Consider the following 92,382-nt stretch of genomic DNA (forward strand, 5'->3'; position numbering starts at 1 on the left):
CGCGCCTGTCGGCGCTCGATCCGTCGCGGCGCGGCACGATCATGGGCTTGAACAGCGCGGTGACCTACCTCGCGGTCTTCGTCGGCACCACCAGCTTCGGGCCGCTTTATTCCAGCTTTGGTTTTGCGACATGCGCGGCCGTTGCAGCACTGCTCATGCTGATCGCTGCATCGGCGGCGGCGTGGCGCACGAGGTAGTCGAACGGGCTTGGCCCAACCTTCTCACGGTTGACAGCAGCGCCCCGCCCTTTCATACAAAGCCGTTAATGTTCTCAGGGCGGGGTGAAAGTCCCCACCGGCGGTAAGGACTCTTAGTTGCGCATGATTCCTTTCCGAAAGCCGTTCCGGTTTTCGGGGTCATGCCCGGGACCCAAGCCCGCGAGCGCTTTCCGGTTTCGGAAAGGTCAGCAGATCCGGTGTGATTCCGGAGCCGACGGTTAGAGTCCGGATGGAAGAGAACGAACGGAAGATGGACCGCCTGGGCGGGCCGGATTGCGTATCGTGCGTCCTGATTCTGGTCGAAACGGAAGGATGGACCCATGAATCAGCATTCCCATAAAGACTACGAAACTGTTCGCATCGCCGTCATTCGCGCGCGCTGGCATGCCGACATCGTCGACCAGTGCGTACAGGCCTTCGAGGCGGAACTGGCTGACATCGGAGCCGACCACTTCATCGTCGATGTCTTCGACGTGCCGGGCGCTTATGAAATTCCCCTGCATGCCAAGACCCTGGCCGGGACCGGCCGCTATGCCGCGATCCTCGGCACCGCCTTTGTCGTCAATGGCGGCATCTACCGGCATGAGTTTGTCGCCAGCGCGGTGATCGACGGCATGATGAACGTGCAGCTGTCGACCGGCGTGCCGGTGCTGTCGGCGGTGCTCACCCCGCACAACTACCACGACAGCGCCGAGCATCACCGCTTCTTCTTCGAGCACTTCACCGTCAAGGGCAAGGAAGCGGCCAATGCCTGCGTGCAGCTCCTGGCGGCGCGGGAGTTGATCACGGCCTAGGATCGCCAAACAGGCCGGATTTCAGCCCTGCAACAAGAATTGCGATCGACAAGACTTCTGAAGGTTGCGGTTGGCCCGAAATCCGGCCAGAAGCATCAGGGGCCGGCCGGCGACCGGCTGGCCCGCGACGTTGCGCTTGAAACCAGATACGGGAGACTATTGGGTGGCTCGCATAACACTGAGACAATTGCTCGACCACGCCGCCGAATACGGCTACGGCGTGCCCGCTTTCAACATGAACAATATGGAACAGGGCCTCGCCATCATGGAGGCCGCCGAGGAGACCAAGTCGCCGGTCATCCTGCAGGCAAGCCGCGGCGCCCGCGCCTATGCCAATGACGTGGTGCTGGCCAAGCTGATCGACGCGCTGGTCGAAATCCACCCCGACATTCCGGTCTGCATGCACCTCGACCATGGCAACAACGAAGCCACCTGCGTCACCGCCATCCAGTACGGCTTCACCTCGGTCATGATGGACGGGTCGTTGAAGGAAGACGGCAAGACGCCGGCCGACTACGCCTACAATTCGGGCATCACCAAGCGCGTCGTCGACATGGCGCATTGGGGCGGCGTGTCCGTCGAAGGCGAGATCGGCGTGCTCGGCTCGCTGGAGAGCGGCGGCGGAGAGCAGGAAGACGGCCACGGCGTCGAAGGCGCCATCAGCCACGACCAGTTGCTGACCGATCCCGAACAGGCGGTGGAATTCGCCAGGGATACCCATGTCGATGCGCTGGCGGTGGCCATGGGCACCAGCCATGGCGCCTACAAATTCTCGCGCAAGCCCGACGGCGCGGTGCTGGCCATGAACGTCATCGAGGAAATCCACCGCCGCCTGCCGAACATGCATCTGGTCATGCACGGCTCGTCCTCGGTGCCGGAGGATCTGCAGGAGATCATCAACAAATATGGCGGCCAGATGAAGCCGACCTGGGGCGTTCCGGTCGAGGAGATCCAGCGCGGCATCAAGCACGGCGTGCGCAAGATCAACATCGACACCGACAACCGCATGGCGCTGACCGGCGCGATCCGCAAGGTGCTGACCGAGAACCCGAGCGAGTTCGATCCGCGCAAATATCTGACACCCGCCATGGCCGCCATGCGCAAGCTGTGCAAGGAGCGCTTCGAACAGTTCGGCACCGCCGGCAACGCGCAGAAGATCAAGCCGCTGCCCGTCGCCGAAATGGCCAAGCGCTACAAGTCGGGCAGTCTCGATCCGAAGTTCGGGTGAGTGGCTGACGCGGCCTTCCCTTCTCCCCTTGTGGGAGAAGGTGTCGCCGCAGGCGACGGATGAGGGGTGTTCCAGGGAACATTAACGCCTCACTCCGCTGGAAGACCCCTCATCCGTCTCGGCGCTATCGCGCCGATCCACCTTCTCCCACAAGGGGAGAAGGCAAGAGAGGTGCCCCCCTCAAAAACTCGATCACCATCGCCGCCGTCCAGGTGAAGCGGCCGCCGCCGAGGGGCTCGCCGGTGAGCGGATCGTAATATTCGGCAAAGCCACTTTCCTGGATCAGATCCAGGCTGGATTGCGTGATGCGCCGCGCCGCGTCATCGTGACCAGCGACGGCAAGGCCGTCCGCGATCATGTAATTGACGACCAGCCAGACCGGGCCGCGCCAGTAGCGCTTGGCGTCGAAGCGTGGATCGTCTGGATCATGCGACGGCACGACGTAACGCGCCTTGGCGGCTAGGCGTTCGACGGTTGCGGCCAGCGCTACGGTGCGAGCCCCGGGAATGGCCGCGAAGGCCGGCAGGATGCCGCCGACGGAAGCGCTGTCGATCAGCCTGCCGGTGACGCGGTCGAGGCAGAGATACTGGCCTCGCGCATCGCTCCACAGCCGCTCCATCGCCGCCAGGCCCTTTTCAGCGCGGGCACGATTGGCGCTGGCGATCCCGGTTTCGCCCAGCGCGTCGGCAAGATCGGCAAGATCGGCGCAGGCGCGGATCAAAATGGCGTTGAAGCCGGGATCGACGACCTGGAATGGCGAGGCGTCATGCAGTCTGGCATTGTCCCAGCCAAGCCCGCGAAAAAGCTGCAGCAGCCAGATGTAGCGGTCATACTGCCCTTGTGTCGGACGGTGCGCAGGGTCGGCATGCAGGATGTCGCGGCGCGTGTAGGGCTCGACACCCTCGGTCGGCACACGCTCGAAGGCATCGTCCCAGTCGATGGAATTGTCGCGGCCGGACTCCCAGGGATGGATGATGGCGACCAGCCCCTCGCCTTTTGGGTCGCGGTTTTCGTAAAACCAGCGGTGCCAGGCATCGATCTTCGGCAGCAGCGCGCGGGCCCGCTCCGCAGCCAATTTCTTGTCCATGGCCCGGTCGAACAGGCGCCGTATGGCAAAACCTGCAACAGCCGGCTGGGTAATGCCTGATGTGGCCGTCGGGCGGCCGGTCCGCCAGACCTCCGGCCCGGGGAAATAACCGTCGCTCCAGACATGGAAGACGATGTGCGGCACCATGCCGTCCGGCCATTGGTGCGCGAACAACGTCTCGATCTCGGTCCAGGCGCGGGCCTCGTCGTAATGAGCGAGGCCGAGCGCGGTCAGGCAGGAATCCCAGTTCCACTGGAACGGATAAAGACCTTTCGTCGGGATGGTGTAGGCGCCCTGGTCGTTTTCTTTCAGCACCTCGATGGCACGGGCAATGATGTCACTAGTGGCGGAAGCGGTCATGGCAGTTCAGGGCTTTCGGTATCAAAGGGCATTGGTGGTTTCGGGATCGAACCAGCGGATGCGGTCGGGTTTGGGCGCGAGCCGCAGGTGATCGCCGACCTGCACGCCGGCATTCGAGTCCAGGATGGCGCGGAACAGGCCGCCCTCGACATCGCAGGTGACCAGCGTGTGCGGGCCGAGCGGCTCGATGACGCGCACGGTGGCGTGCAGACCCTCGCCGCCGGCATCGACGTCCTCGGGGCGGATGGCGAATTCTATTCTCTGCTTGTCCGATTTGGGGCCGGGCAGCGTCAGCCCGGCTACGGTCCAGTCTCCATTCGCGGCCTTGGTCGCCGGGATAAAATTCATCGGCGGATTGCCGATGAAGGAGCCGACGAAGCGCGCGGCCGGATTGCGGTAGACCTCGACCGGCGACGCGGCCTGGACGATGCGGCCCTGATGCATGACGGCGATGCGGTCGGCGAGACTCATCGCCTCGACCTGGTCGTGGGTGACATAGATGGTGGTGGTCTTCGAGGCGGCAAGCACGCCCTTGAGCTCGGCACGCATCTCCAGCCGCAGCAGCGCGTCTAGGTTCGACAGCGGCTCGTCCATCAGGATGACGTCGGGCTCCATGGCGAGCGCACGGGCGACGGCAACGCGCTGGCGCTGGCCGCCGGACAGCTGGCCCGAATAGCGTTTCAGCAATTGCTCGATATGCATGAGTTCGGCGGTGCGGGTGACACGACGCTCGACATCGGCCTGCGGCAATTTCTTCATGCGCAGGCCGAAGGCGATGTTCTCGAACACGGTCAGGTGCGGAAAGACGGCGTAGTTCTGGAACACCATGGCAATGCCGCGGTCGCGCGGCGGCAGATGGTCGACACGGCGGCCGCCGATCCAGACCTCGCCCTGGCTCGGTGTCTCCAGCCCGGCGACGATGCGCAGCAGCGTGGTCTTGCCGCAGCCCGAGGCGCCGAGCAGCACCATGAATTCCTGGTCTGATATGGTGAGGTCGACCTGATGCAGGGCGGTGAAGCCGCCGAAGCGTTTTGCCACGCCCTTGATCGCTATTTCAGCCATGAGCGGTCTCCATGTCACGCGTCATCGGTTGGCGATCCCCCACATGGCGAACAGGTATTTTCGAACGGCGAAGATGAAGACCAGCGCTGGCACGACCAGTGCGGCGCCACCGGCGAATTTGAGATAGAGCGGCGATTCACCGAGGCTTTGCAGCAGGAAGGCGGTCAGCGTGCGGTTCTCGATGGTGAGCACGGCGGCTGCGAACACCTCGTTCCAGGAGATGGTGAAGGCAAACACCGCCGAGGCGGCGATGCCCGGCAGGGCCAACGGCAGGATGACCTTGCGAAAGGCCTGCCATCGTGTGCAGCCGAGCGTCCAGGCGGCCTCCTCTAGCTCGACCGGAATGCCCGAGAACAGCGAGAAAGTGATCAGGACGGCGAACGGCAGCGCCAGCGTGGTATGGACCAGCGCCAGCCCGATGGCGGTGTCGTCGAGGCCCGTGCGGATGAACATCACCGCCAGCGGCAATGCCAGCAGCGGCAGTGGAAAGGCGCGCGTCATCAGCACCAGGAAGCGGAAGGCCTCCTTGCCCGGAAAGTCGAAGCGCGACAGCGCGTAGCCGGCCGGAGCGCCGAAGCCGATGGACAGGATCATCGTCAGGGTGGCGACGAGGACCGAGTTCCACAGTGCCCTGGCGACGCCGGCGAATTCGATGAAGAAAGACAGGCTGCCGAGATCAAAGGACGGCAAGAAGCGCTTGGGAAAGGCGGTGACCTCATCCGGTGACGACAGCGCGTTGACGATCAAGAGATAGATCGGCAGCAGCACCCAGACGCAAAGCAGGATGGCGGTGGCGATCAGCAGCCAGTCGCCGGCCTTGCGCGCATCGGTGGTCGCGGCAACCGGTGCTTGCGTGACCGCGCTCATATCCGGGCCTCCTTGGGCACCCGCAGCACACGCAGGAAAAACAGCGTGAAGCCGATCGAGATGGCGAGGATGAGCAGCGCCGAGGCGGCGGCGACATTGCGATCCTGCAGCGTGAATTGCCAGTTGTAGGTCTCGCCCATCAGCACTGGCAGATTGGTGCCGCCAAGGGCTGCGACCACGGCGAAGACCTCGAAGGCGAGGATGACGCGCAGAATGATCGCCGTCTGCAGGCTGGGGCGCAGCAATGGCAGCGTGATGCGCACAAAGCGCTGCCATGGGCTGGCGCCAAACACCTCCGCCGCCTCATAATATTCCTTGGGGATCAGGCCCATGCCGGCGACGAGGATGACCATCATGATCGCGGTGGCCCGCCAGATCTCGGCCAGCGCCACGGCGATGAAGATGGTCAGCTTGCTCTGGTAGCCGAGGAACATGATTGGCTTGTCGACGACGCCGAGGCTGGAGAGCAGCGTGTTGAGGAAGCCGGACTGGTCGAAGATAGCGAGCCAGATCAGCCCGGCGGCGAGATCGGAAATGCCGAGCGGGATGGCGAAGACATAGAGCGCGGCACTGCGCCCGGTCTCCAGCCGCGACACCACGCTCGCCATCAGCAGCGCCATGCCGAGTTGGATCGGTACGACGATGGCTGCCAGCAGCAGCGTGTTGCGGACCGTGACCGGGAATTTCCAGCTGCCGGCCATGGTGCGGAAATTGTCGAGGGTGAAGGCGCCGTCGCGGGTGATCGCCTCGAAGGCGACCAGCGCGAACGGGTAGAGGAAGAAGATGCAGAGGAACAACGTCGCCGGCATCAGCAGCAGATAGGGCAGAGCCTTGCCGTGCATGGTGATGTCCTTTGCGTGCGGTGGCCATGTGCGTGCGGGTCTGGGCGCCCGAAGTGCAACAAACTCCGGGCGCCCCCTCGGGAGGATTTTAGTCGACGGGGCAAGCGCCAGTGGATGGCTTGTCGGGCGCCCAGCATGGCGCCTTGGCCTGGTCGATGAGGGCCTTGAGCACTGTTGCTTCTTCGCCGAGCACGCCATGCACGTCCTCGCCGCCGAGCACGATGCGCTCGAAACTGTCGGTATAGACCTGGTTGAATTTGCCGCCGAGGTCGCCGAGCCCCATCGGCAACAACGCCGGCAATGCATCGGGCGCACCGGTCATGGTGGCGATCGCCGGGCCGAAGGCCTTGACCGAGGCCGGCATGTCGTCAGGCAGCTTGACGTCGACGACCGGGAAGAAATTGGTTGCCTTGAGCGTCGCGATCTGGGTTTCCGGCTTCAGCATATAGGCGACCAGCGCCTTGGCCTTGTCGATGTCGGGCGAGGTCTTCGGAATGGCGACGCCAGCCACGACAGGCATGAAACCGCGACCGGCGGGGCCGGCCGGCGCCGGGAAGGCAACGAATTCGTCCGGCTTCTTGTTGAAGGCGTCGGCAAGGCGCGCGACATGGTCGAACGCCACCCAGACCTCACCTGAAAGCAACGGCTCCTGCATGAAGGCGTAGTTGGTCGAATTCGGGTTGGTGTACTGCCAGAGTTCCCTGAACTTGTTCCAGGCGACTTCGGCTTCCGGTGAACGGAACTTGGTCACCATCGAGCCGGTGTAGGACGGATAGAGGAACCCCTCGAAGAAGCGGTGCTTGAGCCCCTTGGGACCGGCGGGAAAGCCGAATTTCGGCGAGCCGGTCTTCTCGGCGATGTTCTTCGACCATTCGATAAGCTGATCGTAGGTGATGGTGTTGAGATCGACGCCTGCCGGCAGATATTGCAAGGCCTGCTTGTTGGCCGCCATCAGATAGGTGGCCTGCATCCAAGGCAGGTATTTCTGCTCGCCGGTGCCGAGCATGCCGAGCTTCTTGTAGGCCTCGTTGACCTTGACGCCGCCGATATCGACGCCGGACAGATCGGCAAGGTTCGCTCCGACCGTCGAGAAATCGCCGTGCAGCCCACCCAGCAGGCCGATGGTGCCGGTGCCGGCCTGCAGTTCAGCCTGAAGGCGGGTGAGCCAGGGACCGTCCTCGGCGACCTGATAGTCGACCGGGCCGTCAAAACCTTTCAGCACCTCGTCGCGCATCTTCTGGGTTTCCTCGACCGGACGCGCCTGCGTCGACCAGAACAAAACCTGCTGGGCCTGCGCGCCGCCCGAGGCGATCGTTAACGCCAGCGCGGCGCCGATCAGTGTCTTCAATGCTTTCATCACGGTCTTCCTCCCTGGATAGGCGCCATCATTTCGGCGTCAGCTTGTTGTCCGCGGTGCGGGTCCATGGCTTGCACGCGCAACCAGCGTCGGCCGGATCAGCCGCGTCAGCGGCTCGGCGGGCTTCTCGGCGATCACGGTGAGCAGCATGTCGGCGATCTCGCGCGCGCATTGGCGGATCGAGGCATCGAACGTGGTCAGGCCCGGTGGCGCGTAGCCCGAAGCGGCAATGTTGTCGAAACCGATGACGGAGAGGTCGCGCGGCACGCCGAGGCCCGCGCGGGCCGCCTCCTCCATCACGGTCAGAGCCAGTTCATCGAACAGAGCGACGATGGCGGTCGGCCTGTCAGGCCGCTGCAGCATGCGGTTGACGGCCTGGATGCGCGCCTCATGGTCAAAGCGCGGCGCCGTCGCCACGTCGAGCCGCACCGACGGATCGCCCCGACGGGCAATGGCTGCGGCAAGGCCGTCTTGCCGCAGATGCCGGAAGGTCATCAGCTCGGAAATCGTCACCAGGCCGAAATGGCGGTGGCCGAGATCGTAGAGCATGTCGAAAGCCTCGCCGAAGGCGTGCGCGCCGTCGGTATCGAGCCAGTTGTAGCCGAACTCGCTGTCGAGAAGCCGGCCGTGGGCAACGAATGGAAAGCCACGCTCGCGCAGATAGGCGAGCCGCTCGTCAACCTCGGCGATACGCGTGACGACAACGCCATCGGCCCGCCCGGATTCGACGACATGGCGCAGCACCGACAGTTCCGAATGGCCGAAGGCCGCGGTGGCCAGGATCAGGTCGGCGCCGTGCGACACCAGCCCTTCGCCGAGCCCGGTGACGAATTCGCCAAGGAAAGAATCGACAAGGTTCGGCCCGCGGATCGGTAGTACGAGGCCGACGAAACCACTGCGGCCGGAGACAAGCGTGCGCGCCGCGGTGTTGGGCACGTAGCCAGCCTGACGTGCCGCTTGCGCGACACGCTCGCGCGTCTTCAGCGCGATCTGTTCATGGCCGGCAAGCGCCCGCGACACCGTCGTGATCGACAGGTCGAGGCCTGCGGCAAGCTCCTTGAGCGTAATGACGCGGGTCGTCATCGCTCCTCCTCGAACAAGTTTGAAACGTTTGTAATTGTCTTTCGCAAAATTGCAAACGTTTTAAATTTCTGGCCCTTGGATTGATCCGAGGCTAGCCTGCCTTCCACCCTGCGGTGCAGTTTCGGTCAAGTTGCAATCGAGATGAAGCTTGGCAGCGGCCACCATGCGGCCAGCCCAGGCCTCCGTGCGGTGCTACTATCGCTCCGCACTCCGAGCGGCGGATCCTACTGAAGCGTTCGCGCCGGCGGCTGGCCGGCATGGTCCCGGGCGATGCCGGCATCGCCATCCTCAGCTCCAGAAGCACGGTCGAGGCCTGTCGCCACCACCGAGACCCTGAAGCGGCCTTCCATGCTCTTGTCGAAGATCGCGCCGACGATGATGTCGGCGTCCTCGTAGACCTCTTCGCGGATACGAGTAGCGGCCTCGTCGACCTCGAACAGGGTCATGTCCCTGCCGCCCGATATCGAGACTAGGACACCCTTGGCGCCCTTCATCGACACTTCGTCGAGCAGGGGGTTGGCGATCGCGGCTTCCGCCGCCTTCATCGCCCGGCCCTCACCGGAGGCCTCGCCGGTGCCCATCATGGCGCGGCCCATGTCGCGCATCACCGATTTGACATCGGCGAAGTCGAGATTGATCAGGCCTTCCTTGACGATGAGATCCGTGATGCAGCTGACGCCGGCATAGAGCACCCGGTCGGCGATGACGAACGCATCGGCGAAGGTGGTCTTGGCATCGGCGATCCTGAACAGGTTCTGGTTCGGGATGACGATCACCGTGTCGGCGCTCTCGCGCAGCCGCTCGATGCCCTCTTCGGCCATCTGCATGCGGCGCCGGCCTTCGAAGGTGAACGGCTTGGTGACGACACCCACCGTCAGGATGCCGGCCTTGCGCGCCGCCTGGGCGATGATGGGAGCAGCACCGGTTCCGGTGCCGCCGCCCATTCCGGCGGTTACGAAGCACATATGCGTGCCGGCCAGATGATCCATGATCTCGTCGAGCGATTCCTCGGCCGCGGCCCGGCCGATCTCGGGAAGCGATCCGGCGCCCAATCCCTCGGTGACATGAGAGCCAAGCTGGATCAGCCGCGTTGCCTTCGACATGGTCAATGCCTGGGCGTCGGTGTTGGCGGCGATGAATTCCGTGCCCTGAAGCTGCTCCGCGATCATGTTGTTGACGGCATTGCCGCCGCCGCCGCCAATGCCGATGACGGTGATCTTGGGTCTCATCTCGGAGATTTCGGGCTTCTTGAACTCGGCCATGCCTGTTTCTCCTTCGCCAATTGCGCGCGCTTCACGACCCACCCTCGGACTGCCTTGGGAACATTGCAATCGAGCGGCATGACGCGAATCAGTCCGTTCGCATAGGTACCCCAAAAAGCCAGAGAGCGGCCAGAGGTGCAAGTGCGCGCAAGGTCAAGATTTGTGATGACGGTTTTGCACAGTGGAATCGTGGAGGTGTTCGAGAGCCGGCGCGATACACCAGACCGAATCCCGATGCGGTTGCGATAGCGCCGGAAGAACCGCGACCGTGTCTGGAAAAGTTTGCTGGCTGCAATGGCCGGCAGGGTGACGAGCCGGCTTGCCGCAACGATCGAAGCGTCTATCATGCGTCGATAAATCGCTGACTTGGCGTTCTCGCCGCGATCGGCCAGGCAGGATTATCCGCGGCTGTTGTCGTCAGGGTAGATTTCAGAACGAATGAAGCAGCGCCCCCGCCAATGGCCGACAAAACACAATTCGGGTTGACCGCCGTCGACACCGTTCCCTTGCATGAGAAAGTCTATCTGGAACTCGTGCGGGCGCTGATGTCGGGCCAGTTCACGCCGGGCCAGAAGCTGACTTCACGCAAGCTCGCCAAGGCACTCGGCACCAGCGACATGCCGGTGCGCAGCGCCTTCATGCGGCTTCAGGCACTGCGGGCGCTCAGCCCCATGCCGAACGGCAGCGTCGAAGTGCCGGTCATTTCGGCCGAACGGTTTTCACAGCTGACCGCCGTGCGCACGATCCTCGAAGGCTCGGCGACCGAGCTTGCGACAAAACGCATCAACGGCAACAATCTGCGGGCGATCCGACGCCACTGCACCGACCTGACCCTGGCGGCGCGCAAGGGCGATATCGACGATTACCTGCGCAAGAACCACGACTTCAAATTCTCGATCTATCGCCATTGCGGCAACGAGCAGATGATCTTCCTGATCGAGACCGTATGGATGCAGGTCGGCCCGTTTCTCAGGAACCTTGCCATGGGCTTCGAGGATGACCTCGCCTCCATTCTTGACATCGACCATCACGAGGAAGTCGTCGCGGCGATCGAGGCCCAGGATGGCGAGCGAGCGCGCGCGGCCATCGTGCGTGACATCGATGAAGGCGCCGCGCACATCCTGCAGCAGGCCAGATTTCCGGAAATCAGAACCTGAAGTCGCCCCTTGGCTTTCCGCCCTCTTACCTCTATGTTGCGATCGCAGATCGCGCAATTGGTTTTGAAATGCCTCCCGACATCCCAGCTAGTGAATTGAAAAAATAAGGAAAAAGCCCTTGGCGGCAGCCAGGTCTGTTTTCCAAAACTCACAAGCTATCTTTACCAGGGACAGTGCAGCCGATGAGGCTGCGGCACCTTCAAAAACCAGAGGTTATAAATTGAGCGATGCAATTGCGGACGTTTTGAACTGGCTTGAAAGCAGGACCGACATCCAGAGTCTGAGGGCGGCGGTGTGCGACCTCAACGGCATCATGCGTGGCAAGCGCATTCCGGTCGAGCAGGCAAGGAAGGCGCTGGAAGGCAAGCTGCGCATGCCTTATTCGCTGATCGGGCTCGACATCTGGGGCGAGGATATCGAAGGCAACACCCTGGTGTTCTCGACCGGCGATGCCGATGGACTGTGCCAATGGACGGGGCGCGGCATTCTGCCGGTCGCTTGGACGGCGCATCCGACGGCGCTCATCCCTCTCTGGCTTGCCGACGAAACCGGCGCGCCCTATCTCGGCGACCCGCGACGGGCGCTGGCCCGAATCCTCGATCGCTACAAGGCTTTGGGCCTGACACCGGTCGCGGCAACGGAACTCGAATTCTACCTCGTCGATCCGCAATCGCAGCGGCCGGTCGGACCTGTCTCGCCGGTGACCGGGCGCCGTCTCGATTCCGACGCGGCGCTGTCGATCGACGAGATCGACGACTTCGAATCCTTCATCCATGACGTCTACGAGGCTTGCCGGACGCAAGGCATTCCCGTCGACACGGCCATCGCCGAGAACGGTGTCGGTCAGTTCGAGATCAATCTGAACCATGTCGCGGACGCCTTGCGGGCTGCCGACGATGCGGTGCTGTTCAAGCGCACGGTGAAGGGCATTGCCCGCAAGCACGGCTTTGCCGCCTGCTTCATGGCCAAGCCGTATGGCGACCGGGCCGGCAACGGCTTTCACGTCCATTTCAGCCTGATCGACGGCGAAGGACGCAATGTCTTCGACGACGGCACCGACCAGGGCTCGGAGATCATGCGCCATGCGGTCGGCGGCCTGCTTGCGGCGATGGCCGAGAGCACGCTGGTGTTCGCACCACACTTCAATTCATACCGCAGGCTACGCCCACGATCCTATGCGCCGACCGCCGTCGCCTGGGGTTATGAGAACCGCATGGTGGCGATCCGCATTCCTGGCGGACCGAGCGGTGCGCGCCGTATCGAGCATCGCGTTTCGGGAGCGGACGCCAATCCCTACCTGGTGCTTGCCGCCATACTGGGCGCCGCACTGACGGGCATTGAAAGACAAATATCGCCAGGCGATCCGATCCGCAGTGACGGCCAGGGACTTCCCCCAGCAAAGCTGCCGCCGGACTGGGCGTCGGCGATCGCCGCCTTTGAAAGCGGGGCGCATGTGGCGGAGATCTTTCCGGCGATCCTGCGCGACTCCTTCGTTGCCTGCAAACGCCAGGAGTTGAACACGTTCGCGCTCAATGTCAGCGATTTCGAGATCGAGACCTATCTCGAAAGCGTTTAGGCCAACCGGCGCCTGATCATCGCCAACAGGGCGATGGTCGGGCCGCAAAACAGTTCCGACCACATCACGCACTGGAGCCACGGCACCCCATCGTTTCTTCCGGCCGCCTGCCGTGGCAAAGCGGGCCGGTTTGACATGATATAAAACTTGATAATTTTCATCATGAATATATGTTGCGGGACGATCGACACCACGAGGAAACAGGGTTTGAGCTTCGTCCCGCGCATGGAGAGCCGCATTCAGGGTTTTGCCGTCATCGGCGACCTGAAATGGCATGTCTGGGATGGCGTGGTCGCTGACCTCTGGGATGTTTCATGCGGCAACAGGGCCGAAGGCTATTATGTCTCTCCCGACCCCCGGCTGTTCGTTGCGCTCGATGTGGACGGCGACGGCGCCTTCTTCGTCGAAGGCGCCAAGGGCGAATTGCGCCGCCACGACAAGGCCTTCTCCATGGCCTACATACCGGCCGGCGTGCCAATCCGCGGCCGGGTCGAGGGACTGCGGCGGATCCGGCATCTCGACCTGCATTTCGAGGCGGCGACGCTGATGCGCCGCTTCGGCCGCAGCCTCGACCTTGAAGCCTTGCAGATGTCGCGTTTCCAGTTTCGCGACGACCGCGTCGCCATGCTTGCCAGCCTGATCGCCGCCGAGTGCGGCAGCGACCAGCCTCTGCATGACCTCTATGGCGAGGGCCTGCTCAACGCCCTGTTTGCAAGCCTGTTCCAGATCGACAAGCCGAGCGCCGCCAGGCGTCGGTCGCCGCTGTCGCGCCGCAAGCTACGGCTGGTCACGGATTACATCGATGCGCATTGCCTGGACAGGATCCGCCTCTCCGACCTCGCAGCATTGACCGGCCTGTCCGAAACCGCGATGAGCCACGCCTTCAAGGCTGCGACCGGCGTGCCGCCGCATCGCTGGCAGATGCAGGCTCGAGTCGACAGGGCGAAGGCGATGATGGCGCGTGACGCCGCATCCCTCGGCGACATCGCCGAGGCGACCGGCTTTTTTGACCAGGCGCATCTGACACGCGTGTTCAAGTCGGTCGTTGGAGTGACGCCCGGCGCATGGGCGAAGAACGCCCAGTGACATTTCCGCAACATGGCGTCGCGATGTCCCTCGTTTGGACAAGAACGGACAAACCGCCCAATTCCATCCAATGACCCGCAGATAAGTTGAGATAAATGATCATGTATCTCAATATCGACAGGCGGGAACCTTCCTAATGAGCAAAATTTACCGGGTGAAAGCGCTTCTGGCGGCCAGTGTCGCCGCAGCCGCGATGTTCCCGACGATGGCCGCGTTCGCGCAGGCTGTGCAAACCAGCACCCAGCTTGAACCGGTTGTGGTCGAGGGCGAAGCCGGCGACAGCGCGACTGGACCGGTCAAGGGTGTCGTTGCCAAGAAGACCAAGACCGGCTCCAAGACGGCGATCGAGATCAAGGACATCCCGCAATCCATCTCGGTGGCCGGCCGGCAGGAGATCGACGACCAGGGCGCGCAGAAAGCCGACGAAGCACTACGCTACACCGCCGGCGTCTTCGCGCAGCCCTTCGGCCCGGACAGCGACACCAACTGGCTGTTCATCCGCGGTTTCCAGGCGACAGCCACCGGCACCTATATGGATGGGCTGCAGCTCTTCAGCTACGGCTTCGGCGGCTTCTATGTCGACAGCTTCGGGCTTGAGCGTATCGAAGTGATGAAGGGCCCTGCGTCGGTGCTCTATGGCGGCAGCAATCCCGGCGGTCTGGTGAACTATGTCAGCAAGCGGCCGGAGTTCGAACGCAAGCGCTATGTCGAAACCGGCATCAATGACGCCGGCAATGTCTATCTCGGCTTCGACATCGGCGACGTCGCCAACAATGGCACGGTCAGCTATCGCATGACGGGCAAGGTCGCCGGCGGCGACACCTACAGCGACCTGCAGAACGGCTGGCGCGGCTTCATCTCGCCAAGCATCACCTGGAAGCCGGACGAAGCAACCACGCTGACCATTCTGGCCAACTACAGCCACATCGACGAGAACCACAATGGCGGCAGCTTCCTGCCCTATGATGGCACCGTGATCGATCACGTTGTTGGCGGTGTGAACTACGGCCGCATCGACCCGGATGCGAATTTCACGGAGCCCAGCATTGACCTCTACAAGCGCGAACAGGGCTCCATTGGCTATGAGTTCGAGCACGAGTTCGACAATGACTGGACCGTTCGCTCCAACGCCCGCTTCACCGCTGCCGATATCAATGAGGTCAGCGTCTATCCGAACGGCTGGTCACTCGTCGGAGGGCCTACCGATCTAGCCCGGATAAATTTCGACCATGACACCACGGCCAAGACCTTCCTTGTAGACAACCAGGTCGAAGGCAAGGTGGTGACCGGCCCGATCGAACATACGATCCTGGCTGGCGTCGATTTCAAATATTACAACATCGACCAGGTACAGTCCTCTGGCCTCTACGATCCCAACTATGACAACCCCATTGACGCCTTCCATCCGGTGTACGGCTCACCGCTGACCCCACGCGTCAGCTACCTCAACCAGAACCTGACGCAGAAGCAGCTTGGCTTCTATGCGCAGGACCAGCTGCGCTTCGGCGATGGCTGGCTGGTGACGTTGAACGGCCGCTACGATCGTGGCTGGCTCGACGCCGACAACGGCCCGACATACTACTCAGCGAGTTCCAGCTCGCAGAGCAGCACCGTCGGAGACTTCTCCGGGCGCGCCGGCCTGGCCTATGAATTCGCCAACGGCGTAACCCCCTATGCCAGCATCGCCACTTTCTTCAATCCGATCATCGGCACCGACGCCAACGGCAATCTGTTCAAGCCCGAGGAAGGCACGCAATATGAAGTCGGCGTGAAATACGCACCGACCTTTGTCGATGGCCTGTTCACCCTGTCGCTGTTTGACCTGACGCGTCAGAACGTCCCTTCAAATGTTACTCTCTTCACGCAGATGCAGACCGGCGAAGTGCGCTCGCGCGGTGTTGAACTCGAAGGCAAGGTGAACGTGACCGACGATTTCCGGGTCACGGGTGCATTCACAGCCTACGACATAGACATCACCAAGGACGCCAACCCGGCACTCATCGGCAAGACGCCCTTCATCGTACCCGAGGTTATGGCCTCCGCCTCGGTCGACTACACGTTCCGCGGCGGCTGGTACGACGGCATCTCGATCGGCGGAGGTTTGCGGTATCTCGGCTCCTCATGGGCAGACGATGCCAACACTGCGAAGGTGCCTGCGGTTACGCTGGCCGATCTGAAGCTCGGCTACGAAAAGGAGAACTGGGGTATCGATCTCAACATCACCAACCTCTTCGACAAGATCTATGTGTCGAGCTGCCAGACGATGCTGACCTGTTCCTATGGTGAAGGCCGTTCGTTCAAGCTTAAGGCGCATACGACTTGGTAGCCATGGGCCAAATCCGCCAGCGATGATCCACCTGCCCAACAGACGGCAGGTGCTTGCGCTGGCGGCCACAGCTTTGCTGCCACCCGTCGCCGCCAGAGCTGCGGCAATACGTGTTGCCGCGATCGACTGGGGTATGCTGGAGACCTTGCCGGCGCTTGGCATCGAGCCGGTGGCGGCGACCGAACTGATCCAGTTCCGCAAGATCGCGGTCGAGCCGGCCATCCCCCAACCGGTGATCGACCGGACTGCGCGGCGCGCCCAATTACGAGCTGCTGCGCATCGTCGCACCGGATCTCATCGTCATCTCCAATTTCTACGAATACCAGCGCCCGATGCTCGAGCGCATCGCGCCGGTGTTTGCGCGGACGATCTATGAGGCCGGTATGCCGCCCTATGCGCTCGCCGAGGCAGCGACGCTGGCCCTGGGCGAAAAGCTTGGACCGCAGGCCGAGGCGAAGCGCTACGTGGATGATACGGCTGAGGAAATCGCGCGGCTTCGCGTCACCTTGCCGGCGTCCTCCGGGCGACCGGTCTTCGTCATCAGCCTTGGTGATAGCAGGCATTTCCGCGCTTTCGGCCGCGATTCCATGTTCGGCGATGTGCTCACGCGTCTCGGCCTGGTCAATGCATGGACCGACGAGACAAGCTACAGTGCGGCAGCGCCAGTCGGGCTGGAGGCGCTGGCGCGCGTGCCCGAGGCATCGATCCTGATCGTCTCGCCGCTGCCGGCCGATGTTGGGCGCTCGCTTCCGACAAACGCCTTGTGGAACGCCCTGCCGGCCGTGCGCGCGAACCGCGCCGCGGTGCTGAAGCCGGTCAACCATTTCGGCTGCCTCCCATCCGCACGCCGCTTCGCACGGCTGGCCATGGCGGCACTTGCTGGACGGACCCATGGCTGAGCGTCCAATCGATCGTCGCGCCATATCTGGGGTCACACTGTCGCCAATCGCCCTGTGGAGCTTCCTGGCGGCGATGGCAACACTTCTGTTTGCATGGCGGGTCGGCATGCAGTGGCCGGTCGCACTGCCCGGCGACGGCATTGACCTCGATCGTGTCATCCTGCTCTACAGCACACTGCCGCGCGCCGCGGTGGCCGTGCTGGCGGGTGCTGTGCTCGGCTTGTCTGGCCTGCTCTTGCAGCATGTGCTGCGCAATCCGCTGGCCGAGCCATCGACGCTCGGCATTTCGGCCGGCGCGCAACTGGCCATGACGATCGCCTCGCTATACGCGCCATTTCTGATGGAGCGAGCGCAGGGACTGGTCGCCTTTGCTGGTGGCACCACGGCAGTGCTGCTGGTGCTGGCGCTGACCTGGCGGCGCGGGTTGGAGCCGGTGTCCGTCGTGCTCGCCGGCATGATGGTGGCGCTGACCGCGAGTTCCGTCAGTGCCGCCCTGATCCTCGCCAATGGCGAGTATCTGTTCTCGCTGTTCATCTGGGGCGGTGGTTCGCTGGTCCAGCAGGATTGGGGGCCGACCATCGCGCTGACGGTTCGGCTGGCGGCCGGCGCCGTTGCGGCGCTGATGCTGCTGCGGCCGCTGACCGTCCTTGGCCTCGACGACGCCTCCGCGCGCGGCTTGGGCGTCGCCCGTCATTCAAGCCGCTTTCTCATCATCGCGCTTGCCGTGTGGATGGCGACGACTGTCGCGGCCAAGGTTGGCGTCATCGGTTTCATTGGCCTTGCCGCGCCGGCGCTGGCCTCGCTTTCCGGCGCACGCACCTTGCGGCAAAAGCTGATCGCCGCGCCGCTGATCGGCGCCGTGCTGCTGTGGCTGACGGACGGGCTGGTGCAGCTCGCCGCCGGTTCCGGCGGAGAGCGCATTCCGACGGGTGCCGGCACCGCACTTCTAGGCGGCCCGCTGCTGCTGTGGCTGTTGCCCAGGCTGCGCCTGTTCGAATGGCCGCAACTCGTGGCCAATGGCACTGCACCGCGCAAGGCCAGCCGACCCTGGCTCATTATTCTGCTGCTGCTTGCGGTGACACTTGTCGCCGCCGCCGTGGCGCTCATCGTTGGGCGTGGCCCGATGGGCTGGTCGGTCGCCAGCGGCGACGTGCTGAGCGACCTCGCCGCCTGGCGCGCGCCACGGATCGGCGTGGCGGCAGCCGCCGGCGCCATGCTGGCGGCAGCCGGCGTCGTCATCCAGCGGGTCACCGGCTACCCGTTGGCGAGCCCCGAAGTGCTTGGCGTCGGCACCGGTGCCGGTGCCGGGCTGACCGCCGTGCTGATGGTCAGCGCCACGGCCGATCTCGGCTGGCAACTCGCCGGCTCCGCCTTGGGCTCACTGGCGGCGTTGATTGCCATGCTCGCCCTTGCCGCACGAGCAAAATTCGGCGCCGAGCGGTTGCTGCTTGCCGGCATCGCCATGAGTGCGCTGTGCAGTGCGGCGATCACCGCGACGATCGCCATGGGCAACGCGCAGTCCTATCTCCTGCTGCGCTGGCTGAGCGGCTCGACCGGCCAGGCAACCGCCCTGGATGCAGGACTAGCACTCGCCTGTCTGTTGCCGCTGACGCTGCCGCTTTTTCTCGCCGCCCGCTGGCTCGACATCCTGCCGCTCGGACCCGACAGCGCGCGCGGGCTGGGCATTCCGGTCGCCGGCGGACGGCTGACGTTGATCATTGTCGCCGCGATGCTGACAGCGCTCGCCGCCATGGTCGTTGGCCCATTGAGCTTCGTCGGCCTGATCGCGCCGCACCTTGCGCGGCTGGTGGGATTTTCCCGCGCACGCGTCCACCTTGCTGGCGCAATGCTTTTGGGCGCCTTGCTGATGATCGTATCGGACTGGCTGTCGCGCATGGCGGCCTTTCCCTACGAACTGCCGGCCGGCCTGTTCGCCTCGCTGCTCGGCGGACCGTATCTCGTCTACCTGCTTGCCAGGGGCGTGCCGCGCCAAGGCTGACAGTCTCGAACTATCAGCACCGCTCGGCCTTCAGCAGCAAGACCGCCGCTTCATACGGCTGGGCCAGTGCGACCGAGCTGGCGCGTATCGATCGGTCATGTCCCCGCGGCCGCGATACTGTCGGCAGGCCTCGGGCTTCTTGCGCACCGAAACCCAATCGGGTCAGACAGGCTCGCGCCAAGGCCGCATTGCTGTCGATGACGACCAATCCATTCACATCGGCGAGGCTGGCGGCCACCACCGACAGTTCGGTGCAGCCGAGGAGGGCGGCATCAGCGCCAGCCGCTTGCGCGATGTCGAGCGCACGCTCGGTTTCGACCGCCGCATCCGCGATCGAACCAGCCTTGACGAGGCTGATCGCGCAGTCGACGCCCTCCTGGAACTCGGTGTTCGCGGGAAGGGAGAGCTCAAATCCCGCCGCCGACATCCTGTCCCGATAGAAGCCGGAGACCAACGTGCCCTGGGTGGCGAGAATCGCAACCCGGCCTCGGTCCAAGCTACGACGCGTTTCCGCCACCACTGCATCGCCGATATGGATGATCTCCGCGTGCGAATTCGTCGCCAGTTGGTCTTACCAATGATGGGCGGTGTTGCACGGCACCGCGATGCAGGCGACGCCGAGCGTATTGAGCGTCGAGACCGCGGCTTTCAAAGGCGCCAGCGGGCCGTCATGACCGGCAAGGATGGCCTCGGTCCTGTCGGGCAGCTGAGGTAGGCACATGTTCGTTGTCCCGGAACGCCTGGGTCATTCGGGTCAGCTTGAAGTAGAAGTCAGCCGATGCAAGCGGCCCGAGGCCGCCGATAATGCCGAGCTGGGGACGGATGCTGTCGTCGATCATCCGACGGGCTCGGGTTCGAGCTGTCCCGAGACGGTTTCAGGTTGCGTCGCCTCCCTGTGGCTGGGAGCGATCATTGCCGTACTCGCCGCGACGGTGCAGACGCTGGCCAGCATCATGAACGTGTCCACGGCCGCATCCATCGCGACGAACAGGGCGAACGCCGCCTCGAAGGGAAGTTTGCAACATGCACAACCGAAGTTAAACAAACGTATATATTACATAGTGCCTTTTTTGTGTATTGGATAGACAGCATAGCATCGCGAAATATGAGCGTCTCCTGATGTATAGAAGTACGGAAGGATTGCGTTGCTTCCCCTGGGCGATCCGCTGAATCGTCAAAACGTCTCGACCCAGGGCCGCAGCTCGAGCTCCGAGCTCCAGGCGCTGCGATGCTGGCGATGGGTCGCGAGATAAGCCTCGGCGATGGCGTCCGGCGACAGGCGGCGGTCCGGCCGGTCGGGATCGGCTGCCTGACCGGGCGGCTCGATCACCCCGTCGATGATGAAGTGGGCGACGTGGATGTTCTTCGGGGCGAGTTCGCGGGCCATGGACTGCGCCAGGCCGCGCAGGCCGAATTTCGGCATGGCAAAGCCTGCCGAGCCGGGAAATCCCTTCACACTGGCTGTGGCGCCGGTGAACAGGATCGATCCGGAACCCCGGACCAACAGCCGGCGCGCCGCCTGCTGGCCGACCAGGAAGCCGCCATAGGCGCCGACCAGCAATGCCTGTTTGACCGCTTCGGCATCGAGTTCGGCGATTGGGCCGCGCGTGCGCGCGCTGGCATTGAAAACCACGAGCGCCAGCGGGCCGGCCTTGTCGGCGGCGTCGAACAGCTTGGCGACGGACGCAGCGTCGGCGACATCCGTCTCGACGGCCAGCGCACCGGTCTCGTCGACCAGAGCGCTCAGCTTCTCCACGTTGCGGGCGGCCAGAACCACGCGAAAGCCTTCCCGGGTGAGAAGGCGCGCAAGCGAAGCGCTCAGACCAGCGCCGGCGCCTGCAATGACGGCCACATCGGATGTCATGATTTTTCTCTCCCTGCGGATTTCGGCGGATGCGTTTCGCCTGATCAGGCAGGGTCGCGCCTTTGCGGGTGACAGGCAAGAGATGGCATTGCTGCAGCTGTTGCGCCAGACGGCCGCAGGACCGGCGTTGCGCGGTCCGGTATCGTCTATGGCGTTACGAAGGCCGTTCCGCCTTCAGCACCGAAACCGCCGCTTCACTGTTGTGGACATACTCGTTGGCGTCCGGCTGCTTCTGTACCAGCAGGATGAACAACAGGTCCGTCAGCGTCAGCTGTGCGTCGCGCGCGGTGATGGAGGAGGAGCGCGCACGCTCCTCGTCGGCGATGGTGTAGAGGCGGATGTCGGCGACCCGGCTCAGCGGATTGTCGTGCAGGCCGGTGACGGCGATCACCATCGTGCCGCGCTTGCGGGCCAGCTCGGCGATGCGCAAGGTTTCGATGCTGGCGCCGGAATAGGAGAGTGCGAACAGTACGTCATCAGGCCCGAGCGTCGAGACATTGGCCATCTGGATGTGGCTGTCGCTGTCATGCATGACATTGCGGCCGAGCTTCATCAGCTTGTAGGAGAAATCGCGCGCCACCAGCGAGGAAGCGCCGACGCCGACCAGATGGATGCGGCGCGCGCCATCCAGCAATTCCAACGTCCTGGAGATGATGCGCTCGCTGTTGGCGGCGATCGTCCGCTGCATCGACAGGAGCTTGCTGCCGATCAGCTTCTTCAAAATGACCTCATGGTTGTCGCCGACCTCGATCGACCCGTGGATCATGCCGGCCGGCACCTGCCACTCCCGCGCCTTGGCCTCGCTGACGGCGAGCTTGAGCTCCTGATAGCTGGCATAGCCGAGCTTCTGGCTGAACTTGACGACGCTCGACTGGCTGCGTCCGATCTCGGCCGCGAGGGCGGCCGTCGACAGGCGCAGCATCTGGTCGGGATTGTCGACGATGTACCGGCCGATCTCACGATCGCCGGGCGCCATGCCGTCGAGCTTCACATTGATCCTGTTCAGGACGGACACGGGATTTCCTCGCGCTTTCAGGTGCCGGCTCAAGGAATAAAATATTCCAATTCCGATTGACAGCCAAGAACGTAGAATTAATTCTCGAACTGGGCCGAGCCAACATCCGGGATTCGGAGCAGTATCTCCGGAGAAAGCCGCCCGAGTATGGCCGGCTTTCGTCGCACAAGGTTTCAGCCCATGGACAGATTGCGGATCGTCGGCGGACAAAGATTGGAAGGCGCGGTCACCATATCCGGCGCCAAGAACGCCGCCTTGCCGCAGATAGCGGCGGCGCTGCTCAGCCCCTACCCGCTCGAACTGACCAATCTGCCTGATGTGACCGATGTCGAAAACATGCTCGGCGTGGTGCGGCTTCATGGCGCCGAAGTGACACGATCGGCGCATGCCGCGACGATCGACACCAGTGCCGCCGTTTCCAAGGAGACGTCCTACGATACGGTCAGGAAGATGCGGGCGACGGTGCTCGTCCTGGCGCCGCTGCTGGGCCGGTTCGGCCATGCCCGGGTTTCGCTGCCGGGCGGCTGCGCGATCGGCGCGCGGCCGGTCGACATGCATGTCGCGGCACTCGCCGCGCTGGGCGCCAAGATCGCCATCGAGAACGGCTCGATCGTCGCCTCTGCCCCGAACGGGCTGACCGGCACGCGCATCGTCTTGAGCTCGCCATCGGTTGGGGCAACGGAAACCGCCATGATGGCCGCGACCACGGCCAAGGGAGAAACCGAGATCCTCAACGCGGCGCGCGAACCCGAAGTGGCTGATCTCGCCGCTTGCCTCAACGCCATGGGCGCCAGCATCGAAGGCGCCGGTACGCACCGCATCCTGATTGCCGGCGACACGATTTGGCATGCGGCCAGGCACGACATCATCCCGGACCGGATCGAGGCCGGCACCTATGCCATCGCGGCTGCGATCACCGGCGGCCAGCTCGAACTGACCCATGCCCGGCTCGAGCATATGGCCTCGGTGGTGCAATTGCTCGAGGCCACCGGCGTCAGCGTCTGGCCTGGCGACCGCGGGCTTATCGTCTCGCGCGATAGGCCGCTCAAGGCTGTCGATCTCACCACGGAACCCTATCCGGGGTTTCCGACCGACCTCCAGGCGCAGTTCATGGCGCTGATGTGCTGCGCCGACGGTGCTTCGCTGCTGCGTGAAACCATCTTCGAGAACCGCTTCATGCATGTTCCCGAACTGATGCGGCTTGGCGCCAACATCAAGCTGCAAGGCACCACGGCGCTGGTGCGCGGCGGCGAGAAACTGCATGGCGCGCAGGTGATGGCCACCGATCTGCGCGCATCGGTGTCGCTGGGGCTGGCGGCGCTTGTTTGCGAAGGCGAAACCACCATCAACCGGGTCTATCACCTCGATCGTGGTTATGAACAGCTGGACCGCAAGCTGCGCCTGTGCGGCGCCGACATCGAGCGGCTGAGCACATGAGCAGCGGCGCGGATTATTTCCTCGGCGTCGACGGCGGCGGTACCGGTTGCCGCGCCCGCATCGAGGACTCGGATGGAACCGTGCTGGGACAAGGACTGTCGGGCCCGGCAACGACGCGGCTCGGCATAGACGTCGCCTGGGCGTCGGTCGCGAAGGCGTTTGGCACGGCGGTCGAAGAGGCGGGTTTCGGGGCTGCGGAGATCGCCCGGACCCACGCCGGCATCGGCCTTGCCGGCATCGGCCGCAAGGGCGCGCTGGAAGCCCTCAGGGCAATCTCGCATCCCTTCGCCAGCATCGATTTCGTCAGCGACGGAGTCGGCGCCTGCCTCGGCGCGCATTCGGGCCAGGACGGCGCCATCGTCATTGCCGGAACGGGCTCGATCGGCCTTGGCTTTGTGGAGGGCCGCGACCTGCGTGTCGGCGGCTACGGCTTTCCGATCTCCGACGAAGGCAGCGGTGCCGATCTCGGCCTGAAAGCCGTGCAGCTGGCGTTGCGCGCCCATGACGGCCGGCATGAGCGGACGGCACTTCTGGCCGAGGTAATGCAGCGTTTCGAGGACGATCCGATGGAAGCCGTCGCCTGGATGGACCGCGCCAGTCCCACGGACTATGCCGCGCTGGCGCCGATGGTGATGCGCCACGCCGACCAGGGCGATCCGGTCGGACGGCGCATCGTGCAAAGTGCGGCCGAGCAGATCGATACGCTGGTGCGGGTGCTGTTCGAGAAAGGCGCGCCGCGTGTGGCCTTGCTCGGCGGCCTCGCCAGCCCGCTCGAGCCCTGGCTCTCCCCCGATGTCCGGCGTCGCCTGAAGCCCGCCGACGGCGACGCGGTGTCGGGCGCGATCATCCTTGCCAAAAGACCCCTCGACGGACGGTAGTGTCTTGTCAGCGAAGGAATAAAATATTCCCAATTTCTGTTGACGATATGAATATCCAATTCTAAAAAGTTAACAGAGAAAACAGGGTAGCGACCACGGACCTTGGTCCGTGTGCGTTTGGCCGATCAGCGAGCCATGCTCATCCGGCTGCGCCGCATGGTTTTTGAAAGCATTGGGATGACCGAGCAAGGGTTGATGTCCGAGCTGGACCGGCTGGTTTCCGAGGGCCGGAACCCGAGGACGATGGACATCGATCTGCTGCCGACCATCGACGTGCTGCGCAAGATCAACGACGAGGACAGGGCCGTCCCGGCGGCTGTCGAAAAGGTCGTGCCTGAAATCGCTGCCGCGGTGGACCGCATCGTGCTTGCCTTCCAGCAAGGCGCGCGTCTGATCTATATCGGCGCCGGCACCAGCGGCCGGCTGGGCGTTCTCGACGCCTCGGAATGCCCGCCCACCTTTGGTGTGCCCGAAGGCATGGTCGTCGGCCTGATCGCCGGCGGTCCCGACGCCCTGGTGCGGTCGACGGAAGGCGCCGAAGACGATCCGAAGATGGGCGCCAAGGCATTGCAGGATATTGACCTCACATCAGACGACGTCGTGGTCGGCATCGCGGTCAGCGGACGCACGCCCTATGTCATCGGCGGGCTGAACTATGCCCGGCAGGTGGGCGCAACGACGGTTGCCCTGTCCTGCAATCCGGCCTCGACGATTGCCGGCATCGCCGACATCGCCATCTCGCCGGTCGTCGGCCCGGAGGTGCTCACCGGCTCGACCCGGCTGAAGTCGGGAACCGCGCAGAAGCTGGTGCTCAACATGCTGACCACCGCCTCGATGATCCGCATCGGCAAGAGCTATCAGAACCTGATGGTCGACCTTAACCCGTCGAACAAGAAGCTTGTCGCCAGGGCGATCAGGATCGTCATGCAGACGACTGGCTGTGGGGCGCAGCAGGCCAAGCAGGCGCTCGGCCAGACCGGCAACGATGTGAAGCTGGCGATCCTGGTGACGATCACCGGCATGGGCGTCGAGGAGGCGCGAGCGGCTCTCGGCAAGGCCGGAGGCTTCCTGCGAAAGGCAATCAGCGACAAGACCGCGTGAAGCCGCATAGACTGGGCCGATCGTCCAAAGCATGTGTGTCTTGGAAGCAGTCGGCGGAAACTGCAAGGCATCGAGTTCAAACAAAATGGGAGACGAGAATGGTTCATCTCACAAGAAAGCTGCTGTCGGGCATTACGCTGGCCGCGATGCTCGGCGTGGCCGCGGTCTCAACGCAGGCGAGTGCTGCAACACTGCATATGGCCTGGTCGCAGGACGCAACCGGGCTTGACCCGCATAAGCAGACGGCGTTTTCGTCGCTGCGGCTCTTGGAGCTGATCTATGAGCCGCTGGTGCGTGTCGATGCCAGCCTGCGGATCATCCCTGCAATCGCCACCTCCTGGGCGTTCTCCAAGGACGGCAAGGAGCTGACCTTCAAGCTCGACCCCAAGGCAAAATTCCAGGACGGCACCGCCGTGACCTCGGCCGACGTCAAGGCATCGTTCGAGCGTATCCTCGACGAGAAGACGGGTGCCGCCGCTCGCGCCAACTTCCTGTCGATCGCCAGCATCGATACGCCGGATGCTGAAACCGTGGTGTTTCATCTGTCGCAGCCCGATGTGCCTATCCTGACGGCGATGAGCGACGTCAACGCTGCCATCGCCCCGGCCAGCGAAATCAAGGCCGGTTCGATCGGCACCAAGGCTTTAGGCTCCGGACCCTTCAAGCTCGACAAATGGGACCCCAATGCCAAGGAAGTCTTGAGCGCCAACAAGGATTGGGCCGGGGGTGCGACAGGTGTCGACGGCATCGAGATCAGCGTGCTTCCCGATGAAGCGGCGATCCTGGCCGCCATGCGCACCAAGCAGATCGATTTCGCGCTGCTCAACGACCCGCTCGTCGCCACGCTGGTGCCCAGGGAACCCAGCCTGCAGCTGAACCGGGTGCCGGTGCTCGCCTACCACGTGCTGCAGCTCAATCCGTCGCGCAAACCGATGACCGAGCTCAAGGTGCGCCAGGCGATCTCCTGCGCCATCGACCGACAGGAGGTGCTGGATACCGCTTCGCTCGGCGAAGGCAAGGTGACCGGACCGCTGACCATCCCTGCTCTGGCGACCGACCCAAGCCAGTTGTTCTGCTACAAGCGCGACGTCGAAAAGGCCAAGAAACTGATGCAAGAGGCCGGCTTTCCCGACGGCTTTTCCGCGACGGTGATCGGCGCCACCGGCGAGCCGCCGACGGCAGCGGCGGAAGCCCAGGTCATCCAGTCGCAACTCGCTGAAATCGGCGTCAAGCTCGACATCAAGATGATGGAACTCAACGTCTATGTCGACGCCTGGCTGAAGGGCGATTTCGACATGGCGATCGCCTTGAACGGCGGCCGCGCCGACCCCTACACCATGTACAACCGCTACTGGACCAAGGTGGGCAATCTGCAGAAGGTGGCGAACTACATCGACGACACGCTCGACAGCCAGATGCAGCAGGGCCGCGCCGAGACCGATCCGGCAAAACGCAAGGCGATCTTCGCCGCGTTCGAGAAGCACCTCGCGGAAATGTCGCCGTGGATCTGGCTCTACACGTCCTACAGCTATACGGCCCAGCAGAAGAACATCGCCGGGTTCGTGCCGACGCCGACCGGCACGCTGTTCAGCCTGAGCAAGGTTACCATCCAGCAGTAGCCGCCGCAGGCATTGGACGAGAGGTACTCTTCGCGTGAACTATCTGATGCGACGACTGGCGACGTTTCCTCTCGTCCTGCTTGGCGTGTCCATCCTGGTCTTCGTGGCGATCCGGATGGTGCCGGGCGATTCGATCACAGCGATGCTGGGGACCGAAGCCGGCCTGCTGACGCCGGCGCAGCGGGATTCGCTCGCCGCCTATTTCGGCATCGACCAGCCCTGGTTCGTCCAGTACTGGCGCTGGATAGGAGGTATCCTGCACGGCAATCTCGGCATCTCCGTCACCTATGGCCGGCCCGTGCTCGACGTCATTCTCGAGCGCTTTCCGCTGACGCTCGAACTGGCCGTACTCTCGATGATCATCGCGCTCGCCGTCGGCATGCCGGCCGGGATCTTCGCCGCCACACACAATGAGAAACTGTCCGATCTGGGCGTGCGCATCGTGGCCATGATCGGCCAGTCGACGCCGAGCTTCGTGCTGGGCCTGCTGATCATCTACACGCTGTCGGCCGGCTTCGGCGTGCTGCCGGCGATGGGCGAATTCGCGCCGCTCTGGCAGGATCCCTTGCGCAATCTCAGCCAATTGATCCTGCCCGCCATCACGCTTGGCTTCGCCTTCGCCGCGTCGGTCACCCGTATATCGCGTTCGGCCATGCTCGACGTGTTAAGCGACGACTATGTGCGGACCGCGCGCAGCAAGGGCGCCTCGGCGCGCAGCGTCATCTGGCGGCACGCTCTGCCTAACGCGCTGATCCCTGTCGTGACGCTGAGCGGCATCGAGTTCGGCTACCTCCTGGGCGGCGCCGTCATCGTCGAGCAGATCTACGCCCTGCCCGGCCTCGGTCGCATGGTGCTGGATGCGATCCAGCAGCGCGACTACGCGCTGGTGCAGGGCAGCGTGCTGTTCATCGCCTTGAACTTCATGATCGTCAATCTCCTGGTCGATCTCGCCTATGTCGCCCTTGATCCGCGCATCCGGCTGGAAGAGTCCTGATGCGCATCCTGCGCGCCATCTTCGGCCATGGCAGCGGCCGCATCGGCGGCGTCATCGTCGGCGTCTATCTCACGGTCGCCATCCTCGGCATGCTGGGGCTGACGCCGCACAATCCCATCACGCAGTATCGCGTCGACCGGCTGCATTCGCCCAGCGGCGCCTATTGGATGGGCACCGACCTGTTCGGCCGCGACGTGGCCAGCCGGCTGATGGCCGGCGTCGGCCAGTCGTTCACGGTCGCCTTCTTCTCCGTTGCCTTCGCGACGCTTGCCGGCACGGTTCTGGGACTGGCCGCCGCCTGGCTCGGACGCCGATGGGACGGCATCGTCATGCGGATCATGGACGTGCTGCTCGCCTTCCCGGCGATCCTCCTGGCGCTGCTCATCGTCACCGTCGCCGGACCCGGCACCTGGACCAGCGTCGTTGCCATCGGCATCGTCTACACGCCGATCTTCACCCGCGTGGTGCGCGGCCCTGCGCTTTCGCTCAAGGCACGTGAATTCGTCGACGCCGCGCGCACCTTCGGCAGCAGTTCGAGCTACATCGTGACGCGCCATCTGCTGCTCAATCTGGTGGCGCCGTTGACCGTGCAGGTGACGCTGGCGCTAGCATGGTCGCTTTTGACCGAAGCCGGTCTGAGCTTTCTTGGCCTTGGCACGCAGCCGCCGGCGGCCTCGCTCGGCCTGATGCTGAGCGACAGCCGCAATCTGATGGAGACCGCGCCCTGGCTGATGATCTTCCCAGGCCTGGCGATCATGATCAGCATCCTCGGCTTCAACCTGCTTGGTGACGCCTTGCGCGATATACTCGACCCGAGGATGCGGAGGGTGCCGGCATGAGCCCGCTGCTGTCCGTATCAGACCTGCGCGTCGGCTTCGGCCGCAATCCGCAAGCCAATGAGGTGGTGCGCGGCATAAGCTTCGACCTCGCCGACGACGAGACGCTGGCCATTGTCGGCGAAAGCGGTTCGGGCAAATCCGTCACGGCATTATCGATCAACCGTCTCATCGATTTCGGCGGCGGCCGCATCACTGGCGGCGCCATGAAACTGAAACGCGCCGACGGCAGCCTTTTCGACCTGATGACCGCAACCGAACCGCAATTGACCGGCATTCGCGGTGCCGAGATCGGCATGATCTTTCAGGAGCCGATGACCTCGCTCAACCCGGTGCTGACCATCGGCTGGCAGATCGAAGAATCCTTTCGGCTGCACCGCGGCCTGACCGGAAGACAAGCCACGGCGGCGGCCAAGGATGCGCTCGACCGCGTGCGCATTCCCGATGCCGCGCGGCGGCTGAAATACACGCCCAACCAGCTGTCGGGCGGCATGCTGCAGCGGGTGATGATCGCCATTGCGCTGGCCTGCAATCCGCGCCTTCTGATCGCCGACGAGCCGACGACGGCACTCGACGTAACGGTGCAGGCGCAGATCATGGCGCTGCTTGCCGAACTGAAGCGCGAAACCGGCATGTCGATGATCTTCATCACGCACGACATCGGCCTGGTGGCCGGCATCGCCGACAAGGTGATGGTGATGCAGAACGGCCAGGCCGTCGAGCAAGGCGAGTTGAACCAGATCCTCGACAATGCGCGGCATCCGTATACGCAGCATCTGCTGCAGGACGTGCCGCATTTCACCAATGGCAGCACGACGCGTTCGGACGGACGGCGCGACAAGGGCGCGAGCCACGAGCCGGCCTTGAAGGTCGACGGCCTCGTGGTGCGGTTTCCGCTCAGGAGCAATTTCTTCAGCCGCGCCACGGGCGCCGTGCATGCCGTCGACGGCGTCGATTTCGACCTGATGCCAGGCGAGACGCTGGCCATCGTCGGCGAGAGCGGCTCGGGAAAATCGACGACCGCGCGCGCGGTGCTGGGGCTGGTGCGGTCGACACGCGGCAGCTTCTCGGTCGGCGCTAGAAAGGCGTCAACGAAAAGCGCCCTGCCCGTGCAGATGGTGTTCCAGAATCCCTACGCCTCGCTCAATCCGAGGCTCAGCATCGAGAGCATTCTGGCCGAACCGGTGATCGCGACCGGCGGCCGGGTGGATGCCGGAACGCGGGCCAGGATGGCGAGCCTGCTGGAACGCGTCGGCCTGCCAAAAAACAGTCTCGAGCGCTATCCCCATGAATTCTCCGGTGGCCAGCGGCAAAGGCTGTGCATCGCCCGCGCGCTGATGCTCAACCCTTCCGTCGTCGTTCTCGACGAAGCCGTGTCCGCCCTGGATGTCTCGGTACAGGCGAAAGTGCTGGAGCTTCTGGTCGACCTGCAGCGCGAGTTTGGGCTGGCCTACCTGTTCATCTCGCACGACATGGCGGTCGTCGAGCGGATCGCCCATCGCATTGCCGTCATCTATGCCGGCCAGATCGTCGAGATCGGCGACGCGACCTCGGTGCTGTCGAAGCCGAAGCATTCCTATACGAAGAAACTGATCGCCGCCGTTCCGACCATCGACCGGCGCCACGAACATTTCGAGCTCGACACGCGCCAGGTTCCCTCGCTCGTGCGCCCGCAGGGGTATGAGCCGGCACCGGCGAGGTGGGAGCAGTTTGGCGGGGATCACATGGCGAGGGTGGAGGTGTGATGGGTGGCACCCTGGAATACGCGAGGTCGGCGGGACAGCACCCCCCTCTGCCCTGCCGGGCATCTCCCCCGCAAGGGGGGAGATCGGATGTCGCCACGGCTTTCGCCAATCTCCAACATTGGAAGGTTGGCGGAACATCAACGCTGCCAATCTCCCCCCTTGCGGGGGAGATGTCCGGCAGGACAGAGGGGGGTGTGACGGATCGCGGCCTCTCGGACGGAGGCCGACATTGAGCGACCTCCCCGAGCTCTTCAATCGCGCCTTCCAGCCCCTCGCAGCAGCGGTTTCCGCCAAGCGCATCCCCGGCGGCGTGCTCGGCATTGTCGACAAACATGGCGAACGCATCATCCGATCGATCGGCTCGGCGCAACTCGTGCCGAAGCCCCGCCCCATGCAGGACAACACCTGGTTCGACCTGGCATCGCTGACCAAGGTCATCTTCACCACACCGCGCATCCTGACGCTCGCGCAAGACGGCGTCATCGATCTCGATGCGCCGCTTACTTCCGCCCTGCCCGACCTTCGCCAGTATGATACAAAGGCCTGGGAGCGGAACGTGACGTTTCGCCAGTGCCTCGGCCACCAGACGCCCTTTCCGGCTGTCGAGCCGATCTACACTTACGGGCGCGATCCCGACCTGCTGCGCGCCTTCATCCTGCAGCGCGAGTGGCGGGCCCGCGACCCCGTCTATTCCGACATCAACTTCATCCTGCTCGGTTTTGCGCTGGAGCGGCTGTCGGGAAAGACGATCCGGGAAATGGATCCCGGCCCCGGCTTTGCGTTCTCCGCCGACGCCGATGCGTCAGCGGCGACCGAGGACTGCACCTGGCGCCACCGCGTGCTGTCCGGCGAGGTCCACGACGACAATTGCTCGGCGCTGCAGGGCGCGGGTCACGCCGGCCTGTTCGGAACGGCCGCTTCGGTGCTGGATTTCGCGCAAGGACTATTGGATGGCAACGGCGCGTCCGAGCGTTCGATCGCGCTGATGCGCACGCCCTTGTCCGCCACCCGCACCCATGGCTGGGAGCGCCCCTATGAGGGCTGGTCCGGCGGGGCCTTGTGCAGCCCGGGAACCATCGGCCACACCGGCTTTACCGGCACCGGGCTGTGGATCGACTTCGACAATGGCAAGGCCTGGACCTTGCTCACCAACCGGATCCATCCGACACGTCATTTCGACAGCGGCATCGTTTCGCTTCGGCAGGCGGTCGGCGATCTCGTCAATGGAGCTCAATAATGGAACCAATCTGGGCCGTCGGCCTGATGACCGGCACCGTGCTGGACGGAAACATCGACGTCGCGCTGATCAAGACCGATGGCGAACGGATCGACGATTTCGGCACCTATCGGCTGATGCCTTATCCCTCGTCGATCCGCACCCTGCTGGAAGAGACGCTGAAGCAGGCACGGGCCTGGAATTTTGTCGGGCCGGAGCCGGCGATTTTTCGCAAGGCGGAGGAAGCCCTGACGCGTGCCCAGTCGGCGGCGGTCAAGGAGCTGGTCGAAGGCTTTGGCATGACGATGGCCGATATCGGCGTCGTCGGCTTTCACGGCCAGACCGTGCTGCATCGTGCGCCGCAGGTTGGACGTCTCGGCCAGACCCGGCAGCTCGGCGATGGGGAGCTGATGCACGCCCTGTTGGGCACCAAGGTCGCCTATGACTTCCGCTCGGCCGACATGCGCGCCGGCGGGCAAGGCGCGCCCTTGGCCGCGGCCTATCACACCGCGCTGATGCGCAGCGCCGGCGCCAATGGCGAGGTGGCGGTGCTCAATCTCGGCGGCGTCGCCAATATCACCTGGTGGGACGGAGCCGACAATGTCGTTGCCTTCGACACCGGCCCCGCCAATGCGCCGCTCAACGATTTCATCAAGTCGAAGGGACTGGGCGAAATGGACCGTGACGGCACGCTTGGCCAGGCGGGAACGGTGGACGAGGCAAGGCTCGCCAGGCTGTTGGAGCACCCCTATCTGAGCAAAGCCTATCCCAAATCACTGGACCGTTTCGACTTCGGCGCCGCGATGGCCGACGGCCTGGGCGCCGAGAATGGCGCGGCGCTGCTCACCGCCTTCACCGCCGCCGCCGTCGGCAAGGCGCTCGACCTTTTGCCGCACCGGCCGAAAAAGCTCGTGGTCAGCGGTGGCGGCCGTCACAACCCGACGATGATGGCGATGCTGGCCAGCCGAGCCGGCGTCGAGGTGGTGCAGGCGGAAAGCCTGGGCTGGAGCGGTGACGCGGTGGAGGCGGAGTGCTTCGCCTTCCTCGCGGTTCGCGTGCTGCGCGGCCTGCCGATCAGTTTTCCAAGCACCACCGGTGTGCCGCAGCCGATGCGCGGCGGAAAGCTTGCCGGATAAAGTCTTTTTGTTTGACGCAATTCCCAAGGGAAGGCCGCTTTACACTTTTCCTGGAATTGCTGATCAATCAGCCAACCAGCTTCTTCTGCAGGAAAATGCGGCTGCGGCCGACGGGAAAATCGGCAAGCGCGCCAAACGGCTGATAACCCTGGCGCTGATAAACCTTGGCGGCATTCGGATTGAAGGTATCAATCCAGGCGTTCTGGCAGCCGCGCACCATCGCTTCCTGCTCAGCCGCGTCGAGCATCTTGCCGGCCATGTGCTGGCCGCGCAGCCTCTCGTGGACCCACAGCCACTGCACGTAAAGCCAGCCCCAGGCGGTGTAGCCCGAAATGCCGGCAACGACCGCACCGGCCTCGTCGCGCACGAACACTGCCAGCGCCTTCCTTTCGGAAGCACCGATATCGCTGTCGTTGAACGCCGTCAGACGCTCGCCGAGAAAGGCGAGTTCTTCCGGCAAGGGGTTTGCCGTCGTTTCAAATGTCGTGTTCATGGCTCTTTCCGAAATGCGCGACGGGATAAAAACTAGCGTTACGAAGGGCGGCGCACTTGCGCAATTTCTATATCTGTCCCCGAGGTTGCGCATCCGCGTCGCCACCGTTGCGGAATTCAGACGCGGCGATGCCGTAGCGCTTGAGCTTGTCGTAGAAGGTCTTGCGCGGTACGCCGAGTGCGTCGATAGCGCCGCGCACATCGCCGCCATGGTCGCGTAGCGCATCGCGGATGAGTTGCGCCTCATAGTGACCGACCCGTTCGGGCAGTGTTGCCGCGGGCTCCGGCAAGTGTGCGGAGGCCGCTTTCGTCTCATCCTCTGGACCAAAGCCGAGTGCGACGCGATCGGCAAAATGGGCAAGCTCGCGCACATTGCCCGGCCAGGCGTGCGACTGGAGATGATCGCTGACCGCGGCGTTCACCTTGGCGATTGGCCGGCCGAACCGTTCCGAGGCCTTGCCGAGGAAATGCCCGAACAGCATCGGGATGTCGCCGCGCCGCTCGCGCAGGGGCGGGATGCGCAGCGTCACCACGTTGAGGCGAAAATACAGATCCTCGCGAAAATCGCCGCGCTGGTCCGGCCGTCCGAGATCGACCTTGGTCGCCGCGACAACCCTGAGGTCGACGCGGCGGGTCTCGTTCGAGCCAAGCGGGGTGACGCTGCGCGTTTCGAGTACCCGCAGCAGCTTGACCTGGAGGGCCGGCGGCATAGATTCAATCTCGTCGAGGAACAGCGTGCCGCCGCTGGAATGTTCTATGCGGCCGATCCGGCGCCGCTGCGCGCCGGTGAACGCGCCGGCTTCATGGCCGAACAGTTCGCTTTCGATGACTGTCTCCGGCAGCGCGCCGCAATTCAGCGCCACGAAGGGTTTTGCGCGCCGCCGCCCCCATCTGTGCAGGAGGTCCGCCACCACTTCCTTGCCGGTTCCGGTCTCTCCTTCGACCAGCACGTCAACATCCATGTCGGCGATCTGGCGCAAAGTCTCGCGCAGGCGGCGGATGGCAGGCGCTTCACCGATCAGCGGCAGACCGTCGGCGGCTTGTGCGGCGGCCTCGCGCAGGCGCCGGTTCTCCATCACCAGCCGCCGCTTCTCCGATGCCCGTTTCAGCGCCTCGACAAGGCGATCTCCGGCATAGGGTTTCGGAATGAAATCGTAGACGCCGTCCTTGAGCGCGGCGACCGCAAGATCGACATCGCCATGCCCGGTGACAAGGATCACGGGTATGTCCGGATCGATCGCCTTGATGCGGTCGAACAGCTGCAGACCGTTCATGCCCGGCATGCGGATGTCGCTGACGACCACGCCTTCGAAATTCCTGTCGACGACACCAAGCGCGGCCTCGGCGGCATCGAGCGCGACGACGGTGAAGCCGGCAAGCTCGAGCAATTGCGTGGTGGCGTGAAGCAGGTCCGCATCGTCGTCGACGAGTGCCACCAGCCCTGATCGGTCCGTCATTCTATCCGCCTCAGGTCGATGGTGAAGGATGCGCCGCTGGCGCTGGCGGGATCGAGCCGCAGCGTGCCGCCCAGTTCCTGGGCGATCTCCTGCGAAATCACCAGCCCGAGACCGAGCCCCTTCTCCTTGGTGGTCTGGAACGGCATGAACAGATTGCCGGCGGCCTCCGGCCCGAGGCCAGGGCCGTTGTCGCGCACCGAAATCAGCACCCGATCGTCGCGCTCGGCGAGTTCAATCTCGATGCGGGGATCAGGCTGGTCCTTCATGGCGTCCAGCGCATTTTGCAATAAATTGACGAGGATCTGCTCCAGCCGGATGCGGCTCGCCATGACGACCGGCGATGCGTTGCCGCGCGGCTTGACGATGGTCACGCCGGAATCGCGGATGCGGCCGGACAGCAGCGACAGCGCGCCGTCGATCGCCTCGCGCACCGGTAAGGGCGAGGCAGCGACACCCGGCCGGCGGGCAAAAGTGCGCAATGTGCTGGTGATCGCGCCGATGCGTTCGGTCATCGACACGATCGACATCAGATTGCCGCTGGCCGGTTCGGTCTTGCCACTGTCGAGAAAGCGGCCGGCATTCTCGGCATAGGTGCGGATGGCGGCGACCGGCTGGTTGATTTCGTGCGCCACGCCGGCGGCGATCTGTCCGAGTATCGACAGCCGGTTGGCCTGGGCGAGGTCGTCACGCAGCCGGCGGACCTTGGCTTCGGCGTTCTCGCGCTCGGCGATTTCGCCGGCAAGTGCGGCGTTGGAGCGCGTCAGCTCGGCCGTCCGCATGCTGACCCGGCTCTCCAGTTCGACATTCATCCGCGCCAGCGCTTCCTGTCTCAACAGGCGGGCGCGCCGGCGCCGGGTCAGCACGAAGGTTAGCAAGCCTATCAGCAGCAAGCCGAGCAGCGTGGTGAGGCGCGCCGTGTTGGCGGCGGCGGAGAGTGCCGCATCGGCGGGCGTCAGCAGCCAGAGACGCCAACCGGGGACAGCACCGGGCAGGTCCTGCACCACCTCAACGAACTGACGCTGCTTGCCGGCGCTGTCGATCGTCGCCAGACCGTCACCAGCGCCGCGCCGGATCGGCAGGGGTTCGAAGCCGGCATCGGCCAGCTGGAGCTGCTCGCGGGCAGCGGCCGCGTCCTGCGCCGACAGTGGCGCCAGAGCATGAAAGCGCCAGTCGGGCTGGCTGGTGGCCAGCACCACACCGCGTTCATCGGTGACGAAGACGAGAAAGCCGCTGGAGCGCCAATTGGCTTCGACGCGGTCTAGCTCGACCTTCAACACCGCAACGCCAAGCGGCTTGCCGCCATCGTCGACACGGCTGGCCAGGTAAAGGCCTGGCTTGCCGCTGATCGTGCCGAGGCCATATTGGCTGGCGGCACCCTTCGCCATGGCCTCCTGAAAATAGTGCCGAAAATTATAGTCGATGCCGACAAAGCTGGTCGGCTCGCCGGCATTGCTGGCTGATATGGCGATGCCTGCCGTGTCGATGACATAGATGGCGGACGCCGAGGCATCGCCGGCAATCGCCTTGAGCTTGTCGTCGAGGGCCTTTTCTTGCATTTTTCCGGCTCGGCGCAGAGCGCCCCGCACAGCGTCGTCTCGTGCCAGCACCAAGGGAACCAGGCGCTGCTTTTCGATTTCGCCGGTCAGCGTCCCCGCCGCCAGCGGCAGGGCCGCAAGCGCTGTGTCGCGCAGATTGCCTGCCGCTTGGCCGGAGGCAATGCGCCCGGCAATTGCGATCGCGCCGGCCAGAAATACGAGGGCGACGACCACGACAAGCCAGCGGCCATCGCGCGCGGCCTCGCGCAGCAATTCACGGCCGGCAAATCCAGGGGAGCCACTGTCGGTACCTGCTTGCGACGTCTGCCCTCTCCTCTTCCTCCCAGCCCTCCGGCTTCGCGGCCAGTGTAATGCGAAAATCCGCCCAGGCAAACGCTGCTTGTGCGGAAATCCGCACAGGCATTGCCCGCATGGCCTCTGACAAAGGCGGAAACCCTGGGATTCCGGCCTTTTCCCGATCTGGCACGACGCTTGCAAAAGTCCTTGCAGCGGCGTGCGACCGGAGCGCCGCGATGGGAGAAGTCACGCAGGGCGGTCCATTTTCGCCCATCCGGCCAGGGAGAGTTCGATGCACATCGCAGATCATTCAGGCGCGGCTTCCGCGCGGCGCAAGCCTTTCTATGCCCAACTCTACGTGCAGGTGCTCGTCGCGATCACCGTCGGCATCCTGCTCGGCCATTTCTATCCGTCGGTCGGCGAGAGCATGAAGCCGCTCGGCGACGCCTTCATCAAGCTGGTCAAGATGATCATCGCCCCGGTCATCTTCCTGACGGTGACGACGGGAATTGCCGGCATGAGCGACCTGCAGAAGGTCGGGCGTGTCGCCGGCAAGGCGATGCTCTACTTCCTCACCTTCTCGACCCTGGCGCTTGTCATCGGCCTTGTCGTGGCCAATGTCGTGCAGCCGGGCGCCGGCTTCAACATCGACCCGGCGACGCTCGATGCCTCGACCGTAAACACCTATGCCGCAAAGGCGCACGACCAGTCGGTCACAGGCTTCCTGATGAACATCATCCCGACGACGATCGTCGGTGCCTTCGCCGACGGCGACATCCTGCAGGTATTGTTCTTCTCGGTGCTGTTCGGCATTGCGCTGGCGCTGGTCGGCGACAAGGCAACGCCCGTCCTCAATTTCCTGCAGGCGCTGACGACGCCGATCTTCAAGCTGGTCAGCGTGCTGATGAAGGCAGCCCCTATCGGAGCCTTTGGTGCCATGGCATTCACCATCGGCAAATACGGCATCGGCGCGGTCATCAACCTCGCCATGCTGGTCGGCACCTTTTACGTGACGTCGTTTCTGTTCGTCTTCGTCGTGCTGGGAGCGGTCTGCCGCTACAACGGGTTCTCGATCCTGGCGCTGATCCGCTACATCAAGGAAGAGCTGCTGCTGGTGCTGGGCACCTCCTCGTCCGAGGCAGCCCTGCCCTCGCTGATGGAGAAGATGGAGAAGGCCGGCGCCAAGCGCTCGGTGGTCGGTCTGGTCATTCCGACCGGCTATTCCTTCAACCTCGACGGCACCAACATCTATATGACGCTGGCTGCGCTGTTCATCGCGCAGGCAACCAACATTCACCTGTCGATGGGCGACCAGATCCTGCTGCTGCTGGTTGCGATGCTTTCGTCCAAAGGCGCCGCCGGCATCACCGGGGCAGGCTTCATCACCCTTGCCGCCACGCTTTCGGTCGTTCCGGCGGTGCCGGTCGCCGGCATGGCGCTGATCCTCGGCGTCGACCGCTTCATGTCGGAATGCCGGGCGCTGACCAACTTCGTCGGCAACGCCGTCGCCACGCTGGTGGTGGCGCGCTGGGAAGGCGAACTCGACGAGGCCAAGCTGGCGAGAGCCCTGGCGGGCACGGCGGACGACAGCCTGCCGGCGGACGTCGTTCCCGCCGAGTAATCCGTGCGGTTTGATACCAATAACGGCCGGAGGCATACTGCCTCCGGCCGCTGTCGTTCAAGTCGCAGCGTCGACTTTCGGCAGCCCGACGGGCCGACGAGGACAACGAACTCGCGGTCACCGACATCGAGGTCGACACCCTTGATCACCTCGGCATTGCCATAGGACTTGCGCACGCCGCGCAGCTTGAGCTCAGCCATTGAAGTCCCTCCTCGTGTCCGGAAATGTGCTTGGGCCGACAGGCATGCGGGCGGCAATCGTGCCCACATCATCGAACAGGATGAGGCTGGCGGCGCCGACCAGCCCGGCATGGCGGCCGAGTTGGGCCTGAACGACCGGCACGTCGCGATAGGCGCGCATGGCGCGCTGCCTGATGGTCGCCTCGATGGTCGGCAGCATCAGGTCGAGCCCGTTGGCAATGCCGCCGCCGACGACCAGCACATCGGGCGAATAGAGATGCAAGAGGTTGGTGAAGCCAATGCCCAGCCAGCGGGCTTCCTCGTCCAGCAAGGCCGAGGCAAGACCGTCCCGCAGCCGTGCCGCCTCGACGACATGGCGGCCGGTCACCTCGGCGTCGCCTGAGAGGTGCCGCAAGCTCGAGCCATCGCCGGCGGTTGTCGCAGCGGTGGCGCGGCGGCCGAGCGCTGTGCCCGAGGCGATCGCCTCGAAGCAGCCGACGACGCCGCATATACAGCGTTCGCCTTCATTGGTGATGGTCATATGGCCGATCTCGGCGGCAAGGCCACGGCGGCCATGCAGGATGCGCCCGTCGACGACGACACCGCCGCCGATGCCGGTAGAAACCGTGACGAAGACCAGCGAGCGCGCGCCATGGCCGGCGCCGAAGCGCCATTCGCCGAGTGCGGCGGCATTGGCGTCGTTCTCCAGCCGCACCGGCAGGCCGAGCCGCCGTTCGAGGATGTCGGCAAGCGGTACGTCCAGCCAGCCGGCGAGTGTCGGCGGGCCAACGGCGATGCCGGCCAGCGGATCGAGCGGTCCCGGCGCGCCGACGCCGACGCCGACGACTGCAAGCGCCGGCGCCTCGGCATGGACGGTTGCCGCAAGTGCCGCGATCTGATCGACAATCACATCGGGGCCGGCCTGCGCCTGCGTCGGCACCGCCGCGAATGCCAGGATCTTGCCGTCGCGGTCGACCAGGGCGGCGCGAAGCTCCGTCCCACCAAGATCGATCGCAAGGGCGGCTTGTATCGTCATGCCGCGACCTTCAATCCGTGCAGCCAGCCGATGCGGCCGGCGAGATCCTTGTCGCCGAAGGCGAGCGAACCGAGAACCACCGTCTCGGCACCGGCGGCACGCAGCAGCGGCACGGTCTCATGGCGGATGCCGCCGTCAGCCGCCAGAACCACTTCCGCCTCGCGGTCGGCCTGCCTCAGGATGGCGCGGGCAGTGCCCAACCGGTCGCAAGCCTTGTCCGACAGGCTCTGCCCCTTGACGCCGATCGCCGTACCCAGAAGCGTGACGAACGCGACCTCGGAAACGAAAGGCGTCACCGTCTCGACCGGCGTCTCCAGCCTGACCACGACGCCGGCCTCGGCGCCGAGTTCCCGCGCCAGCCGCACGGCGCGCAATCCCGCTTCGCCATTCTCGGCATGGACGCTGATCATGTCGGCGCCGGCTTCGATGAACTGGCGCGTCTGCGCCTCGACGATTGCTTCATCGACCATCAGATGGACATGGATAGGCTTGGCCGTCAGCCTGGCGATGCGGGCGACGAGATCGGGAAAGAACAGGAAGGACGGGGCGAAATGCCCATCCGCCACATCGATGTGATGAAGATCGACATAGGGCTCGATGCGCCTGAGATCGCTCTCGAAATTGGCGAGGTCGGCGGACCACAGCGAGAATTCGGCGATCATGCGATCGCGTGGCAATGCGGCGATAGCGGCCGGGCCTGAGACGAGTTTCGAGATCATGACTGGTCCTAGTTGTTGAAATTTGTGTCGAGAAAGCCCGCGATAGCAGCGCGGATTTCGGCGAAATGGCGATCCTTGTCGGTGGCCTTCGGCGTCACCTCGACAAAGGCGGCGTTGGGAATAGCGTCGGCAAGGCTGCGGGCGGTCGCCAGCGGATGGACGAGATCGACACCGCTGCCGATGACGAGTGTCGGGATTGCCAGGCCGGCGGCCGCTGCTCGCGTCACGCCGGGCCCATCGTTTGCGATCGCTTGCATCACCTCGGCCAAGACGGCCGCGTTGTCGCGCGCGAAGAAGCCGAGCAGCGAGGCGAGATTATCCGGCGCTTCTTTGCGAAAGCGGGCGGCAGTCGCGGAAGCCGCGAAGACATCGCGCGCTTCATCCAGTGGACGACTGCGAATGAGCTCCGCCACTTCCGCGTAAGGGCGCATGTTTTGCGGTGCCGCGTCGAAAGCCCAGGCCGGGCGTACAAGGATGAGGCCGGTGACACGGTCCTGATACCGGGCGGCAAGCTGCAAGGCGATCGCCGCGCCCATCGAAATGCCGCCGGCGACGAAACGGTCGACGCCGGCGGCATCGGCGGCGGCCAGCACGTCATCGGCGAACATCGCGATCGAAAAGGGCCGTTTGGTGCCGGCGCCGGAATCGCCCTGCGCGCGGCATTCGACGGTGAGCCGGCGGTATGACGGCCTGTCGGGAAAATTCTGCGCGACCTGCGCTGCATCACCGCCAAGGCCATGCTGGAAGATGACGGGAAGCCTGCCCTGCCCCGTGTCGAAGACACGAAGCGATGCATCATCGCGCAGCAGGATCGACGGTGCGGCGCCCATCAGAGCAGCCCTCGCAGGAAGGCAGCGACGCCGGGGGCTTCTTCCGCGGACAGGCCGTGGGTGACGAGCGGGCCGTCGAAGCCCGCTGCCTTCAGCCGCGCGACAAAATCCGGGAAGTCGACGATGCCTTGTCCTGCGGTGGCAAAGCGGCCGTCGCCAAAGCGGTCCTTGGCGTGCGCCATGGCGATGTGGCCGGCGGCCCCGTCGATCGCGGCGGCGACGATGGCGCGCGCCTCGTCGGGCGTGGCTTGTTCGAACAGGTTTGCCGGATCAAGCACGATCTTCAGGTGTTTCGATCCCATCTCGGCGATCAGCCTTGTCGCGTCCCTGGCGGAAGTGACGATGTTGGCTTGCTCAGGCTCGATGCCGAGATCGACGCCGGCCTCTTCGGCCAGCGCCAGCGCCTTCGCCATCTCGATGGCCATGTCGGACCACGCGGCCGGCGTGGCATTGTCGGGGTGATACGCCCACTGATCGGCTGCGTTGCGCGAGCCGGTGCAGAGTGTGACCAGCGGGATGTCCAGGGCAGCAGCAACCTCGATGACGACGGCGAGACGCCGAAGGCCATCGTCGCGCACTGCCTTGTCGGGATGCGCCATGTTGTAGGTGCCGGAAAGTGCTGCAAGTGAGACGCCGCTCGATTGCGCGGCAGCGCGGATGGAAGCGACGGCATTTGCCGGCATCGCATCCGGCATCGACGGCAGGCCGGCGCAGGCGAGATTGAATTGCGTCGTCTCATAGCCCGCTTGCCGAACGGCCGCGAGCACCGCGGCCGGCTCGGTACCGGGAAAGGTCTTGGCGAAGATGCCGAGACGCATCAGACCGCTCCCGAAACCGAAGCGAGTTCGAGCCGCTCGCCAGTCTCCACCGAACGCGCGATAGCGACCATGGCGCGGATCGACGCGATGCCGTCCTCGACATTGGCGCCGCGCATCGGCGTGCCTTCCAGTACGGTTTGGGCAAGACCTTCCAACTGGCGGCGGAAGAAATGGCCGTCGGCGCCGAGCGGCTTGTGGGCAGTGGCGGTCTTCTCGTGAAAGATCTCAACCTCACTGGCACGGAAGTACCAGGGGTTGAATGTCTTGGCGATGACCGAACCGTTCTCGCCATAAAGCTGAAAACCTTCGTGCCAGTCCATCCGTACTGCGACGGTCAGGTCGAGATGGCCGAGCGCGCCGCTGGCGAACTCAGTCTCGACGAACCAGCAATAGGCACCGAAGCGTTCGTTGAGCCGGGCGCGCACGGCGACGATCTCGCCGCACAGGAAGCGCGCCGTGTCGACGAGATGCGAGCCGTGCGCCAGCATGAAATACTGCCGCAAATCGGCCTTCGGATTGCCTCCCGGTTTGCGCGCCAGCTTGCTGGTCACGGGCAGCGGCTGAACGGCGTCGGTGTTGGTGTAGCGATGGGTGGAATCGCAGTACCACGCCTTCAGCGCCAGCACCTCGCCGATCTCGTCGCGGACAAAATCGCGCGCGGCCTCCAGCGCCGGATCGAAGCGCTTCATGTGCCCGACCTGCAGAACTTTGCCCGAGCGCCTGACTGCTTCGGCCAGCGCCTCGCCTTCTTCCACCGAGGTGCCGATCGGCTTTTCGCACAAGACATGCTTGCCGGCATCGAGCGCCTTGATGGACATCGGCACGTGATAGGCGTCCGAGGTGGCGACGATCACCGCCTCCAGTTCCGGATCGGCGAGCATCTCGTCATAGTCGGCGTACATTTTTTCGGGCTCGTAGGTGGCGCCCATGCGGGCAAGCAGATCGGGTGCCGCGTCGCAGATGGCGTAAAGGTCGGCATTGCCGGCTTTGACGCAGGATTCCAGATGCGCGAACTGCGCGATGGGGCCGCAGCCGAGCACGCCGACCCTGAGGCGTCTGTCCTGTTTCTTGATCATCGTCTCGTTCTTCAGGCGCCGTAGGAGCGCATTGTCTGGCGGTTGGTCTTCACCGCGCCGGCGGGATCGGCGGCGGCCGTGTCGGATTCCTCCTCCAGCACCAGCCAGCCGTTGAAGCGTGGCGCGGTGCCGGCAATCTCGATGACATCTGGCGTGTCGCAGACGCCCTTGCCGAGCATCGCCCAGGTGCCGTTGGCATCGACGTCCTTGAGGTGGATGTAGCGGATGCGGTCGCGATAAGTGCGCAGCGTGTCGGACATGTCCTTGTGACCACGCAGGATATGGCCGGTATCCGGCACCCAGCCGACCAGATCGCGGTCGAGCAAGGCAAAGATCGTGTCGTAATCGGCGCGGTCGAACAGCAGCGTGTTGTGGTGCGAGCTTGGGTGCACCGCGACATCGACACCAGCCTTGCGGCCGATCTCGGCGGCGCGGTTGTAGAATTCGGCTGCAATCGCGAATTTGTCTTCACGCGGACCGTCGGAGACGACCGTCGCCGAGCCCATCGACACCAGCGCGCCAGGAAAGGCGACGGCGAAGTCGATCCAGCGCTGCGCCGCCTCGAGGTCGGCGCCAATCTTCTCCTTGAGCGTAAAACCGCTCTTCGAACCGAAGGCGAAGGAGACGAGCGTCAGCTCGGACGCCTTCAGCGCGGTCGCGAACTCCGACGGCTTACCGGCATAATGGCCGATCATGGTGTCGGTGATCTCGATGCCGGCGTAGCCGCCATCGGCGATCGCCTTCAAGAGATCGTCGGGACCGCCGGTGAACCGGTCTCCCAGCATTTCCCAGGTGAAGGTCTGGCAGCCGACTTTGAGGTCTTTCACGTTCATCCTTTCATTCCTTGCCTATTCCTTGATGCGCCCTGCGTCAGCCGTTCGATGATGTGGCGCGGGAAGAGAGCAGCACGAGCACGATCGGCGGAACGGTGACGACGGCCGCGGCCGCGGCGATGCCGCCTGCCAGCAGACAGGGCCCAATCACCGATTGCGATAGGCGGGGGCCTGCTCCTTCGGTTCTCCTTGGGATGGACATCCTACTTGACCGAGCCTGCGGTCATGCCGGCGAGGAAATACCTTTGGGCAACTAGGTAGATGAGCAAGAGCGGTAGCGAGCCGAGCACGCTCATCGCCATCATCTGGTTCCATTCGAAGGCGTGCTGCCCCATCAACAGCTGGATGCCGATCGGGACGGTGCGCATGGACGTTGACTTCGTCAGCGTCAGCGCAAAGAGAAATTCGTTCCAGCACAACAAGAAGGTGTAGACCGACGTCGCCACGATACCAGGCAGTGAAATCGGGACGATCACCCGCCAAAGCGCTGTCCAACTGGAGCCGCCATCGACAGCCACGGCTTCATCGAGATCGCGGGGCAAGGTGTTCAGATATCCCGTCATCAGCAGGATCGCGTACGGCAGTGTAAACACCAGGTAAGTCAGGATCAGTGCGACGTAGGTATCGAAGATACCGTATGAGACGACAAGCCCGAAGAAGGGGATCAGAAGTGTGATAGGCGGAATCGTCTGCGTGCTGATGATGAGTGTGTTCAGGCTGCCCTTGCCGCGGAAGTCGAAGCGGCTGAACCCGTAGGCCGCCAGCAAGGCGATCAGCACCGTCAGCACGGTCACCGCTCCCGCCACGAAATAGCTATTGAAGAAGAAGCGCAGTTTTACCGGGTCGCCAAGGATGGCTGCATACGCTTCCAACGTGAAGGCCTTTGGCAGGATGGTTGGTGGCAGGGCAAAGATTTCGGTATTCGATTTGAACGAACTGCTCAGCATCCAGTAGATCGGGAATGCCGCGAAAAAGAGCCCCGCAGCAAGCGCTAGATGGAGCGCGACGGTGATCAGCCTGTCTTTCGGCGTATGCCTTTTCCTCATGGTGACTACCGAGCCTTTTGATAGCGAATATAGAACAGCGTCAGGCCGAGAGAGATCAACAAGATGACCACAGCGCTCGCCGAAGCTTGCGACAGGTTGTAGCTCGAAAACGCCAGCTTGTACGTGTAGGTGCTGAGGACCTCGGTCGAGTAGATCGGGCCACCGCCGGTCGTTATCCAGATTAACGGGAAGACCTGCATGGTCCAGATGAAGTCGAGCAGCGAGATGCTGATGATGATCGGCATCAGCATCGGGATGGTGATGAAGATCAGCTTCTGGTAGGCTTTTGCTCCGTCGATATCGGCGGCCTCGTAGAAATCCTTGGGAATGCCCTGCAAACCCGCGAGCAGGCTGACCATGAAGAGCGGATAGCCCGCCCAGATATTGGCGAAGGTGACGGCGTGCAGCGCGGTCTCAGGCGAGGAAAACCATTCGACCTTGGAACCGATGACGCCGATTTGCATGAGAATGCTATTCACGACACCGTTCGGCTCAAGCAGGAGGCGCCAGATCACGGCGATAATCACCGCGGTGAACAGCCAGGGCAGTATGTAGAGCACGCGCAGAATATTGCGCAGCGTCGGATTGATGCGGTCGCTGTTCAGCATGAGCGCGAAGACCATGCCGATGGTCATGTGGAAAATGACACTCATGCATGTGAAGTAGAGCGTGTGCCACAGCGAAGCCCAGAACACGGGATCGTCGAAGATCGCCTGGTAGTGTTTCAGTCCGGCAAAGGATGGGTCACGACGCAGCACCGCGCTGTTCTGGAACGAGTAGGCAATCACCGTCACCATCGGCAGCAGCATCAGAAGCCCGATTATGAGCAGCGAGGGCGACAGATAGAGGTAGGGTGCGACGGCTCGTTTCAGCTTGTGGTGGGAGCGCTTTTGCCGGGTCATATGCCAACCTTGGGATACGCCTTCAAGAGAAGGTAAGCTTCGGAAACAGGTCCATCTCAAATTGCCGATCCGTTGTTGCCGGGGGGCCTGCCCGAAGTCAGGCCACCCGGTCGAAGATAGCAAACGGGAACAGGCCGATCAGAATTTCGCCATCCAGCCCTTCTGAGCGGTGGCTGCGGCTTGTTCCGGAGACTGCTCGCCGGCGAGCATCTTCTGGGCTTGCACGTCGAACTGGGTCATCAGGTCTTCAGCCACCGGCAGGCCCGTGAACTCATTGGCGAGATAGCCGGTCTTGAAGATTTCAAAGGCCTTGCCGAAAGCCTTGTCCGAGGTCACGAAATCGGGCTTGGCGTTGACGTTGCCCGGGAAGGCGTTTGCAAGCGACACGAGCTTGGCGTTCACCTTTTCACTCATCAGATATTGGACGAGTTTCCAGGCCTCTTCCTGATGTTTCGAGGCAGCAGAGATGCCGATGCCCCAGGAGGCATAGGGAAGGCCGCGCTTGCCGGTATAGTTCTCCACGACCGGGACCGGGATGAGGTCGAAGTTCAGCTTGGGATTGCGCTTGCGGATGAGGTTCACATGCGCGAGCGAGTCGATCATCATCCCGACGCGGTCGTTGACGAATTCCTCGACCTTTTCCTGCTCGGTCTTGGTGGCAATGCCGGGCGAGATGGTGCCGGCGTCGTTGAGTGATTTGACGAAGGCGAGCATATCCACCACCGGTTTGCCCTCAAGGTCCGGCTTGCCGCTCGCCATCATCGACTGACCCGAAGCCCAAACCCACGACATCATGTCGTTCTGGACGCCGGATGGCGTTTGCAGCGACAGGGGCAGCACCCAGCCATACTGGTTCTTGTCGGCGTGCGTCATCTTCTTGGCGGCTTCGAGAAACTCCGCACGGGTCGACGGCAGCTTGGTCACGCCTGCCTGGGCGGCGAGGTCCAAATTCACGAAGACCGGATAGACGAAGGAAGCCACGGGAAACATCACCGCCTTGCCGTCCACCTTGATGATGTCCGCGACCTGGCTCTTGTCGAAACCGCTCGCATCCATCATCGGATTCATGTCGGCGAGTGCGTTCTGCGCATTCAGATTGTTCACCCAGGCACCGTCGAGCCCGACGACGTCGCTGAGCGTTCCGGTTGCAGCACCAACCGAGATCTGGTCTCGCGTGGTCGCGTAGGGACCGCTGACCAGCGTCACCTTGATACCGGGGTTTGCGGCCTCGAAGTCATCCATGATTGCCCTGAGCGAGCCAGCCGGCAATTCGGGCTCCCACCATTGGGTGAATTCCAGCGTCGTATCCGCCATGGCTCCGGTTGCGCCAAGCAACCATGCGGCCGCGGCTATTTTCAGCATCGTGGGCTTTATACGAAACGTCATTTTCTCCTCCTTCTTTATATTCGACCGCACAATGCGGCCGATCGTCTGTTATTCAGAAGTCTTCTTATGCAGGCGCCTCACCCTCGCCCGCGGGTCTTGTCGCGGATATTCAGATCGCCAGATGCGTCTCGGGATCGAAGAAATGGAGCTTGGCGTCATCCAGGGCCAACCTGATTTCCTCGCCGGAGCGGACTGTGCTGACCGGTTCGAATTTCGCCACCGCATTCGACGCCCGGCCGAAATCCTGCACCGCGTCAGGGTCGCCGGAGTCCACCCGGACCGCGTCGATGTTGAGATGAACGATATGTTCGGATCCGAGTTCTTCGATCGAGGTCACCTTTGCCGGTATCGTCTGATACTTGCGGCCGGATTCGAGGCTGCTGTCATAGAGATCCTCCGGTCGTATCCCGAACACGACCTTGCGCCCCGCATACGACCTCAAGCCCGGCCTGCGGACGAAGGCTGCATCCTGCAGCCGGATGGCTAAGGCGCCGGACATCAGTTCGTCGCCCGTCAGGGTCGCCTCGAAAAGGTTCATCGAAGGAGACCCGATGAAGCCGGCAACGAAGGCGTTCACCGGCAATTCATAGAGCCTCTTGGGTGTGTCTACCTGCTGCAGCACGCCGCCTTTCAACACCGCGACCCTGTCGCCCATCGTCATGGCTTCGGTTTGGTCGTGGGTCACATATATGGTCGTTACGCCGAGCTGCTTTTGCAGACTGGTGATTTCGGCGCGCATTTGAACACGCAGTTTCGCGTCCAGATTGGAAAGGGGTTCGTCCATGAGAAAGGCTGCCGGCTCGCGCACCATGGCGCGGCCCATGGCAACCCTTTGACGCTGTCCGCCTGAAAGGTTCGCGGGTTTGCTGTCCAGCAGAGACGTCAGTTGAAGGGTTTTGGCGATCTCGTCCACGCGCTTTTTGCGCTCGGCCTTCGGCTTGCCTGCCAGCCGCATCGAAAAGCCGATGTTTTCGAACACCGTCATATGCGGGTAGAGAGCGTAGCTCTGGAAGACCATCGCGATGTCGCGGTCCTTGGGCGGCATGTCGACAACGTCGACTCCGCCGATCCGAAGGCTGCCGCTGGTGACGTCCTCCAATCCCGCGATCATTCGCAACGCGGTGGATTTGCCACAGCCGGACGGCCCGACGAGAATCAAAAACTCGCCATCCTCGACCGACAGGTTCAATTGGTCGATTGCGTGAAAATTGTTCCCGTATGTCTTGCAGATATTCTCAAGAACGACTTCTGCCATATTCCTCCCTCCACAAGTCCAAGCCACTGATCTTTATGATTGTCCTTTGCCTATGTTCACCTGCGAATATTTCCTCGGGATAGTTCGGTCTATGTTCCGGTATGGAGCCGCGCATACTTCAGTTCGACTGCCGACGGCGCGTTCGTCGATGCCAGGAGTTCCGTGACCTGGTCGTTGTTCGGAAGCGCCTCGCGCCCGCCCCGCCCCGTTATCGAAAGGGCCGCCGCCGCGGCCGCGAATGCGACCCGGCCTGCGGTGTCGGCCCCGCGCGTCAATGCAAGGGCATAGGCGCCATGAAAGCAGTCACCGGCGCCGGTCGAGTCGACGACGGCAACCCGGTACGGAGGCAAGTGCCAGAGCCCTGTCTCGCCGCGTCCGCGATAGAAGACACCCCTGCCGCCATCCGTCAGAACCACGGCGGACCGCGACGGCAACCACAATGCATCTAGTATCTCGGCCGGCGAGCGGCGGCCCGTGGCGGCCCGCGCAAAGCCGAGCGGAAGAATGAGATGGTCGCAGAGCCCGATCAGTCTCTCGGTGGCTGGGCCGCGGCTCCATTCGACATCGCCGAGGATCGCCAGGCCGAGATCGCGAGCCCGAGCCACGACATCCAGCGACCCGATCCCGTAACTATCGACGATCAGGACGGTCGCGCGGCTGAGAACCTCGTCCGGAAAGTCCGGCGCGGTGCCCAGCATCGCTTCGTCGTCATACGCGATGAACCGCTCCCCATCCGAACCGACGGTGATCCGCGAGCGCACCGGGCGCGCGTTCGGGTGGCGCGGCGCGAACGCGGTTTCAACGCCGCTCGCAACGAGATCGCACAACACGGCGTCGTCGGCGGCGCTGCCCAGCCATCCGACGAAGCCGGCGGTTCCGCCGAGCCGCGCGACGGCGGCAAGTGCCGTCGCGACATTTCCCCCGAAAGCCCGGGCACTTTGCAGAACCTTCCCCTTGCCCGCCGACAACGGCTGATCGACATAGACGATGTCGTCGATCGCAATAGCTCCGAAGCCGAGGATTGAAGGGACGGTGGGCATCGTTCAGGCACTCGCCTTCGCCAAGGCGTCTTGCGCCGAAAGGCCGTCGTGGATGACGCCCCGAAAGGCAATCGCTGCCTTTTCCGGGTCGCCATGCCCCCAGAGATTGCGGCCCACCACGGCACCGCGCGCGCCGGCACGGATGGCGTCCGCCGTCTGCTGAAGGGCGCCGAGCAGCGTGTCGGTCTTCGGTCCACCGGCGATCACAACCGGCACCGGGCAGGTCCGAACGGTCTCTCGAAACGACTCGAAATCGCCGGTGTAACCGATCTTGATCACGTCGACGCCGGACTCGTAGCCGATGCGTGCCGCATAGGCGATCTCGTCGGGGGTGAAGACGATTTTTGCCCCGTCGGTGAAATCGCGAGGGTAGATATGCGCCACCACCGGCATGCCGTAACGGGCCGCCGCATTCACCGAATCGGTCAGCCAGCGTATGTATTTGCCCTCGGTCGCGCCGCGCACCGGAATGGCCACGGCCAACGCATCGGCGCCAGCGCGCACCGCATCCTCGGGCGTTGCAATCAGTTCACTGATGCGATCGTCTGGGGTGAAGCAGCCGGCCTGGATCACCAGGGAAGCCTTGCCCGCGTATTGCGGCCACAGATGGCGCGCGGTGCCCGGCTGGATGCTGACGTAGTCGGGTTTGCCTACCATGACGCGTGCAAGCGCGCCCGGCAGGTCGGCAAGACCTCCTTTGCGCACGTCGCCATAGCCGACAAAGTGGTCGACCGCGCCGCCAAAAAGATTCCCCGATGGATGTGAGAAGAGGCGCGCCAGGCGCACCTTGGTTCCGAGGCTCATGAGTCCAAAACTCTCCAATCGATTGAATTCAAAATCCCTGGATCAGTGTTTGCGAAAGAAAGGATAAATGCAATCTTTCGAAATCTTTCGAATTCGCGTATTTTTGGTAGAGTCAACCGAGGCCAGGGCGATCGCCTGGCACATGGAGGCAAGGACAGGGCAATGTTGTCAGAGCAGAGACGCCAATTGATCCTGGGTGAAGTGCAACGCAGCGGACAGGTTCGCATCAAGGACCTGTCAGACGATTTTGGCGTGTCGGAAGTCACGGTGCGCTCCGACCTCGAGATACTGGACCGCAAGGGACTGCTGACCAAGACCCGTGGAGGGGCGGTGACCCGGACCACAGATTCGACCACGGCCGCGTTCGCCAGGCGGATGCAAACGAACCTCGATGCAAAGAAACGCATCGCCCGGGCAGCGATAGAACTGTTCGAGGACAACCAATCGGTCATCTTCGACGGCGGCTCGACATTGATGCAGGTTGCCATGCTGTTACCGCCGCTCAGCAATGTCGTGGTCGCGGCCACGGCGATGAATATCGTGCAGCATCTGATGCATCGGCCCGGGCTCGACGTTCACATGATCGGTGGCCGGGTCTATCCAGACACGGTGAGCACGCTGATCACCGATGCCGACACGGCTCTCGGCGGCTTGGTAGCGCATCAGGTCTTTGTTGGAGCGCATGCGATTGACTCGTCACTGGATGTGGTCGACGTGAACGAAGACATGGCGCGAACGAAGCGAAACCTCGTGCGCATGGCCCGGCGCGTTGTCCTTCTTGCGGATTCGAGCAAATGGGGCGTCAGCGGGACCTCCAAGGCCTTTTCGCTGTCGAGCGTCGATGTTGTGATCACCGACGATGGCCTGTCCGGCCCGATACGCAGCCAGCTTGATAGGACCGGGGCCAAGGTGATCTATGCCTGACCCCGTCGCCGTCCCTGGCCGCGACGGAGATATCCAATGCGCACATGACCCACGGGCTTAGCACCGGCTGTCGGCCGTTTTTCATGTCTGTCATTTTCTCCTCCTAGGGCTGGCAGCCTCCCGGTATCGCGCCAGCATTTTCGCATGTTGTATAAAAATTTTACGCGCGTCAATATTTAAAATGTTGTATAGCCCCTGCGAAGGCGATCCGTTGCCGGCTGGGCGGATCCGGCAGACCATGACCGCGTTGGGAGGTACGATCGAAAATGCACGGGAAAACAAAGACGAAACTCGGGATCGGCGTCGTCGGATGCGGCAATATCTCGATGACCTACCTGCGCAACGCCGCCCTCTTCGGCGGGATCGAATTGCGCGCCTGCGCCGATATCTCGGCCGACATGGCGGCGGTGCGGGCGAAAGAATATGGCATCCGGGCGCTCGGCGTCGATGCGCTGCTGGCCGACACCGAGATCGATCTTGTCCTCAACCTGACCATTCCGGCGGCGCATTTCGACATTTCGTTTTCAGCACTTTCCGCCGGCAAGCACGTCTTCACCGAAAAGCCGCTCGCCACCTCGGCCGCCGACGGACAGCGCCTGGTCAACGAGGCGAGGTCGCGCGGCCTGCTGCTCGGCTCGGCGCCCGACACCTTCCTGGGTGCCGCCGGACGCCGGGCGCGCCGCCTGATGGACGAGGGTGCCATCGGTCGCCCGGTCACCGGCACCGCCTTCATGATGGGCCGCGGCATGGAGCACTGGCATCCCAACCCCCAATTTTACTACCAGCCGGGCGGCGGCCCGGTGTTCGACATGGGCCCCTACTATCTAACCATGCTGGTCAATCTGCTCGGCCCGGTCGAGCGCGTCATGGCGATGGCGACACGCGGCCAGGAGGAGCGGCTGATATCCGCCGAAGGGCCATTCAAGAACACCACATTCAAGGTCGGCACGCCGACCAACGTTTTGTCGCTGCTCGAATTCCGCTCCGGCGCGACTGTCACCTTCGGCGCCTCATGGGATGTCTTTCGCCACTCCAATCATCCGATCGAACTGCACGGCACGGACGGCTCGCTGCGCCTGCCCGACCCCGATACGTTCGGCGGCACCGTGTCGCTGTCCGAACGCGGCGCCGGGTGGAAGGATTTCGCCAGCGAAGGCGAGTTCTATGGCGCTCGCAACTGGCCTTATGCGGCACCCGATCGCGCCAACTATCGCATGCTCGGCGTCGCCGATCTGGTGCGCTCGCTTCAAACCGGCAACACGCCACGCGCCTCCGGCAGCCTCGCGCTGCATGTGCTGGAGATCATGGAGGCGATCCTGCGCTCCGGTGAAACACAGGGCTCGGTCGCCGTCTCGGGCGATGTCGTCCAACCGGCCCTGCTGACCGAGGAAGAGGCAAGCGACCTGCTGGCCTGAGGACATGACCATGACACTCGATCCGGATGCTCGGCGCGTTCTCGAAATCGGCCGCGCTGCCGGCGGCGAGCCGTTCGAGAACGGCAGCGTGGCGGCGGCGCGCGCCGCTTACAACGTCTCGTTCCCGACGCTGCAGGGCGAGCATGAGCCGGTCGCCGCGACCTTGGAACAGCAGATCGACGGGCCGAACGGCCCCATCACTGTCCGCATCCATCGCGGCATCGGCGCACTGCCGAGCGGGGCGCCGGCGCTGCTCTATCTGCATGGCGGCGGCTGGGTCATCGGCAATCTCGATTCGCATGACGAGATCTGCCGGTGGCTGGCCAATCTCGGCAACGCCGTCATTGTCTGCCCCGACTATCGCCTGGCGCCGGAGCACAAATTTCCCGCCGGGCTGGAGGATGGGCTGGCGACACTGCGCTTCATGGCGCGGAACGCCGCCGATCTCGGCATTGACCCGGCCCACATCGGTGTTGCCGGCGACAGCGCCGGCGGCAATCTCGCCGCCGTCCTGGCGTTGCTCGCCCGCGATGGGCTGGCACCACCGCTTGCCGCGCAGATCCTGATCTATCCCAACACCGACGCACGTCAGACAGCAGACAGCTACCGGCGTTTCGGCGACGGCTTCGGGCTTACCGCAACCACCATGGCATGGTTCCGCGACCGCTATGTGCGAACGCCCGACGACATGCTGGACTGGCGCGTCTCGCCCCTGCTGGCGTCTGATATCGCCGGTGTCGCACCGGCGTTCGTGGCGCTTGCGGGCTTCGACATCCTCGCCGACGAAGGGGGAGCCTATTCCGCGCGCCTGCAGGCCGAAGGCGTGCCAGTGATCCTGCGGCAATGGCCGGGCCAGATCCATGGTTTCGTCTCGATGGGACGCCATATCCCAGCCGCGCGGCAAGCGGTGGCCGAGGCGGTGGCTGCCTGGCGCCATTTCGACCCAGGGTCGCTGACGCTTAGGCCGACTGACGCATCACCAGGGTGGCATCGAGCTTGACCGTGCGTGCCAGGCTTTGCTTCGGCGGATCGGCCTCGTCCAGCAGGGCCAGCAGGATCTCGACGCTGCGGCCGGCCATGGCGGTGAAATCCTGCGCCATGGTGGTGAGCGCCGGACAGGTGTAGCGGCTCAGCGGATGATCGTCATGGGCGGCAACGCGCAGATCGCAATCGGACCTGCGGCCGACCTTCAGGCCGCGCGAATACGCGGCAGCCATCACGCCAAAGGCGAGACGATCGTTGGCGCACAGGATGGTGCGGCCGGGCAAGTTGCCGGCCTCCAGCATTCTTTCCATCTGCTCGTAGCCGACCCGTTCGAAGTCCCAGGTGTAATCGCGCGCGGCCTCGATCACGACCGGCTTGAAGCCGGCGGTTTCCATCGCGACGATGTAGCTTGCCTGGCGTTCGCCGGAGTTGTGGTTGACATGCGGAATGTCGATATAGGCCGGGGGCTCACCCGACCGGCACAGATAATCGACGATGGTCGACACGCTCTGCCGGTTGTCGTTGCCGACGAACGGCGTATCGCCCTCGATATAGGTGTCGAAATAGACGATCGGAATGTCCTGCCCGAGCTTGTCGAAAACATTTCGGTCGGAGGCCAGGCCGAGCGGAGCGATGATCGCGCCGGCCACCTTCAGTGACAGCAGCGTCCTGACCGACTCCGCCTCCAGCTTCGGCGAGCCATGCGAGGAGATGACGATCGGCCAGTAGCCTTCGTCGCGGCAGCGAAATTCGATACGGCTGACCATCTCGGCATAGAACGGATCGGTGATCGTCGGCACGACGATGCCGATGTTACGGGTGCGCTTGCGGTTGAGGTTGCGCGCGAAAAGGTTCGGCTGATAGTCCGAGGAGCGCAGGGCGGCTTCGATACGCGCCCGCGTCGCCGGCTTCACGCTCGCCGGATCGTCGAAATATTTGGACAGCGTCGGCCGAGACACGCCACATGCCTGGGCGAAGTCATCCATCGTGCGGTGTGTCTTCTCCGCCATCGATACTCCTGATCCCCTTGCCGTCATCGCCGACCGGACGCGAGCCATCACCAGTCATGCGGCCGTTGACCGGAAGCAGCAATGCTTGACCGAACTTATTCAGTCAAATTTTCACAGTTCCCAATACAGCGCAAAAACATTACGTGCGTCAAATTATTTATTGACGCTCTAAAATTGAAGACATAGGGTTCGGGTTGGAAAGCGGAGCATGGTGCAGCCGGGCGAGCCCAACGCCATCCAGCGACATGGTGAGAACATGAAGAAACTGGTTTGCGCCGGCGAGATCCTGGTCGAGATCATGGCCGAGCGGATCGGCCAGAGTTTCCTCGCTCCCGGCCCGCTCATCGGCCCGTTTCCTTCCGGTGCACCGGCGATTTTCGTCGACCAGGCGGCGCGGCTCGGCCAGCCGGCAGGCCTGATCGCCGCGGTCGGCGACGACGATTTCGGACATTTGAACATCGAGCGCCTGCGTTCCGACGGCGCCGATATCTCGGCCATCAAGGTGCATCGAGGCGCGGCGACGGGAACGGCCTTCGTCACCTACGAGACGGATGGCAGCCGGCACTTTGTCTACAACATCAAGCAGAGTGCCGCCGGCCTGATCGAGATCGGCGCCGAGGCGCGTGCGCTGCTGGCGGGGGCTGATCATTTTCATGTCATGGGCACGTCGCTGTTCTCGCCGGAAACGATCGAGGTGGCCCGCATCGGTATCGAAGCGGTCAAGGCGCGCGGCGGCACGGTCTCCTTCGACCCCAACATCCGCAAGGAGATGCTCGATCTGCCCGGCATGCGCCAAGCGTTGAGTTTCGTGCTGTCGCGGACGGATCTTTTCCTGCCCAGCGGCCCGGAACTGTTCACCTTCGCCAAGGCCGCCGACGAGGAAGGCGCGGTGCGCGAAATGCTGGAACGCGGCATTTCGGCGGTGGTCATCAAGAAAGGCGCGCAGGGTGCCGTTCACCACGACCGTGCCGGGCGCACCGTATCGCCCGGCTTCGTCGTCGACGAGATCGACCCGACCGGCGCCGGTGACTGTTTTGCCGCGGCCTTCGTCTCCTTCTGGCTGCGCGGGGCAGCACCTGAAAAAGCGCTCAAGGTCGCCAATGCCTGCGGCGCGCTGGCCGTGACCAAAAAGGGTCCGATGGAGGGCATAGCTTCCCTCGCCGCAGTCGAAGCGTTCATCGAGACTGCCGAGACCGGAGCGCCGGCATGAGCCAGGCGACGGACAGGCTGGCTGCCATCGCGACGCGTCGCGCGGCCGGCGAACGCCGCGGCATCGCCTCGGTCTGTTCGGCCCATCCGCTGGTCATCGAGGCGGCGCTGCGCCATGGCAAGGCACGTGGCGCCGACGTGCTGATCGAGGCGACCTGCAATCAGGTCAACCACGAGGGCGGCTACACCGGCATGACGCCCGGCGATTTCCGCCGCTTGGTCGAGGTGATCGCCGACAAGGTCGCCTTTCCCCTGGACAGGCTGGTGCTCGGCGGCGACCACCTCGGGCCCAATCCGTGGAAGGACCTTCCGGCGCCCGAGGCCATGCAGAAGGCCTCGCGCATGGTAGACGCCTATGCCGAGGCCGGCTTCACCAAGATCCATCTCGACGCCAGCATGGGCTGCGCCGGCGAAGGCGCGGCGCCGCCCGACGCGACGATTGCAGAGCGCGCCGCCGAACTGGCCGCGGTGGCGGAGACCGCGGCCGACCGAACGGGCGGCGCCAAGCCTGTCTACGTTATCGGCACCGAAGTGCCGGTGCCGGGCGGTGCCCTTGAAGCGATGGACCATCTGGCGGTGACAACGCCCGAGGCGGCACTTGAAACCGTCCGTATCCACCGGCAGGCGTTCAGCCGCCTTGGTCTGGACAAGGCCTTTTCGCGTGCGATCGGTATCGTCGTGCAGCCGGGCGTCGAATTCGGCAATGCGGAGGTGATCGCCTACAGGCCGGAACGCGCCCAGGCGCTGGCCGGCACGCTGCGCGACCTGCCGCAATTCGTCTTCGAGGCCCATTCGACCGACTACCAGCCGGTGACGGCGCTGACCGCACTGGCCGACGATGGCTTTGCCATCCTCAAGGTCGGGCCATGGCTGACCTTCGCGCTGCGCGAGGCGCTCTATGGCTTGAGCCACATCGCCGATATCCTCGTTCCCGACCCGGCGCGCGAAAGCCTGCCGGCGGCGATGGAGCGCGCCATGCAGGCGGCGCCCGGCAACTGGAAGAACCACTACCACGGCTCCGCGACCGAGCAGCGGATAGAGCGGCATTTTTCCTACAGCGACCGCATCCGCTATTACTGGCCGGCGCTGGCGGCCCGGCAAGCCACGGACGCGCTGATGCAGGCGCTCGGTGACCGGGACATTCCCCCACCCCTCATCAGCCAGTATCTTGGCCGTCTCGACACAGCGGTGGCGAACGGGTCCGCGGCGCCAAAGGCCAGGGAGTTGCTGATCGGCAGCGTGGCGGAAGTGCTCGACATCTACGCCGGTGCGACGGGCTGACCGCCGGCCACGGCCTTAGCAGCAAGGCCAGCTACCCGCGATAAGCGAAGCGGCGCCGGCAATTGTCGGCGAGGCGAAGACCGGCAGTTCGATGCCGCGCTTTTTGGTTCCGAGTTGAAGCTTGCCGCTCGGCTATCGGCCATGGCCCTGCTTGCCAAAAGTCGCCGCGCCGCCCATACACGGCTTGCGCAATCGCCCAACCGAGGTCCGCCTCTCCTTCGATTTTGCCAGGGATACTGTCCAATGTCCGCGACGCCGTGGTCAAAGCCTTGACGGATCACTCCAAGCCATCGCTCGCCAGCCTGGGCTGGACGGATTTCTTCGGCGACCAGATCGAGCCCGGCGAAGCCAATCTCGTCCCGACGCGTATCGCCACGGTTCATCGCGACCGCCTGACCGGCCTGTCCCAGGCAGGGCCAGTCGATCTGACGCTGCCGGCGCAAGCGAACACTGGTGATTATGCCGTCGGCGACTGGGTGCTCGTCGACGCGCATGACAAGCTTGTGCAGCGCCGCCTGACCCGCAAGACGGTGCTGGAACGCCGCACCCAGGGCGGCAGGGTGCCGCAACTTGCCGCGGCCAATGTCGACACGCTGTTCATCGTCACCTCCTGCAATGCCGACTTCAATCCCGCCCGGCTCGAGCGCTATCTGGCGCTCGCCAACGAGGCAGGAACGACACCGGTGATCCTGCTGACCAAGGCAGACACGGCTGAGGACGCCGAGGCATACCAGAAGCAGGCTGCGGCGCTGCAGCGTGGACTGGCCGTCGTGACGCTGAACCCGCGCACCGCGGATGCCGCGACCGCGCTGGTCGCCTGGTGCGGCGCCGGCCAAACGGTGGCGCTGATCGGCTCTTCCGGCGTCGGCAAATCGACGCTGGTCAATACGCTGGCCGGACCGGCGCAGCAATCGCCGCAACAGACCGGAGGCATCCGCGAACACGATGCCAAGGGACGCCACACCACCACGTCGCGATCGTTGCACGCCATCGCAGGTGGCGGCTGGGTGATCGACACGCCCGGCATGCGGACGTTGCACGTCAGTGATGTCGCCTCCGGCATCGACACACTTTTTGCCGAAATCACCGAACTCGCCCCGCTCTGCAAGTTCCGCGACTGCACGCATGTGCATGAGCCGGGCTGCGCGGTGCAGGCTGCCTTGAAGGCCGGGACGCTGGACCCGGAGCGCCTTGCCCGCTGGCGCAAACTGTCCGACGAAAACCAGCACAACACGCCGGTTCAGAGCGGGCCGCGCGGGGCCAAGTCTCCCGGCGGTCGCGGAAAGAGGCGTTGAGCGGCGGGGGGCAGGCCCCTGGATTCAGAGCCGCGCCGTACCGAAGACCCGATCCCAAAGTGCCGACGTAACACCGAAATTGGCCGATTCGTCGATGTGATGATGCACGGCGTGGCGGCGCTTGAGCGTGTACAGATACCTCGGATGGCTAGGATGCCAGTGATGGATCATGTGGTGGATGCTGATGTACCAAAGGTACCCCAGCATCAGCCCGCAACTTACAGCACTTGCGGCTGCGAAACCTGAAGCCATCCAGACGGGCACAAACGCGACCAGCGCATGCACCCCAAGGCTGAGCCAGGTCGGCGTGCCCACAGAACTGCGCTCCTCGACATGGTGACGCTCATGCAGGTCCTTGATGTAGGGAATGTGATGAAGCACGAACCTGTGCAGCACGTATTCGGTCAGCGTCCAGAGGAAGAGACAGGCGAGGACCGTGCCGATCCAGCCTGGCGCATTGTCTTCGCCGGCCTCGATCAGCCCTGCAACTGCCAGTGCGGCGATAACCAGCGGATAGACCACGAAGTCGCTATAGTAGCCAATAAGACCGAGTTGCATCGTCACCTAGCCTTCGAGCCGCCAAATAAGCGAGGTATCAGATTGCCGGACTCGTGGGTGAGGCGCAATGCAGACACACCTGACATAGCGTCGCAATCCCTAGGTGCAAGGTTCGCGTCAACGATTCAAGGACCATCGGCAGGCTGCCGGCTTCGCAAGCGGACGGTCAAATTGGCAAAACGCAGTGCGGGATTGCTGATCTATCGCCGCGGCGACGGCGATCTCAGGGTGTTGCTGGTTCACCCGGGCGGGCCGTTCTGGGCGAAAAAGGACGACGGTGCGTGGTCGATACCGAAGGGCCTCGTCGGCGAGAACGAGGACGAGTTGGCGGCAGCGCAACGCGAAACCGAGGAAGAGCTCGGCGTCAAGATCGACGGATCCTTCACGCGTCTCGGCGACTACAGGCAACCGGGGGGAAAGATCGTCACGGCCTGGTCTGTCGAACCGGCCTTCGACATCGATGTGGCTGCCATCAAGAGCAACATTTTCACCATGGAATGGCCGCCAAGGTCGGGATTCCTGAAGGAGTTCCCGGAAGTCGACAAAGCGGGCTGGTTCACCTTGCCCGAGGCCGAAGTAAAGATCCTCAAGGGGCAGCATCCGATCCTGTTGGATTTTGCCAGGCAGCAAGGCGCCGGATGATCCGCGGCCCTCAGTAGGGCAGGCCGACATAGTTCTCGGCGAGCGCGATCGACGCGGCTTGCGAATGGACAAGATAGTCGAGTTCGGCCTCCTGAATGCGCTGGCCGAACTCGCCGGTGTCGGGAAAGCGGTGCAGCATCGTCGTCATCCACCAGGAGAAGCGCACCGCCTTCCAGACCCGTGCCAGCGCCTTGCCTGAATAGGCGTCGATGCCGGCGTGTGATTTCTCGACATAGAAGTCGCGCAAGCCGGCGAAGAGATAGCGCACGTCGCTGGCGGCGAGGTTGAGCCCTTTGGCGCCGGTCGGCGGCACGATGTGGGCGGCGTCGCCGACCAGGAAAAGCCGGCCGAAGCGCAGCGGCTCGGCAACGAAAGAGCGCAGCGGCGCGATCGACTTCTCGAAGGATGGCCCCGTGACGACGCTTGCCGCTGTTTGCTCCGGCAAGCGGCGGCGCAACTCGTCCCAGAAGCGGTCGTCGGACCAAGCTTCGACACGATCGTCCTGCGGGCACTGTACATAGTAGCGGCTGCGATGCGTCGAGCGCATCGAGCACAGTGCGAAACCCCGTTCGTGATTGGCGTATACCAGTTCGTGATGGGCCGGCGGCACTTCGGCCAGCAGGCCGAGCCAGCCGAACGGATAGTGCCGCTCGAAGGTCTTCAGCGCATCCGCGGGCACAGATTTGCGGCTGATGCCGTGATAGCCGTCACAACCGGCAATGAAGTCGCAGTCGATACGATGCGTGGCGCCGTCCCTGTCATAGGTGACGAAAGGTGCCTCACCATCGAAATCGTGCGGCGCGACATCAGCCGCCTCGTAGATCGTGGTCAACCCTGCCGCATCGCGTTCATCCATCAAATCATGTGTCACTTCGGTCTGACCGTAGACGGTGACATGCTTGCCGCCGGTGAGTGCGGTAAGGTCGATGCGGTGCAGGCGTCCGTCGAAGGCCAGCGAGATGCCGGAATGCGGCAGCCCCTCGGCATGCAGCCGTGCCGCGGCACCCGCTTCCTCCAGCAATTCGACAGTGCCTTGTTCGAGCACGCCGGCGCGTACGCGGCCAAGCACATGCTCGCGGCTCGCGCGCTCCAGAATGACCGTCTCGACGCCGATGCTTGCCAGCAGCTGGCCGAGCAGCAGGCCGGACGGTCCCGAACCAATGATAACGACCTGGCTGCGCATCAGTGGCCGAGACTTTCGACCTGTGCGGCCAGTTCGGCGGCAAGGCGCAGCGAAGCGGCGGTTGCGACGGCCATCTGCGGCAGCAACAGCCATTCCAGCGTCCATGCCGCGCCCGAGCGCTCCTGTTCATGCACAAGCGCCTGATGCATGCCGGAGAGCTGCGTGGCGTTGAAGCGGGCAAGCGCCACTAGCGCTTCGGCCTTCACCGGGTTCTGCTTGTGCGGCATGGCCGACGAGCCGCCACCACCCGACAGTTCGATCTCGGTTCCGCCTTGCGCCATCAGCGCAATGTCCTGGCCGAACTTGCCGAGGCTGCCGGTCACCAGCGACATCAGGCCGGCAAAGTCGGCGAGTGCATCGCGCTGGCTCTGCCACTGCGGGGCGTCGCCAAGGCCGAGCTTTGCGGCAAGGGCCGCGCGCACTGCCGACCCCTTGTCATCGAGCTTTTCCAGCGTGCCGGCGGCACCGCCAAACTGCACCACCAGCAAGCGCGTAGACTGTTCCGAGAGTCTTTCCTGATGCCGTTGCAGCGGCGCCCGCCACGCCTTTACACGGTCCGCCACTTCAATCGGAATCGCCGGTTGCATACGCGTCATACCGGTCAGCACCCTGGCGCCAAAACGCTCTTCGAGCGAAGCGAGGCGCATGACGGTTTCGGTCAGCAGCAGATCGAGATGTTCGACGACGGATTTCAGCCGAAGCATCAGGCCGGTATCGATGACATCCTGGCTGGTCGCGCCGAAATGCACTTTCGTCCCATGCGGTTCGCCGACCGCTGCCCTGATCTGGCGCACCAGTTCCGGCACCATGACGCCGTCCCTGGCGACAGCGGCCCGCAGCGGGGCGGTGTCGGGCCGGAACTTGGCAAGTGCGGCCACGATCGCCGCCGCCGCGTCGCTGGCGATGATCCCGGTTTCGGCCTCCGCTTCCGCCAGCGCACGCTCGAAGGCCAGCATCGCCTCGATTTCCGCCTCGACGGAAAAGTACTGGCTCGCTACTTCGTCGCCGAGGAGAGCGGAGAGCAGTGGATGGTCGAAAGGCGATACGGTCATGGCGCGAGTCTCCTGAGCATCAGCTGTCGAAGAAGACCGTTTCCTTCTCCCCCTGGAGATGGACGTCGAAGATATAGATATCGCCCTTGCGCTCGGCGATCAGCGTCGGCACCCGGATGCGGTGCTCGATCCGTGCCAGGATCGCATCCTCGGCATTGGCCTTTTCCTCATCGGAAAAATAGAGCCGTGTGTGGAGGCCGAGATTGATGCCGCGCGCGACAATCCAGAGCGTGATATGCGGCGCCATCAGGCTGCCATCCCTGAACGGCACCCGGCCCGGCTTGATCGTCTCGAACGTGCACAGGCCGGTGTCCATGTCGGTCGGGCAACGGCCCCAGCCGAAGAAATTCGGATCGGCGGCACCGCGCGGTTCGGCCGGCGAATTGTAAAGCCCATCCGCATCCGCTTGCCAGATCTCGATCAGCGCGTCCTTGAGCGGCGTGCCGGTGCCGTCGAGCACCCGGATGCGAAGACCGATGCGCTCACCCTTGGTCTTGTCGTTGACCATGGTCGCACCAAGGTCGGCCGGGTAGACGCCGCCGATGCCGCAGAAATTGGGCGTCAGCCCGATATGGACATAGGGTCCAGCGGTCTGTGAAGGGCTCTCCTTCAGCCGGTCGAGCGATTGAGCCATCAATTGCCCTCCAGCCTGTTTTCGAACAGCGATGCGCGCCGCCCGCGAAGCACGATGTCGAACTTGTAGGCGCGCGCGTCGAAAGGGATCGTCGCTTGCATGTCGAGCGCGGCGATCAGCGTCTCAACGGCTGCCTTGTCGGGGATGCCGCGCGCGATCGGGCACTGCCAGATCAGCGGGTCGCCCTCGAAATACATCTGCGTGATCAGCCGCTGGGCAAAGCCGTGGCCGAACACCGAGAAATGAATGTGCGAGGGGCGCCAGTCGTTCGGCCCGTTCGGCCAGGGATAGGGACCGGGCTTGACGGTGCGAAAGGCATAGCCGCCATCCTCGCCTGATATGGCACGGCCGCAGCCGCCAAAATTCGGGTCGAGCGGCGCCAGGTAGCCATCCTTCTTGTGGCGATAACGGCCACCTGCATTGGCCTGCCAGAATTCGAGCAGAGCGCCGGGCACGCCAACGCCGCGTTCGTCGAGCACCCGCCCATAGACGATGATGCGCTCGCCGATGGCGCTCTCGCCGGATTTGGCGAAATTGTGGATCAGGTCGGCGTCGAGTTCGCCGAGCATGGCGTGGCCGAAGACAGGACCTGTTATTTCCGACAGCGTGTTGTCGAAGGCAAGCAGCGCCTTCCGTGGCGAGCGCAGCACGGAGGTCTTGTAGTTCGGCGTCAGCGCCGGCGGATGCCAGGTCCGGTCGCGCTGGAAGAAGGCGCCGGTCTCGGGTCTCTGGTTCGAGCCGGACTTAGCGGGCATTCTTGGCTCCGTCCATTTCCGAAAACACGTCCTTGGCGATCTTGAAGGCACGGTTGGCGGCCGGCACGCCGGCATAGATGGCGACATGCAGGAACGCCTCGCAGATATCGTCGCGCGAAGCACCGGTGTTGACGGTGGCGCGCACATGCATGGCGACCTCCTCATCATGGCCGAGTGCGGCCAGCAGCGCCAGCGTGACGATCGAACGTTCGCGCTTGCTGAAGCCCGGCCGCGCCCACACGGTTCCCCAGGCGGCCTCGGTGATCAGTTCCTGGAAAGGCTGGTCGAAATCGGTGGCGGCGACCTCGGCCCGGTCGACATGCCGGTCGCCGAGCACTGAGCGCCGCACCGCGAGACCCGTGCGATATCTGGCTTCGTTGCCGGGGACTTCATCCATGGGGTTCTGCTCCAGGGGCAAGCGATGCGATAAAATCGCGGATCAAGGCGGTCAGCGCTTTCGGTTGTTCGACACAAGGAATATGCCCGGCGTCGCGAATGATCTCGAAGCGCGCGCCGGGGATCAGGTCGGCCAGCGAGCGGACGAGATCGGGAGGCGTCGAGCCATCCTGGTCGCCGGCGACGCAGAGCGTCGGCACCGCGATGTGGCGCGCGGCATCGGTGAAATCCGCATCGCGAACCGCCACGCAAGTCCCGATGTAACCCGCAAGCGCTTGCCTGGTCATCATGTTCCAGTAGCCGTCCAGCTCGGCCAGACGCGCCGCGTGGAAGGCGGGGGTGAACCACACTTTGAGCACTCCGTCCGCAATGGCCTGGATGCCCTTGCTTTCGACCGTCGCGATGCGTGTGTTCCAGCTGTCTGTCGTGCCGATCTTGTGGGCCGTGTCGCACAGGATCAGGCCTTCGACCATTTCTGGGCGCCTGCGATAAAAGCCTTGTGCGATCAGGCCACCGACCGACAGGCCGCACAGCACGACCTTGCTCAGCCCGAAATGATCGATGAGCGCCGAGAGATCATCGACATGATCGTCGATCGACCTGATGTCGCCGATATCGGACAGCCCGTGACCGCGCTTGTCATAGACCAGCACCGGCATTTCACCATCGAGCGCGGAGACAATTTCGTCCCAGATCCGGAAATCGGTGCCCAGAGAATTGATGAATATGATCGGGCGCGCATTGCCGGCCGCCTTGATGTGGCGATGGTGCAGCGTGATGCCGCCAATGGTGACGAATGGCACGATTTCGATCCTCCATCCCCACATTGCACAAGGCGTTTGGTTCGGTAAAATGATATTTTGCACCGTTTCATTAACTCAGGGGTTATCAAATCCATGTCCGTAGGCCGCATCCGGTTCCGCCACCTGCAGGCATTCCTGGAAGTTGCGCGGCAGGGAAGCGTGGCGCGGGCGGCCGACTTGCTGCACGTCAGCCCGCCGGCGGTGACCAAGACATTGCGCGAACTGGAAGAGGCGCTGGGTGTGGCGGTGGTCGAACGCGACGGCCGCGGCATCAGGCTGACGCGCATCGGCGAAATCTTCCTGCGCCATGCCGGCACGGCGATCACGGCGCTGAAGCAAGGCGTCGATTCCGTCAGGCAGGACGGAGCGGTCAACCGGCATCCGATCCGTATCGGCGCGCTGCCGACAGTGTCGGCGCGGGTCATGCCGCTCGCCATGACCTTGTTTCTCGAAGAGGGCACTGGTGCTGCGATCAAGATTGTTACCGGCGAGAACGCGGTGCTGCTCGAACAGTTGCGCACCGGCGCGCTCGATCTCGTCGTTGGACGGCTGGCGGCGCCGGAGAACATGACCGGCTTCTTCTTCGAGCATCTCTATTCCGAACCGGTGCTGTTCGTGGTGCGGGCGGGACATCCACTGCTTGACCCGGGACAGGATGTGTTCGCACGGCTCGACGAATTCCCGATGCTGATGCCGACGCGGGAATCGGTTATCCGTCCCTTCGTCGACCGCCTGTTCATCACCAATGGCATGACGGCGCCGGCAACCGAGATCGAAACCGTCTCGGACTCCTTTGGTCGCGCTTTCCTGCGGCAGAGCAATGCGGTCTGGATCATTTCGGCCGGGGTCGTTGCCAACGAACTCGGCAGCGGCGCCTTCGTCGCCTTGCCGGTCAACACAGAGGAAACCAAGGGCCCAGTCGGCCTGACGATGCGCACGGACACCGCGCACTCGCCGGCTTTCTCCATCCTGCTGCAGACCGTCCGCGAAGCGGCAAGGCAAGGCAGCTAGGCTCGAGATAGCCGCTGTTGGTCCCGAATTTCCTAACCCAGGGGTTAACGAAACACCGCAAAATATCATTTTACCGAACCAAACCGCTGGTGCACTGTGACGACTGAGGAGCACAGAGGGAGGAACGTATGACTCACGCTATCGGCAGCAAATCCAGTATTCCAGGCATTTCGCGGCGCCAGTTCATCGCCACCTCGATCGCTGGCGGCGCAGCTCTCACGCTTGGCGGCCGCGGCGCCTTTGCCCAGGCAGGCGACACGCTCAAGGTCGGCTTCGTCAGCCCGCGCACCGGGCCGCTCGCCGGCTTCGGCCAGACCGACGGCTACGTGCTCGACCTGGCCCGCAAGGCGCTGGCCGGCGGCCTCGACATCGGCGGCAAGAAATACAGCGTCGAGATCCTCGACCAGGACACGCAGTCCGACCCGTCACGCGCCGGTCAGCTGGCCAAGGACCTGATCAACAACCAGGCCATCGACCTGATGCTGGCGGTATCGACGCCGGAGGTGATCAATCCCGTGGCCGACGCCTGCGAGGCCGCCGGCGGGCCATGCCTGTCGACGGTCATGCCGTGGGAAGCCTGGTATTTCGGCCGCGGCGCCAAGCCCGATGCGCCCTCGCCGTTCAAGTGGACCTATCATTTCGGCTTCGGCGTCGGCGAGTTCTTCAAGGCCTATATCTCGCAATGGAACCTGATCGAGACCAACAAGAAGGTCGGCGTCATGTATCCCAACGATGCCGATGGCAATGCCATCCGCGCCCATTTGGCGCCGCTGCTGGCCAAGCAAGGTTTCACCATTGTCGATCCCGGCGCCTATGAGACCGGCACCACCGACTATTCCTCGCAGATCGCGCTGTTCAAGCAGGAAGGCGTCGAGATCTTCAATTCCTTCCCGATCCCGCCGGATTTCGCGGCGTTCTGGCGCCAGGCGGCACAGCAAGGCCTGATCAAGCAGATCAAGATCTGCCAGGTCGCCAAGACCGGGCTGTTCCCGTCCGACATCGAGGCGCTCGGCGATCTCGGCGTGAAGATTTCGAGCGCCGCCTATTGGCACAAGGCCTTCCCCTACAAGTCGCCGCTGACCGGCGTTTCGGGCATCGAGCTGGCCGATGGCTACGAGGCGGCGAGCGGCAAGCAGTGGACGCAGCAGCTCGGCGCCTCTATGTCGCTGCTCGATGCCGGCTTCGAAGCGCTGAAGGCAAGCACCGATGCCAAGGACAAGGCAGCGGTGGCCAAGGCGCTGAGCTCGCTGAAAACCGAGACGATGGTCGGCAAGGTCGACTTCACCAGCGGACCCGTGGCCAATGTCTCGCCCGGCCCGATCATCGGCACGCAATGGGTCGCCGCCAAGGAAGGAGCCAAGTTCCCGCTCGACTATGTCGTGACCGAGAATGCCACCGACCCCAACGTGCCTGTCGAAGCCAAGCTTCTGCCTTACAACGGCTGATGGACCGCTGAGGATCGCCTGGTGACCCATCCGCAACAACAGGCGATCCTCGCTGCCGCCGGTATCCACAAGCGCTTCGGCGCGCTTGTGGTGCTGGATGCGGTCGACTTCACCATGGCCGCGGACGAGGCGGTCGGTATTGTCGGCCCGAACGGCGCCGGCAAGACCACTCTGCTCAGCGTGCTGGCCGGGGCCTTTCCACCGAGCTCGGGCACGGTCAGCTTCAAGGATAGCGACGTGACGCCGCTGACGGCGACGCAGCGCTGCCGGCTCGGCCTGGTGCGAACGCACCAGGTGCCCAAACCGTTCAGCGGCATGACCACCTTCGAGAATGTCTTCGTCGCCGCCTCGCATGGCGCCGGCCTCGGCCGCGACGAGGCTTATGAGGAAGCGCTCGGCTCGCTGAAACTGTGCGGCATGCTCGGTGTCGCCAACCGGCGCGCCGAAACGCTCGGGCTGCTCGACCGCAAGCGGCTGGAACTGGCGCGCGCGCTGGCGGCCAGACCGAGGCTGCTTTTGCTGGACGAGATCGGCGGCGGACTGACCGACGGCGAAGCCGGCGAACTGGTCGACACGATCAAGGAATTGCGCCGGCGCAAGATCGGCATCGTCTGGATCGAGCACATCGTCCACATTCTCCTGCAGGTGGCCGAGCGGCTGATCTGCATGGACGCCGGCAGGATCATCGCCGACGGCGACCCGCAAACAGTGATGGCCGACCCCGAGGTCGTACGCGCCTATCTGGGCGGAGGCCCGAGATGAGCCTGCTTGCGGTCGAGAAACTGGTTGTCCGGCACGGCCTGCTGCAAGCGGTGCGCGGCGTCAGCTTCGGCATCGAACGCGGCGAGACGCTCGCACTGGTCGGCGCCAACGGCGCCGGCAAGACGACGCTGCTGAGGGCGATCGCCGGCGCGCATCAGCCGGCTGCCGGCCGCGTGCTGCTGGACGGCGCCGATCTGACGGATGTGCCGTCGCACAGACGTGTTGGCATGGGCATCGCGCTGGTGCCGGAGGGGCGCAAACTGTTCGTGCAGATGACGGTCGAGGAGAACCTTCTGCTGGGCAAGACGGCCGGCCGGCCGGGCGACTGGAGCGTCGACAAGGTGCTGGAAATGTTCCCCAATCTGAAGCCGCGCCGCGATGCCAAGACGGGCCACCTCTCTGGCGGCGAACAGCAGGCGACGGCGATCGGCCGGGCGCTGATGAGCAATCCGGACGTGCTGCTGCTCGACGAGGTCTCGCTTGGCCTGTCGCCGCTGATCGTCGACCGCGTCTATACAGCACTGCAAGGGCTGATCGCCTCGGGCACCACGATCATCCTCGTCGAACAGGACCTTAACCGGGCGCTCGCGGTTTCCGACAGGGTCATCTGCATGCTCGAAGGGCGTGTCGCGCTAGAAGGGCCGAGCAAGGCGGTTTCGCGCGAGGAGGTGACGAAGGCCTATTTCGGCCTGCACCGGAAAAGCCCCGGGAGCGTTCCCGTATGAGCAACCAGATCATCCAGGGCATTCTGCTCGGCGGCTACTACGCGCTTATCGCCTGCGGCCTGTCGTTCATGTTTTCGGTGATGCGCATCATCAACCTCGCCCATGGCAGTCTTGCCGTATTCGCCGCCTTTGCGCTGTGGTGGCTCGCCTCGCGGTTCCACATCTCGCCCTTTGTCGGCCTGCTCATCGTGCTGCCCTTGATGGCGGTGATCGGCTGGGCGCTGCAGCGCTTCCTGCTCGAGCGCAGCGCGCGCGGCGGTGCGCTGCTGCCGATCCTGACGACGTTCGGCCTCGCCATCGTCATCGACAATCTGCTGTTCGAGCAGTTCGGCGCCGACACCCGTTCGCTGGCGCCCTATATCGGCAGCCTGTCCTATGATTCCTGGGAATGGCCGGGCAGCATCTATGTCGGCAAGCTCGCCGTGATCATGTTTGCCACCGCCGTCATCCTGCTGGGCGGGCTGCAATTGTTCCTGACCCGCACAAGGCTTGGCCGCTCGATCCGCGCTACATCGGAGGACCCCGACACTGCCGGCCTGGTCGGCGTCGATGCACGCCGCGCCAATGCCATCGCCGCTGCCATCGCCATGGTCACGGTCGGCCTTGCCGGCGCGTTCCTCGGCATGCGCGCCACCTTCGATCCCTATGCCGGCGCGCCGCAATTGCTGTTCGCCTTCGAGGCTGCGGTGATCGGCGGCGCCGGTTCGCTGTGGGGAACGCTGATCGGCGGCATCGTGCTGGCGCTTGCCCAGACGCTCGGTGCGCAGGTGCATCCGCAAGGGTTTCTGATCGGCGGCCATGTCGCATTCCTGATCGTCCTGTTCGTGCGGCTCTCCACGTCGGGCCTCGGCCTGCGCGGCCTGTTGCGCCTGCCATCCCGGAGCGCATCATGAGCGCCGTCTCGGCCTCACCGGTCATCGAGCGCGGCACAGCGACGTCGCGGATCGCCGCGATTGCGGTCGCGCTGGTCATCGCGCTGCTAGCGATTGCACCACAGTTCCTGTCGAACGGCGCTGTCGACCGGATGACCGCGCTGTTCATCTATGTGATCCTGGCGGCTATGTGGAACGCGCTGACCGGCTTCGGCGGCCTGGTCTCGGTCGGTCAGCAGGTGTTCTTTGGGCTCGGCGCCTATTTCGCCATCCGGCTCGCCGATGCCGGCCTCAACCCGTTCCTCGCGCTCTTCGCCTCTGGAATTTTCGTTGGCGCCGTCTCCTGGCCGCTCTCGCTGTTCATGCTGCGGCTGAGGAATGGCGAGTTCGCTATCGGCATGTGGGTGATCGCGGCGCTGACTCATCTTCTGGTCAATCTCGACCGTCTGGTGCAGGGCGAAACCGGCACATCGCTGATCTCGCTCAACGCCTACGACGCGGGCGCCAGGCGGGCAGCGATCTACTGGCTGGCGCTGGCGTCGATGACCGCCCTGCTCGCCATTCTGTTTGGCCTGCTGCGCGGCAGCACAGGTGCGGCGATCCGCGCGATCCGCGACAATGAGGATGCCGCCGCATCGGTCGGCGTGCGCGTCACCGGCACCAAGCGGCTGCTGTTCGTGCTTGCCGCCTTCGGCATCGGCATTGCCGGCGCGCTGTGGCTAGCGACCTCGATCACCTTCCAGCCGAAGACCTATTTCAACGTCCAGTGGACCGCCTACATGATTTTCATGGTGCTGGTCGGCGGCATCGGCACTTTCGAGGGCGCCATTTTAGGCGCGCTGCTGTTCTTCCTCATCGAGACCTGGTTCGGCGGCACCGGCGTCTGGTACCTGATCGGGCTTGGCGCCACCGCCGTGCTGTTCTCGCTTTTCCTGCCGCGCGGCCTGTGGGGGACGATCGAGGAGCGCTTTGGGCTCCGCCTGCTGCCGGTCGGCTATCGCGTCAGGCTCTCAACCGATGGCGATGCGACGCCTGCGCCACAACGAGCCACGACACATCGGGAGAAGGCATGACCATGCTTTTCGGCAAGACGATCCTCATCACCGGCGTCGCCTCCGGCATCGGCGCGCGCACGGCGGAACTTGCCGGCCAGCTTGGCGCCGACGTGATCGGCGTCGATGTTCGAGAACCAGCCGCGGCGGTCGGCGGCTTCGTCAAGGCCGACATCTCGTCGAAGGCGGGCGTCGATGATCTCATCGCGCGTCTGCCGCAGCGCCTCGACGCGCTCTGCAATGTCGCCGGCCTCTCCGGCAACACCGGCGCGGCGTCGACGCTGGCCGTCAACTTCTTCGGGCTGCGGGCGCTTTCGGAAGGCCTCGCGCCAAAAATCCGCGAGGGCGGTGCCATCGTCAACGTCGCCTCCATCGCCGGCTATGGCTGGCGCGCCAATCTCAATCGCGCCGCCTCGATGGTCGGCATTGAGGGTTTTCCCGATGTCGCCAAGGTCGTCGCCAACCACCAGGTGAAGAACGAGGAAGGCTATCCCGTTTCAAAGGAACTGCTTCTGCTGTGGACTTTCCGCGCCGCGCATCAGGACCTGTTCAAGAGCCGTGGCATCCGCATCAATGCGGTGAGCCCGGGGCCTGTCGAAACGCCGATCCTGAAGCAGTTCCGCACCGTGCTCGGCGACGCCCGCGTCGATAGCGACATTGCAAGGGTCGGCCGCGCCGGCACATCGGGCGATATCGCCCCAGTGGTGCTGTTCCTGTGCTCGGACGGAGCGCGCTGGGTCAACGGCGCCAATGTGCCGGTCGATGGCGGCCTCGAAGCATCGATCAATGCCGAAGTGCTCGGCTTCTAAACCTCAATCAGCAGCTCCAACCGGAGCAGTGGAGACTACAATGGATATCGGACTTCTGATCGACGGTGACGAACGAGCAGCCTCGGGTGCGGCGTCCTACGAGCGCATGGACCCGTTCACCGGCAAACTAGCGACGCGTGCCGCGGCAGCGAGTATTGCCGATGCCAATGCCGCCGTCGAAGCCGCCGCGGCCGCCTTTCCGGCGTGGTCGAAGGCCGGGCCCGGCGAGCGCCGCGCCTTGCTGTCGAAGGCTGCTGAAGTCATGGCCTCCAAGGTCGGCGAGTTCACCCGGCTGATGATGGAAGAGACGGGAGCGACCGGTCCCTGGGCCGGCTTCAACGTCATGCTGGCGGCCAACATGCTGCGTGAGGCGGCGGCGATGACGACGCAGATCTCGGGCGAGATCATTCCGTCCGACAAGCCGGGCACGCTGGCCATGGCGATCCGCCAGCCCGCCGGCGTGTGCCTCGGCATCGCGCCGTGGAACGCACCGGTCATTCTCGGCACCCGCGCCATCGCGATGCCGATCGCCTGCGGCAACACCGTTGTGCTGAAAGCATCCGAAATGTGCCCCGGCACGCACCGGCTGATCGGCCAGGTGCTGGTCGAAGCCGGGCTGCCCAAGGGCGTCATCAATGTCGTCACCAACGATCCCAGGGATGCCGCCGGCATTGTCGAAGCGCTGGTCGCGCATCCCTCGGTCAAGCGTGTCAATTTCACCGGTTCGACCAAGGTAGGCAGGATCATCGCCGAACTCGCCGGCCGGCACCTGAAGCCGGCGCTGCTCGAACTCGGCGGCAAGGCACCGCTGCTGGTGCTGGACGATGCCGATATCGACGCTGCGGTGAACGCGGCCACCTTCGGCGCCTTCATGCATCAGGGCCAGATCTGCATGTCGACCGAGCGCCTGATCGTCGACGACAAGGTCGCCGATGAATTCGTTTCCAAGCTAGCTGCCCGCGCCTCACAACTGCCGGCGGGTGACCCGCGCGGCCATGTCGTGCTGGGCTCGCTGATCAGCAGCCAAGCCGCCGACAAGATGGAGGAGTTGGTCGCCGACGCGGTCGGCAAAGGCGCCAAATTGGTGGCTGGCGGCAAGCGCGCCGGAACCGTGGTGGAGGCGACGCTGCTCGACCATGTCACACCGGCGATGCGCGTCTATTCGGAAGAGTCCTTCGGGCCGGTCAAGCCGGTGATCCGGGTCAAGAGCGAGGACGAAGCCGTGCGTGTCGCCAACGACACCGAGTACGGCCTGTCGTCAGCCGTGTTCAGCCGCGACATCAAGCGTGCCATGGCGGTTGCCGCGCGCATCGAGGCCGGCATCTGCCACATCAACGGTCCGACCGTCGGCGACGAGGCACAGATGCCGTTCGGCGGCGTCAAGGGTTCGGGCTATGGCCGCTTCGGCGGCAAGGCCTCGATCGCCGAATTCACCGATTTGCGCTGGGTGACGATCGAGGATCCGGGCCAGCACTACCCATTCTGATCCGGCCTCGCATTGGGCGGTTCGACATGGGCGATCAGACCGCCTGCGACGGCGTGAAGCGAACGCTTGCGGATCGCATCTGCCCGGGTGCCAATACGATGCATCCGGTATCGATGCCCGCGTCACCCCTGCAGTTGAAGGCGTCGGTGATGTTGCTGACCGGCTCGGCGCAAAAGAACGGCTCGCCGGGCGGCGTGTAGAGGACGAGGAAATCGAGTGGGGCCTCGGCCTCGATGTCCAGCTGCCGCCCATGCTCCGGCCAGGAAATCCGAGCGCGGCGCGCCCATCCGGTGAAGACCGTGTCGAAGTCCGTCTCCGACACGCCGAAGCCCGTGGTCGGGTTGGAGCCAGCGGGCGGCAGGACGTGCCGGGTGGGCAGGATTTCCGCATCGCCGGATCCGTTTTGCCGCCAGCGATAAGACGCCAGCGCGCCGCCGCCAGCCGGCGCAATTTCAACCTTCGCAATGCCGTCGCTGATCGAGACCAGCTCTTGATGCTGCTCGGCAACGGCAGCCGAATTCTTTGTCATCGGCACTCCGTCGTCCCTTGACTCCAATCGCCACGCCTATAAGACATATCATATGAATAGTATGAAGAATAAAAAGTCTTTCAGCACGGCGCGCACGTCAAGGGTCACGGTGGCGGTTTCCAGCGGCTCGACGGCACTGCATGCGACGGTCGTCGAGCAGATCGGATTGCGCATCGTGCAAGGCGATTTCCTGCCCGGTGAGGCACTGCCCAATGCCGACGATTCCAGCGAGATGCTGGGCGTCAGCCGCACGGTGCTGCGCGAGGCGATCAAGGTTCTGGCCGGCAAGGGGCTGGTCGAATCGCGGCCGAAGACCGGTACAAGGGTGCGTCCCCGCTCCGACTGGAATTTCCTCGATCCGGACGTCCTGTCGTGGCGCTATGCCAGCGGTGTCAGCGCCGAGGATGTCCGGGCGCTGTTCGAACTGCGCCGTGCCATCGAGCCGATGTCGGCCGCGCTCGCCGCCAAGCGCGCCACACCGGCGCAGATTGCCGAGATCAATGCCGCGCTGGCCGAGATGGAAGCCGTTGTCGACGATGGCGACCGCTTCGCCAAGCCCGACCTTTTGTTCCACCAGACCATCCTGCGCATGACCGGCAACGAGCTGATCGGCTCGCTGGCCGCACTTGTCGAAACCGCGCTGGTGATGAGCTTTCGCCTCTCCAACGACAATCCGGAAGGGCAGCGTCATTCTTTACCGCTGCATCGGGAAGTGGCCGAAAAGATTGCATCCGGCGACGCGGCAGGCGCGCAAAAAGCGCTGCTGGTGCTCATCGACAATGCCGAGGAAGACGTGCGCCGCAGTGTCGAGAACCGCAACAAGCGCCGCCAGGATCGGGAACAGACATCGTGACCGAGACAAAACGCAAGCTGCGATCCGAGGCCTGGTTCGGCGGCGAAGGCAAGAACGCCTTCATGCACCGCAGTTGGATGAAGAACCAGGGCATCCCCGCCGACGCTTTCGACGGCCGCCCGGTGATCGGCATCTGCAACACCTGGTCGGAATTGACCCCGTGCAATGCGCATCTGCGGGCGCTCGCCGATCACGTCAAACGCGGCGTCTATGAAGCCGGCGGCCTGCCGCTCGAATTCCCGGTGATGTCGCTGGGCGAGAGCAACATGCGCCCCACCGCCATGCTGTTTCGCAATCTGGTCAGCATGGATGTCGAAGAGTCCATTCGCGGCAATCCGATCGACGGCGTCATCCTGCTTGTCGGTTGCGACAAGACCACGCCGGCGCTGCTGATGGGGGCCGCGTCGTGCAATCTGCCGACCATCGCTGTTTCCGGCGGACCGATGCTCAACGGCAAGTTCCGAGGACAGGATATCGGCTCGGGCACCCATGTCTGGAAATTCGCCGAGGAAGTGAAGGCCGGCCGCATGCCGGTCGCCGACTTCCTCGCCGCTGAGCAGGGCCAGAGCCGGTCGGCGGGCAGTTGCATGACCATGGGCACGGCTTCGACCATGGCCAGCATGGTCGAGGCACTGGGCATCGGCATGCCGGACAATGCCGCGATCCCGGCTGTGGATTCACGCCGTGGCGTGCTCGCCCAGATGGCCGGACGCCAGATCGTCGATCTGGTTCGCAGGGACGTCACCATTGCGCAGATCCTCACCAGGCAAGCGTTCGAGAACGCCATTCGCGTCAATGGCGCGATCGGCGGCTCGACCAACGCGGTGCTGCATCTGATCGCCATCGCCAACCGGGTCGGTGTAGATCTCAGCCTCGATGACTGGGACCGCCTTGGCCGCGACGTTCCAACCATTGTCGACCTGATGCCGTCGGGCCGGTTCCTGATGGAAGATTTCTACTACGCCGGGGGGCTAGCCGCGGTCATGGCGTCGCTTGATGAAGTGGGGCTTCTTCATCGCGACGCCATGACCGTCAGCGCCAAGACCATCGGTGAATTGATCGACGGCGCGCCCAACTACAACAGCGAGGTGATCCGACCGCTGAGCCAGCCGCTGACCAAGGAGGGCGGCATCTCCATCCTGCGCGGCAATTTGGCGCCTGACGGGGCGGTCATCAAGCCGTCCGCGGCAACGCCCGAGTTGATGCAGCATCGCGGCAAGGCGGTGGTGTTCGAGAACATCGAGCACTACTACGCGCGCATCGACGATCCGGAGCTGGATATCGACGCCTCCTCGGTGATGGTGCTGAAGAACTGCGGGCCGCGCGGCTATCCCGGAATGGCCGAGGTCGGCAACATGCCGCTGCCTGCGAAACTGCTGAAGCAAGGCATCTCCGACATGGTTCGCATTTCGGACGCGCGGATGAGCGGCACCGCCTACGGCACCGTGGTTCTGCATGTGGCACCGGAAGCAGCCGCGGGTGGCGCGCTGGCGCTGGTGCGCGACGGTGACCTTATCGAGCTCGATGTCGCCGGCCGCCGGCTGGAGCTTTTGGTATCGGATGAGGAGCTGGCAATCCGCCGGCGTGACTGGAAGCCGCCGGCGCCGCCGGAAGGCGGCTATCAGAGCCTTTATGTCGAGCGCGTTCTGCAGGCCGACAAGGGCTGCGATTTCGACTTTCTCGTCGGCAGGCGCGATGCCGGCATTCCTCGGCATTCGCACTAGAGGGCGCGCGATGACGGATGAAATCGGCTACGCGATCTATCCAAGCCTCAAGGGCCGCAGCGTCTTCATAACCGGTGGCGGCGGCGGCATCGGCGAAAGCCTGGTGCGCCATTTCTGCGCGCAAGGCAGCCGTGTCGCCTTCGTCGACATGGCCGAGGAGCCTTCACGGCGTCTGGTCGATGCGATCGCGGCCGAGGGACATGCCGCACCGCTGTTCATTCCCTGCGACCTGCGCAACGTCGAAGAGTTGCAGACGGCAACCGTGCAGGCGATGCGGCACAATGGCCCCATCCAGGCCCTGTGCAACAATGCCGGCAATGACGACCGCCACCAGACCAAGGATGTGACGGTTGCCTATTGGGACGACCGCATGGCGGTCAATCTGCGCCACCAGTTCTTCGCGGCGCAGGCGGTGCGTCCGCAGATGAGCACGCTGGGCGGCGGCTCGATCATCAATTTCGGCTCCATCACCTGGATGGTCGGCGATCCGGATTGCCCAGCCTATGTCACCGCGAAAGCCGCTGTTTACGGAATGACGCGGGCGCTGGCCCGCGAACTCGGCCCCGAACGCATCCGCGTCAACTGCATGGTGCCGGGCTGGGTGATGACCGAGCGCCAGATGCGCCTGTGGCTGAACCCGGCCGGCGAACGCCAGATCGCGGAGAGGCAGTGCCTGCCCGACCGGCTGCAACCCTCCGATATAGCGCGCATGGCGCTGTTCCTCGCCGCCGACGACAGCCGCATGTGCACGAGCCAGCAGTTCATCGTCGATGCGGGCTGGGTGTGACCCGTACGGCTTCAAAGGAAGAAGGTTAGTTCATGCGTCTTGTTCAGTTCAGAATGGCCGACGGCAGCAGACGGGTTGGCCGTGTCTCCGATGACGGCAATCATCTGCACCCGCTCGAAAAGACCAGCACCGTGCTGGAACTTGCCGAAGCGGCGATCGCCCAGGGCACGTCGATCGCAACGCTGGTCGAGAAGCGGACCGGCAGCGCGACGATCGACTACGACCAGCTGTTGCGCGATGGCCGCGTGCTGGCCCCGGTCGACCATCCGGAACCGGCGCGCTTCCTGGTCACCGGCACGGGCCTGACCCATACCGGAAGTGCCGCCGCACGCGACAAGATGCATGTGCTGACCCATGGCGAGGATGCCGAGGAATCGGATTCGCTAAAGATCTTCCGCATGGGTCTGGAGGGCGGCAAGCCCGCCGCCGGGCAGATCGGAATCCAGCCCGAATGGTTCTTCAAGGGCGTCGGCACCTGTGTCGTGCCGCCAGGTGCGCCGCTGCCGATGCCGGCATTCGCGCTCGCCGGGGCCGAAGAAGCCGAGATCGTCGGCCTCTATCTCAATGGGCCGGATGGCCGCCCCTACCGCATCGGCTATGCGCTCGGAAACGAATATTCCGACCATGTGACGGAGGCCGAGAATTACCTCTATCTCGCCCATTCCAAGTTGCGCTCCTGCTCGATCGGGCCGGAGCTGCTGATCGGCGGCCTGCCCGACGAAGTGCGCGGCCATTCGCGCATCCTGCGCGACGGCACTGTCATCTGGGAGCAGGAGTTCCTGTCGGGCGAGGCGCACATGTCGCACTCGATCGCCAATCTAGAACACTTCCATTTCCGCTACCCGATGCATCGCAGGGAGGGCGACCTGCATGCCTATTTCTTCGGCGCGGCGGTATTGAGCTACGCCTCCGGCGTCAAGACGGCTTCCGGCGACGAATATGAAATCCAGGCACAGGCATTCGGCAAGCCACTGCGCAACCGGATGGTGTCGGTGCCGGACGAGGGACTGGTCGCGGTCACCCAGCTGTGACGGCAAAAGTCCGGAAACTGCGGTCCACCAGAATGACAATGGGAGATTGAAAATGGGACTGAAAAAACTGTTTCTAAGAATGGCAACGATCGGGCTCAGCATCGGCCTGATGACATCGGCGGCGCTCGCCGCGAACCTGCGGGTTCTGGCCTGGGACGGCTACGCCGACCCGGACTGGGTGAAAGACTTCACCGCTGCGACCGGCATCGGCGTCGATGTCGTCTTCATCGGCAGCGACGACGAGATCTGGGCCAAGATCAAGGGCAGCGAAGGCCAGGACTTCGATGTTTTCGCGGTCAACACCGCCCAGCTGCAGCGCTATATCAAGGCCGACCTGGTGTCGCCGATCGACGTCACCAAGCTCGCCAACCAGAAGGAAGTGCTGCCGCGCTTCCGCGATCTGACCGCGGTGAGCGGCGTCACCAAGGACGGCAAGGTCTATGGCATTCCGTTCTGCTTCGACTCCATCGGCCTGATCTACGACACCGACAAGGTCAAGCCGGCGCCGGCCTCGATGTCGGTCCTGTGGGACCCGGCATACAAGGGCAAGGTTCTGGCCTACGACAATGGCGAGCACAATTTCTCGTTCACCGCACTGACGCTCGGCTACAAGGATCCGTTCAACCTCAACGAAGAGCAGATGGCGGCGGTCAAGGCCAAGCTGGTCGAACTGAAGCGCAACGTGCTGAGCTTCTACACCACCGCCGACGAGGCGCAGCAGATCTACCAGAACAATGATGTGGCCCTGATCTGGGCCAATTACGGCCAGCAGCAGGTCAAGGCGCTGCAGAAGATCGGCGCTCACGTCGCCTACGTCAATCCAAGCGAGGGCGCGCTTGCCTGGCTCGACAACTGGGTCATTTCCAAGGGCGTCCGCGACAATGCGGCGGCCGAGAAATGGATCGACTTCATGCTGAGCAAGAAGGTCAGCGGCGAGCTTTCCGAGCGCACCGGCTTCGGCAACACGGTGACGGAAACCGGCAGCGCAGGCGGCAACGACAAGCTGGTCTGGCTCAACAATGTCGAGGACCCGCTCAAGCGTTCGGACATGTGGAACGAGGTCAAGGCGACGCCCTGATCTTTCCGCCCCATGCCTTCGAAGGACCCGGCGGTCCGGAGTTCCGGACCGCCGAAGCGTATGCGAGAGTATTTCATGAACCAGAACGCCGACCTGCTGACGCTGCGGTCCGTCTCGAAATCCTACGGCACGGTCCCCGTGCTGCACGACATCGACCTGTCGATCCGGGACGGTGAGTTCCTCACCGTTCTCGGGCCGTCCGGCTCCGGCAAGACAACGGTGCTGCGGCTGATCGGCGGGCTGGAGCCGCTGACATCTGGCGAGATCCGTCTGGACGGCCAGGACATCAGCCGCATGCCGATCAACCGGCGGCCGTTCAACACCGTGTTTCAGGACTACGCGCTGTTTCCGCATCTGACCGTTTCAGGCAATGTCGGCTACGGGCTTTCGGTTCGCCATATCCAGCGCAAAGAGATCGCGCGCCGTGTCGCGGAGGCGCTGGACCTGGTTCAGCTCGGGCGTTTCGCCGACCGATTTCCGGCACAGCTCTCCGGCGGCCAGCGCCAGCGCGTCGCGCTTGCCCGTGCGCTGATCTGCCAGCCGCGCCTGATCCTGCTCGACGAGCCGCTGGCGGCGCTCGACCTCGAACTGCGCCGGCAGATGCAGGTCTTCCTGAAATCCATCCAGCGCGAAATCAAGACCACCTTCCTGTTCGTCACCCATGACCAGGAAGAAGCTATCGGCATGGCCGACCGGATCTGCGTCATGGAAGCCGGCCATATCCGCCAGCTCGGCACGCCGCACGACCTCTACTACAAGCCGAATTGCGAGTTCGTCGCGCGCTTCTTCGGCGAGAACAATCTAGTGGCGGGAAAACTTGGGGCCGTCCAGGGCGAGCTGCGATCGATCGAGACGGCGCTCGGACGCCTGGTCTGCTCGATCAGCAACCAGCCGCATTTGAAGGCCGCAACGGATGGCGCCAGCGCCTTCGCCGCGTTCCGTCCAGAAGCCTTGCACCTTGCGGATGCAAAGGACACCGACAACCGTTTTTCCGGCACGATCTCCGACATGGCGTTTGCCGGCTCGTCGACCGTCGCCACCATCACGGCCGGCGCCGACAATGCCGCGCAACGCTTGCGGCTGCGCGTGCCGAGCCGGGTCGACGGCAGCGCGCTCAAATCCGGCGAAGCTGTATCGCTTTCGTTTGCGCCGCATGAAGGCCATCTGGTGCTGGCATGAGCGAAGCCGGATCGACACAGCCTGAGGAAAGACGGCTGTCGCTGCTGGTGACCGTGCTGGCGTTTGCCCTGCCGGTGGTCTTCGTCCTGGTGCCGCTGGCGATCTTCCTCGGTTACAGCTTCTTCAGCGTCGACCAGGGCACGATCGTCTACGGACTGTCATTGGGCAACTATGTCAGGTTCTTCAGCGATCCGGTCTTTCTGCCGGTGTTCTGGAACACCATCGTGCTGTGTGTGTCGGTGGCCATCATCTGCATTCTGCTTGCCTATCCCGCCGCCTATTTCCTGACGACGCTGAAAGGGCGCTGGCGCTATGCCTTGCTGATGCTGCTGCTGGTGCCGTTGCTGATGAGCTACGTCATCAAGATCTATGCGATCCGCAGCATCCTCGGCCTCAACGGTTTTCTCAACAAGGCGCTGGTGGCGCTCGGCATCCTGCAGGAACCGTCGACGCTTTTCGTGTTCAACATGAACGCCATCCTGCTGACGCTGACTCTGCTCCTGATTCCCTTCGCCATCCTGCCGATCTTCCTGTCGCTGGAGCGGATTCCGCAGGTGCTGCTGCGCGCTTCGGACGATCTGGGGGCCAGCGGCTTGCAGACCTTCCTGCGCATCACCTTGCCGCTCAGCCTGCCCGGCGTCGCCTCGGCGGCGAGCTTCGTCTTCGTGCTGGCGATCGGCGATTTCCTGACGCCGCAAATGGTCGGCGGGATCAGCGGCTTCACCTTCGGCCGCATCCTCTACAGCCAGTTCGGCACGGCCTATAACTGGCCGTTCGGTGCGGCGCTGTCGGTGGCGCTGGCCGTCGTGGTGATCGCGGCAATCCTCATCGGCGAACGTTTTGGGCGCAACCGGGGGACTTCGGTATGAGCGCCCTGCCCCGACTGTCCACCATCTTTCTGGCCGCGATCATGACACTGGTTGCGGTCCTGCTCTACAGTCCGCTGTTCGTGCCGATCGTGTCGTCGTTCTTCACCATTTCGCATGGCTCCGTCGACTGGTCGTCGCCGACCCTGTCGACCTATGTGGCGCTGGCTGAAAACCACGACATACTGGTCGCTTTGCGTACCACGCTGATCGTCGGTGTCTGCACCGTCATCCTCTCGGTGGTCAGCGGAACGCTGCTGGCGCTCTACTATCACGGCCGCCGCTCCGGACGGTCGATCCTGCAGTTCATCATCTTCCTGCCGTTCCTGATGCCGCCCATCATCAGCGGTCTGGCGCTGCTGATCTTCTTCCGCGAAATCGGCCTCGAACGCTCGCTGCTGACGATCGTCATCGGGCATACGGTTTTCGTGCTGGCGATCGTCTACCGCACAGTGCTGATGCGGCTGCAGTCGATGAGCCGCACGCTGGTCGAAGCCTCCTACGATCTCGGCGCCACGGGCTGGCAGACGTTCTGGCGCATCATCCTGCCGAACCTGTCGAGCGCGATGGTCGGCGGCGCGATCCTGGCCTTCGCGCTGTCGTTCGACGAGACGATGATCACCATCCTGGTCACCGGCACCCAGAGCACATTGCCGGTCAGGCTGTGGGCGATGATGCGGCTTGGCTTCTCACCCGACATCAATGCGCTGGTGGCGCTGATCCTGATGTTCACCGTGCTGCTCTGCGTGCTTGCCGCCCGCTTTCTCATCCCCAGGCAAGTCGCGACTGAACGGACCTGAGTTACCGGGCAATCGTCATCGGGAGAAGGCGGTTGGGTTGAGGTCGAAGACCCGTCCCGGATTGAGGATGTTTCTGGGGTCGAATGCGGCCTTCAGCCGCCGCATCGTGGCGATTTCGGCGTCACTGCGGACCAGATGCAGCCACTTCTTCTTGTCGAGGCCGATACCATGTTCGGCCGAAACGCCGCCGCCGGCCGCCGCGACGCCGCGATAGACGATGTCGTATGCCGCCGCCGGATCGACCGTGCGAACCTGGTAGTGCAGATTGCCGTCGCCGAGATGGCCGAAGACATAGATGTCGGCGCCGGGGTCGACGGCATGGATGGCGGCGTCCGCCGCTTGCAGGAATGCTCCCATGTGGGCCAGCGGGATGCTGATGTCGACGCCGATCAGACCCTTGATCGAGAACAGGATGCGATTAGCGTCTTCCCGCACGTCCCACAGCGCCCGGAATTCGCGCGGCGACTGCGAGACGACCACATCGTCGATGACACCGTCCTCGACCGCCTGCATCAACACCTCGGCGAAGCGTTCGCCGTCACGTTCCGGCTCGCTGCCCTGGATCTCGGCCAGCACATAGACGGGCGAGCCAGCCGGCAGCGGCGCCGGCATGGCCATGCTGGCGACCATGACGTCATAGAGCGGTGCGAAGTTGACCTCATAGGCGGACAGCAGCGGGCCGAGCTTTTGCCGCAGCAGGCCAAGCAGCGCGATCGCCGCATCGAGCGAGGAGAGCGCGCAGAAAGCGTTGACCTCGGACGCCGGCTTGGGATGCAGCCTGAGCGCGGCGCGCGTGACGACGCCAAGCGTTCCTTCCGAGCCGATGAAGAGTTGGCCGAGGTCGTAACCGGAATTGTCCTTGGGCAGGCCCTTGAGCGAGGTCAGCACGCTTCCGTCGGCAAGCACGGCCTCCAGTCCCAGAACCTGAGCGCGGTACATGCCATAGCGCAGCACACGGATGCCGCCGGCATTGGTGGCGATGTTGCCGCCGATCGTCGCGGAGCCGCGCGCGCCGATATCGACGCCGAACATCAGCTCGGCGCCGTCGGCGGCCTCCTGCACCGCCTGCAGCGTCACGCCCGCTTCGGCAACGATGCTGGCAGCCTGCCGATCCGGAACTGCGAGGCCGGTCATGCGCTCCAGCGACAGCACCACCTCACCCGGCTGCACACGCGCGGCGCCTGCCAGGCTGGTGCGTCCGCCCTGCACCACAACCGGCTGGCCAAGATCGTTGCATGCGGCGAGTGCCGCCGTCACACCCTGGGTGTCGCGGGGGCGCAGCACCGCTTCGGGAAACGTGCCGAGCTTGCCGTCGGGATCGTCGCGATAGCGCTGATCCACATCCGGGCCGGCGAGCACGCCGCCCGTACCCAGCCGGTCGCCGAGCGCGGATAGGAGCTGTTGGATTTCAGGCGACATCGGCCGATCCTATCCATGATCGCCTGCCGGTCAAACGCTCGCCCACGCAAAGCGACGTCGTCCGTATCCGTGGGTAATGCAGAACAGGACAATCGTCCGGTATCGATCATGATGAGGTCGTGATCGATACCGGAAAATAGGGTTGTCTTACTGAAGTTTCGCCTGCAGGGCGTTGACATCGTCGGTGGTCATTTCCCCGTCGGTCGTTACCTTGCCGTCGACGATCTTCCACAGCCGGAACGGGCCGGTGATGTCGCCATATTTGTCGAAGGCGACCGGGCCGATGACGCCTTCGTAGCGGATCGGCTTGCCGTCCTTGATCAGGCCGAGCGCCTTGGCGAACTCTTCCTTGCCGGCAAAGATCGGCGTGCCGGCCGGGTCGACCGCCTTGTACATCGCGTCCTTGATCTTGGCCGGGTCCTCCGAGCCGGCAATGGCGATGGCAAGGCCAACGATGGCGCCCGCATCATAGGAACGGTCAGCCGCCGGATTGGACGGTTCGATGCCGGAGAATTCCTTGTAGTTCTTGGTGAAATACTCCGTCGAGGCGGTCGGGCTGGTGCCGGATGACGTGCCGTAAGCTTCCTTCAGATAATCGGCGCCTACCGACTCGATGAAGTCCGGGCTGTTCATGCCGTCATTGAGCAGGAACTTCTGCACGCCGCCTTGCGAAATCCAGGTGCGGGCAACCGTTGCGCCGTCGACCGGCGTGCTGACGAGATAGAGCCCGTCCGGTTCGCCTGCCATCGCCGCCGTGACTTCCGAGGCATAGCTCGACTGCTTCTCGTTGTAAGGCGTGTCGGAGACGATGGTGCCGCCGAGCGCTTTGTAGGCACGCGAGAATTCGGCCACCATGTTGACGCCGAAATCGTTGTTGACGTGGATGACCGACAGCTTCTTAAAACCCTTGTCGACGGCGTATTTGGCGGCGGCGACGCCCTGCAGCGCATCCGAGGTGATGGTGCGGAAGAAGATGCCGTTGGTCTTGCCATCGCGGCCGAGCGCCGTCAGCGTCGGCGAGGAGGACGCCGGCGACACCTGGACGATCTTGGCGGGTGCGGTCACAGAGGTCAGGATCGGGATCGACACCGACGAGATGATGCCGCCGATGATCACAGGCACTTTCTTGACCTGAACCAGTTGGGTGGCGGCGTCGACCGCGATGTTGCCCTGGCTCTGGCTGTCGCGCGTGTCGGTGACGAGATCGCAGCCGCGCACACCGCCGGCGTCGTTGATGTCGCGGAAGGCCATCTCGACCGACTTGGCGCCAGCCTGGCCATATTCGCCGGCCGGGCCGGTCAGCTCCATGACGAGGCCGACGGTGATCTTGCAATCTGCGGCTTGTGCCGCACCCGCCATCGTCACGAGAGCAAGTGCCGTGGAGAGTTGAAGTATCGTCTTTGTCATTGTTGTTCCCCTTTCGTTACTCAACTGTATTTGATCTCTGGAGCCTGTTTCAGCATTCCGGCACCTGCAGCCAGGTTTCATGCAGATGTCGCCATTCGACCCCGTTGGGCGCCGATGAACTGGTGGTGAAGACGGCACTCGACTGGCGGCGGCTGTGCTTGCCGCCGCGCAGCTGTGCCTCGACGTAGAGGACGACGATCGTGTCCGCGTCCTGCCAGCCGGGCCGGATGTCCTCGATCGAAATGGCAAAACCGTCGTCGCAAGAGGCGCGGCTTGAGCGGACATGGTCGACGACCGCTTCGCGATCGAGGACCTGCCCGTCCGGTGCCACCATGCTGAGGTCTTCGCCCATGGCGCGTTCGAAGCGGCCGAAGTCCACCGTATTGGCTCGCGCGGCGACGAACCAGTCGACGAAGAAGCGATGCAGGTCGATGACCTCGGCGCTGGCGCGTGAAAACAGGGAGGGTTCGCCGCTCATTTCTTCCCCGCATTGAGGTTGTAGTGCATGATCGAGCCGTGGCGGCCGTGACGGTCGCGCTCCAGCGTGTAGACGTCTCCCTCGAGGCCGGTGCCTTGTGCGATGACGGTAGCAATCCGTGCCCGGTCATCGGCGTCGAGCGCAACGTCCATGATTTTCGCATTGGCCAGCGCATGCGCCTGGTTGCGGGCGCCGACGATGACAGCCGCCACTTGCGGCTGCTCCAGCACCCAGGCGCTGGCGATGGTGGCGATGTCAACGCCGTGGCGGTCGCCAACGGCCTTCAGCGCCTGAAGCAGGTGCTGGAATAGGTCCCAGCCGCCGAAATCGTCGATGATCAGCTTGTATTTGACCAGCGAACGGTTTTCGAGCGGCGTGGCGGGCTCGGCCGCACCGAGCCATTTGTCGCTGAGGAAGCCGCCGGCGACGGAGCCGTAGCAGAGGAAGCTGACGCCGTTCTGTTTTGCCAGTGCCGCCAGGCTGTTGCCCGGCCGCTGGTCGAGCACAGAATATTGCAGTTGCTGGCTGACCAGCGGGATGCCGGCGGCGAGGATTTCGGCAAGCCGCGGCGTGTCGAAATTGGTGGTGCCGAGATTGCGCACCTTGCCTTCCAGCCGAAGCTCGTCCAGCCAGCCCATCGCCTCGACATAGCGGGGCTGTTCATAGTCCCACCAGTGGAACTGCACGAGATCGAGCCGCTCGGTCTTGAGCCGCCGCAGCGACTGGTCGACGATCCCCCTGACATAGTCGCGGCTGATGCTGGCCAGCCGTTCGAGGTCGGGCACCAGCTTGGTGTGGACCTTCATCCTGGCCGCGACGTCGAGGCCGCGCTCGCTGGCCAGCCGCAGGCGCGCCGCGCCAATGAGCTCCTCGACACCGGTGTAGATGTCGGCGCAATCATAGGTCCAGATGCCGGCATCGAAGGTGGCGATCAGATCGGCAACTGCTTGGCCGCGGTCGATGGCGCCGTGGCCGCCGGCCAGCTGCCAGCCGCCGCGGATGACGCGCGAGATTGTATAGCCGGGGCCGAGTTCGAAGGACTTGGCGATCATGTCAGGTCATCCTCCTTCGGCAGCGGCACGGCCGTGGTGTCGGCATGGCTGAACCGCCGCTTGGCCACCCTGACGATCCGGAGCCGGCTGGCGCAATTGGGGTCGGGACAAGCGATCTCGGCGTCAGAGGTCATCCAGTCGTTCGCGTGGGTAGGGCGCTGCTTCGCCGCCAGCAGCGGCAGCACGGCGGCGAGCGAATAGATCGAAAACCCCTGCCCTGCCGGCATCGACAGCATCTCGCCTTTGAGCTCGAAATAGTCGCCGGCCTTGGCGCCGCAATAGATCGGTTTGCCCTCAGGAATGACCGCCTCGACGCGAAGGTCGAACAGCTCGAAACTGTCGTCGGCCATTTCAGGCCTCCACCAGGCTGAAAGTGACGTCGCAGGCGCCATTGCGCCGGATCACCCCACATGCGGCGGCGAACTGATCACGCTCTTCGGCGCGCACTTGCGCCACCACGCTGCCGGCGAGCCAGCCGATCGGAAACAGCAGCCGCGCGCCCTGCCCGTAGTAGAGGCCGATGTCGAAGATCGCATTGGGGTTGCCGCCCCACATGCGCGGCGGCACATAGGACAACACGATGTCGCCAGGCTGCGGTGTCAGCGTGGCGTTCTCGGCCGGCAAAGGCCTGGCAAAGGCCTGGCCCTCGAGATCGGCCGCCGGAACCGGACAGGAGATTTCCGGCCCTGTCCACATCGCGTGGATGCCAGGGACGACACGTGGCGTGCCGAGGTACGCCGAGAGGAAGGCGGCGTTCTCCGGCGCCCTCTCGGGCAGCAGGAGCGCAGTCACGGAAAGCTGCGAGCGCGGCTCGATGATCCTGATGGAGGTCATGTCTGGTCTTTCGCGGCGACAGCCTGCAGCTTGCTGCGCAGGAAGGTGAAGGGTCGGCTGATGTCGGCGACCAGCGATTCACGCGCCGCCTGCGCATCCTGCGTGGACAGCGCCGTGACGATGCGGCGGTGATACTGGGCGGTGTCGACCTCGCCGGCTTCCGAGAAGGCGTAGATGGCGACACGGATGCAGGGGCCCGATTGCAGCCACAGACTCTCGATCATCGGGATCAGCACGGCCGAGCCGCAGGAGCGGTAGATCTCGAAGTGAAAGCTCTGGTTGAGCGTCACTTCGCGATCGACGTCCTTCTTGTGTTTCAGCGCCCGCATCTCGTCCCATTCGCCGAGAATGGTTTCGATGGTGGCGATCTGGCGCGGACCCATGCGGGCGGCTGCCAGCGCGATCGCCTCGCCCTCGATCAGGATGCGAGCGCGCAAGAGATCGTCGAGGCGCTCCAGCGTGATCGGCGGCACGCGCACCGAACGGTTGGGCAGCGCCTCCAGCGCCTTTTCCGTGATCAGCCGGCCGAGCGCCTCGCGCACCGGCATGGTCGAGGTGACTAGCGCATCGGCCAGGCCACGGATGGTCAGCACTTGGCTTGGTTCGAACAGGCCGCCAATCAGGGCACGGCGCAGTTCGGAATAGACACGATCCTGCACCGTTTCGCGGCCGACCGGCGCCAGTTGAGCCGCGATCGCCTCGTTGTTCTTTTCGATGGCAGCCTTTTGCATGGAATTCCGTTCTTGGCCGGTTTTCGGCTTGCGGACGAGATTAAAGCCGAATAGCGTGATCAAAGCAAGTGTGATCACAAATCAATAATCAGGAGACGGCAATGATCGTCTTCGGCCAGAGGGTTTGATGAGCGAGGCAACCAGACGGCAAGGGCAAGAAACCCGTGCTCCGGTTCTGACGGCAAGGAACGTCGTCAGGCGGTTCGGCGGCCTCGTCGCCGTCAACGATGTCTCGTTCGACGTCAGGGCTGGAGAAATCCTCGGTCTCATCGGCCCGAACGGCGCCGGCAAGACGACGATGTTCGATCTGCTCGCCGGCAGCATCCTGCCGACCGGCGGCGAGATCCTGCTCAATGGCACGCGCGTCTCCGGGGAAGCCGCGCATCTGCGCATCGGGCGCGGTCTTGGCCGTACCTTCCAGATCCCGCGCCCGCTGCCCAACCTGACGCTGATCGAAAACATCATGCTGGCCGCACAGGGCCAGGCCGGCGAAAAGCTGCTCGCCAATTTCGTCACCCCGTGGCGCGTGGCGGCGCAGGAACGAGCAGCCAGGACAAAGGCGCTCGAACTGCTGGAGCTCGTCACCCTCACCCATCTCGCGCATGAGCCGGCGCGCGTGCTTTCCGGTGGCCAGCGCAAGCTGCTCGAACTCGCCCGCGTCATGATGGCCGATCCGGCGATCATCCTGCTCGACGAACCGGCGGCGGGCGTCAACGCAACGCTGCTCGAAGTCATCATCGACCGCATCCGCGATATCAACGCGCGCGGCATCACCTTCCTCTTGATCGAGCACAACATCGACATGGTGACACGGCTCTGCCATCGCGTCCTGGTCATGGCGAGCGGCCAGTTGCTCAGCGAAGGCACGGCGGAACAAGTCGCCCGCGACCCGCGCGTCATCGAGGCCTATCTCGGGGGCACGGCATGAGCGAGACCGTCCTCGATGTCCGCGATCTCGAAGCCGGCTACGAGCCCGGCGTGCCGATCGTGCGCGGCGCCTCGATCACCGTCGGCAAGGGCGAGATCGTCGTCGTCCTTGGCCCCAACGGCGCCGGCAAGTCGAGCTTCATCAAAGCCATCGCCGGCCTCGTCCCGATCACCGGCGGCACGGTGTTTCTGGACGGCAAGGACATCACCGCCGCGCCGGCCCACACCATGGTGCGGCTCGGCCTGGCGTTCGTACCGCAGACCGAAAACATCTTCCCGCTGATGTCGGTCGAGGACAATCTCAAGGTCGCCTGCGGCATCCTCGAGCGGCGCGAAATCCCCGCCCGCATCGAGGAGATGTATGCGGCCTTCCCCGACCTCGTCCGCCAGCGGCGGACCGCCGCCGGCAACCTTTCAGGCGGACAGCGGCAGATGCTGGCCGTCGCACGGGCGCTGATCGTCCACCCCAAGGTGCTGGTGCTCGACGAACCATCGGCCGGTCTGTCGCCGAAATTCGTCTCGATGGTGTTCGAGATGCTGGCCGGCATCCGCAGATCCGGCGTCACCATCCTTTTGGTCGAACAGAATGCAAAGGCAGCGCTTGCCATCGGCGACCGCGCCTATGTGCTGGTCGAGGGCAAGGACCGGCACGAGGGCGTCGCCTCCGAACTGTGGAACGATCCGGTCGTCGCCGAGCTCTATCTCGGCCAGCGACCCCGTAAGTCCGACACAGGAGGTGGGGGATGAGCCTGCAATTCGTCGTCGACGGACTTTTGACGGGCTCGATGATCGGCTTGGGCGCGATCGGCGTGACGCTCACCTATTCGATCCTGCGCTTCTCGAACTTCGCCCATGGCGATTTCATGGCCTGGGGCACCTATGCGACATTGGCCGTCGTCAGCGCCATCGGCGCGACCTTCGGCAAGGTGGCCCCGATCGCGCCGTTGTCCTTCGGCTGGCCGCTCATTGTCGCGCTGATCGTCGGCATGGCCTTCAGCGCCCTCTTGGCGCTGCTGCTCGACAAGGTGCTGTTCGCGCGGCTTCGCTCGCAAGGCCAGGCGATCATCGTGGTGATGGCGAGCTTCGGCGCCTCGATGGCGCTGAGAAGCCTGCTCGAATTCACCTTCAGCTCGCGGCCGACTTATTTCAGCCGGGCGATCCAGATCGCCATGCCGGTCGGATTCGGCATCCGCATCACGCCCGACCAGATCGCGCTTTTGCTGTTGACCGCCGTGCTGGTGCTCGGCGTGCATCTGTTGATGACGCGCACGCAGACCGGCCGCTCGATGCAGGCCCTGAGCCAGAACGCGGCACTGGCCCGCATCGTCGGCATCGACGTCGCCAGCGTGGTGCGCATCACCTGGGTCATCGGCGGCGCGCTCGCCTGCGTGGCCGGCGTGATGATCGGCATTCTGGTGCAGATCCGCCCCTTCATGGGTTTCGACATGCTGCTGCCGATGTTTGCCGCCGCCATTCTCGGCGGCATCGGCAGCATCCCAGGGGCGGTGCTCGGCGGGATGATCATCGGGCTGGCCGAAGCCGGCGCGGTGCAATTGATCGGCGCCGAATGGCGCGCCGCGATCTCCTTCATCATCCTGATGGCGGTGCTGTTCGTGCGGCCGATCGGCCTGTTTGGTGTGAGGGAACGCTGATGGACCTGCTTGGCTACGGCGCCTTCTTCCTGACCACCGCGCTGATCTTTTCGCTGGTCACGCTGGGGCTCAATTTGCAATGGGGGCTGACCGGCCTGTTCAATGTCGGCCTCGCCGGCTTCGTCGCCATCGGCGCCTATACATCCGCGCTGCTGACGACACCGGACGACGCTGCACGACTCGGCGGCTTCGGCCTGCCGATCCTTGCCGGCTGGGCGGGCGCCATGGTCGTCGGCGGTATCGCCGCGGCGCTTACCGGCATGGCGACGCTGCGGCTCAGGTCCGACTATCTGGCGATCACCACCTTTGGCGTTGCCGTCGTCGTGCAACTGGTCGCGCTTAACGCGCAGAAACTGACCGGCGGCCCATTCGGCATCGGCTTCATCCCGCGCCCCTTCGGCGGCCTTGCCGAAACACCGCTGCTGTTCAACCTGTCGAACCTCGCCGTCGTCTCGGCCGTGACGCTGATCGCCTATCTCGCTTTGGAGCATCTGTCGCGCAGCCCGTGGGGACGCGTGCTGAAGGCACTGCGCGAGGACGAGCGGGCGGCGATCTCACTTGGCAAAAGCGCTCGTTTCTACCGCGTCCAGGCCTTTGCCGTCGGTGGCGCGATCATGGCGCTGGCCGGCGCGCTGCAGGCGCATTTCACCGGCTTCATCGCGCCGGACAATTACCTGCCGATCCTGACCTTCCAGGTCTGGGTGATGCTGATCGTCGGCGGCTCGGGCAGCAATCTCGGCGCCGTCATCGGCAGCATTCTGGTGTGGGCGATATGGGCCGGATCGGGCACGTTGACCAGCGTGCTGTTCCCGCCCGAACAGCAGGCGCGCGCCGCCGCGCTGCAGATCGCCGCCATCGGCGTCATGCTTTGCGTCATCCTGCTGATCCGGCCAAACGGCCTGTTCGGCGACAGGCCGCGGCTGCCATGGTTCGGCAAGCGGGCGAAGATCGCTCAGGCCAAGAGCAGTTCCGGGTCATGAACGCCGTGGTCCGGCAGGAAGCCCATGACGCTTCGCTCTGGCATGCGGTCAGCCGCAATCGCCGCGAGCGGCCGGCGCTGCAAGGCGGAGACGATGTCGATCTCGCCATCGTCGGCGGCGGCTTTTCCGGCCTTTCAACCGCGCTGCACGCCGCCGAGAAAGGCCTTTCCGTCGCCGTTCTCGAAGCCGAAATCATCGCCTGGGGCGCGACGGGCAGGAATGCCGGCTTCGTCGTGCCGAACTTCGCCAAGATGGACCCGGCCGACATACTGGCCCATCTCGGGCCTTCGCGCGGCGAAAGGCTGATCGATTTCGCCGCCGGCAGCGCCGATCTGGTGTTCCGCCTGATCCGGCAGCATGGCATCGACTGCGACGCGGTGCAGAGCGGATGGATCCAGCCGGCGCATTCGCCTGCGGCCTTCGAGAAGGTCAAGTCACGTGCCGGGCAATGGGCACGGCGTGGCCGGCCGGCAGTCACATTGGATCGGCAGGATGTCGAGGCACTGACGGGCGTGCCGGGCTATGCCGGCGGCTGGATGGATCATTCTGGCGGCGTGCTCAATCCGGTTGAGTACGCGCGCGGGCTCGCCGATGCGGCGGAGAAAGCCGGCGCGAATATCTTCGAGCGGACGCGCGTCACTTCGGTCGATCGCATCGCCGATGGTTGGATGCTGAAAACGCCGGCGGGATCGGTGCGCGCCGCCAAGGTGTTGATCGCCACCAACGCCTATGGCTGGTCCCTCGATCCGTCATTGCAGCGAACCTATTTCCCGCTGAAAGTCTTCCAGATCGCGACAGCGCCACTGCCTCGTGAAGTACGCAGCCGGTTGCTTCCCGGCGGGCAAGGCGTCGGCGACACCAGGCGCAATCTGTTCACCTTCCGCTTCGACGCCGAAAACCGGCTGATCAGCGGCGGCATGCATATACTCGGCGCCGGCGCCGACACGCGTGTACCGCAGACGATCTGGCGAAGGCTTGGCCGGCATCTCGGTCTGCCTGACCTGCCACCGCTCGCCTATAGCTGGTCGGGAATGGCCGCGGTCGAACCGGATTTCCTTCCGCATCTGATCGACCTCGGTCCCGGCCTGATCGCCGGTCGTGCCTGCAACGGCCGTGGCATCGCCATGACGACGGCAATGGGCAAGGTGCTGGCCGACTGGGCCTTTGGAACCGACGCCCGCGACCTGCCGCTGCCCTTCGCGCCGCCGGCGCCGATCCCGTTCCACGCCATGCTGCGGCATGCGCCCAACATGTTGCTCGGCTGGAGCATGCTGCGCGACCGGTTGGACAGGACGAGCTAGAGCGGGATGATTTTAGGTTCGGTCATAGCCGGCCTCGAGGAAGTAATTTCGGCATTCGTTTGAAGTGACAATTTCGAGGGT

General features: G+C 64.1%; 89 protein-coding genes, 2 pseudogenes and 1 riboswitch (1 of these 92 cut by a window edge). Of the genes and pseudogenes, 48 read left to right on the plus strand and 43 right to left on the minus strand.

Annotated elements, in window-relative coordinates; translation table 11 throughout:
• The 3 genes from NKG99_RS11000 to fba all read left to right on the plus strand — a co-directional run.
• Nucleotides 1-197 carry the 3' end of an MFS transporter gene (locus NKG99_RS11000; RefSeq protein ID WP_352867188.1) on the plus strand. The gene continues 979 nt to the left of window position 1, outside the view, so the window shows 197 of its 1,176 coding nt (coding positions 980-1,176); the start codon falls outside the window, past its left edge; it ends in the stop codon at nt 195-197.
• Nucleotides 198-263: 66 nt separating this feature from the next.
• A riboswitch (FMN riboswitch) is annotated at nt 264-463 on the plus strand.
• 75 nt (nt 464-538) lie between these two features.
• Nucleotides 539-1,012: a 6,7-dimethyl-8-ribityllumazine synthase gene (locus NKG99_RS11005; protein ID WP_352867191.1), complete on the plus strand. Its 474-nt coding sequence runs from the start codon at nt 539-541 to the stop codon at nt 1,010-1,012.
• Nucleotides 1,013-1,175: 163 nt separating this feature from the next.
• Nucleotides 1,176-2,240 carry a class II fructose-bisphosphate aldolase gene (gene fba, locus NKG99_RS11010; protein ID WP_352631487.1) on the plus strand — a complete coding sequence of 355 codons (1,065 nt, stop codon included), beginning with the start codon at nt 1,176-1,178 and terminating at the stop codon, nt 2,238-2,240.
• 124 nt (nt 2,241-2,364) lie between these two features.
• Here the strand turns inward: fba and NKG99_RS11015 are convergent, their stop codons facing one another.
• The 7 genes from NKG99_RS11015 to ftsZ all read right to left on the minus strand — a co-directional run bounded on the left by NKG99_RS11015 (nt 2,365) and on the right by ftsZ (nt 10,160).
• Complete coding sequence (locus NKG99_RS11015; protein ID WP_352867193.1) at nt 2,365-3,687, minus strand: amylo-alpha-1,6-glucosidase; 1,323 nt, start codon at nt 3,685-3,687, stop codon at nt 2,365-2,367.
• A 21-nt stretch (nt 3,688-3,708) separates the two neighbouring features.
• A complete protein-coding gene (locus tag NKG99_RS11020; RefSeq protein WP_352867195.1) occupies nt 3,709-4,749 on the minus strand; it encodes an ABC transporter ATP-binding protein in 1,041 nt (346 codons plus the stop codon).
• A gap of 21 nt (nt 4,750-4,770) precedes the next feature.
• On the minus strand, nt 4,771-5,616 hold the full coding sequence (locus tag NKG99_RS11025; RefSeq protein WP_352867197.1) for a carbohydrate ABC transporter permease: 846 nt from the start codon (nt 5,614-5,616) through the stop codon (nt 4,771-4,773).
• Entirely contained in the window at nt 5,613-6,464 is an 852-nt protein-coding gene (locus NKG99_RS11030; RefSeq protein WP_502913068.1) for a carbohydrate ABC transporter permease, read from the minus strand. The genes NKG99_RS11025 and NKG99_RS11030 overlap by 4 nt, the downstream gene beginning before the upstream one ends.
• An 82-nt stretch (nt 6,465-6,546) precedes the next feature.
• Entirely contained in the window at nt 6,547-7,815 is a 1,269-nt protein-coding gene (locus NKG99_RS11035) for an ABC transporter substrate-binding protein (protein WP_352867202.1), read from the minus strand.
• Between the two features lie 39 nt (nt 7,816-7,854).
• Entirely contained in the window at nt 7,855-8,898 is a 1,044-nt protein-coding gene (locus tag NKG99_RS11040; protein WP_352867205.1) for a substrate-binding domain-containing protein, read from the minus strand.
• 224 nt (nt 8,899-9,122) lie between these two features.
• Nucleotides 9,123-10,160: a cell division protein FtsZ gene (ftsZ, locus tag NKG99_RS11045; RefSeq protein WP_352867208.1), complete on the minus strand. Its 1,038-nt coding sequence runs from the start codon at nt 10,158-10,160 to the stop codon at nt 9,123-9,125.
• 458 nt (nt 10,161-10,618) lie between these two features.
• Here ftsZ and NKG99_RS11050 point away from each other — a divergent pair, with 458 nt between their 5' ends.
• The 6 genes and pseudogenes from NKG99_RS11050 to fhuB all read left to right on the plus strand — a co-directional run bounded on the left by NKG99_RS11050 (nt 10,619) and on the right by fhuB (nt 19,203).
• Entirely contained in the window at nt 10,619-11,317 is a 699-nt protein-coding gene (locus NKG99_RS11050; protein ID WP_352867209.1) for a GntR family transcriptional regulator, read from the plus strand.
• Nucleotides 11,318-11,537: 220 nt separating this feature from the next.
• Complete coding sequence (locus NKG99_RS11055) at nt 11,538-12,893, plus strand: glutamine synthetase family protein (protein ID WP_352867211.1); 1,356 nt, start codon at nt 11,538-11,540, stop codon at nt 12,891-12,893.
• A 207-nt stretch (nt 12,894-13,100) separates the two neighbouring features.
• The gene (locus tag NKG99_RS11060) at nt 13,101-13,979 is read left to right on the plus strand and encodes a helix-turn-helix domain-containing protein (protein WP_352867212.1); all 879 of its coding nucleotides are present in this window, start codon (nt 13,101-13,103) and stop codon (nt 13,977-13,979) included.
• A 136-nt stretch (nt 13,980-14,115) separates the two neighbouring features.
• On the plus strand, nt 14,116-16,305 hold the full coding sequence (locus tag NKG99_RS11065; RefSeq protein ID WP_352867215.1) for a TonB-dependent siderophore receptor: 2,190 nt from the start codon (nt 14,116-14,118) through the stop codon (nt 16,303-16,305).
• Nucleotides 16,306-16,327: 22 nt separating this feature from the next.
• Nucleotides 16,328-17,204, plus strand: a pseudogene (locus NKG99_RS11075) (ABC transporter substrate-binding protein).
• On the plus strand, nt 17,197-19,203 hold the full coding sequence (gene fhuB, locus NKG99_RS11080; protein WP_352867219.1) for a Fe(3+)-hydroxamate ABC transporter permease FhuB: 2,007 nt from the start codon (nt 17,197-17,199) through the stop codon (nt 19,201-19,203). The pseudogene NKG99_RS11075 and the gene fhuB overlap by 8 nt, the downstream one beginning before the upstream one ends.
• Before the next feature lie 13 nt (nt 19,204-19,216).
• Here the strand turns inward: fhuB and NKG99_RS11085 are convergent, their stop codons facing one another.
• A complete protein-coding gene (locus NKG99_RS11085; RefSeq protein WP_352867222.1) occupies nt 19,217-19,723 on the minus strand; it encodes an aspartate/glutamate racemase family protein in 507 nt (168 codons plus the stop codon).
• Between the two features lie 51 nt (nt 19,724-19,774).
• Nucleotides 19,775-19,924 carry a hypothetical protein gene (locus tag NKG99_RS11090; protein WP_352867225.1) on the minus strand — a complete coding sequence of 50 codons (150 nt, stop codon included), beginning with the start codon at nt 19,922-19,924 and terminating at the stop codon, nt 19,775-19,777.
• Between NKG99_RS11090 and NKG99_RS11095 the strand changes: the two genes are divergently transcribed.
• Complete coding sequence (locus NKG99_RS11095; protein ID WP_352867228.1) at nt 19,923-20,288, plus strand: hypothetical protein; 366 nt, start codon at nt 19,923-19,925, stop codon at nt 20,286-20,288. The two genes, NKG99_RS11090 and NKG99_RS11095, sit on opposite strands and share 2 nt — an antisense overlap.
• An 89-nt stretch (nt 20,289-20,377) precedes the next feature.
• On the opposite strand, the gene NKG99_RS11100 is transcribed toward NKG99_RS11095, so the two are convergent.
• Entirely contained in the window at nt 20,378-21,067 is a 690-nt protein-coding gene (locus tag NKG99_RS11100) for an SDR family NAD(P)-dependent oxidoreductase (protein ID WP_352867230.1), read from the minus strand.
• 154 nt (nt 21,068-21,221) lie between these two features.
• Nucleotides 21,222-22,082 (minus strand): MurR/RpiR family transcriptional regulator, encoded by an 861-nt coding sequence (locus tag NKG99_RS11105; RefSeq protein ID WP_352867233.1) that lies wholly within the window; start codon nt 22,080-22,082, stop codon nt 21,222-21,224.
• 180 nt (nt 22,083-22,262) lie between these two features.
• On the opposite strand from NKG99_RS11105, the gene murA reads away from it, so the two are divergent.
• The 9 genes from murA to NKG99_RS11150 all read left to right on the plus strand — a co-directional run bounded on the left by murA (nt 22,263) and on the right by NKG99_RS11150 (nt 33,044).
• Nucleotides 22,263-23,519, plus strand: a complete 1,257-nt coding sequence (murA, locus tag NKG99_RS11110; RefSeq protein ID WP_352867236.1) for a UDP-N-acetylglucosamine 1-carboxyvinyltransferase — start codon at nt 22,263-22,265, stop codon at nt 23,517-23,519.
• On the plus strand, nt 23,516-24,397 hold the full coding sequence (locus NKG99_RS11115) for a glucosamine kinase nucleotide-binding domain-containing protein (RefSeq protein WP_352867239.1): 882 nt from the start codon (nt 23,516-23,518) through the stop codon (nt 24,395-24,397). The genes murA and NKG99_RS11115 overlap by 4 nt, the downstream gene beginning before the upstream one ends.
• A gap of 177 nt (nt 24,398-24,574) precedes the next feature.
• Entirely contained in the window at nt 24,575-25,498 is a 924-nt protein-coding gene (gene murQ, locus NKG99_RS11120; protein ID WP_352867393.1) for an N-acetylmuramic acid 6-phosphate etherase, read from the plus strand.
• Between the two features lie 98 nt (nt 25,499-25,596).
• Nucleotides 25,597-27,117 (plus strand): ABC transporter substrate-binding protein, encoded by a 1,521-nt coding sequence (locus NKG99_RS11125; protein WP_352867242.1) that lies wholly within the window; start codon nt 25,597-25,599, stop codon nt 27,115-27,117.
• A gap of 34 nt (nt 27,118-27,151) precedes the next feature.
• Complete coding sequence (locus NKG99_RS11130; protein WP_352867245.1) at nt 27,152-28,111, plus strand: ABC transporter permease; 960 nt, start codon at nt 27,152-27,154, stop codon at nt 28,109-28,111.
• A complete protein-coding gene (locus NKG99_RS11135) occupies nt 28,111-28,950 on the plus strand; it encodes an ABC transporter permease (protein ID WP_352867247.1) in 840 nt (279 codons plus the stop codon). Before NKG99_RS11130 ends, NKG99_RS11135 begins: the two co-directional genes overlap by 1 nt.
• Nucleotides 28,947-30,692, plus strand: coding sequence for an ABC transporter ATP-binding protein (locus tag NKG99_RS11140; protein ID WP_352867250.1), 1,746 nt, complete (start codon nt 28,947-28,949; stop codon nt 30,690-30,692). The genes NKG99_RS11135 and NKG99_RS11140 overlap by 4 nt, the downstream gene beginning before the upstream one ends.
• Nucleotides 30,693-30,921: 229 nt before the next feature.
• Nucleotides 30,922-31,929, plus strand: a complete 1,008-nt coding sequence (locus NKG99_RS11145) for a serine hydrolase domain-containing protein (protein ID WP_352867252.1) — start codon at nt 30,922-30,924, stop codon at nt 31,927-31,929.
• Nucleotides 31,929-33,044, plus strand: coding sequence for an anhydro-N-acetylmuramic acid kinase (locus tag NKG99_RS11150; protein WP_352867255.1), 1,116 nt, complete (start codon nt 31,929-31,931; stop codon nt 33,042-33,044). Before NKG99_RS11145 ends, NKG99_RS11150 begins: the two co-directional genes overlap by 1 nt.
• 67 nt (nt 33,045-33,111) lie before the next feature.
• On the opposite strand, the gene NKG99_RS11155 is transcribed toward NKG99_RS11150, so the two are convergent.
• From NKG99_RS11155 to NKG99_RS11165, 3 genes are all read right to left on the minus strand, one after another.
• Nucleotides 33,112-33,537, minus strand: a complete 426-nt coding sequence (locus tag NKG99_RS11155) for a GNAT family N-acetyltransferase (RefSeq protein ID WP_352867258.1) — start codon at nt 33,535-33,537, stop codon at nt 33,112-33,114.
• 67 nt (nt 33,538-33,604) lie between these two features.
• Nucleotides 33,605-34,993: a sigma-54-dependent transcriptional regulator gene (locus NKG99_RS11160; RefSeq protein WP_352867261.1), complete on the minus strand. Its 1,389-nt coding sequence runs from the start codon at nt 34,991-34,993 to the stop codon at nt 33,605-33,607.
• Nucleotides 34,990-36,801, minus strand: a complete 1,812-nt coding sequence (locus tag NKG99_RS11165) for a sensor histidine kinase (RefSeq protein WP_352867264.1) — start codon at nt 36,799-36,801, stop codon at nt 34,990-34,992. The genes NKG99_RS11160 and NKG99_RS11165 overlap by 4 nt, the downstream gene beginning before the upstream one ends.
• A gap of 316 nt (nt 36,802-37,117) precedes the next feature.
• Here NKG99_RS11165 and NKG99_RS11170 point away from each other — a divergent pair, with 316 nt between their 5' ends.
• Entirely contained in the window at nt 37,118-38,446 is a 1,329-nt protein-coding gene (locus NKG99_RS11170; protein WP_352867265.1) for a dicarboxylate/amino acid:cation symporter, read from the plus strand.
• Nucleotides 38,447-38,511: 65 nt separating this feature from the next.
• Here the strand turns inward: NKG99_RS11170 and NKG99_RS11175 are convergent.
• The 13 genes and pseudogenes from NKG99_RS11175 to NKG99_RS11235 form a co-directional block, all read right to left on the minus strand.
• A pseudogene (locus NKG99_RS11175) lies at nt 38,512-38,646 on the minus strand (ABC transporter); the annotation flags it as partial.
• Nucleotides 38,639-39,661 carry an ROK family protein gene (locus NKG99_RS11180; protein ID WP_352867268.1) on the minus strand — a complete coding sequence of 341 codons (1,023 nt, stop codon included), beginning with the start codon at nt 39,659-39,661 and terminating at the stop codon, nt 38,639-38,641. The pseudogene NKG99_RS11175 and the gene NKG99_RS11180, both read right to left, overlap by 8 nt.
• Nucleotides 39,658-40,380, minus strand: coding sequence for a ribulose-phosphate 3-epimerase (locus NKG99_RS11185; protein ID WP_352867271.1), 723 nt, complete (start codon nt 40,378-40,380; stop codon nt 39,658-39,660). Before NKG99_RS11185 ends, NKG99_RS11180 begins: the two co-directional genes overlap by 4 nt.
• 8 nt (nt 40,381-40,388) lie before the next feature.
• On the minus strand, nt 40,389-41,210 hold the full coding sequence (locus NKG99_RS11190; protein WP_352867273.1) for an alpha/beta fold hydrolase: 822 nt from the start codon (nt 41,208-41,210) through the stop codon (nt 40,389-40,391).
• Entirely contained in the window at nt 41,210-42,028 is an 819-nt protein-coding gene (locus tag NKG99_RS11195; protein WP_352867276.1) for a sugar phosphate isomerase/epimerase family protein, read from the minus strand. The genes NKG99_RS11190 and NKG99_RS11195 overlap by 1 nt, the downstream gene beginning before the upstream one ends.
• Nucleotides 42,028-43,104, minus strand: a complete 1,077-nt coding sequence (locus tag NKG99_RS11200; RefSeq protein ID WP_352867279.1) for a Gfo/Idh/MocA family protein — start codon at nt 43,102-43,104, stop codon at nt 42,028-42,030. The genes NKG99_RS11195 and NKG99_RS11200 overlap by 1 nt, the downstream gene beginning before the upstream one ends.
• Nucleotides 43,105-43,115: 11 nt before the next feature.
• On the minus strand, nt 43,116-43,937 hold the full coding sequence (locus tag NKG99_RS11205; RefSeq protein ID WP_352867281.1) for a sugar phosphate isomerase/epimerase family protein: 822 nt from the start codon (nt 43,935-43,937) through the stop codon (nt 43,116-43,118).
• 203 nt (nt 43,938-44,140) lie between these two features.
• The gene (locus NKG99_RS11210) at nt 44,141-44,983 is read right to left on the minus strand and encodes a carbohydrate ABC transporter permease (protein ID WP_352867283.1); all 843 of its coding nucleotides are present in this window, start codon (nt 44,981-44,983) and stop codon (nt 44,141-44,143) included.
• A gap of 5 nt (nt 44,984-44,988) precedes the next feature.
• Entirely contained in the window at nt 44,989-45,885 is an 897-nt protein-coding gene (locus tag NKG99_RS11215; protein WP_352867287.1) for a carbohydrate ABC transporter permease, read from the minus strand.
• Nucleotides 45,886-46,023: 138 nt separating this feature from the next.
• Nucleotides 46,024-47,271 carry an ABC transporter substrate-binding protein gene (locus NKG99_RS11220; RefSeq protein ID WP_352867289.1) on the minus strand — a complete coding sequence of 416 codons (1,248 nt, stop codon included), beginning with the start codon at nt 47,269-47,271 and terminating at the stop codon, nt 46,024-46,026.
• Nucleotides 47,272-47,380: 109 nt separating this feature from the next.
• Nucleotides 47,381-48,526, minus strand: coding sequence for an ABC transporter ATP-binding protein (locus NKG99_RS11225; RefSeq protein WP_352867291.1), 1,146 nt, complete (start codon nt 48,524-48,526; stop codon nt 47,381-47,383).
• An 89-nt stretch (nt 48,527-48,615) separates the two neighbouring features.
• Entirely contained in the window at nt 48,616-49,566 is a 951-nt protein-coding gene (locus tag NKG99_RS11230) for a PfkB family carbohydrate kinase (protein ID WP_352867293.1), read from the minus strand.
• 3 nt (nt 49,567-49,569) lie between these two features.
• Nucleotides 49,570-50,370, minus strand: a complete 801-nt coding sequence (locus tag NKG99_RS11235) for a beta/alpha barrel domain-containing protein (RefSeq protein WP_352867295.1) — start codon at nt 50,368-50,370, stop codon at nt 49,570-49,572.
• A 162-nt stretch (nt 50,371-50,532) separates the two neighbouring features.
• On the opposite strand from NKG99_RS11235, the gene NKG99_RS11240 reads away from it, so the two are divergent.
• From NKG99_RS11240 to NKG99_RS11250, 3 genes are all read left to right on the plus strand, one after another.
• Nucleotides 50,533-51,294 (plus strand): DeoR/GlpR family DNA-binding transcription regulator, encoded by a 762-nt coding sequence (locus tag NKG99_RS11240; RefSeq protein ID WP_352867396.1) that lies wholly within the window; start codon nt 50,533-50,535, stop codon nt 51,292-51,294.
• Between the two features lie 266 nt (nt 51,295-51,560).
• The gene (locus NKG99_RS11245; protein ID WP_352867298.1) at nt 51,561-52,709 is read left to right on the plus strand and encodes a Gfo/Idh/MocA family protein; all 1,149 of its coding nucleotides are present in this window, start codon (nt 51,561-51,563) and stop codon (nt 52,707-52,709) included.
• Nucleotides 52,710-52,719: 10 nt separating this feature from the next.
• A complete protein-coding gene (locus tag NKG99_RS11250) occupies nt 52,720-53,709 on the plus strand; it encodes an alpha/beta hydrolase (RefSeq protein ID WP_352867301.1) in 990 nt (329 codons plus the stop codon).
• Here NKG99_RS11250 and NKG99_RS11255 read toward each other — a convergent pair.
• The gene (locus NKG99_RS11255; protein ID WP_352867302.1) at nt 53,669-54,703 is read right to left on the minus strand and encodes a LacI family DNA-binding transcriptional regulator; all 1,035 of its coding nucleotides are present in this window, start codon (nt 54,701-54,703) and stop codon (nt 53,669-53,671) included. The genes NKG99_RS11250 and NKG99_RS11255 overlap by 41 nt on opposite strands.
• A gap of 256 nt (nt 54,704-54,959) precedes the next feature.
• Here NKG99_RS11255 and NKG99_RS11260 point away from each other — a divergent pair, with 256 nt between their 5' ends.
• From NKG99_RS11260 to rsgA, 3 genes are all read left to right on the plus strand, one after another.
• Nucleotides 54,960-55,913: a tagatose kinase gene (locus tag NKG99_RS11260; protein ID WP_352867399.1), complete on the plus strand. Its 954-nt coding sequence runs from the start codon at nt 54,960-54,962 to the stop codon at nt 55,911-55,913.
• Entirely contained in the window at nt 55,910-57,193 is a 1,284-nt protein-coding gene (locus NKG99_RS11265) for a D-tagatose-bisphosphate aldolase, class II, non-catalytic subunit (RefSeq protein WP_352867305.1), read from the plus strand. Before NKG99_RS11260 ends, NKG99_RS11265 begins: the two co-directional genes overlap by 4 nt.
• Before the next feature lie 257 nt (nt 57,194-57,450).
• Nucleotides 57,451-58,488, plus strand: coding sequence for a ribosome small subunit-dependent GTPase A (gene rsgA / locus NKG99_RS11270; RefSeq protein WP_352867308.1), 1,038 nt, complete (start codon nt 57,451-57,453; stop codon nt 58,486-58,488).
• Nucleotides 58,489-58,512: 24 nt separating this feature from the next.
• Here rsgA and NKG99_RS11275 read toward each other — a convergent pair whose 3' ends face one another.
• Entirely contained in the window at nt 58,513-59,046 is a 534-nt protein-coding gene (locus tag NKG99_RS11275; protein WP_352867401.1) for a sterol desaturase family protein, read from the minus strand.
• Between the two features lie 171 nt (nt 59,047-59,217).
• On the opposite strand from NKG99_RS11275, the gene NKG99_RS11280 reads away from it, so the two are divergent.
• Nucleotides 59,218-59,688 carry an NUDIX hydrolase gene (locus NKG99_RS11280; protein ID WP_352867310.1) on the plus strand — a complete coding sequence of 157 codons (471 nt, stop codon included), beginning with the start codon at nt 59,218-59,220 and terminating at the stop codon, nt 59,686-59,688.
• A gap of 10 nt (nt 59,689-59,698) precedes the next feature.
• On the opposite strand, the gene pobA is transcribed toward NKG99_RS11280, so the two are convergent.
• Genes pobA through pcaD form a run of 6 tightly spaced genes read right to left on the minus strand, consistent with a single transcriptional unit; the run spans nt 59,699 to nt 64,511 of the window.
• Nucleotides 59,699-60,871 carry a 4-hydroxybenzoate 3-monooxygenase gene (gene pobA, locus NKG99_RS11285; RefSeq protein ID WP_352867312.1) on the minus strand — a complete coding sequence of 391 codons (1,173 nt, stop codon included), beginning with the start codon at nt 60,869-60,871 and terminating at the stop codon, nt 59,699-59,701.
• Nucleotides 60,871-61,923, minus strand: coding sequence for a 3-carboxy-cis,cis-muconate cycloisomerase (locus NKG99_RS11290; protein ID WP_352867315.1), 1,053 nt, complete (start codon nt 61,921-61,923; stop codon nt 60,871-60,873). The genes pobA and NKG99_RS11290 overlap by 1 nt, the downstream gene beginning before the upstream one ends.
• A 19-nt stretch (nt 61,924-61,942) precedes the next feature.
• Entirely contained in the window at nt 61,943-62,557 is a 615-nt protein-coding gene (gene pcaG / locus NKG99_RS11295; RefSeq protein WP_352867318.1) for a protocatechuate 3,4-dioxygenase subunit alpha, read from the minus strand.
• On the minus strand, nt 62,557-63,312 hold the full coding sequence (gene pcaH, locus NKG99_RS11300; protein WP_352867320.1) for a protocatechuate 3,4-dioxygenase subunit beta: 756 nt from the start codon (nt 63,310-63,312) through the stop codon (nt 62,557-62,559). Before pcaH ends, pcaG begins: the two co-directional genes overlap by 1 nt.
• On the minus strand, nt 63,302-63,709 hold the full coding sequence (pcaC, locus tag NKG99_RS11305) for a 4-carboxymuconolactone decarboxylase (RefSeq protein ID WP_352867322.1): 408 nt from the start codon (nt 63,707-63,709) through the stop codon (nt 63,302-63,304). Before pcaC ends, pcaH begins: the two co-directional genes overlap by 11 nt.
• Nucleotides 63,702-64,511: a 3-oxoadipate enol-lactonase gene (gene pcaD, locus NKG99_RS11310; RefSeq protein WP_352867324.1), complete on the minus strand. Its 810-nt coding sequence runs from the start codon at nt 64,509-64,511 to the stop codon at nt 63,702-63,704. Before pcaD ends, pcaC begins: the two co-directional genes overlap by 8 nt.
• A 93-nt stretch (nt 64,512-64,604) precedes the next feature.
• On the opposite strand from pcaD, the gene pcaQ reads away from it, so the two are divergent.
• From pcaQ to NKG99_RS11350, 8 genes are all read left to right on the plus strand, one after another.
• Nucleotides 64,605-65,522, plus strand: coding sequence for a pca operon transcription factor PcaQ (gene pcaQ, locus NKG99_RS11315; RefSeq protein ID WP_352867327.1), 918 nt, complete (start codon nt 64,605-64,607; stop codon nt 65,520-65,522).
• A 128-nt stretch (nt 65,523-65,650) separates the two neighbouring features.
• On the plus strand, nt 65,651-66,967 hold the full coding sequence (locus tag NKG99_RS11320) for an ABC transporter substrate-binding protein (protein WP_352867329.1): 1,317 nt from the start codon (nt 65,651-65,653) through the stop codon (nt 66,965-66,967).
• An 18-nt stretch (nt 66,968-66,985) separates the two neighbouring features.
• Nucleotides 66,986-67,729 (plus strand): ABC transporter ATP-binding protein, encoded by a 744-nt coding sequence (locus NKG99_RS11325; RefSeq protein WP_352867404.1) that lies wholly within the window; start codon nt 66,986-66,988, stop codon nt 67,727-67,729.
• Nucleotides 67,726-68,454 (plus strand): ABC transporter ATP-binding protein, encoded by a 729-nt coding sequence (locus NKG99_RS11330; RefSeq protein ID WP_352867331.1) that lies wholly within the window; start codon nt 67,726-67,728, stop codon nt 68,452-68,454. Before NKG99_RS11325 ends, NKG99_RS11330 begins: the two co-directional genes overlap by 4 nt.
• Nucleotides 68,451-69,347, plus strand: coding sequence for a branched-chain amino acid ABC transporter permease (locus NKG99_RS11335; protein WP_352867333.1), 897 nt, complete (start codon nt 68,451-68,453; stop codon nt 69,345-69,347). Before NKG99_RS11330 ends, NKG99_RS11335 begins: the two co-directional genes overlap by 4 nt.
• The gene (locus NKG99_RS11340) at nt 69,344-70,399 is read left to right on the plus strand and encodes a branched-chain amino acid ABC transporter permease (protein ID WP_352867335.1); all 1,056 of its coding nucleotides are present in this window, start codon (nt 69,344-69,346) and stop codon (nt 70,397-70,399) included. Before NKG99_RS11335 ends, NKG99_RS11340 begins: the two co-directional genes overlap by 4 nt.
• A 2-nt stretch (nt 70,400-70,401) precedes the next feature.
• A complete protein-coding gene (locus NKG99_RS11345; protein WP_352867407.1) occupies nt 70,402-71,187 on the plus strand; it encodes a coniferyl-alcohol dehydrogenase in 786 nt (261 codons plus the stop codon).
• A 40-nt stretch (nt 71,188-71,227) separates the two neighbouring features.
• On the plus strand, nt 71,228-72,673 hold the full coding sequence (locus NKG99_RS11350) for an aldehyde dehydrogenase (protein WP_352867337.1): 1,446 nt from the start codon (nt 71,228-71,230) through the stop codon (nt 72,671-72,673).
• A gap of 34 nt (nt 72,674-72,707) precedes the next feature.
• On the opposite strand, the gene NKG99_RS11355 is transcribed toward NKG99_RS11350, so the two are convergent.
• Nucleotides 72,708-73,202 (minus strand): aldose epimerase family protein, encoded by a 495-nt coding sequence (locus NKG99_RS11355; protein ID WP_352867340.1) that lies wholly within the window; start codon nt 73,200-73,202, stop codon nt 72,708-72,710.
• A 61-nt stretch (nt 73,203-73,263) separates the two neighbouring features.
• Here NKG99_RS11355 and NKG99_RS11360 point away from each other — a divergent pair, with 61 nt between their 5' ends.
• The 8 genes from NKG99_RS11360 (at nt 73,264) to NKG99_RS11395 (ending at nt 81,520) form a co-directional block, all read left to right on the plus strand.
• Complete coding sequence (locus NKG99_RS11360; protein WP_352867342.1) at nt 73,264-74,055, plus strand: FadR/GntR family transcriptional regulator; 792 nt, start codon at nt 73,264-73,266, stop codon at nt 74,053-74,055.
• A complete protein-coding gene (locus NKG99_RS11365) occupies nt 74,052-75,779 on the plus strand; it encodes an IlvD/Edd family dehydratase (protein WP_352867345.1) in 1,728 nt (575 codons plus the stop codon). Before NKG99_RS11360 ends, NKG99_RS11365 begins: the two co-directional genes overlap by 4 nt.
• A gap of 10 nt (nt 75,780-75,789) precedes the next feature.
• Nucleotides 75,790-76,566 (plus strand): SDR family NAD(P)-dependent oxidoreductase, encoded by a 777-nt coding sequence (locus NKG99_RS11370; protein ID WP_352867348.1) that lies wholly within the window; start codon nt 75,790-75,792, stop codon nt 76,564-76,566.
• 32 nt (nt 76,567-76,598) lie between these two features.
• On the plus strand, nt 76,599-77,597 hold the full coding sequence (gene araD1, locus NKG99_RS11375) for an AraD1 family protein (RefSeq protein ID WP_352867350.1): 999 nt from the start codon (nt 76,599-76,601) through the stop codon (nt 77,595-77,597).
• Between the two features lie 52 nt (nt 77,598-77,649).
• Nucleotides 77,650-78,675 carry an ABC transporter substrate-binding protein gene (locus NKG99_RS11380; protein ID WP_352867352.1) on the plus strand — a complete coding sequence of 342 codons (1,026 nt, stop codon included), beginning with the start codon at nt 77,650-77,652 and terminating at the stop codon, nt 78,673-78,675.
• A gap of 75 nt (nt 78,676-78,750) precedes the next feature.
• Nucleotides 78,751-79,854 (plus strand): ABC transporter ATP-binding protein, encoded by a 1,104-nt coding sequence (locus tag NKG99_RS11385; protein ID WP_352867355.1) that lies wholly within the window; start codon nt 78,751-78,753, stop codon nt 79,852-79,854.
• Nucleotides 79,851-80,723, plus strand: a complete 873-nt coding sequence (locus tag NKG99_RS11390; RefSeq protein WP_352867358.1) for an ABC transporter permease — start codon at nt 79,851-79,853, stop codon at nt 80,721-80,723. The genes NKG99_RS11385 and NKG99_RS11390 overlap by 4 nt, the downstream gene beginning before the upstream one ends.
• Nucleotides 80,720-81,520 (plus strand): ABC transporter permease, encoded by an 801-nt coding sequence (locus tag NKG99_RS11395; RefSeq protein WP_352867361.1) that lies wholly within the window; start codon nt 80,720-80,722, stop codon nt 81,518-81,520. The genes NKG99_RS11390 and NKG99_RS11395 overlap by 4 nt, the downstream gene beginning before the upstream one ends.
• Before the next feature lie 15 nt (nt 81,521-81,535).
• On the opposite strand, the gene NKG99_RS11400 is transcribed toward NKG99_RS11395, so the two are convergent.
• From NKG99_RS11400 to NKG99_RS11430, 7 genes are all read right to left on the minus strand, one after another.
• Nucleotides 81,536-82,939 (minus strand): FAD-binding oxidoreductase, encoded by a 1,404-nt coding sequence (locus NKG99_RS11400; RefSeq protein WP_352867363.1) that lies wholly within the window; start codon nt 82,937-82,939, stop codon nt 81,536-81,538.
• A gap of 147 nt (nt 82,940-83,086) precedes the next feature.
• Nucleotides 83,087-84,346: an ABC transporter substrate-binding protein gene (locus NKG99_RS11405; RefSeq protein ID WP_352867365.1), complete on the minus strand. Its 1,260-nt coding sequence runs from the start codon at nt 84,344-84,346 to the stop codon at nt 83,087-83,089.
• A gap of 49 nt (nt 84,347-84,395) precedes the next feature.
• A complete protein-coding gene (locus tag NKG99_RS11410) occupies nt 84,396-84,824 on the minus strand; it encodes a DUF4440 domain-containing protein (RefSeq protein WP_352867368.1) in 429 nt (142 codons plus the stop codon).
• On the minus strand, nt 84,821-85,876 hold the full coding sequence (locus NKG99_RS11415) for an aldo/keto reductase (RefSeq protein WP_352867370.1): 1,056 nt from the start codon (nt 85,874-85,876) through the stop codon (nt 84,821-84,823). The genes NKG99_RS11410 and NKG99_RS11415 overlap by 4 nt, the downstream gene beginning before the upstream one ends.
• Nucleotides 85,873-86,226, minus strand: coding sequence for a TIGR04076 family protein (locus NKG99_RS11420; protein WP_352867372.1), 354 nt, complete (start codon nt 86,224-86,226; stop codon nt 85,873-85,875). The genes NKG99_RS11415 and NKG99_RS11420 overlap by 4 nt, the downstream gene beginning before the upstream one ends.
• Nucleotide 86,227: 1 nt before the next feature.
• Nucleotides 86,228-86,710 (minus strand): DUF3830 family protein, encoded by a 483-nt coding sequence (locus tag NKG99_RS11425; RefSeq protein WP_352867374.1) that lies wholly within the window; start codon nt 86,708-86,710, stop codon nt 86,228-86,230.
• Nucleotides 86,707-87,441 carry a GntR family transcriptional regulator gene (locus tag NKG99_RS11430; protein WP_352867377.1) on the minus strand — a complete coding sequence of 245 codons (735 nt, stop codon included), beginning with the start codon at nt 87,439-87,441 and terminating at the stop codon, nt 86,707-86,709. Before NKG99_RS11430 ends, NKG99_RS11425 begins: the two co-directional genes overlap by 4 nt.
• Nucleotides 87,442-87,568: 127 nt before the next feature.
• Between NKG99_RS11430 and NKG99_RS11435 the strand changes: the two genes are divergently transcribed.
• From NKG99_RS11435 to NKG99_RS11455, 5 genes are read left to right on the plus strand one after another with little or no spacing between them, the layout of a single operon-like run.
• Nucleotides 87,569-88,369, plus strand: a complete 801-nt coding sequence (locus tag NKG99_RS11435; protein ID WP_352867380.1) for an ABC transporter ATP-binding protein — start codon at nt 87,569-87,571, stop codon at nt 88,367-88,369.
• Nucleotides 88,366-89,115: an ABC transporter ATP-binding protein gene (locus tag NKG99_RS11440; RefSeq protein ID WP_352867383.1), complete on the plus strand. Its 750-nt coding sequence runs from the start codon at nt 88,366-88,368 to the stop codon at nt 89,113-89,115. Before NKG99_RS11435 ends, NKG99_RS11440 begins: the two co-directional genes overlap by 4 nt.
• Nucleotides 89,112-90,020 (plus strand): branched-chain amino acid ABC transporter permease, encoded by a 909-nt coding sequence (locus tag NKG99_RS11445; protein WP_352867385.1) that lies wholly within the window; start codon nt 89,112-89,114, stop codon nt 90,018-90,020. The genes NKG99_RS11440 and NKG99_RS11445 overlap by 4 nt, the downstream gene beginning before the upstream one ends.
• Nucleotides 90,017-91,000: a branched-chain amino acid ABC transporter permease gene (locus tag NKG99_RS11450; RefSeq protein WP_352867410.1), complete on the plus strand. Its 984-nt coding sequence runs from the start codon at nt 90,017-90,019 to the stop codon at nt 90,998-91,000. Before NKG99_RS11445 ends, NKG99_RS11450 begins: the two co-directional genes overlap by 4 nt.
• The gene (locus NKG99_RS11455; protein WP_352867388.1) at nt 90,997-92,301 is read left to right on the plus strand and encodes an NAD(P)/FAD-dependent oxidoreductase; all 1,305 of its coding nucleotides are present in this window, start codon (nt 90,997-90,999) and stop codon (nt 92,299-92,301) included. Before NKG99_RS11450 ends, NKG99_RS11455 begins: the two co-directional genes overlap by 4 nt.
• The last annotated feature ends 81 nt before the right edge of the window (nt 92,302-92,382 follow it).

Source organism: Mesorhizobium sp. M1409, assembly GCF_040317535.1.
Lineage (GTDB): Bacteria > Pseudomonadota > Alphaproteobacteria > Rhizobiales > Rhizobiaceae > Mesorhizobium.

Coding starts and splice junctions, on each gene's coding strand:
- NKG99_RS11005 (WP_352867191.1), top strand. CDS start 539: ATGAATCAGCATTCCCATAAAGACTACGAAACTGTTCGCATCGCCGTC.
- NKG99_RS11015 (WP_352867193.1), bottom strand. CDS start 3,687: ATGACCGCTTCCGCCACTAGTGACATCATTGCCCGTGCCATCGAGGTG.
- NKG99_RS11020 (WP_352867195.1), bottom strand. CDS start 4,749: ATGGCTGAAATAGCGATCAAGGGCGTGGCAAAACGCTTCGGCGGCTTC.
- NKG99_RS11025 (WP_352867197.1), bottom strand. CDS start 5,616: ATGAGCGCGGTCACGCAAGCACCGGTTGCCGCGACCACCGATGCGCGC.
- NKG99_RS11035 (WP_352867202.1), bottom strand. CDS start 7,815: ATGAAAGCATTGAAGACACTGATCGGCGCCGCGCTGGCGTTAACGATC.
- NKG99_RS11040 (WP_352867205.1), bottom strand. CDS start 8,898: ATGACGACCCGCGTCATTACGCTCAAGGAGCTTGCCGCAGGCCTCGAC.
- ftsZ (WP_352867208.1), bottom strand. CDS start 10,160: ATGGCCGAGTTCAAGAAGCCCGAAATCTCCGAGATGAGACCCAAGATC.
- NKG99_RS11050 (WP_352867209.1), top strand. CDS start 10,619: ATGGCCGACAAAACACAATTCGGGTTGACCGCCGTCGACACCGTTCCC.
- NKG99_RS11065 (WP_352867215.1), top strand. CDS start 14,116: ATGAGCAAAATTTACCGGGTGAAAGCGCTTCTGGCGGCCAGTGTCGCC.
- fhuB (WP_352867219.1), top strand. CDS start 17,197: ATGGCTGAGCGTCCAATCGATCGTCGCGCCATATCTGGGGTCACACTG.
- NKG99_RS11095 (WP_352867228.1), top strand. CDS start 19,923: ATGTTCGTTGTCCCGGAACGCCTGGGTCATTCGGGTCAGCTTGAAGTA.
- NKG99_RS11090 (WP_352867225.1), bottom strand. CDS start 19,924: ATGTGCCTACCTCAGCTGCCCGACAGGACCGAGGCCATCCTTGCCGGT.
- NKG99_RS11100 (WP_352867230.1), bottom strand. CDS start 21,067: ATGACATCCGATGTGGCCGTCATTGCAGGCGCCGGCGCTGGTCTGAGC.
- murA (WP_352867236.1), top strand. CDS start 22,263: ATGGACAGATTGCGGATCGTCGGCGGACAAAGATTGGAAGGCGCGGTC.
- NKG99_RS11115 (WP_352867239.1), top strand. CDS start 23,516: ATGAGCAGCGGCGCGGATTATTTCCTCGGCGTCGACGGCGGCGGTACC.
- murQ (WP_352867393.1), top strand. CDS start 24,575: ATGACCGAGCAAGGGTTGATGTCCGAGCTGGACCGGCTGGTTTCCGAG.
- NKG99_RS11125 (WP_352867242.1), top strand. CDS start 25,597: ATGGTTCATCTCACAAGAAAGCTGCTGTCGGGCATTACGCTGGCCGCG.
- NKG99_RS11135 (WP_352867247.1), top strand. CDS start 28,111: ATGCGCATCCTGCGCGCCATCTTCGGCCATGGCAGCGGCCGCATCGGC.
- NKG99_RS11140 (WP_352867250.1), top strand. CDS start 28,947: ATGAGCCCGCTGCTGTCCGTATCAGACCTGCGCGTCGGCTTCGGCCGC.
- NKG99_RS11150 (WP_352867255.1), top strand. CDS start 31,929: ATGGAACCAATCTGGGCCGTCGGCCTGATGACCGGCACCGTGCTGGAC.
- NKG99_RS11155 (WP_352867258.1), bottom strand. CDS start 33,537: ATGAACACGACATTTGAAACGACGGCAAACCCCTTGCCGGAAGAACTC.
- NKG99_RS11160 (WP_352867261.1), bottom strand. CDS start 34,993: ATGACGGACCGATCAGGGCTGGTGGCACTCGTCGACGACGATGCGGAC.
- NKG99_RS11170 (WP_352867265.1), top strand. CDS start 37,118: ATGCACATCGCAGATCATTCAGGCGCGGCTTCCGCGCGGCGCAAGCCT.
- NKG99_RS11180 (WP_352867268.1), bottom strand. CDS start 39,661: ATGACGATACAAGCCGCCCTTGCGATCGATCTTGGTGGGACGGAGCTT.
- NKG99_RS11185 (WP_352867271.1), bottom strand. CDS start 40,380: ATGATCTCGAAACTCGTCTCAGGCCCGGCCGCTATCGCCGCATTGCCA.
- NKG99_RS11190 (WP_352867273.1), bottom strand. CDS start 41,210: ATGGGCGCCGCACCGTCGATCCTGCTGCGCGATGATGCATCGCTTCGT.
- NKG99_RS11195 (WP_352867276.1), bottom strand. CDS start 42,028: ATGCGTCTCGGCATCTTCGCCAAGACCTTTCCCGGTACCGAGCCGGCC.
- NKG99_RS11200 (WP_352867279.1), bottom strand. CDS start 43,104: ATGATCAAGAAACAGGACAGACGCCTCAGGGTCGGCGTGCTCGGCTGC.
- NKG99_RS11205 (WP_352867281.1), bottom strand. CDS start 43,937: ATGAACGTGAAAGACCTCAAAGTCGGCTGCCAGACCTTCACCTGGGAA.
- NKG99_RS11210 (WP_352867283.1), bottom strand. CDS start 44,983: ATGAGGAAAAGGCATACGCCGAAAGACAGGCTGATCACCGTCGCGCTC.
- NKG99_RS11215 (WP_352867287.1), bottom strand. CDS start 45,885: ATGACCCGGCAAAAGCGCTCCCACCACAAGCTGAAACGAGCCGTCGCA.
- NKG99_RS11220 (WP_352867289.1), bottom strand. CDS start 47,271: ATGACGTTTCGTATAAAGCCCACGATGCTGAAAATAGCCGCGGCCGCA.
- NKG99_RS11225 (WP_352867291.1), bottom strand. CDS start 48,526: ATGGCAGAAGTCGTTCTTGAGAATATCTGCAAGACATACGGGAACAAT.
- NKG99_RS11230 (WP_352867293.1), bottom strand. CDS start 49,566: ATGCCCACCGTCCCTTCAATCCTCGGCTTCGGAGCTATTGCGATCGAC.
- NKG99_RS11235 (WP_352867295.1), bottom strand. CDS start 50,370: ATGAGCCTCGGAACCAAGGTGCGCCTGGCGCGCCTCTTCTCACATCCA.
- NKG99_RS11240 (WP_352867396.1), top strand. CDS start 50,533: ATGTTGTCAGAGCAGAGACGCCAATTGATCCTGGGTGAAGTGCAACGC.
- NKG99_RS11245 (WP_352867298.1), top strand. CDS start 51,561: ATGCACGGGAAAACAAAGACGAAACTCGGGATCGGCGTCGTCGGATGC.
- NKG99_RS11250 (WP_352867301.1), top strand. CDS start 52,720: ATGACACTCGATCCGGATGCTCGGCGCGTTCTCGAAATCGGCCGCGCT.
- NKG99_RS11255 (WP_352867302.1), bottom strand. CDS start 54,703: ATGGCGGAGAAGACACACCGCACGATGGATGACTTCGCCCAGGCATGT.
- NKG99_RS11260 (WP_352867399.1), top strand. CDS start 54,960: ATGAAGAAACTGGTTTGCGCCGGCGAGATCCTGGTCGAGATCATGGCC.
- NKG99_RS11265 (WP_352867305.1), top strand. CDS start 55,910: ATGAGCCAGGCGACGGACAGGCTGGCTGCCATCGCGACGCGTCGCGCG.
- NKG99_RS11275 (WP_352867401.1), bottom strand. CDS start 59,046: ATGCAACTCGGTCTTATTGGCTACTATAGCGACTTCGTGGTCTATCCG.
- pobA (WP_352867312.1), bottom strand. CDS start 60,871: ATGCGCAGCCAGGTCGTTATCATTGGTTCGGGACCGTCCGGCCTGCTG.
- NKG99_RS11290 (WP_352867315.1), bottom strand. CDS start 61,923: ATGACCGTATCGCCTTTCGACCATCCACTGCTCTCCGCTCTCCTCGGC.
- pcaG (WP_352867318.1), bottom strand. CDS start 62,557: ATGGCTCAATCGCTCGACCGGCTGAAGGAGAGCCCTTCACAGACCGCT.
- pcaH (WP_352867320.1), bottom strand. CDS start 63,312: ATGCCCGCTAAGTCCGGCTCGAACCAGAGACCCGAGACCGGCGCCTTC.
- pcaC (WP_352867322.1), bottom strand. CDS start 63,709: ATGGATGAAGTCCCCGGCAACGAAGCCAGATATCGCACGGGTCTCGCG.
- pcaQ (WP_352867327.1), top strand. CDS start 64,605: ATGTCCGTAGGCCGCATCCGGTTCCGCCACCTGCAGGCATTCCTGGAA.
- NKG99_RS11320 (WP_352867329.1), top strand. CDS start 65,651: ATGACTCACGCTATCGGCAGCAAATCCAGTATTCCAGGCATTTCGCGG.
- NKG99_RS11330 (WP_352867331.1), top strand. CDS start 67,726: ATGAGCCTGCTTGCGGTCGAGAAACTGGTTGTCCGGCACGGCCTGCTG.
- NKG99_RS11335 (WP_352867333.1), top strand. CDS start 68,451: ATGAGCAACCAGATCATCCAGGGCATTCTGCTCGGCGGCTACTACGCG.
- NKG99_RS11340 (WP_352867335.1), top strand. CDS start 69,344: ATGAGCGCCGTCTCGGCCTCACCGGTCATCGAGCGCGGCACAGCGACG.
- NKG99_RS11345 (WP_352867407.1), top strand. CDS start 70,402: ATGCTTTTCGGCAAGACGATCCTCATCACCGGCGTCGCCTCCGGCATC.
- NKG99_RS11350 (WP_352867337.1), top strand. CDS start 71,228: ATGGATATCGGACTTCTGATCGACGGTGACGAACGAGCAGCCTCGGGT.
- NKG99_RS11355 (WP_352867340.1), bottom strand. CDS start 73,202: ATGACAAAGAATTCGGCTGCCGTTGCCGAGCAGCATCAAGAGCTGGTC.
- NKG99_RS11360 (WP_352867342.1), top strand. CDS start 73,264: ATGAAGAATAAAAAGTCTTTCAGCACGGCGCGCACGTCAAGGGTCACG.
- NKG99_RS11370 (WP_352867348.1), top strand. CDS start 75,790: ATGACGGATGAAATCGGCTACGCGATCTATCCAAGCCTCAAGGGCCGC.
- araD1 (WP_352867350.1), top strand. CDS start 76,599: ATGCGTCTTGTTCAGTTCAGAATGGCCGACGGCAGCAGACGGGTTGGC.
- NKG99_RS11380 (WP_352867352.1), top strand. CDS start 77,650: ATGGGACTGAAAAAACTGTTTCTAAGAATGGCAACGATCGGGCTCAGC.
- NKG99_RS11385 (WP_352867355.1), top strand. CDS start 78,751: ATGAACCAGAACGCCGACCTGCTGACGCTGCGGTCCGTCTCGAAATCC.
- NKG99_RS11390 (WP_352867358.1), top strand. CDS start 79,851: ATGAGCGAAGCCGGATCGACACAGCCTGAGGAAAGACGGCTGTCGCTG.
- NKG99_RS11395 (WP_352867361.1), top strand. CDS start 80,720: ATGAGCGCCCTGCCCCGACTGTCCACCATCTTTCTGGCCGCGATCATG.
- NKG99_RS11400 (WP_352867363.1), bottom strand. CDS start 82,939: ATGTCGCCTGAAATCCAACAGCTCCTATCCGCGCTCGGCGACCGGCTG.
- NKG99_RS11405 (WP_352867365.1), bottom strand. CDS start 84,346: ATGACAAAGACGATACTTCAACTCTCCACGGCACTTGCTCTCGTGACG.
- NKG99_RS11410 (WP_352867368.1), bottom strand. CDS start 84,824: ATGAGCGGCGAACCCTCCCTGTTTTCACGCGCCAGCGCCGAGGTCATC.
- NKG99_RS11415 (WP_352867370.1), bottom strand. CDS start 85,876: ATGATCGCCAAGTCCTTCGAACTCGGCCCCGGCTATACAATCTCGCGC.
- NKG99_RS11420 (WP_352867372.1), bottom strand. CDS start 86,226: ATGGCCGACGACAGTTTCGAGCTGTTCGACCTTCGCGTCGAGGCGGTC.
- NKG99_RS11425 (WP_352867374.1), bottom strand. CDS start 86,710: ATGACCTCCATCAGGATCATCGAGCCGCGCTCGCAGCTTTCCGTGACT.
- NKG99_RS11430 (WP_352867377.1), bottom strand. CDS start 87,441: ATGCAAAAGGCTGCCATCGAAAAGAACAACGAGGCGATCGCGGCTCAA.
- NKG99_RS11435 (WP_352867380.1), top strand. CDS start 87,569: ATGAGCGAGGCAACCAGACGGCAAGGGCAAGAAACCCGTGCTCCGGTT.
- NKG99_RS11440 (WP_352867383.1), top strand. CDS start 88,366: ATGAGCGAGACCGTCCTCGATGTCCGCGATCTCGAAGCCGGCTACGAG.
- NKG99_RS11445 (WP_352867385.1), top strand. CDS start 89,112: ATGAGCCTGCAATTCGTCGTCGACGGACTTTTGACGGGCTCGATGATC.
- NKG99_RS11455 (WP_352867388.1), top strand. CDS start 90,997: ATGAACGCCGTGGTCCGGCAGGAAGCCCATGACGCTTCGCTCTGGCAT.